This window comes from Fischerella muscicola PCC 7414, from assembly GCF_000317205.1.
Lineage (GTDB): Bacteria > Cyanobacteriota > Cyanobacteriia > Cyanobacteriales > Nostocaceae > Fischerella > Fischerella muscicola.
In genome coordinates this window covers 1-99,894 of the sequence record NZ_AJLK01000189.1, presented here as the reverse complement: position 1 = coordinate 99,894, position 99,894 = coordinate 1, and the positions used below count along the sequence as shown (strand labels likewise).

Below are 99,894 nucleotides of genomic sequence, written 5' to 3'. Positions count from 1 at the left end.
TTTTTCGCCATTTTTTAATGCCCTAAAGCTGCTTGCAATAACGACTTTAAGCAACAATGGGTTAGGCAATGTTGACTTTACGGAAGGATTGTTGTGAATTTTCAGTCGGTAATAGAGGTTTTGCATAAGTTTTGGAGCAGTCGCGGATGTTTGATCGCCCAACCATACGATATAGAAAAGGGAGCAGGAACTAAAAACCCGCATACATTTTTAAGAGCTTTAGGGCCAGAACCTTGGGCTGTAGCCTACGTTGAACCTTGTCGCCGTCCTACTGATGGGCGCTACGGCGAAAATCCAAATCGATTTCAGCACTATTATCAGTACCAAGTACTGATTAAACCTTCACCTGATAATATCCAAGAAATTTATCTAGACTCTTTAAGGGGTTTGGGTATCCGTCCGGAAGACCATGATATTAGGTTTGTGGAAGATAACTGGGAAGATGCAACTGTAGGTGCTTGGGGTACTGGTTGGGAAGTTTGGTTAGATGGAATGGAAATTACCCAGTTTACCTACTTTCAACAGTGTGGGGGTATTGATTGTCGTCCAGTCTCGATTGAGATTACCTATGGTTTGGAACGTTTAGCGATGTATCTCCAGGGAGTGGAGGCTATGGTTAAGATCCACTGGACAGATAACATTACCTATGGTGATGTTCACCTTCAAGGCGAGATCGAACAGTGTGTTTATAACTTTGAAGCCTCTAATCCTGAGATGCTACTGACACTATTTAATATGTATGAGCAGGAGGCACAGCAATTAACAGAAAAAGGATTGGTTTTACCTAGCTTGGACTATGTGATGAAGTGTTCACACACATTCAATTTGCTGGATGCGAGAGGGGTAATTTCAGTTACCGAACGGACTCGCTACATTGGTAGAATTCGACATTTGGCACGCAAGGTGGCACAACTGTATGTAGAACAGCGAGAAAAGTTAGCTTTTCCACTGTTAAATAAGACAGGTGGTTAAATCGGCATCTAACAAAGATTAAATTGTTATTTGGAGATGCGTTAACGTAGCTGAAAGCTCAGTGGCAGCTGTAATTAAGTTATAACTTACGCAATATATTCCCCTAGTCTTATACCAAAGTGGTTATGGTTGAGGGGAAACTGGACAACTAAGTGATGGTGTGGGATTAAGATGGTTAACTTTACTGAAATTTTAGAACCGATCGCAGCTTGGTTTCGTTCTTTAGGAGTTCCTGAACCGATTGTACATTGGGGACATCCAGCGATGATGGGTATTGTCATTTTTGTTATGGGCAGCTTTGTGGGGTTCACTGGCTGGCGGGGACGACTTGCTGAAGATAAAGAAGTAGCCTCGAAAAGTCGCAGTGATCATCGCAAACTTGCACCCTGGATGTTTTTATTTATGGCGTTAGGTTACACCGGAGGAGTATTATCCCTGGTGATGCAACATCAGCCAATTTTTCAAAGTCCTCACTTTTGGACTGGTTCAATTTTGCTGTTATTGCTGGGGATCAATGCTGTAATTTCTTTCAGCAAATTTGGTGGTAATAAACCTGGTTTACGCGCACTTCATGCATACTTGGGTAGTAGCGCGCTTTGTTTGATGGTTGTTCATGCCGTACTTGGATTACAGTTAGGTATATCTCTGTAATCAAAATTAAGTTAAGGCGATCGCAATCGAGTATTACAAGTCCACATAAGTGGACTTTTTTACATTTATACTTAGTTTCATTCTTTAGTAATGCGTGGGGCGCTAATCTTTACAAAAGTCTCATGATTCAGACCAGTGGTGTAATTATTTGTCTAGGCTATATTCTTGGGTTGTTGTTTACAGCAATTCCTTGGGGCGGAGTTTGGATGCTGCTTTTAGGTATAGTAGGGGCAGTTTTTTTGCAAAGACGACGCTTAACCTTGCAAAAAGTTTTGTCAAAAACTAAGACAGCACCACAGTTGTCTAATATCCCCCACTCCAGAGTATGGTTCATTGCTGGGGTAGTCGGGTTGTTGGCAACTTTATATTTTCCACTACGGGTTCCCCAAGTAGGGGTAAACGATATTAGTAAATTTGTTCCGCCAGAAAACAGTAATCAAGAACAACTTGTGATAGTTCGGGGTGAGGTGATCAGTACACCACGCCTCACTCGTAGCCAAAGAGGACAGTTTTGGTTAGAAGCAAATAAGCTAGATGAAGTTAAAAATGATAAGGGTTCAGTAGGTTTAGGTAAAGGTGTAACGGGTAAGTTGTATGTAACAGTACCAATACTTCAGGCTACTGGATTGTACCCTGGTCAGGAAGTAGCAATTACTGGGATTTTATATAAACCAAAACCGCCATCCAATCCTGGCGCTTTTGATTTTCAGAAATATCTCCAACAGGAAGGGGCGTTTGCTGGTTTGGTGGGACGATTAGTAAATGTGTTGGATGAAGAAAAACCTCAATGGGGATGGTGGCAAGTTAGAGAACGTATTGTGCGATCGCAAGTTAAATTCTTGGGTGTTCCAGCAGGGCCACTTGTAAGTGCAATGGTGTTAGGTAGTAAGGCTGTTGATTTACCTTACAATACCCGTGATACTTTTGTCCAAGCTGGTTTAGCTCATGCCTTAGCAGCATCTGGGTTTCAAACTTCGTTGATTTTGGGTGTAGTCCTGGGTTTAACAAAAGGCTTGAAAAAATCAACGCAAATTACCCTGGGTAGTTTAGCTTTAATTCTATTCCTCTGTTTAACAGGTTTCCAACCTGCGGTATTAAGAGCTGTAATTATGGGATTTGCTGCTTTAATCGCTTTAGGATTAAAGCGCAAAGTCAAACAATTAGGATCATTACTAGTTGCGGCAACTATATTATTGCTGTTTAATCCTTTATGGATTTGGGATTTAGGATTTCAGTTAAGTTTTTTAGCAACACTGGGGTTAATAGTTACAGTCCCGGCTTTGACTGAACGTTTACAATGGCTACCGCCTGCGATCGCTTCTTTAATTGCTGTTCCCCTGGCTGCGATGATTTGGACTTTACCACTCCAACTTTTTGTATTTGGAGTTGTGCCTACTTACAGTCTACTGCTGAATATCATTAGCACACCTTTAATTTCAGTGATTAGTATAGGTGGAATTATTAGTGCGGTGGTTGCCTTAATTGTTCCCGATGCTGGCAGTACTTTAGCTGGAGTATTAAATTACCCTACTGATTGGTTAATTAAGTTAGTGGAATTTTTCAGTAATCTCCCAGGAAATTCTTACGCTGTTGGTAAAATTGGCATTTGGCAACTACTTACTATTTATATACTAATTATTTTGGTTTGGGTAACAAGTTGGTGGCAAAAACGTTGGTGGTTTGCCAGTTTTATTGCTTTTGGTTTGGTATTGATTCCGGTTTGGTATTCTGCCAACACATTATTTCGGATTACAGTTTTAGCAGCTGATGATCAACCCGTAATCATAGTGCAAAACCAAGGTAAAGTGACACTTATTAATAGTGGTGATGAAGGAACGGGACGTTTTACAATATTACCGTTTTTACAACAACAGGGAGTCAATCAGATTGATTGGGCGATCGCTTCAGATTTTCAACACAATGGTAATAGCAATAGTTGGTTAGAAGTAATACAAACTCTACCAATCAAATTTTTCTATGATTATGCTCCTACACGAGAAAATCTTCTCATCAGTCAGGTAATTCAACAGTCAGTACAAAAGCAAAAGGGAGTTTACCAAGCTCTGCCAGTAGGTCAAACACTTACTACTGATATTATTGTGGCTCAATTAATTAATCAAGAATCGCCCATTTTACAAATGCAAATTCAAGGTCAATCTTGGTTATTAGTAGGCGATATTAAATCTACTGAAATAAGTCAATTAGTTCAAACAGGAGGACTACCTCGTCCACAAGTTTTATGGTGTTCTGGTGAATCTTTAAAAGAACTAGTGACGGCTCTGCAACCACAAGTAGCGATCGCCACTAGCGCTAATATTGACCAAAAAGCTTTGTCAGAAATTAATCAAGGTCAAACCAAACTATACTTTACAGGAAAAGATGGGGCAATTCAATGGACCCCTCAAAGAGAATTTGAGCCATTTATCCAGACGACAGAAAATAAAACTTCTGTATTGTGAAGTTTATGAATTATCAAGACAAAGTCTCTAAATTATACTTGAATACAACAGATAGCCCCACCTGCTTAATGGAATCCTGCCTTAGCAAGGATGATTGGGAAGAGGTTTTATCCATGTGTTGTATTTTTTTGTAAATTGGTATTAAGATGATATAGTGCTATAATAGGAAAGGCGTAGCTATAGTTTCGCTGTAAAAAAGTATAAATAGTTTTTGGAGAGGTGTCCGAGTGGTTGATGGTGACGCACTCGAAATGCGTTTAGGAGAAATCCTACGGGGGTTCGAATCCCCCCCTCTCCGTTTTATCAAGGATTTTAACTGTTTCAGTAAATGTGGTACTAAGCTAAATTTGCTTTCAGTTGGTCAAGCTAGCCAATGAAAAAATCCTTCTGGTGAAATCCACATATAAATATAATTTCAAAGTTGTCTGATAATTTATTGGACAACCTCAGAGAAATGATTTAAAGCTGGCTATCTACTCAACCTACCGACAACTTGATTGCATTCCTAAGTAACCTTTGTGTAAAGTTATGGTGTTTTTAAACGCAGAGGGACGCAAAGTTAGCGCTGAGGTTCGCAGAGTTTTTCAGAATTATATTCGTTACGAGTTTGTGAAATTTTGTACTAAGGTTGTTGAGGATAATAGGGAATGTTGAGTTTCTGTAGTTGCGCCAACCTGTAGGTGTTTTATATAAAGACTCAAATTTTCTGCCTGAAAGCTATGGCTGTTGCGGGTTTGAACCATTCACATCAAAACAGAGGTTTGCGCTATGTCTGAAACTCTTACCAGTAAAGCTTTTGAGGCAATTTTTTTCAAGTCACTCTTGACACTGCGATCGCTCAAAAGCTATATTTACTCCAGGTCTGCACCACTGAACCTTGAAAATCAAATACAGCAAGGCTTCCAAATTGAGCAGTTGCAACTTACACAAATCCCTATTAGGGATTGAAACATTTTTTTCTCCTAGTCACATCTCTATTATATATATAGGTTGCAACTTACACAAATCCCTATTAGGGATTGAAACCCTTTCTTGGGGATCAAAATCTTTACCACCAGTAAAGTTGCAACTTACACAAATCCCTATTAGGGATTGAAACGACCACTTGCCCGGGCTTACGGCGGAAAGTGTAGAAGTTGCAACTTACACAAATCCCTATTAGGGATTGAAACTGGAGGTCTGGGGGGCGCTCCAGCTGGCTTCACTACCGTTGCAACTTACACAAATCCCTATTAGGGATTGAAACCTGGAGTGTACTGGCTACTTTCTGGGCTTTACTTAGTTGCAACTTACACAAATCCCTATTAGGGATTGAAACCCCTTTGAGGTCACCCACAGGGAACTTAGCGTCACGTTGCAACTTACACAAATCCCTATTAGGGATTGAAACGTCTGTTTGTGCTGAATATCTTTAATCTGGTTATTGTTGCAACTTACACAAATCCCTATTAGGGATTGAAACTCCTGGTATCTGATGCGGTCAAGAGACACGATGCGGGGTTGCAACTTACACAAATCCCTATTAGGGATTGAAACGGCTGGGCTTTCTCGGCTTGCCATCACTTTCTCCTAGTTGCAACTTACACAAATCCCTATTAGGGATTGAAACTTAGGTGCCATAATACGCCTCTTTAGCCCGCTCCGTTGCAACTTACACAAATCCCTATTAGGGATTGAAACAATTCCCAAAGAGCTATCTCCAGCGGAAAGAGCCTCCAAGTTGCAACTTACACAAATCCCTATTAGGGATTGAAACGCGCCCACCCTCGCCTTGGAAGAACGAGCCTTGTTCGTTGCAACTTACACAAATCCCTATTAGGGATTGAAACCATTATGTAATCGAAACGGTGCCTCATTTGATTGGTTGCAACTTACACAAATCCCTATTAGGGATTGAAACGTTGCCATCTGTGGCACTCAGCGAGGCGGCAAAGTTGCAACTTACACAAATCCCTATTAGGGATTGAAACTATCTCGGTAAAACAGAGACAAACCCAGGCATTCAAATAGCGTTGCAACTTACACAAATCCCTATTAGGGATTGAAACTCCGTAATATAGTCCATTTTGGCCTCCTCTATGTCTATGTTGCAACTTACACAAATCCCTATTAGGGATTGAAACTGGGTAGCCTTGGGGTATCCTAGTGGAGGCCTTGGGGTTGCAACTTACACAAATCCCTATTAGGGATTGAAACGATGGCTCCTATACTTAGGTTGTTGTTATTGTTGTGTTGCAACTTACACAAATCCCTATTAGGGATTGAAACGAAATTAATTGATGAATCTTGAAACATTGTTTTGCTCCGTTGCAACTTACACAAATCCCTATTAGGGATTGAAACAAGCGCTATTAGCTTATTAGATTGAGAATCGCTTATTTGGTTGCAACTTACACAAATCCCTATTAGGGATTGAAACTGTGGATTTTTGAAGAGTACCCGCAGGTCGGGGTTAAGTTGCAACTTACACAAATCCCTATTAGGGATTGAAACGGCCTTACAAGCGGCTGTAACTCAACTTCAGCAAGGTTGCAACTTACACAAATCCCTATTAGGGATTGAAACAACTATGTTTGGCGGGATTCTAGAAGAAAACAATGGGTTGCAACTTACACAAATCCCTATTAGGGATTGAAACTGAAGTGCGATCGCGCTAACTCCGGTACATTGACGCGTTGCAACTTACACAAATCCCTATTAGGGATTGAAACACCGCGATAATAGACGGTGATGCCTTCTACTTCCCTGGTTGCAACTTACACAAATCCCTATTAGGGATTGAAACTTCATTGTAAGACTTTAGTTGCCCTAAAGCCAAAATGTTGCAACTTACACAAATCCCTATTAGGGATTGAAACGTGAAAATAACAGAGAAATAAAGGAGTGATGAAATGGTTGCAACTTACACAAATCCCTATTAGGGATTGAAACCCGCACCCTCTGATACTGGTACGCTTAAATTGAATGTTGCAACTTACACAAATACCTATTAGGGATTGAAACCGATTTTGATTATCGAAAAGGCGTTAGCTGTTGCGTTGCAATTTACACAAATCCCTATCAGGGATTGGAACTTATAAAGAAGGCTTGTTGAAAGCAATAAAAGTTACTATAAAAGCTCTTCACTTTTTACCCTTCTGCCTTCTGCCTTCTGTCTTCTGTCTTCTGCCTCCTATAACACTCCTTTAGAACTGGGGATCAACCCTGCACGACGGGGATCAATCTCTATCGCCATCCGCATTGCCCTCGCAAATGCCTTAAATGTGGCTTCTATAATGTGATGAGAATTAATCCCATCTAACTGGCGAATGTGCAATGTCATCTGGCTATTACCAGCCAAGGCTACAAAAAATTCTCGTACTAGCTGGGTGTCATAAGTTCCAACGCGCTGGGTAGGGATTTGCAAACCGTAGCTGAGATGGGGACGACCCGAAAAATCGAGTGCTACCTGAATTAAGGCTTCATCAAGAGGTGCAAGAAAGTTACCAAAGCGGACAATGCCTTTTTTGTCACCTAATGCTTTACTGATTGCTTGTCCTAAGGTAATGCCTACATCTTCGTTGGTGTGGTGGTCATCAATATGCAAGTCTCCCGTAGCTTGGATATCTAAGTCAATTAGTCCGTGGGAGGCGATTTGATGCAGCATATGATCTAAAAATGGAATGCCAGTTGCTGCATTGCAAACTCCTGTACCGTCTAAATTAATCGTAACGTGGACATCCGTTTCTCCCGTTGTGCGACGTACAGAGGCAATACGGGGAGTTTGTGTGAGGTTGTTGGGTGAAGATAGAGTTTGGCGATCGCTGATTTGCATAGTATTCAAAACTTGTTGTTTGTTGGTTGTTGGTGGTTGGTTGGAACAAACAACAAATAACAACCAACAACCAACAGCTTACATTCCCATAATTTCATATCCTGCATCAACATACAGGACTTGTCCTGTAATTCCACTTGCCAAGTCGCTACACAAGAACGCTGCTGCATTACCTACCTCGATCTGGGTAACGGTGCGTCGCAAGGGAGCTACTTTTTCAACATGATGAATCATATCTAAAATACCACCAACGGCACTAGAAGCTAAAGTACGGATTGGCCCAGCGGAGATGGCATTGACGCGGATATTAGCAGAACCTAGTTCTGCTGCTAAATAACGCACACTGGCTTCTAATCCTGCTTTGGCAACTCCCATCACATTATAGTTGGGAACTGCTCTGACGGCTCCTAAATAAGAGAGAGTAACTATGCTTCCGCCTGCGGTCATTAAAGGCTTAGCTGCACCAGCAAGTTGTACCAAAGAATAGGTGCTGACATCTAAAGCTGTGCGAAAGCCCTCACGGGAGGTTTGGCTAAAGTCTCCACTCAAATCATCTTTATTGGCAAAGGCTAGGCAATGAATCAAAATGTCTAAGCTACCCCACTTCTGGTGAATTGTCTCAAAAGTAGACTTAATTTCGTCGTCATTTTGGACATTACAAGGTAAAAACAGAGTAGGATTGAGTGGTTCTACCAATTCTGCGACTTTCTTTTCCATTTTGCCTTTTTCGTCGCTGAGATAGGTAATGCCAAGGTTAGCTCCGGCTTTGTGCAGTTGTTGAGCAATACCCCAAGCAATAGAGCGGTTATTAGCAATGCCTGTAACAAGGGCATTTTTTCCAGTCAGATCCAGCATAGAAATTATTGATGTGATGTTTCATTAGGAGCATACATGAATCTGAGCTTGGTTTGTCTTCGTTTTATAAATTTGATTTTTGATGGCTACTTCAGGGTGGATGTAAGAGAAGAGACTCAATCTCGCCCCAATTAAAATCGGATACAAACTGCTTCTTTTAAAGATGGATTATAAAAAGGATTTTTAAACAGAGCAAAGGTTTTAGAAAAAGATATTTTTCTCTTGGGAGTAACTAAATTTATTTGTGGTTTCCCTTGCACCCCCAATACCCTACGTTTTCACATCCGTATTTCCGACACCCATAGTGCCAAAATTGCTTTTTACTATTCAATTTACCATTTTATGTTTTCATAAATTCTCTATGAATCTTACTTTTTTCTTAAAAAACTTATTGATTACAATTTTGGAAGTACCTAACAAAAAGTACTAGATCCCTGCACTATAAATTTTGTATCATGTTAAACAAACATCAATTAGACAAAAGGTTAAGTATAGGAAAGTACAGAAAGGTTGACAATGTTTTATTGAATTTTCGAGTGTATTCTTAGGAAATCCATATTCGTTTTTCCGGCATTGGGTAGGGGAAGGGAGATAGATGATCGTGACACAAGATAAAGCCCTAGCAAATGTTTTTCGTCAGATGGCGACTGGAGCGTTTCCGCCAGTGGTGGAATCGTTCGAGCGCAACAAGACGATCTTTTTCCCCGGCGATCCTGCTGAAAGAGTTTATTTTCTCTTAAAAGGTGCAGTTAAACTCTCCAGGGTGTACGAAGCAGGAGAAGAGATAACTGTAGCGCTTCTGCGGGAAAACAGTGTATTTGGGGTTTTGTCCCTACTAACGGGAAACAAGTCTGATCGTTTTTATCATGCAGTTGCTTTTACGCCTGTTGAATTGCTGTCAGCACCTATCGAACAGGTGGAGCAAGCACTCAAGGAAAATCCAGAATTATCGATGTTAATGCTGCGGGGTTTGTCTTCGCGCATTCTTCAAACAGAGATGATGATTGAAACACTCGCTCACCGCGACATGGGTTCAAGATTAATAAGTTTCTTGTTAATTCTCTGTCGAGATTTTGGTCTTCCTTGTGCAGATGGAATCACAATTGACCTCAAGCTATCTCATCAGGCGATCGCTGAAGCAATTGGTTCGACTCGGGTCACTGTCACTAGGTTACTAGGCGATTTGCGCGAAAAGAAGATGATCTCCATACACAAGAAAAAAATTACTGTCCACAAACCTGTGACATTAAGTCGGCAATTCACTTAATTGCACACAGAGAACGGCGTTAAGAAATATAGACACTCTTGTAAAAATAGGTAATGGGTAATTATTTTTGGTAGTTGGTGGTTGGTTGTTGGTAGTTAGTGGTTGTAGAGACGTGCTGTTTGAAGCGTCTGTACATTAGTTAGTGGGTAGTGGTTGGTGTTTGTTTAATACTTACTCCTCACACCCCTTACACCCCTCACACCCCTCACACCCCCAATACCCAATCCCCAATTACTAACCTGCAATTCGCCACAGAAAATGCCTGAAAGTAGTAGGCTGTATCTGGAAGGATTTCTTCGGTAAATACAAACAGATGGCCACCGGGTACATCCTCATTATTGCAATCTTAGTTTTGGGAGGCGTTATTGCCACCGTCGGCGATCGCATTGGCACGCGGGTTGGCAAAAAACGGCTCTCACTTTTCAACCTCAGACCCAAAAACACAGCTGTATTAGTAACAATCTTGACAGGGTTGGGCATTTCCGCATCAACCCTGGGCATTTTATTTTTAGCTGATGAGGGTTTACGTAAAGGAGTTTTTGAGTTAGAAGATATTCAAAGAGACCTTAGGCGTAAACGCGTACAACTAGAAAATACGACCCAGCAGCTTGATACAACTAAGGCTGAACTAGAGCAAGCCAGAAAAGAAGAAGCTAAAGCTCAGCAGGATCTGCAAGAAATTAACAAATCTTTACAAGCAGCAAACGCTAAGCAACAGCAAACGCAAGCCCAACTCAACCGTACGATTAATCAACAAGCAAGAACTCAAACCCAACTCCAAGGTACTCAAAAACAATTGAGTCAAGTGGCAAATCAATATGAAAAAGCCATAGCCCAACTACAAAATGTTTATCAAGAAAGGAACAGACAGCTAGAGGAAATTAAACGACTCAAAGCAGAACGTCAAAAACTTTATGAGCAAGCTAAACAAGCGGTTGCTGAAGCGCAAGCTGCTATAGACAAACGCGATCGCGAGCTAGCAAAGCGTCAGGAAGTGATTCAACAGCGTGATCAGACAATTGCCAAACTAGATGCAGTCATTCAAAAGCGTAATCTCGAAATTACAGCCAGGGAGAAAATTATTGCTCAACGAGAAACTCGTCTCAAAGAACTAGAAACACAACAGTCCTATCTTGAGCAGGAAGTCGCACGTCTAGAGAAATACTATCAGTCTTATCGTGACCTCCGTTTAGGAAAACTGGCTTTAGTCCGGGGTCAAGTTCTAGCAGCTGGGGTTGTGCGTATAGAAGAACCTGCGGCTGCTCGTCAAGCAGTTATCCAGCTATTAAAAGAAGCTAATAAAAATGCCAGTATGGAATTAAGTGAACCTGGCACTACTACCCTGCCAAATTTGCAAATACTACGTGTCACTGAAGAACAAGTTGAACAGTTAAGTAATCAGATTAAAGATGGTCGAGATTACGTAGTGCGGATTTTCTCTGCGGGTAACTACGTCAGAGGAGAAAAACCAATCGAATTTTTTGCTGATGCAGCACTAAATGAAATTGTGTTCTCTGGAGGTGAAGTACTAGCTGCAACTACAGCCGATCCCAAATCCATGACATCCTACCAACTGCGACAGCGCCTAGAACTGTTGATTTCTGCTTCTCAATTTCGCGCACGCAATGCCGGAATTTTAGAAGATATTCAAATAGATGGTACTTTTCTGCGCTTTATTGCTCAGTTGCGACAATATGACCAAGCAATTGATATTAAAGCAGTTGCCGCACAAGACACATATACCGCTGGGCCGTTGAAAGTGAAATTGTTAGCAATTAAAAATGGACAAGTGATTTTTAGTACTTAATATGATGTCTGTTGTTTGTTGTTGGTTGTTTGTTGTTTGTTCCAACCAACCATCAACAACCAACAAAGAACAAAAAATTATGTTTGTTGTTTGTTCCAACCAACCATCAACAACCAACAAAGAACAAAAACCGTTTAATCGTATTTAATATGAATTTAAATGAATTTACACCAACTCAACCAGTGATCTTAGGATTCGACCCGGGTAAAGATAAATGTGGTTTAGCAGTGATGGGACTGGATCGAAAGCTACATTATCATCAGGTTGTACCTTCGACTGAAGCGATCGCTACCATTGAAACCTTGCGACAGAAATTTCCCATTTCTCTAATGGTTATGGGTGATCAAACCACAGCCAAAGGCTGGAAACAGCAACTACAGCAACAATTGTCAGACCCGTTAAACATCATGTTAGTTGATGAACGCTACACCAGTTTAGAAGCACGCGATCGCTATTGGCAAATGTTCCCACCCAAAGGAATCACCAAACTGTTACCACAAGGAATGCGAACACCTCCAAGACCAATAGATGACATTGTTGCTATTCTCCTCATTGAAAGATATCTCAGTCGCCTGACAGAATCAGCAAAATGAATGATGAATTATGAATTATAAAATTTCATAATCTTTAATTCATCATTCATAATTTTTATAGTTCTGCCCGAATAGTAAAAGCATAGTCTCCTCCTGGTTCTAGTTGATAATCTTTTTGCTCTAAAAAACGACCAAGAGGCTCTTTAATTAAGGCACGACCTTGTGATGGTTTGACAGACAATTCTCCTCGGCGAAAATGCCATTGAAACTGCCATTCAAAATCCCCTGCTCTGACTTCTCCTTCCAGTAAGCCCTGTTGCCAAGATTGACGGGTAATCCTAACATGGGCAGTTGTTTGTGGTAAACGCTTAGCACTCACGTTGCTTGATGTCAAGTAACAATAATAGCTGATCAGTTATAGCTTTACATTTACACAAAATACATCAAATATACCTATAGAAGTAAATCAAATACTTTAGTATCTTAGCTTCATCACTTTTGCTATTGGGTCAAGGTTAAAGAAGTAAGAAGAAGAGAATTGCACAAGCCGCCAAAAAATATTGCTTTACCTCTTGACAATCACCTCTTCATCTGACATATTTGTATATATGCAAAGTTTGCGGGTATAGCTCAGTGGTAGAGCGTCACCTTGCCAAGGTGAATGTCGCGCGTTCGAATCGCGTTACCCGCTTAAGAAAAAAGCAACATAAGATTATTTGAATTCACTTTAGGATTCCAACGTTTGCAGCTTATGTGATTGTGCTAGTTGCAGAAGTCAGTACCTATCTGTGAAACAGTAGAGTACATAGCTGAAGAAATTAGCCTAACCCAACTGTATTGGGTGTAGGGGTGTAGGAGCTGACTTTTCACGTTATGTGGAAAAGGTGAACTAACTACACTGACCTGACGGAGAGCGTGTAGGCTTCCTGTCCAACAGAAAGCGCAGTAGTGGATTTCTTGCGTCCTCCCTTACTGCGACTTACATCTGGACAACAGGCTTTATCCCCCGTTCCAGAGGTCAAAATTCGTAGTCCCTCATTTCTAAGGTTGATGCTTGCATTTATATCCCTGTCATGTCTAGTTTGACAATTATTGCAGTTCCCTAGTAGTACGGTGTATACACAAGTGATTTAATAACTCCAAATCTCGTTTCGTAGTGGCGTGACACAGCTAAATTTGTGCATTAATAAACCGCACCACGCAAAGCCTCTACAAAGCAGCATCCCGGAGGGAACCTCAAAGCTTTTCAACAGAGAACACACCAGATAGAACAAGAGAATTATTGCACTATTTTAGTCTAGACACGCCACTACCAGACTGCTGCCCTCTGCCTTCTGCCTTTTAAGACAGATATAATTTACGTTTAGCTCCCAGTAATTTATAAACAGCTAAAGATATAAATTGCTGATTTTTTATCTTATTTTCTTCTTATTTTCTTCTTACTTTTTCCTTATTTTTAATAAATAAGATTTTAAAACATAGACAAAATTTATAAGTTATATCTACTAAGCCTACTTTACTGGGCTTAGCTTGTATAACTGTACAATTACCAACGACAAAACACAATATAGTAAATTGATTAGATACGAAATAATATGAATTGATATAGAATTTTATCTATGAGTCTGTGTTGCTTATCAATTAATTTAAGGTCTAAGCATTCTTTGTAGTCTAAATTCACTGAAGTGAATTTAGTAGACTTTATCTATTAGTCAACATACCCTTATCAGAATTGCTAATTGATTTCAAATAGGGATAGGAACGCAAAATTAAACTTTGAATAATGAGGGGCTAAACCCCTCATTAATTAACAAACGGCATCATCAATATAAAACTTCTGAGTTAGATATGATCACAAGTCGCTCAAAGACTTATTACATCTGTTTATTAGAGTCTAGAATTCGATAATGCTCAGGTAAATGAATGTGCTTGAGTTTAAGTATTAAAGGTATTTTGTATCAAATATATACTGATACTCAAATGATACATTTTTACCATTCTCTTGCTTATTAGTCTTTTCGTTAATTTGAATTATTTGTGCTGATTTTAGACAATTAATTATTGATACAAACTAATATTATTTTTACTGAGAATAAGTATACTTTAGCAAAAATTAAAATATCAATTATTCACATTGTTTTCACGAATATGGCATAATATTCTGTTGGAGCAACAAGGTCATGATATTTAGAAAGAGAGTACTCTCAAACTTATCTAACTTAGACAATCTTTTTAGAATGCGAGTAAAGAGTGAGGAGTGCTAAACTCAGCAATTTTTGATTTGCAATATTTTTGAAGTATGTTGCAATGTTTTCCTATGAAACTTGAATGAATCGCAGTCGACTCATAATTGTTTATGCCACATTGATTTTGAAATTGTGCGTGTCATCTACCAAGATAATTTGAAGCGCTACTTAGAATTTAGTTGCTGTCATTAAGATGCAACTACGATGGCTTGTCCCATCCGTCTAAGCATAGCTTGCCTTTTTCAAATCAATATTTTTGTCCTATTTCTGCAAACAAGTGGTAGAAATTTAACGTGGATAAGATAAAAATAGACAAATTTGCACAGTCAACACAGGAAATGGACAAGCGTATAGCTAGACTGTACGAAAATGTCGTCAAAAAGCCTGTGATGTCACATGAAATGCCGGAAGCTTTGACCGAACTCAGCTGGGCTTCACAATCAGTACATTTTGCAATTGAGGAACTTTATCATCAGCATGAGCAATTAGAAGAAACAAAAAAAACTTTACAAGCAGAGTGCAAACGTTATGAGGAATTATTTGAGGAAGCACCAGACGGCTATTTAGTGACTGATGCCCAAGGTAAAATCCAACTAGCTAACCGTAAAGCTACCAAATTGCTTAATTTAAAAAAAGAATCTTTGGTGGGTAAACCAATCATTAATTTTGTTGCCTTAAAACAGAAACATGAGTTTCGTAATTTTCTCACCCAAGTAAGTCAAAACGGTAGAAGCCAAGAATTAATCATAGCCTTGCAACAACATGGCAATGAACTCTTTAACGCAGCGCTAACAGTGGGGATTTCCTATAACAATCAAGGTAAAGCCCAAACCATGCGCTGGCTGCTACGCAGCATTAATGAAAGCAAACGGGCAGAATTAGTAAAGATTACAAAAGATCGTGACTTTGATGGCGATCGCCCCATACATAAGTATTCCAAAGGAGATACCATTCCTCTCAACACACAAATAATTTGGTATGTTCGTCAAGGGTTAGTAAGACTAACTACCCTTGGTGAAACCAGTGAAGAAGTACTAGTAGGGTTAGCAGTCCCAGGAATGGTTTTCGGTTCTTATCTGACTTCCTTGCATACTTACCAAGCCACAGCTATATCGGATGTGAGGTTAGTAGCAATTGATGTGTCAGAAATACTAGCTTCCCCAGCCTTAAGCCATGCCTTTTTACCAAAGATAAATCAACGACTACAGCAAACAGAATCTTTTTTAGTTATTTCTGGATTGCGACGAGTACAAGATCGCTTATATGGACTTTTGCAGCTTTTGAAACGTGAAATTGGTGAAAAGGTAGCCCAGGGAACTCGCCTATCGGTTCGCCTAACTCATGAAGATTTAGCTAACGCCTGCTGTACTACTCGAGTCACAGTTACACGATTGTTATCTCAGTTAAAAAAAGAAGGAAAAATTTGTTTTGACCATAAAAAACACATAATTGTCAGAGACCTACCACATATAGGTTAATTAATCTATGCAGGTAGAACTACAATGAGGCAAAAAAATGAGGCGTTTTTGCCTCATTGTTATTTGGTAAAAAGAGATAAAATTTAGATAACTGACAATATTTATTGCTTAAAAATTATAATTTCACCTACTCCAAATAAATTCCAATTAAATGAATATATTATAAATTTATTTTATTGATTATCCGACAGCGTTTGACTACCGATTTTTAGTTCCTTTTTACTAAGTTTCAACTGTTTCCACAGCATCTTAATTTGGCTGTAGGCTTCTTCGGGAGCAAGTTTTCCGCTTGTTTCTAAATTCGCAATGAAACTAACTTTTTGAGCAAATTCCTGTAAATTGGCATTAAATACTAAATTTTCTGGTTTAACTTGACCACGATAAGAACTATGGGGATAGAGAAATTTGTTTAAATCTTTTTGGTTAGGTTGCACTATGATTTACTCCTATAATAAAAGTAAACTAATTATAAATTGATAGTTTATATTTTAGTGATTTGCTAGCAACTAAATTTAGTATCTATTAGTGAATACTTATATGATTATCAAATCATGAGCATACTGATTATTGATACTTATTAGCTTCTACTCAAAGAATGAGTTAATTAATAATTCTTTTTGTAGCAGTAAACACATATTTTTAGATTTAAAGATCATCTTGAGCTAGAAATATCATCAAAATTTGTATTATGCAACCCCCAAAAAGGGTAATTATACAAGTGCAACATCTATCTAGTGCTATGCCTGCTAAATACACCTGTATGGACTTAAGGAAAACTAAGATTTTCAAATCCTTGTCTTGCAGTTAAAACCTCGTGCAGCCTTGAGTTTTAGTTGTGAGGATAAGCACCTGTCGAAATAACCTACTTGGGGTTTAAACCCCAGGCTAATAGCAAAAGTCTTCTACACTTAATATTTTGCACCAGCTTTTCATCCCGCCAATAAATTTATTTCTTGGCTCATAGCTTAAGTCAGATCAATCTGACTGTAACCAAATTTAAGTCTGTTACTCCATTTTAATGGAGTTTAGCTATTAGCCCGGAACTTGAGTTCTGGGCGGAATTTGAGGCTTACTGACATTGGTGCAAGTCCGAAATAATAGGGTTTACCGAACCAAAAATATTCAAGTTTTCCACACATTTTTCATTAGCTCTTCAGGTTCGGCAATCATCATTTTGAAAGTGATAAAAGCCGAATTTACTTCATTGTTGTCCTTCACTAACATAAGAATTAAAGCAAAGGACAAATACCTGAATTAAGTAGTAAAAAATATTGTAAATAGAGGAATCATTATGGCACTGGTTCGTTACAATCCTTGGCAAGAAATGAACGCTCTCCAAAGCCAACTCAACCGTTTATTTGATGAAAGTTTTATGCCATCTAGACTGTGGAAAGATGGTGATGTGAAAGTTCCTGCTGCTGAGTTGCAAGAAACAGAATCAGCAATCCTTCTGAAGTTAGAAATTCCTGGTATGGAAGCTAAAGACTTGGATGTACAAGTCACAGAAGATGCGGTTTATGTCAGTGGTGAACGTAAATCTGAACGCAAAACAGAAGAAAAAGGTTACACCAGAAGCGAATTCCACTATGGTAAATTCCAACGTGTGATTCCTCTTCCTGCTCGCATTCAAAATACTAACGTTACTGCTGATTACAAAGACGGCATTCTGAATTTGACACTACCAAAAACCGAAGCAGAAAAGAATAAGGTCGTCAAAGTTAATCTGCAAGAAATTGTTGCTTAATGAGTTGCCATTAGTCCTCAAATTTGAATGCCTCATTGTGTGTGATTGTGTGAAATAAATTTCAGCCTGGTTGCATCAAAGTAACCAGGCTTTTTTTTATTCATTTGGGAATTACTGTATCGAAAATAGCTCCACTACAATCAGCACCTTGGAAGTCTGTCTGAAAAATATTTGCACCTCTCAAATCTGCTTGATATAAATTAGCATTTCTTAAGCAAGCATGACTTAAATCTGCTCCTTTTAAATCTGCTCTTGATAGATTTGTTGATACCAAATTAGCCCTAACTAAGCGTGACTTACTCAAGTTGATATCGCTTAAATTAGCATTTTGCATATCTGCTGCTGTTAAGTCTGATTTACTGAGATTCGCTCCACTCAAATTAGCCCAACTTAGTTTAGCCCAATTGAAATTAACTTCACTCAATAAAAGCGAACAGAGATTGGCACATCTCAAATTAGCATTAGTAAAGTTTCTTTCTCCGATTCCATAACGACGTAGAAGTTCATCAGTTGTTAATTTACTTAAAACAGCAACTGAAGTACCTTGATAACACCATGAAGTGTCTACTAGACTAGCAGCAGTGTTAATCGCTACTTCGTCACACTTAGACAGATTGACACCGTTACACTCATCCCACTCACCGTTGAGCATAAAGGCAATTTCATGAGCAGCAGCAACGGAATCAAATAACAGAACAGTTTTGTGAGAAGGTTGCAACCAGCTATTTAAAGCAGATAGTATAGTCTGTCTCATTGTATTTTTTGATGCAAGTACCCTGAAGAGCAATTCAAAAAAGAAAAAGTCAAGGAGTTATACCCCCTTGACCAAACTTAATCAAGTTTTACAACACACAACCACACATAACTAGTGAGGTCTACAACTATGTTAAATAAATCATAGGCTTTAGTCCAAAAAGATATGCCTTAAGTTGGTACTGTTTTGGTTGAAGCGATCGCAACGAACAGTGAAATATGCCTGTTTGATAGATTTGTAGTTAAAAAACGTAAAAAATTACACAAGAACTAGATACAGGGACTATCATATAAACCCATTGGGTATCAGAACCCGATACCTCCAAAGTAAAATTACCCTCATAGGGTACTGTGACTGAGTAATTAACCTACTGACAATAATAAAGTAGGAAGTACTATCGACACAAAACAAAAACTCTGCGGTGAATTTGGTTACTGAGTCCTTTGCACACTAGAGTTAAGACTTGTATTTGCTATCACTCTATTTTATACAGAAGGAGAATATGTTGAATGGCTCGAAAAAATAAAAGACCATTGGGATTTGGGTGTGAGCATCAACAATATTCAAGATGCCCTATTTGTTGTGTTGTACCACCTCACATGCTAGAAAATATTGTAGTCAATGGTAATGAGCAACAACGAAGTTGGGCGTTTCACACCTTAAATATTTCGTCACAATTTCGGGGAAGGCGAAATGTAGTAGGTGCAGTCAATTTTGCAGTTTCCCCTGGTGAAAAGCGTCGGACAATTTTTGATGCTAAAAGTACTGAACAACTCCCCGGTACGTTGGTACGTGGTGAAGGCGACCCGCCTAGCAACGATATCGCTGTTGACGAAGCTTATGATGGGGCTGGGGCTACCTACGATTTATATTATGAGGTATTTGAGCGTAATTCTATTGATGATAAAGGGCTACGTTTAGACTCAACAGTACATTATGGCGTCAAATATGATAACGCCTTTTGGAATGGCGACCAAATGGTTTATGGTGATGGTGATGGTGAAATATTTCAACGATTCACCAAGTGCATAGATGTTATTGGTCATGAGCTAACACATGGTGTAACTCAATACGAAGCTGGTTTACAATATTATGGTGAATCTGGAGCTATCAATGAGTCATTTTCTGATGTATTTGGTTCATTGGTGAAACAATGGGTCAAAAAACAGACTGCTCAAGAAGCTGACTGGATTATCGGAGAAGGTATTTTTACAGATAAGGTTAATGGTGTGGGTATTCGTTCCATGAAAGCACCAGGAACAGCATATGATGACCCTGTTTTAGGTAAAGATCCCCAGCCAGCACATATGAATGATAAATACACTGGTTTTGAAGATAACGGCGGGGTACATATTAATTCGGGTATTCCTAACTATGCGTTTTACTTGGCAGCAACAGAGATTGGCGGTTATGCTTGGGAAAAAGCTGGAAAAATTTGGTATATAGCTTTACGCGATCGCTTGCGTGCGAGAACGAACTTTAAACGTGCTGCCAATATTATCATTCAAGTCGCTGGTGAACTCTACGGTCAAGGAAGTCAGGAACAAAATGCAGTACAGAACGCTTGGCAAAAAGTAGGAGTTATTTAAAATTATGAATTATTAATTATGAATGAAAATTTTCATAATTCATAATTTTTATTTTGTCTTAGTCTTTTGTTGTTAAACTGGGAGATAAAGCTTTATCTTCCCAGTATTTTTGTTTAAAGCAAAAGCTATTACTACGGAGAGGAAAATGCGGATATCGCTTCAGCGTACGGGTGGTTTCGCCGGGATCAGCAAGAAAGCGATCGTTGACACGGCTAACCTGTCTCCAGAAGAAACTCAGCAACTATCTCAACTATTAGAAGCCGCAAATTTCTACAGCTTACCTCCAAAAATTAATGCTCCTGCTAACCAACCTGACCGCTTTCAATACACTTTAACTGTGGAAGAAAACAATCAACAACACACACTTATAGTCGGTGAAGCAGCACTATCAGAAACCTTAAAGCGTTTAATTGAATGGGTTAATAATACAGCAAGCAAAAAATGATAAATTATATCAAGTCCGGCTAATTACTTATGATATGGTTGGTTTTGTTGGTTAATTGGTAATTGCTTTTCAAAAAGTATCCCAGCTTTTTCCTTTGTAGCCATATTGAAAAATTTCTGGATGTAAAATTTCTGCTAAAATTTCTAATGAATCTACCAGTCTTGGTCCTGGACGGTTGAAGTAAGCATTACCATCAGTTATGTAGATTCTACCTGTTTGGTTAGCGTGTAAGTTCTGCCACTCTGGACGTTTACTTAACAACTCGGTATCTTGACGAGTACGATTTAAATCAAAGCCACAGGGCATAAAAATGATTATGTCTGGATTGCTTGCAATCAAACTTTCCCACTTTAACTGTGTCGAAGCCTGACCCGTAGTGCTAAATAAAGGCTCTCCTCCTGCTAAAGTAACTAATTCAGGAATCCAATTAGCAGCAACCATTAAAGGATCAGTCCATTCAATACAAGCTACTCTAGGCAACTTTTCTGTTTGGGAAAGTCCTTGTGTTTTTTGGGCAACTATTTTTACACGAGCTTCTAAGTTTTCTAGTACTTTAACCGAATCTACTTGAAAAATATTGGCTAATCGCTCAATATCAGCCCAAACATCGTTGAGAAAATTGGGTTGTAAGGAGATAATTTGCGGTGAAGCGTGGGTAAGTTCAGCTACAGCTTTTTCTACATCTGATAAACTAACAGCACAAACGTCACATTGGTCTTGGGTAACAATATGAGTGGGTTGTAGTCGCTCTAAAACATCTGTTTTAATTTCGTAGATACTGAGGGCAGATTGTATTAATTTATTGACTTCATTGTGAATTTCACTGCTAGAGACGTTGGTATTAAGCCTGGCTTGAGTACAAACAGGACGATTTTGTATTTCTGGAGGGTAGTCACACTCATGCGATCGCCCAACAATAGCATCAGTTAAACCCAGTATGGCTAAAATCTCAGTTCCACTGGGAATTAGGGAGATAATTTTCAAGTTGCCATCGCTCATCGCTTCATCCCTACAACGATTGCCTATACTCTTATTGTCCCAAACTCACAAAGGCTTTGTATCTGCCTGTGGGTGGGACACAGGGAGGAAGATGGGGAGTGTGGGGACAAGGAAGACAAGGGAAGGGAGAAATTACCTATTTCCTATTCCCTGTTCAGAGTTAAGAGTTCCCTCTTACCAATGACAAATGACAAACAACTAACCACTGTAGAGACGTGCCATGGCACGTCTCTACAACAAACAACAACCAAAAATCAACAACCAAATTTAGTAAACCTATATTTCTTTGTGAACTATGCTCATAATTTACGAAGAAACTGGAGGCGAAATCTACTATTTCAAAGCTTGCCAACTGTGGTAAATACTGACTAGAAATTATGGAACTAATTATTAAAAAGGCTTTGAAAATAACAGAACTATAATTACCACAGTTAAGAAAAAATTATTCTTTCTGGTTCTGAAAAACCATAGAAAGTAATTGTAGTTAAAAAAAACGGCTTTTCGTTTTTAGTCACAATGCAAGAGAACTTCACTCCTGATCAGGGACAAAAAATGCAGTTAGTATCACTTGGAGATATTACAGAACACAAGCGAGTGGAGGAAGCACTCCAAAAAAGAGAAAATTGTCTGCGAAAACAAAGTAAAACCCTAGTGCAACTAGCAAAAAGCAAGACCTTGCAGCAAGGAGATCTCAGCGCAGCATTAAGAGAAATTACAGAAGCCGCTGCCCAAACAGTAGAAGTCGATAGAGTCAGCGTCTGGTTATACAATAGTGATCACTCAAAAGTTGAATGTGTCGATTTATATGACACAATCACAAAACGTCATAGCTGTGGAATGTCACTTTTAAAAGCAAATTTCCCTGCATACTTCCAAGCTTTGGAGGAACAACGCAGCATAGCAGCCCATGATGCTTGCAATGATGATAGAACCCAAGAATTATCAGAACCGTATTTATCTGCATTTGGGATAGCCTCTGTGTTAAATGCACCAATTTGGTTAGGGGGTCGTTTAGTGGGGGTGGTGTGTCACGAACATATTGGTCGGATTCGCCAGTGGACATTAGAAGAAGAAAACTTTGCAGGTTCAATAGCAGATTTTGTGACTTTAGCAATAGAAGCTAGCGAACGTAAAGCAGCACAGGAAGCGCTACAACAGAGTGAGGCAGAGTTTAGAGCAATTTTTGATCGTTCTTCGGTTGGAATTGGATTGGTAGATATGAAAGCGCGGATAGTAGATATAAATCCCGCATTATGTCAGATACTGGGCTACAGTCGAGAAGAGTTATGTAGCAAGCGTTTTACGGATTATATTTTCAAGCAAGAGGGAGATTTAGAACTTTACAAACAACTGATTTCGGGAACTTGCGATCGCCTGGAGATGGAAAGGCGCTTTTTACATAAAGATGGTAAATTTGTTTGGGCTTTGGTGAGTATTTCTTTGATTTCCAGCCAAAATGGTGAACCTGAGTATTTCCTCGCCATGATCGAGGACATTACCAAACGCAAGCAGACAGAATTAGAACTCTGTGAAAGTAAAGAAGCAGCAGAAGCCGGTAGTCGCGCCAAAAGTGAATTTTTAGCAACCATGAGTCACGAACTACGGACACCTCTAAATGCAATTATGGGGTTGTCTCAGCTGCTGCAACAAGAAATGGTGGGGTCTCTCAATGACAAGCAAAAAGAGTATGTCAATTGTATTTATAGTAGTGGCGAGCATCTATTGGCACTCATCAACGATATCCTCGATTTGTCAAAAGTAGAAGCAGGTAAAGAGGAACTATTTTTATCTAAATTGTTAGTACAAGAATTGTGTGATTACGTGATATCAACAGTACGCGATCGCGCCGAAGAAAAGAAATTACAACTGATCGCCGAGATTGACGAACAAGCAGACTTTTGTATTGGTGATGAACGGCGAGTTAAGCAAATGCTACTCAATCTGCTTACCAATGCGATTAAATTTACTCCAGCAGGCAAGGTATGCTTAGAAGTTAAAAAATTACCGCAAGGCATTACATTTACAGTATCAGATACAGGCATAGGTATTGATCCAAGTCAGTTTAAATTCTTGTTTGAACCGTTTAAACAACTTGATAGTCGGCTCAATCGTCAGTATGAAGGCACGGGTTTGGGTTTGGCTTTAACACGCAAGTTAGCACATTTGCACGGTGGTGATGTCACAGTAGAATCTGTGCTAGGAAAAGGCAGTAAATTTCAATTATTCTTGCCAAATCAACCCCCCCTACAGGAAGACAGTTCACAGTTCTGTGAAGAGATTTTCTGCCTTGATGAGGAGCAATCTACTCAACAGGAAATTACAGTACAAACACGTAGTTTTAATATTAATAAAGTATCTAATAGTACTAAATATTATTCGTCTTATGGAAACTCATCGCAACTAAAGCGTAACAAGGATGACTCTTCATCAACTTGTTCAAGACGTACACAATTAACTCCTCACCACCGTGCTACTTCCATAACAAAAAATATTCTGTTAGTGCAAGATGAAGAAAAAACTGCTGCCCTACTGCGAGATTATCTTCAGGCAATTGGCTACCATGTTGAGCAAATCAGCAATAGTAACGATTTTTGGGAGCGATTGCAAAACCAACAACCTGATTTAGTTTTGTTGGATTTAGAATTAGCAGGAGACATGAGCGGATGGGATTTGTTAGCTACAGTGCGACAAAACCCAGATTTGCAAGATTTACTGGTAGTAACTATTACATCAAATCCGACGGCAGCAAACAGTGATCATCCAGTCGATACTACACCGGACGGATTACGCGATCGCGCACTCCAAATTGGTGCTAATGCATGTCTGTGCAAGCCAATAGGTATTGTTCAAATTGAATCAATACTAATGCAATATTTTGGTTAGTGGTCAGTAGTTAGTAGTTAGTGGCTTACTACTCCTCACACTCCCCCCACTGCCCCTAATCCCCACCAGGGGCCCCATCTCCCCATCTCCCCACCTCCCCACCTCCCCATCTCCCCACTGCCCCTAATCCCCACTCCCTTGGGGGAGTGGGGGCCGGTGAGTTCCCCATCTCCCCATCTCCCCACCCTACTCCTGTGCAGAGTAGAACTGTTGGGCGTAAAAACGAGCATACCGTCCTCCCTTAGACAAAAGAGAGGTGTGAGTACCAGATTCAACAACCTGTCCCTGTTCTAGGACGAGGATGCAATCAGCACGGCGAACGCTGCTGAGGCGATGGGCGATAATAAAGACGGTACGATTTTGCATCACTCGCTCGAGTGCTTCTTGAACTAGTGCTTCCGATTCCGAATCTAGGGCGGAGGTAGCCTCATCTAAGATGAGAATTCGTGGATCGTGGACAATTGCTCTTGCGATCGCCAGTCGTTGGCGTTGTCCACCAGAGAGATTTACCCCACGCTCACCTACCCAGGTGTAATAGCCTTGGGAAAATTGGGTAATAAAGGAGTGAGCGTTGGCAATTTTTGCTGCTTCCTGGATTGCCTCTAAATCCAATTCCTCCTGACCGTAACCAATATTTTGAGCGATCGTTCCCGAAAATAGAGTAATGTCTTGAGGAACAATGCCAATTTGACGGCGGAGACTGTTTAGTGTGACGTCGCGGATATCAATATCATCAATCAGAATCTGACCAGACTGAGGATCATAGAAACGAAGTAACAGATTAATTAACGTTGATTTACCTGCACCAGAAGAACCAACCAAGGCAATGACATTGCCAGGAGAAGCACACAAACACAGATCCTTTAAGACTGGTTCGCCAGGATTGTACGCGAAACTGACATGACAATACTCTACCTTGCCAATGACTCGTGGCAGTTCTTTGGCATCTGGTTTTTCATTGAGACTAGGCTGTCTTGCCATTAATTCAAAGATGCGCTCTACAGAGGCTTCAGTCTGCTTGTACTCGTTGAAATTGCTGATCAGGAGGTCGATAGGTTGAATCAGTAAAGCCACAGCAGCTAAGAAACTAATAAACCCTTGAGCAGTCAAATTTCCTTGGGAAATCTGCCATCCTCCCAATAAAAACAGCAGCATAATACTAACTGCTTCCAAAAAACCTACTACTGGAAACTGAATAGATTTAAGTTGTTGAGCGCGATACTTAGCTTGGCGATTGCGTTCTGCTTCCTGATTGAATCGCTTGACTTCATACTCTTGTGCTGCAAAAGCTTGAACAACGCGAATGCCGCTAAATACTTCAGTTAGCATCGCAGACAGATTAGAAACATGATTTTGACTCTGACGAGATAGGACAAGTAATCGCTGACCAAATAGTCCGATTAACCAAGCCATCAAAGGAGCCAAAAGCAAACCAGCCAGAGTCAGCGGCCAATTCAGGTAGAGCATGTAAGCGGGAATCGCGATTAACTGCAAGAAATTGGAGAGAAATTGATGGGATAACTTGTCAACAATCTCCCCTACCCGGTCGATATCTTCAGTCAAGCGATAAGTCAGATCGCCCGTCTGTGTGGTTTCAAAATAATCCAATCCGAGTTTGTGCAGATGAGCATAGACTCGCTTACGTAAATTCAAAACCATGTTCAGAGCGGCAGCGATCATAAAGATATTCTGCCCGTATTGAAAAAGCCCGCGAACCAAGAATACCAGAGTGGCTAGTCCGAGCCAGTAGGCAATCTGGTTAACATTTCCCTGACCAACAAAAAAAGCGACCTGACCTGCTAGGTAGGGCAGTAACAAGGTAAACAGCACAAATCCTAAAATACACACTGACCCCTTAACTAACAGCGGCCATTGGGGCCACAGATAAGGCAACAGTTGCCAGTAACTAGAGCGGACTTTCATATCTTTAAAAATTACTTCTTGAGAGTTAGCAGCTTGAGCAGCAATTTCTACTTAATTTCCCCTAGATAGGTTAGCAGAAAGCGGGCAATTCTCTCAGACGCACCAGGCGGGCCAAATCGTTCCGGGCCATTTTCTTTGCATTTAGCGAGGTAGTCAGAATCTTGCACAGTCTCAATGACTCGTCGAGCTGCTTGCTGTAGAATCTCAAGGGTTGCTGGCTTAGTGCCGATTGTTTGGGCATTTATACCCAATAGCCGTGTTTGCGCCTCTGCAAATTGATAGGTAAATTGAGGGCCTTCTCCAGGAATTTGGATGACAGGTTTTCCACTCGCTACTGCTAGATCCACCGCCAAGCCTGCCATACCAAGAATGAGGGTAGAGTAATATACAATGTCATTAAACGCATCTGAGTAACATCTCACTTCCACAGGAGAACTTCCAGCAGCAGCATAGGTGAGTATGCCTTGCTCGTGCTGCCAACCTTGACTTTTGGCAATGTCGTCTAGTTCCGACATCAAATTTGGTACTAAAGCTGCGTAGAATTGTAGTTGTTGCCCAGACGCCACTTTGGCGATTTCTCGCACCAGTTGCAACTGCAAACAAAAATTTCGTGCGGCTTCAGGCATCCGTGACCCTGGCAGAAGAGCGATCGCGGGAACATCCGGTATCAGATGTAAGTTTTTACCAGTGGGGACGAGTCTATCTAAAGCAGGGATACCACCAAATTTAGCTTTAGCTAAACCTTGCCGTTGCAGGTCAGAAGCTGTATAGGGATCTCTGGTGAAAACTGCTAGACAACGAGAAGAATTGAGATCGTGCCATAGAAGCGGATTGAGACGCAACCGCCCTTCGTAGAGAGCAGAAAGACAAGAAATAAAAGAGACGAAAGGGCGCTTTGTTAAATAAGCAAATGTCTGGGAAATAAAATCCCCAGTAGCCATAATCAAATCACACTCAGGAGCATACTGTAACACCGCTTGTAACTGACGCCACGTTAACCCAATCAATCCTGATTGAAAATCTTTGAGCAAATACAGACGCCTCATATAGAAAAATCCCCCAGAGGGCATCGTTTGCGTCGGCCCAATAATGGGGATGTTCAAGCTGCGGTAGGCTTTTCCTTCCCCCACAATCGGCATTGCCGCCATTTCCAGAGAAGGACACAATTGGCGCAGGGTTTGAATAACATGAGAGGTGTGGTTGTCCTCTCCATGACCGTTACTGATAAACAAAATTCGCTTAGAAGGCATATTGGGAATTGGGATCGGGGATTAGGGATCGGGGATTGAAGTATATTTTGAAAATAGAGTATCAGAGAGCTAACTTAGCGGCAAACCCGTTATCCAAAAGGTCAAAGTCATTTTATGACTTTGATTTCCAAGGCAGCGCTATGAGCCGGGAGCATCCCAAATTTTCAAAACACAAAACGAAGTAGCTCTAATCAACACTCTGCGTTCCTTTGCGTCAATCTCTGCGAGCCTCTGCGTTTAAAAATAAACTCAAACGTTTGAGATCCTCCCTATTAGGCTCTTAACTTCTGAAAAATCTCCCATGCTCGAATTATCTTTCCTTGCATGAGCGCAGCAACTCCATGCAATGCTTGAATTTCTTTTAAGTCAGGGTTTTTAGCCAAGCTCGGTTGGAGAGATTTTTCCGCAGCACCAGGCTGCCAATTATAGATTTGCACAAATGCTAAATATGCCCAGGCGTAAGGATTTTCTGAGTCTAGCTGAGTAACTTTTTCTAAAGCTGCTATTGCACCATTGACTCTTTTCTGCAATACGTTGGCTAAAGCCAAGGCGTAAGCCCAATCACGGTTTTGCGAAACATGCTGCAATCTATATGCTAAACTCAATCGCGCCTGTTCCAAATAATCTTGGATAGGGTCGTATTGATTAATACGTGCAATTTCTGCAAATAATTGCTCCAATGCCTTTCTACCTTGAGGTAAATTTGCTGCTAAATCCCTTAATTGCGTGATTAAATCCAACTCTGGTGCAGTCGTAGCAGTGGCTTGGGAATCGATTTGTAATGTTACTTTTGGAACAGGAATTAAATAACTTTCCCCCGAAACTCGGTTGAGGTAAATAGCCTCTAAAATATAATTTCCTGGCGCAATATCAGCAGGTGGTAACATTGCCATTCTTTCAGTAACTTGGAATGTACCTTGAGGTTTGTTTGCACCTGCATATAAATTTCCCATGCCGATACCATGATCATGTATCCATGAAATCTCCTCCTTATCCTTGGTGAGGTTTTTCCAAGTCAGTAATACTATCCCGTTTTGCAATTCTTCCCAAGCGCCAGTCCACTCATAACTTACAGATACTGGTACTCCTGGTGGAGTTTTTTCTGGTACTGTGACTTGCAATAGAGCAATCTTAGTTTGTGGTGGTTTTGGGGAAATTGCTTTGACTTCTATCGGTGGGGTTTGTTGATGATAAAGCTTAAGAGTGCTGCTATCGACAACCCAAGACTTGTGAAGTTGGAAATTGCCATCTTGCTCTACACTTTTAACTATCAGAGCTTGGGCTTTTGGGACTGAACCTTGTTTGCCTGTTTTGGTGAGGAACCATGAAAGCGATCGCGCATCCTGATTGACAAATTTCTTTTTTATTCCTACCTGTCGTCCATAAACTTGGGAATTTGCTAATCTACCATAGTAATTCAAATTATGCTGGTTAATTTTTGTGGTGGATGGTAATACTCCCAATGTAGAACGCAAATATGGTTCTGTGGCAATGATTTGGGCAATTATCTGGCGATGAGGTAACTCCTCTTTCATATAAGGGTAATGCTGGGCATTGGGACTCAAAGCTAATGTCATCCCATCACCAACAAAGCCGCCAATGGGAAACAAGTTGAATAACATTAAAAGTACTGCCAAACCAAAAGTACCCCAGCGAATGCGCCGTGCCCAGAGACTTCGGAAGCGGGTAAATCCATATGCTAATAATACTGAAAGAGTAGGTAAATAAGGCAACACATATCGAGCATCTTTGTTTGGGTTTAAAGATGACAGGAAGTAAGCACCTACCAAAAAGATTACTAACCATCGGAGTGAGGAAGTACTCTGAGGCACAGATGTGATGAAAAATTTCTCTTTGTCTCCCACTCTCTGCGTCTGGATGCCTTTTAATGAACGTCCCCAATAAATAAGCAATGCAACTATCGGTACAACTAACAAAGGCAACGACACCTGTTGTGGCAATTGTTCCCAATAGTAAGTCCAAGCTTTTAGTGTATTCAGGGGTGCTTCACCTTCAGCGATCGCAGAATCTATTGTTGCCCGTTTGCCAGATGTCAGAATAAGCAACCAATTGGTGCGATACCAGGGACTAAACACCAATATCGACAAACATAAAGCCCCTAGTAACTGGAATAACTTTCCCCAACAACGTTGACGAAGTGCGCCAAATCCCACCCATACTATCGGTGTCAGCAGAAAAAATAACGCCGTCTGCTTCACCATTAATGCCAAACCCAAGGATAAGCCAAAAGCTGCTGCCCAGAGGGGATGGTGGGGAGGTAGGGAGGTGGGGAGGTAGGGGGAGAATTCGTGGCTTTCTGTCTTCTGCCATCTGCCCTTCGGGTTCGGCAGTCCCCCATCGCCGGAAACCGCCAAGACGGGGGCTGCCTCACCATCTGCCTTCTGTCTTCTGCCTTTGACTTTCCAAAGTGTCAGGCAAAAAAAACTGAGGGTGACAACAGCTGCAAGGGGATAATCGAGGAGAAAATCTAAGCGTAATCTATAAAGCGCAGGCATGACTTGACAGAGTGCAGCTGCCCACAAACCTACAGCTTCGCTAAATAATATTGCACCTAATCCATAAACTGAACCTAATAAAACAGCACTAAATAACAGCATAATTAGTGCAGCTTGATCTGGCCCAGTGCCAAAAATATTTTGAACAACAGCCCCAACAATGTAAGTTAAGGGTGGGATTTTAGAAGATAACATCCAAAAATTTTGCCACCATTGGCTATCCCAGAATTGGGGATGCTGCAATGCTTGCCAATAAATCAAAGTGCCAGTTAAATAATCTGCCTGATCCCAAGCTGGAATAGAATTGTCTAAAGCAAACCAGATGCGATCGCACACCGCACCCAATAGCCAAATTATGCTGAGTATCAGTAAATTCTTAAACTGTTTGCGCCGATTTTTTGGATGACTCATAAACCAGGAACACTATAATGGTTAGTTGTTTGTTGTTTGTTGTTTGTTGTTGGTTCTTCTCAACAATCAACCACCAACGACCAACTAACAACTAACAAATTAATATTTTCCTCATTTTTACATGAAGAATTCCAGCTTCTTCAAAAACTTCTCCTTCTTGCTGAAAACCTAGTTTTTGATATAAACCTTTTACATACTCTTGAGCATTAATTAAAACTTCTGGGATATTTTTACTAGCTATGACTTCGAGTGCTTTTTCTGTAATTTTCTGACCAATACCCTGTCCTCTTGCCATTCCTAAGACGGCTAATCTTTCTATTTTTGCGGTTTTCTCATCCAAATATCTAATCCTAGCTGTACCTACGCATTCTCCATTTAAATAAGCAATCAACTGATCACATATCTCATCTAGACCATCAAAATCTAAATCTTGTTCCACTCCCTGTTCTTCTTGAAAAACTACCCTTCTAATTTTCTCAATTTCTAGTAACTCTTCAGGTATATGAGCAACTCTGATTGTTAAATTACTCATCATTTCACTCTAAATTCTCTGATTTTACCCCTATAGATTATATTTTTCTATATATAGGACTCATCAATAGCATAATTATCGCAGCAATGGATTTTTATCCTGCGCGACTGAAATTATAGTTTGCTCAATACGTTTTAATCTTGTTTCCGGCCGTTTTGCACTCTCAATCCACAAGAGAATATTCTTTTTCGAGGAGTTACTAAATTTCTCAAAATATCTCTTGGCAGTTTCATTTGCTTCTAATGCTTGTTTTAAATCTGCCGGAATTATTAATGCCTCGATCGCGTCTAACGATGTCCATGAACCATCTTGTTTTGCAGGTGTAATTTTTTCTAAACCAGCTTCAGTCATTAAACCTTGTTCAATAAGTTCTTCTATATATTGCTTATTTAATTTTGACCATACACTTTTCGATTTTCGAGGTGTAAATATTTGCATGTAACGTTCTTCGTCTAATGATTTGACTTTACTATCAATCCAGCCAAAACATAAGGCTTCTTTTACTGCTTCGCTATATTTAACACTTGGTTGACCACTTTTTACTTTGTATGACCACTTTTTACTTTGTAATAGATGAGCCATACACCAACGGAGATACGATGATTTTTCTCTAACCATTCTCGCCATTCTTTGCGGTTTTTGGCATAAAAGCTTTCTAGTTGTGTTTCAAATTTATTTGGCATATAGCTTTACTTAAAAGCTTGCTGTTTTCTGATATGCCTCTGTTTTCTCTGTGCCTCTGTGGTTAAATAAATGACTTTTTACCGCAGAGACGCAGAGAACACAGAGTTAACATTCAAATCTCTCTGCGTCAGCCTAAATAGTAAATCTTTCAGTTGGCATCAGGTTTGAATCCCCGTCCAATTGTTCCTTCTGCCATCTGCCCTTCGGGTTCGGCAGTCCCCCATCGCCGGAAACCGCCTTTTTGGGGGGCTGCCTCACCATCTATCTGCCTTCTTCAATCTGCTCCTTCAATCGGCGCAAAACCTTGTCGTTGAATATTCTCGGTGATCGTACGCGGTTCTAAAAATTGCAGTAAGTAATCAGGACCACCAGCTTTAGAACCAACTCCAGAAAGCTTGAAACCACCAAAAGGTTGTCTTGCGACTATAGCACCGGTGATGGTGCGGTTAATGTACAGATTCCCGACTTCAAAATCTTCTTGTGCTTTTTGAATGTGCGATGGTGTGCGAGAATAAAGTCCTCCGGTCAAAGCATAGTTAGTACCGTTGGCAATTGACAAAGCCTCCTGGAAATTGTTCGCCTTAATGACGGCGACGACGGGACCAAAAATTTCTTGTTGAGCAATTACTGCATTTGGTGATACATCTGTAAAGATTACCGGGCCAATAAAATACCCATTCTCTGGTGCTGGCATTTCTAAAGCAACCTTTGCTTCTGTTTTGCCTTTTTCAATATACTCGCGAATGCGATCGCGTGCATTAGCATCAATCACGGGCCCTACCTTAGTACCAGGTAACTCTGCCGCACCGACGTTTAGCGATTTGGTTGCTTCTGTGAAACGCCGTACAAAGCTATCGTAAATAGCTGTGTGGACAATCACCCGTGAACAAGCAGAACATTTTTGACCGCTGTAACCAAATGCCGATTGCACAACACCTATGACAGCTTGGTCTAAATCAGCACTTTCATCTACGATAATTGCATTCTTGCCTCCCATCTCTGCAATTACTCGTTTCATATGCTTTTGACCGGGTTTAAGGTTGGCAGCTTCTGCGTAAATTCTACAGCCCACCTCTTGAGAACCAGTAAAAGCGATTACATGGGTATCGACGTGATTAACCAAGTAAGCACCAACTTGGGAACCCTTACCTGGTATGTATTGAAATACACCTTTGGGTATACCAGCATCAACTAAGACTTCTGTCAGTTTCGCTGCAATCACCGATGATGTTTCCGCAGGTTTGAGGAGGGTACAATTACCCGCAACCAAAGCTGCGACTGTCATTCCTGTGGCGATCGCTAACGGAAAATTCCAAGGAGAAATGACGACTGCAATTCCCCGTGGCTGGTAAATATAACGATTTGTCTCGCCAGCAACGTCGTAATTGTAACCTTGCTCCAGCCGTTCCATCTCCACAGCATAGTAGCGACAGAAGTCGATCGCCTCACTTACTTCTGCGTCTGCTTCTCGCACTGGTTTTCCGACTTCCAGCACAATCCAAGCAGCAAGTTCGGCACGACGCTGTTCCATTAAATCAGCAGCTTTGTACAAAATACCAGCACGTTGTTTGACTGGTGTTGTGCGCCAACTAGGAAAGGCTGCTTTTGCAGCTTGCATTGCCTGTTCTGCTTGTTCGATACTTAGAAGACCAATTTTACCAACTACTTCAGTGTAATTTGAAGGGTTAACAGAATTGATCATTTCTTGGGTGTTAACATACTCACCATTAATTAACGGCAGATAGGTTTTACCAAGTTGGTGGCGAACAGTTTGCAAAGCTTGTTGTGATTCCTTTCTTGATTCTTCCTCTGCATAATCTGTATCTGCTGCACCCACAAATTTGACAGCAGTTTTTCCGTTTTCTTCTAAAGTTCTAAACTCTCTTCTCCCGTCTCCCCTGGCAACTTTGTCGTCTGTGTCTGTTGCTAAAAGTTCTCTTCTGCCATCTCCCCTAGCAACTTTCTCTTTGTCTTCCTGTTTTAAGGTTGGGGGTGCTAGTAGTTCTTCTACAGGACGATTTTCCAAATTTTGTCTTAAGAAAGAACTATTGGCAGTATTTTCCAGCAAGCGACGAATCAGATATGCCATTCCGGGGAGAAGTTCACCGTAGGGACAGTAAACGCGGACGCGATAACCCTGATCAACTAAAGCTTTGGCGAGTTTGTCACCCATCCCGTAGAGGACTTGCATTTCAAAGCAACGACTAGGAACTTTTAAGCTTTGGGCGATCGCTATAGCATGAGCTTGCGATCGCACGTTATGGCTACCAATGGCAGCATAGACATATTGATGATTTTCCAGCAATAACTGAGTAATGTTCTCAAAGTTCGCATCCGTTGCTAATTTGTCGTTGTAAACTGGCTGTGGCCAATGTTTCTGTTCTGCTTTGATGGTTTCTTGATCCCAGTACGCACCTTTTACTAGGCGAATTGTAATGGGATAACCACGTTCCTTTGCCCAATCAATTAATGCTTTAGCATCTTGTTCGCTGTCCCGCAGATATGCTTGGATGGTCATGCCAATATCTGTACGGGTGCGAAACTCTTCTTCGAGCAAAAGTTTTTTCAGAATGTTGAAGATTAAATCTTTGTACTCATACTGTTCCATATCAAAGTGAACAGCAACACCCAACTCCTTAGCACGACGCAAAAGAATACGAATGCGATCGCTTACCCTTGCTTCACTACCTTGAGGATCTAATGGATCAAACTGGGAGTAAAAAGCCGTCAACTTGACAGAAACCTGAACTTTCGGCAATGGTTCGCCATCTGCTTGATCAATTAACGGCACAGTTGCCCAATTCTTCGCTGCTTCTGCTAATTCTTGCATCAAATCAAGATAGCGTTCCAGATAAGATTGTGCTTCTGCTTCCGTAATTACCGCCTCACCTAGTAAATCTACGGTGAAAGCCATCTTGTCTTTACGCAGTCGCTCAATCGTCTTGAGTACCTGTTTAATATTTTCTCCAGCAATATATCTATGAGCTAATGTTTCTACTGCTGTAGCCACAGTTGTAGCAGCAACCTGTCCTGGCATGGAATCAGGATTGGCAAAATTTAACATTCCCTTTAAGGCAGATGGTAATTCTACGGTCTCATCGCCTAAATATTCCTGTAAGTGTGCGGCAATTTCCGATTTGCTATGTAAAGCAGGTAAAGTGTCTATAAAACGAAATAACTGCACTCGCAATCCGGGATTGCTCATCGCCCAAGCCAGCATTCGATCATCCCAGCGCATCTGATCGCGTAACGCCGAGAAGAAATTACGATTTTCTTGGGTTGCTCCTAGCAAAACTCTAGCAATTTCTTGGGTTTTCGCTTCGTAGGCACTAGTTTTTACTTGTAAAACCACAGATAACAAACTCCTATATGACAGTTAGCAGTGATCAGTTATCAGTTATCAGTAAACTTAAAAACTCCAGCCCCTTAGCAAGGGGGGATTTGGAGGGGTTTTTCAGTGATTTGCACAAGAGATTTACTAAAATAACTGATACTGCAATACCTATGTATTCTATTTTCGCTCTTTGATTTTGTAGCTACCACATCCAGATTTTGAGGATATGAGACGATTGTGAACGACGAAGCTGTTTTCTGGCAGTATTTACTGTATTTATGTAACTTAAGTTCGGGGTGACTGGGTATGCGGCTGGTTAAGCTGTTCTGATTCTCGGTGAGATGATCACGGTAAAGTTAGTGAGGAGTTATGCAAAGTCGCCAAAAAGCTTTATTTATTTAACCGCCATGACGCCAAGAACGCCAAGGACTGGTAGAGTGTGCGTAAGACTTAAGCAGTATGTAGACAAGGGCTACAGGGTGATTCTCTCGCTTATGTATCAACATATCTTTATGGTAGTTTAAAGATAAGTATACATTTTGCAACAAATCACTTTGACCCTGATGACTGGAGAATAGAACCTTGGGAGTAGAACTACGCAGTTTCGTATTTCTTGATAGCTTGCAACCTCAACACGCAGCATATATGGGAACGGTAGCTCAAGGTTTCTTGCCATTACCTGGGGATACATCGCTGTGGGTGGAAATCTCGCCTGGGATTGAGATTAATCGGATTACAGATGTTGCGCTGAAAGCTGCTTCTGTTCGTCCGGGAGTACAGGTAGTTGAACGACTCTACGGTTTATTGGAAGTTCATTCTGCTTCCCAAGGGGAAACACGAGCAGCTGGTCAAGCAATTTTAGCAACACTAGGAGTCAGAAGAGAAGAATGTCTCAAACCGCGTGTTGTTTCTAGCCAGATTATCCGCAACATTGATGCTTACCAAACACAATTGATCAACCGTACGCGTCGGGGACAATTATTACTGGCAGGACAAACGCTGTATGTATTGGAAGTTGAGCCTGCTGCTTACGCCGCCCTCGCTGCGAATGAAGCTGAGAAAGCAGCAGCGATTAATATTTTGGAAGTTCAAGCGGTGGGTAGTTTTGGACGGCTGTATTTGGGTGGACAAGAACGGGATATTCTTGCAGGTGCAGCTGGAGCGTTAACTGCAATTGAAAGTGTAGCAGGTAGGACAAATCCCCTGGCAGTGCGTCAGGAATAAAGGAGACAAAATGGCAAATCAAGAGCATCTGGCTTTACTGAAAGCTGGTGCAGTCACGTGGATGGAGTGGAGAGAAAAAAACCCCGATATTGAACCAGATTTGAGTGGTGTTGATCTCTATGAAGCAAATTTGGCTGAAGCTAACTTGAGTTTAGTTAATTTCAGTGTTGCTAATTTAAGTTTTGCCAAACTTACCCAGGCAAATTTGAGCCATGCCAATTTGATTGGGGTTAACTTGAGTCAAGCTAACCTCAAAAACGCTGTGCTTGCTGATGCTAATTTAATTGGGGCTGACTTAAAAGGTGCAAACTTGAGAGGTGCTGATTTGGGTACAGCCAAGCTGCATCGTACTAACCTCTGTTTTGCCAACCTCATCGAAGCTAACTTGATTGGGGCAGATTTGAGCAAAGCAAACCTGTACGATGCGGAATTAATAGGAGCCTACCTTTATAAAGCTGATCTTTATCAAGTAAATCTCAGCAAAGCTCACTTGAGTAGTGCTTATTTGTTACGGGCTAATCTGAGTGAGGCTGACTTGCGAGGTGCTGACTTACGATGGAGTAACCTTAAAGGGGCAAATTTAGCAGGTGCTAACCTCACAGGAGCGAAGTTAGCGGGGGCTAATCTGAACGGTGCGAATCTTCAGGATGCGATTATGCCTGATTATTAGTACGGCTTTGCGTAAACTTATAATTTTTTTTAAACGCAGAGGGGCGCAGAGTAAGCGCAGAGGGGCGCAGAGTTTTTCAAAGTACATCGGTGTTTATCGCTGTGCATCGGTGTACCCTGCGGGAAGCCGCTTGCGCGTCTACGATTTATAAAAAGACTATCTTTTATGGACTTCCCTACACCCCTTTCCAAGTTCCATGAAAACTATGAGGAATCACACTTGGTAGTTCCAGCTTACACACAGGTTCTTCACTTAACCGATGGGCATCAAAAACCCAAACTTGACTACGATCGCAATTGCCATCATACACAACCGTTAAAATCCAAGCTTGTTCTGGATTGTCGGCGTCTGTAACGTAGATGGGTTCACTAGGATAGCGATTTTCACCCAAGTCTGCTTCGGTGAGAGTTTCGGTTTTGTGATCGTAGCAGGCGATTCCATTTAATATTTCTTGGCTAATATCTGTTCCTTCTTGAGAGATGGAAAGATAAGTGTAGCGCGAGGCTTGTCCGACGTTTTCAGGTGGGACGCTGGGGAATTCACAATGGCGATCTAATATTTGTTGAATGTTTGTCACTGCACCAGTTTGAGGATTTATGCGAACTCGCGTCAATGTACTCTTGGCTGGTGTGTGAGTCTCACCAAACGCTACTTCTTGCAGAAACTGGTTTGTCTGAAAGTCCTGATAGCGGGCAATATCTACAATTACTTCACCGTTAGGATCTACATAACCATTGGCAAAATGCCACTGGAACCAAGGTTCTGTTTCTCCCCGACTTACCAAGGAAAGTGTTTGGCGGTTAAAAATTAAAATTTGCGTTCCTACCTGGGGTTGCCATTGGAGACACTCACTATAAGTACTTATTCCTGCGAGGATGGGAAAAACATTCACCCGTACAGCAGGAGCAAAAAACACCAGATATGGTCCTGCTAAAACAAAATCATGGATGGCAGGAAAGCCATTTAGAGTAAATTTCGCTTTTTGGACAATTTTACCTGTCCAGTCACTTTTAAAAAGATTGAGTACAGCATTTGCTCCAGGAGAGACACCAAAGTTAAAAATCTCTTTGGTGTGTAAGTCTACACTAGGATGGGCAGAATAAGGCAAGCCTTTGTCAAGTCCGCCTAAATTGTCTGAACCTTTGGTTTCTAGTGTTTGTAGGTCTAAAGCATAGGGATGATCACCTTCCCACAGAGCCAATAGTTTATCAGGTAATGCTAGCACCGAGGTATTGGCAACATTTTTAATTGGCTTTAACCATCGATTCCAAAATGCTCCCGGTGCTGTCATTCCGTAGTTACCATAAAGCAGTTTGCCTGCTGCTGTTTCTTCTTTGTAACCATCTGTTTGGACGTAGCGATAGACAGCAGTAGCACCCCCCCTGTCCCCCCCTTGGTAAGGGGGGGTGTTGAAGTGTACTCCCAGAATTGCACCATCTCCATCAAACCAGTGTCCCACATGAATACCGCCCCGCTCTAGCCGTCCAGGGCCGTTGCGATATAATGTACCGCGTAAACCAGGTGGGATTGTGCCAGAAATTACAGGTAGGGGGGTAAGTGGGAATTCTTGGGCGGGTTTAGCGATCGCATTTGCCCAAGCTTTTTTTCTTAACTTTTCGTTAATTAAAGCCATAGAAAATTTACCGAAGAAAGGGTGTAAGGGTGTAAGGGTGTAAGGGTGTAAGGGTGTAAGGAGGTAAGGGAAATAGCTTGAATCATACCCCTACATCCGTATACCCCCACACCCCTACACCCCGCATTCTTACATCTCTATTAAACGTATGCTCAAGTTATTTAATAACAAAATAATTGCCTTCACTGTCACTGTCTTAGTAGCTATATTAGTAGCCTGCAATTCCCAAAATCTAGTTAACATAAACTCCCGCCAAGGGAACGTGATCTTTATCCATCCGGATGGGACAAGTGCATCTCACTGGGGAGCAGCGCGGGTGCTTTACCTTGGCCCTGATGGTAGACTCAATTGGGATAAAATGTCCCACCTGGCTGTGTATTTGGGACACATGAAAAACCAACTCACTGCCACTTCTAATGCTGGTGCGGTCACTCACGCTACAGGAGTGAAAGTCAATGCTGACTCTTTCGGATTGAATGAAGCTTTACAACCCGTAGTAGCCTTTTGTGATCAACCTCAAACAATTATGGAAGAAGCGATCGCTACAGGCAAGGGAACGGCAATCATAAACTCTGGGATGATTCACGAACCGGGAACAGGTGCATTTGTCGCCAAGGCAGCAAATCGTCGCGAATTTGCCGAAATCACCAAACAAATTGTTCTGTCTGGAGTCGATGTCATCATGGGTGGTGGCGAGATGTGGTATCTACCCAAAGGCATAGCCGGCAGACACGCCACCGCCGAACAAAGTCAACGTCGAGATGGCATAAATTTGATTGAAGAAGCAAAACAAAAGGGTTACACCGTGGTTTATACTCGCGATGAACTTTTGCAATTACCAGCAAATACTAAGAAAGTACTAGGCATTTTTGCCGCCGACGATACCTACAATGATGCGCCAGAAGAAGAATTGAAACAGCAGAATTTGCCTTTGTATGTACCCACAGCGCCAACAGTTGCGGAAATGCTGGATGCAACTTTAAAGATAGTTTCGCAAAACTCAAATGGTTTTTTTGTGGTTTTGGAAGAAGAGGGTAGCGATAACTTTTGTAATTTTAATCACGCAGCTGGTTGCATAGAAGCAGTCAAGCACGCTGATGATGCCGTTGGTGTGGCAATGAAATTTATTGAGAAAAACCCACATACTTTATTAGTGACAGCCGCAGATAGCGATGCTGGAGGATTAGAAGTAGTAGGAGTCACAGAGAAAGATTTCCCTTTAGATAAGCCTTTGCCAGAAAAAGGCGAAAACGGTTCACCTTGGGATGGGAAAGATGGGACTGCTACTGTACCGTTTGTCTCTGCACCAGACAAAGAAGGTAAACGCTTTCCGTTTGCGATCGCTTGGGCTGGTTTAGGTGATTTCACTGGAGCAATTGTTGCCAAAGCGCATGGATTTAATGCTGAGTTACTACCAAATACAGCAGATAATACAGATATTTATAAGTTGATGTACAGGACATTGTTTGGTAAAACGGGGAACAGGGATCGGGAAACTTCAGATTAAAGATCAATATAACAGCAAACCCATGATCCATCTGTGTGCATCGGTGTACCCTACCTTCGGGAACGCCTTATGGCGTACGGGAAGCCTATAAGCGCGTCTACATCAGTGTTCGTTCAATAAATAAAAATTCCAGCCTCAGAACCTCACAATCCAGTTTTGAAACAAGAATCTCCAACTTCATACCAATTCAATTAATGATTGCAACACGTCCTTGGATAAAGACGCGATGAATCGCGTCTCTACAAGATGGCCTATCTGTCGCATTCTTTTTTCAAATTGGTATCAGAACTTGAAACTTGACGAAAAACAAGATCCCCGACTTCTGGAGAGAAGTCAGGGATCTATATGTTTGCTGTAGGGTGTGCGATCACTATGGTTTAGTTGATATTGATTTTCGCACAGACTTAAAATTGCTTATATTTACATAATTTTTAAATAAATATACGATCATCTTATGAAGCTCAGCCTGTGCATGATTGTTAAAGACGAAGAAAAAACACTACCCAAATGTCTGGGCAGCGTCAGAAATGTGGTAGATGAAATAGTAATACTAGATACAGGCTCAACAGATAGCACCGTGTATGTAGCTAAGAAATTCGGTGCAAAGGTATATGAATTTCAATGGTGCAATGACTTTAGTGCAGCCCGAAATGAAGCTTTAAAATACGTCACAGGCGATTGGGTTCTGGTTTTAGATGCAGATGAAAGTCTAGCACAAAAAATTGTACCCCAGCTGCAAGAGGCAATTCATAGAGAAGAATATTTACTGATTAATCTAGTTCGGCAAGAAGTAGGGGCGGTACAATCTCCCTATTCCCTGGTTTCCCGTTTATTTCGTAATCATCCAGAAATTTATTTTTCTCGCCCTTACCATGCTTTAGTTGATGATAGCGTCACAGAGATTTTATCCAAAGAGCCACAATGGCAAGTCGGTTATTTGCAAGGTGTGGCAATTCTCCATTCTGGTTATCAAAAAGATGTCATCAACCAAAACAATAAATATGCCAAAGCCCAAGCAGCAATGGAAGAGTTTTTAGCTACTCATCCTGATGATCCTTATGTTTGTAGTAAATTAGGGGCATTATATGTGGAAACTGGGAAAATTTCAGAAGGTGTAGAGTTATTGGCCAGAGGAGTCACTACCGCAGAAGACAACTATGACATTTTATATGAACTGTACTATCATTTAGGCATTGCTTACAGTCGAGTACAAAATTTAAAACAGGCTGTTGCTCATTATCAAGCTGCAATTAAATTACCTATTTATCCTATGCTGAAGCTAGGTGCATATAACAATTTAGGTAATTTGTTTAAAACAGCTGGAGATTTAAATCATGCCAAAATTGCTTACGAAAATGCTTTGAAAATTGACCCTAATTTTGCCACAGGACATTACAATTTAGGAATGACTCTGAAAGCAATGGGTTTATATAATGACGCGATCGCTTGCTATCAAAAAGCCATAGGGATCAATCCTAACTACGCTGATGCATATCAAAATTTAGGAGTTGTACTCCTAAAATTAGGTAACTTGCAGGCTAGTTTAGCTGCCTTTGGGAGAGCGATCGCTTTACATGAAAAAAATAATCCCCAAGAAGCACAGCGACTAAAGCAAGGATTGCAAGAAATGGGGTTAATTTAGAGTAAAACTTCCAACTCATAACTTATAGCTAAAAAAAATCCTAAGCCTCTACAGGAAGCTTAGGACACTCAATAAATGGATTGCTTCTAAAATAGCAAATTTCAGGAAAAATGTAATTTATTTTTCCTTATGTGTAGTTTTTCGAGAGTTATTTCCGTATTGACATGAAACCGAGATACATGTAAAAACCTGCACTCCGGGTCTGGAAATCTTTGATATACCTAGCTTTCAAAGATTTCGGATGGCAGATTCATTGCCGCCTCTAAGGTTGGGGAATATTATGTAAATTCACTACATAATCACCGTATCTTTTTATATGCCGATTTACATAAGGGCTTAAAGCCGCGATATGGCGTTCAAGAATCACTTCCCTACTGTTCACTCAACATTTAATTCCCCAAATGGGGTTGGATTTTATATATCCTTGCTCTACTGCAAAGTTAAATAGGCTTTGCAGTATCGCTTGATGCTTGTTGTGAGTTGTGTGTGTCTTGTAACAGATTCTGGCCTTCAGGAAGTTGGCCTGTGCGGAGCCAGTGCTGAAGTTCAGCCGGAGGTTTAACCCGTTCTAAGGGCGATCGCAATGCTTCGCCCTCCAAAATTTCGGTTTGGAGTAGCGTCTGGGCAGTTTCTTCAAGCAGTTCCCGGTTTGTTTGCAAGACCGATAGAGCGATATGGTGAGCACCATCAACAATTTCTTTCACCTCACGGTCAATTTCCTCTGCTACCTTGGGGCTGACTGAGCGGCGCGGGTTCGGATAGCCTTCCAAAAATTGCTGCTGAATTTTTTCAAACGCCACCGGGCCTAATGTATCGCTCATGCCATAAAGGGTCACGGCACGCTCCGCCAGATCGGTCGCTTTCTGAATATCATCACTTGCCCCGGTGGAAACTTCGCCAAAGATGAGTTCTTCCGCCGATCGCCCCCCTAACAAAGTAGCAATTCGTCCTCGCAATTCACTCTCGACCATGAGAAACCGATCTTCTTCGGGCAATTGCAGCGTATAGCCCAAAGCCCCCACGCCTCGCGGCACGATCGAGATTTTCTCAACCTTTCCTGCCCCTGGCATCAATGCCCCAACCAGGGCATGACCCACTTCATGGTAGGCAACGGTCTTTTTCTCTAGATCATTAAGGACGCGCGATCGCTTTTCCAAGCCAGCCACCACTCGTTCAATTGCCTCATTAAAGTCAGCCATCGTCACGGCATCCCGATTTTGGCGGGCGGCTAAGAGAGCGGCTTCGTTCACCAAGTTCGCTAGGTCGGCTCCGACAAAGCCTGGGGTGCGGGCGGCAATTTTGTCTAAATCAACATCAGCAGCGAGCTTAACCCGTCGGGCATGAACCTCCAAAATTGCTTTGCGTCCTATCTTATCGGGGCGATCGACTGCTATCTGACGATCAAAGCGACCAGGACGACGCAGCGCTGGGTCTAGCACCTCTGGACGGTTGGTTGCTGCCAGGATAATCACTCCCGTGTTGGCATCAAATCCATCCATTTCGGTTAGTAATTGATTGAGGGTTTGTTCGCGCTCATCGTTGCCGCCCACAAACGGGCCACCCGCCGCCCGCGATTTACCAAGGGCATCGAGTTCATCAATAAACACAATACAGGGAGCCTGTTGCTTTGCTTGTTCAAATAAGTCGCGCACCCGTGCAGCCCCAACCCCGACAAACAGTTCAATAAACTCCGAGCCGGAAATGCTAAAGAAAGGAACACCGGCTTCTCCAGCGATCGCCTTTGCCAGCAAAGTTTTACCCGTTCCCGGTGGACCTACTAATAACACCCCTTTGGGAATCTTCGCACCCAGACGGGCATAGCGATCGGCGTGCTTGAGAAAATCGACAATTTCCTGTAGCTCTGCCTTCGCTTCGTCGATCCCGGCAACATCTGCAAAGGTGACCCCCGTATCCCCTTCTGAGTAAATCCGGGCTTTGCTTTTACCCACCGTCAATGCTGCCGGTCCCCCCTGAGCGCGACTGAACAACCAAGCCCAAATGCCGAAGAAGATCAGCGGAGGTAACACCCAGCCTAAGAGAGTGCTGATCCAACCCGTATTGCTAGGTGGTGGAGCCGCAAATTCCACATTATGCTCTCGCAAAATCTTCGGCAAGTCCAAATCGATTGCTACAGGCGTTGTGGCAAAAATGCGTGGCGGCTCTGTCTCACCAGGTTTGGGCTTCAACTGGTACTCAATTCGATTCGGACTGACGATCGCCCGTGCCACCTGTCCGGCTTCCACCTGCTCAACAAATTCGCTATAAGGAACTTCGGGGGGGCGCGGACTCAAGTTAGGAAAAATCAGCAAATTCAGCAAAAACAGGCTCACTAGAAAAATCAATAAGCTGCCACCTACATCCCTGGGTTTGGGCTGCTTTTGCGATCGCTGAGTTTCAGTTTCCACAGGCATAAGCACAACTTCCTTTGGTAATCACTGGTTCGGAAAACCCCAAAAGGTTCAAGGGCTTCTGGACGGGAAACCCTACTTCTGTCAAGAACCTACTGAAGACTAAATCCTGCATATTTACTGATTAGAGTAGAACATTCAAATCTGTGGAAAAAATGAGTACCGCGATCAGAACGATCATCCAATCGGATTGTTAGATCGTTGAGATTATTCCTCAGAAAGTCCTCAGATTTAGTTGTCAATTTATTGGGTGTAGGTACGGTGTCAGTCTGAACACCCTTGAATGATAGCTCCAGGCAGATGTTGCGTAATTAGATTGCGTATTTGGAGGATGAATACCTATGGCAACCATTAGCTTGAATGTTTCCACGGTAAAACCCCTGGGCGATCGCTTATTTGTTAAAGTTGCCCAAGCCGAGGAGAAAACAGCAGGCGGAATTTTGCTACCCGACACCGCCAAAGAAAAGCCTCAGGTCGGTGAAGTAGTGCAAATTGGGCCGGGCAAACGTGATGAATCAGGAAATCGCATCCCGATGGAAGTCAGCGTTGGAGACAAGGTTCTCTATTCCAAGTACGCTGGCACAGACGTTAAGTTAGGCAGTGAAGATTACGTCTTACTGTCAGAAAAAGACGTGCTTGCCATTGTTGCCTAGAGATCTGTGCTCTATCACCTCTGCTCATTTCAATGAGCAAAAAATCTGCTTAAGTTTCTGTTAGTTTCTGTCAAGTTCGGCCTCGGCTGGATTCCTGTCGAACGTTCTACGCTCATGATCTCAATCATTTCAGGAGAGTGATTATCTATGGCCAAAACCATTTTGTACAATGATGTTGCTCGCCGCAGTCTTGAAAAAGGGATTGACGCACTGGCAGAAGCGGTGGCTGTCACCCTTGGTCCTAAGGGGCGCAATGTCGTGCTGGAGAAGAAATACGGCGCACCGCAAATTATCAATGATGGCGTGACCATTGCCAAAGAAATTGAGCTAGAAGATCACGTAGAAAACACCGGAGTGTCTCTCCTGCGTCAAGCGGCATCGAAAACGAACGATATAGCAGGAGATGGAACGACCACCGCAACCGTACTTGCCCATGCCATGGTTAAAGAAGGGTTGCGCAACGTGGCGGCTGGAGCGAATCCATTGCTGTTGAAGCGAGGTATTGATAAAGCCACCCACTTTATTGTTGACCGGATTCAGGAACATGCCCGTCAGATCGATGACTCCAAATCGATTGCTCAGGTGGCAACCATTTCTGCGGGCAATGATGCTGAAGTTGGGCAAATGATTGCCGAAGCGATGGAAAAAGTCGGCAAAGAAGGCATAATTTCCCTAGAAGAAGGGAAGTCTATGCAGACGGAATTGGAAGTCACGGAAGGGATGCGCTTTGACAAAGGCTATATTTCCCCCTATTTCGTGACCGATGCCGAACGCATGGAAGCGATTCTGGAAGAACCCTATATCCTGATTACCGACAGAAAGATTACCCTGGTGCAGGATCTAGTGCCAATTCTGGAACAGATGGCACGGGCAGGCAAGCCGCTCCTGATCATTGCTGAAGACATTGAAAAAGAAGCTTTGGCAACTCTGGTTGTGAATAGTATGCGTGGCGTACTACGGGTCTGCGCCGTCAAAGCACCAGGATTTGGCGATCGCCGTAAAGCCATGCTGGAAGACATCGCCGTCCTCACCAACGGTCAGGTAATCAGCGAAGACACAGGCTTGAAGTTGGAAAATGCCAAGCTCGAAATGCTTGGTAAAGCCCGTCGTGTCACCATCACCAAAGAAGACACCACGATCGTGGCTGAAGGCAACGAAAAAGCCGTCAAAGCCCGTTGTGAACAAATTCGTCGCCAAATTGAGGAAACCGACTCGTCCTACGACAAAGAAAAACTGCAAGAACGACTGGCGAAGCTCGCAGGTGGCGTAGCAGTCATCAAAGTGGGAGCTGCAACGGAAACTGAATTAAAAGACCGTAAGCTCCGGCTGGAAGACGCCATCAACTCGACTAAAGCCGCCGTGGAAGAAGGGATTGTGCCCGGTGGTGGCACCACCTTTGCTCACCTCGCGCCGCAACTGGAAGAATGGGCGAAGAGCAATCTTCAAGATGAACAATTGACCGGTGCCATGATTGTGGCACGTGCCCTCTATGCACCCCTGCGTCGGATTGCGGATAACGCCGGTGTGAATGGTGCAGTGATTGCTGAACATGTGCGAGGGCTGCCCTTTGACGAAGGCTATGATGCCGCCAAAGATACGTTTGCGAACATGTTTGAGGCTGGCATCGTTGACCCAGCAAAAGTAGCTCGTAGCGCTCTGCAAAACGCTGCATCGGTAGCAGGTATGGTGCTGACAACCGAGTGTATTGTTGTTGATAAACCAGAACCAAAGGAGAAAACCCCCGCAGGCGCCGGAGCAGGCGGCGGTGACTTTGACTACTAATGGTAACAGATGAAATAGTGTAAACCGACGAGGAGGGAATATTTGATTTCTCTCCTCATTGTTATTTCTCAATTATTTCTTAGTCAAGTCACTGAAGATGTTTTTACTTGCTGCCAAATCAGCCACCGCCAGCCACCGCCAAGCTGAAATTATTGAAGTCATTTTACGCAATGGCTGGAATTATTTTCGCAGTCGCATTATCAAAGATGCCCAACCCGAACAACCCACTTTACCTCTACCCCATGTTCTGCGACAAATCTTAATTGAGCTAGGGCCAACCTTTGTTAAGCTCGGACAACTGCTCAGTACTCGTCCAGACTTGCTCAGTCCAGAGTACATTGCAGTGCTGGAAACTTTGCAAAACAATGTTCCTGCTTTACCCTGGAATGAGATAGAACCGATTTTACAAAATGCTTTTGGAGAATCATTTCAATCTAAATTTCTCACTATTGAACCCGTGGCGATTGCCGCTGGTTCTCTGGCCCAGGTGCATCGGGCGGTTTTGAAAAACCACCAAACCGTTGCGATTAAAATTCAACGTCCTGGTATTCGAGAAATTGTCGAGCGGGACTTGGAGGTTCTAGAAGCTCTCGCGAACTGGTTTAGTCGAGATAAAATAGGACAGGCTTACGATTTACCTGGCTTAGTTGAAGAATTTCGATACAGCCTTTTGGGTGAACTTGATTTTCATCGAGAAGCTCGCAACACCGAAAAACTCCGCCAAAATTTAAGCAATAGCCGTTTTTGGAAATCTGGACAAGTCGTTGTTCCCAAGGTGTATTGGGATTGGACAACTGATTGTATTCTGACGTTGGAATGGATTGAAGGGATCAAGCTGAATCAGGTTGATCTCCCCGAACACCGCAAAAAGCGACTGGCAACCTTAGCGGTTCAGGTGGTGATGCAACAAATCTATCTGGATCGATTTTTTCATGCCGATCCCCATCCTGGTAATTTTTTGTATATCGGGGATGATACCCAGGATCGGTTAGCCTTACTGGATTGTGGCATGGTTGCCATGATCGACCCTCGTACACAAAGTATTCTCACCGATCTGCTCATTGGCATTGTGTACGAGCGGCCCAAAATTGTCACCCAGGCCATTCGGGAGCTAGGGTTTACCCGCTTAGATGTCGATTTACGATCAATTGAGTCTGCCTTTGACCGCCTGCTCAGGAGATTTTATACTCGACCTTTGACAGAAATTAACCTGGCTGAACTGCTCAATGAAGCACTGAGGGTGCCACGAGAAAATAATATTCAAATGCCAGGCACGATTGGATTATTTGTGAAAACGATCGCCAATGTGGAAGGAATCGCCCGCCAACTTGATCCCCTATTTCCCTTTGTAGAAGTTGCGCGTCCTATTGTAGAACAGGCAATTCGTCTGCGCCTATTTGGAACTGAGCTATGGCAAGATGCTGTGCAGTCGAGTCTTTATTTATCCCGGCTAACTACCCAATTTCCCCAGCGGTTTGAAGTGTTACTCGATCGCCTAGAGCGCTCAGAGTTAGGCATCAATCTAGGTTGGCGACTAGAGCAAGAATTTTTGCACACGCAGCAACAAGGGATGAACCGTTTGAGTTTAGCTATCCTGTCAATGGGTTCGCTGGTTTCTGGCGCAATTCTACAGCAATTATTGGGACAGGATTCTGTATCTTCTCCTTTGATTGAAATGGTTAGTCAAGGCTTACTCTTATCTGGCATTGGGTTGATGAGTTGGGTGACGATCGCTCTTTTGCGTTCTTTTTGATTGTCTTTATCTATATACTCAAAACAATGTTTTTTTCATGAGAGCCAAGATCCCATCTATTACATACTGCACTGCCAGTGCCGCCAGTAAAATTCCCAACACTCTGGAAACGACATTAATCCCCGTCCGCCCGAGCCATTGGGTCAGGGTTTGGGCGATCGCCAGCGAACCATAGAGCAACAACAGCACAGACATCGTTATTCCTAAAACGATCACCGTACCAAAGGGATAAATAGTCGCCTCCCCCTGCAAGACCAAAATACTAGCCAATGCACCCGGCCCAGCAATCAACGGCGTTCCCAAGGGAAAGACGCTAATGTCTGTTCGGGTTTGAGCTTCTGATTCTTCTGCTTTCGTTTCTCGCTGATGTTGGGCAAACACCATATCAACGGCTATTTTTAACAATAAAATTCCAGCCGCTACCTGAAAGGCTTCCACGCTAATTCCCAGATAGCGCAGCAAATTGTTACCAAATAGGGCAAAGCTAAATAAAATACCCCCTGCGACTAAAATGGACTGGCGAATGATACGCATTTGCACTTTAGGGGAATACTCACCTGCCAGGGTCAGAAAAATAGGCACTAACCCGATCGGATCAAGAACCACCAAGAGCGTGAAGAATGCTCGCAGAATAAAAGGGGTCATGGGAAGGATCATGAAGCATCAAGATTGGCAGCTGTCAACGCCGTCGCCAGAACTTCCTCCGCCGCACTCACGGGTACAAACTGGAGTTGATGGCGCACTTCTTCCGGCACATCTTCTAAATCTGGTTCGTTCCGCTGGGGGAGAATCACTGTCTTAATTCCTGCTCGATAGGCGGCTAATACTTTTTCCCGAATTCCCCCCACTGGTAGCACTTTGCCCCGCAGCGTGATTTCTCCCGTCATGGCCACATCATTACGAACCAAGCGGCCAGAGGCAACAGAGGCGATCGCTGTTACCATCGTCACCCCCGCTGAAGGCCCATCCTTGGGTGTCGCCCCCGCTGGCACATGCACATGTACGACTTTTCCCATAAATACCTTGGGATCAATCCCCAATTTCTCCGCATTAGACCGTACATAGGACAGGGCTGCCTGGGCAGACTCCCGCATCACATCCCCCAGCATCCCGGTTAAAACCAACTGTTCGGCACGTCCAGGCATCATGGTCGCTTCCACAAACAACACATCGCCACCAGCAGGAGTCCAGGCTAAACCTGTGGCAATACCGGGGCGATCGATCCGTTCCACCACTTCATCAAGAAACCGGGGGCGACGCAAATAATCAGGAAGTTGCTCGGCTTCGACGGTGGTAGCTGTCACTTTTCCTTCCGCAATTTGGCGAGCCACTTTGCGCACCACCGCACCAATTTCTCGCTCTAAACTGCGAACCCCTGCTTCACGGGTATATTCCCGAATAATCCGCTGGAGTGCCGCATCGGTAATTGCCAGTTCCTCTGGCTTGAGTCCATTAGCCCGTAGCTGTTTGGGCAGCAGATAGCGACGAGCAATGTGCAACTTCTCCAGTTCAGTATAGCCAGAGAGACTTAAAATTTCCATGCGATCGAGCAAGGGAGAGGGGATGGTTTCGACAGTATTGGCTGTGCAGATAAACAATACCCTGGATAAATCAAAAGGTACGCCTAAATAGGTGTCTACAAAGGTATGATTTTGGGCTGGATCGAGGACTTCCAGCAGGGCTGCTGCTGGATCGCCCTGAAAACTTCTGCCCAGTTTATCCACTTCATCCAGCATAAACACCGGATCAGCCGTTTCGGCTCGTCGCAGAGCTTGAATTAAGCGCCCCGGTAACGCCCCAATGTAGGTACGACGATGACCGCGAATCTCGGCTTCATCACTCACCCCACCCAAACTAATGCGGACAAACTTGCGTCCCATTGCCCGGGCGATCGACTGTCCCAGGGAAGTTTTACCCACGCCGGGTGGCCCCACAAAACACAAAATCGGTTCGCGGCGAATCTCCTCTAGCACGGTTTCTGGAGGCTTTTGGGAAGCTGGTGCCTCTTCTGGAACCTTTTCCTGGACAGAGGATTGCTCTTCCAGAACGGCAGCACGCTCACTCTTGAGCTTTTTAACCGCCAGATATTCCAGAATCCGGTCTTTGATCTTCTCTAGATCATAGTGATCTTCATCCAATACTTGGTGCGCATATCCCAGGTCGATCGCCTCACCTGTCGTTGTATTCCAGGGCAGACTCACCATCCAGTCGAGATAGGTACGAATCATGCCGTATTCCGGGGAAATGGCGGGCAGTCGTTCCAGGCGTGACAATTCGCGGAATGCCTCTTTACGGGCTTCTTCGGGGAGCTGGGCTGCTTCCAGTTGGTTGCGTAGTTCTTGAATTTCTGCTTGTTCTGCGTTTTCTTCACCCAGTTCACGCTGAATCGATTTCAATTGTTCCCGAAGAATGTATTCCCGTTGAGATTTAGAAATTTTTTCCTGGGCATCCGAGGCAATTTGTTGCTGTAACTCCCGCACGGCTAATTCTTGCTGGACAATTTCAATCAGCCGCTGGAGCTTGTTTTCTACAGCATCTAACTCCAGGATTTCTTGCCGCAGGGGCGTTTCCATTGGGGTCATTGCCGCAACCAAGTAAGCAAACAGGCGGGGATCGCTGATATTTTCACCAGCAGCAGCTAATTCGTTAGGAATATCCTCCGTCAGGGGCACCAGTTTGCTAAATAACTCACCCAATGTGCGACGCAAAGCTTCTAGCTCCGTCACACCGGATATCACCTGCTCCGGAGAGGTTTCAATCCTGGCTACTAAGAAGGGTTCGGTTTGCAGAAAGTCCAGGATACGAATGCGTTTTAGTCCCTGAACAACGAGTTGGAGGGTGCCATCTGGCAAACGCAATAGTCGGTGAATAATTGCAGCAGTCCCCACACGGTAGATATCATCCGGACCTGCCGGGCGGGCCTCTGGGTGACGCTGCGCCACCAGTGCCACCAGCCGATTAGTCCGCATAACTTCATCTACAAGTTTGACCGATCGCTCCTGCCCAACCACAATGGGAGCTACCGCCATTGGAACTACCACCGTGTTGATGAGCGGTAAAACCGGCAGAATGTCGGGAATTTCGGGAGTTGTTTGGGCATCTATTTCGGAATTCTGATTCACATTGATGGGTGTATCGGTCATAATCACACCTCTGCTTTGGGTAGGATGACATACAGGAAACCCCGGTCATAGCGCGCCTGGATGCGATCGCGCTCAATTCGCTGCTGGATGGGAACTTCCAGTCGAAAAGCACCGTAGTGAATGTTAACAGCGTGGTACAGTCCCTCCCCTTCAAAGCTCTCCCAGGGGCGCACACCTTGAATCACCAGGGCATTTTCGTAGAGGGAAATTTCAAAGTCTTCTTCCACCATGCCCGCCACTTCAACTTTCACAATTAGGGCGGTGGGCGTTTCATAGAGGTCGGCGGCGGGTTGCCACTGTGGATAGGCAAAGCTTGCCTGAAGTTGACCTTCCCAAATGGTGGACTGGGAAGGCGAAGTTATGCCAGAAAAAACACCCGTATATCGGTAGCTAAATCGACGGTAGCGCATAAATTTGATGGTTTCAATGATGATTTTGATAGATAATTGTCTTTTTCCTGGAACTGGCAATCACCAGAGATGTACTTAAGCTTCAACAATAGGCATTTTGCAATAAAATTTTGACTCCTTAGAATGACAATTTAGTGTTTATCGTGGTGCGAATTTGCGATCAGGTTTTACAAACTTGATTTAACTCGATAATCCCACCCCATCTTCAATCCAAATGGCAACCGTGCCGCCATCAGCCAGGAAATCAGCCCAACCAAATTCATCAGTGTAGAGTTCTTCGGCTTTGCTGCCATACATTTCGTAGCGATCGCGCACAACCAGGAAGCCATCTGGCGTTGCTTTAATGGTTGCCAGGTGATAGAAACGTTTACTCGAACGTCCCGTATTCATACGAATTGCCTCCACACGGTTGTATGCATTATTGATGACAACAGCCATAGCCCCCTTTGCGCCAGGAACAAACCCCAATCTTACCCAGCCTGCAACGTTGGGATTGGCGTAATATTGTTCTTCACCTAGAGCAAACTGCTTTCTCAGTTGCAGGAGGAGATCGAGATAGCTATTCCCTGAGAGTTGAGCGCGATGCCACTGCCTTTGTGCCTCATACCAATTGCCTGAACCATAATAATCGGGGAAGAAAATACAAGGATACCCCTGCCGCCGTAGCAAAATGTAGGCATAGGCTAACGGCTTAAACCACTCCTCGACATGAGATTCATAGAAACGACCATACTCATAATCATGATTCTCAACAAAAGTAACCGCCAGTGCTGGTTGTTCAGCCATCAAGGTGCTGCTGTTGAGGTTTCTCAAATCATAGGCTTGCCCCTGACGACTGGCATCACCAAACTTGAATCGCAGGGGAAAGTCAAATAAACAAAGTCGTTGGGGATAGTCACCTTCTGATGTAACCCGTTTAATATAAGCATGGAGGGCATTAAGATCCCCAGAGAGATATTCTGCAACAGCAAATAAGTTTCTACCAGTAGACCAGCGAACGTGCCCTAGCCATTCGCGGATGAAGTCGGCATTAATGTGTTTCACTGCGTCCAGCCGCACGCCATCCACATCAAGCTCCTGAACGAGCCAAGACCCCCAGTATTTCATTTCCTCCCGCACATCATAGCGCCCATAATCCAGATCGCAGCCTGCTAAATAATCGTAATTCCCTTTTTCTAGGGATACCCATTGGGCAAAAGATTTGACTTGGGGAATATAATTTTCCTCGTTAAACAAGTAGCGATAAATATATTTGCCAGACGGTTCAAAAAATTCCCAGTCCCCTTGGCGAATTTTTGCGGCGGCATCCACACTATCAAAATGGCGAGAATACCATTTGAAGCTAGAGTACTTATTTTGCCGATCTGGGTATTCAAACTTTGTGTACCCTTGAATTTCAATTAGACCGCTTTCGTAGCCATCCCACCAACGCTCTATGTTGCGATTATCTTTCTCAACTCGAATTGCCTGCCAATAGTCATCCTGAGCACCTCCCATTTTGTGATTGAGAACCACATCGGCATAAACTTGAATTCGCTGATTTGTGCCATCACCATGTAGTGCTTCGATGGCTGCTAGTAAATCTTGTTTGCTGCCATATTTAGTTTCTGGATTCGGATCGGGATCGCCAGAGATGGGAAATTCGCCAAGATCAAAGTGATCATAGACATCATAGCCAACGCTATTTGTGCGGTTGAAAGCTGGCTTGTAGGCTGGTGGAATCCAAATTGCATCAATGCCAATAGATCTATAATGAGGAGCTTCATCTCTGAGAAACTGCCAAAGCTTTCTCCCCTGGCTACCGGGAAAACTATTTTCCTGGAGAAACCAGTGAAAGCCCTGCAACATGACACCATTTAGCTCAGAAGACACTTGGTTTTCCTCCGTATGGCAGGTGTGTCAAGTCATTCTCCCTCATGTTCATGATAGTGACCTCAATTAAGATCATTAAGATCATTTTCAGGGCAAAATTTGATTGATTCCATTCAATCTAAAAGTGGAAAATGCCAACCACCATCGAGTGGAGTCAGGCGATCGGCAAGGGGAGGTCCCCATGTGCCGGGTTCATACTGATAAACTGGCGATTTTCTGGTCAAAATAGGCTCTACAATTCGCCACTGGGCTTCTATTTCCTCCTGGTGGGCAAACAACATGAGTTCTCCTTTAATTGCATCTCCTAAGAGGCGCTCATAGGGTTGCATTTCACTCGCAGGTTCCACCTGAGCAACCAGTCCCACTTCATTACCAACCATTCCCTCACCGGGTGCTTTAGAGCGAACTCCGATCGCGGTTAACATATTGGGACTGAGACGAAAGTAAAAATAGTTCGCCAATCCAAACGCCCGTTCACCAAACACATCTTGAGGAGGACGCTTGAGCCTGAGTAACACTTCTGTTGCAGAAATCGGTAGACATTTCCCCGCACGCAGATAAATTGGCACCCCCGCCCATCGCCAGGTTTCGAGTTCGAGCTTGATCGCCGCAAACGTTTCTACCTTAGAGTCAGGGGCAACATCTGTCTCTTGGCGATAGCCACGATATTGCCCCCGAACAACATCAAGCGGATCAATTGGACGAATTGCTTTTAAGATACGTGCTTTTTCTTTGCGAATTGCATCACTATCTTCGGTCGGTGGTGGCTCCATAATGAGGCATGCAAGCACTTGAAGCAGATGATTTTGAATGACATCTCGAATGGCACCTGTTTCTTCATAAAATTTGCCGCGCCCCTGAATATCGAGGGTTTCAGCCATTGTTATTTGAATGCTAGAAACATGGGTACGGTTCCAGATGGGTTCTAATAGGGAGTTGGCAAAGCGCATATAAAGCAGATTCTGAACTGGCTCTTTGCCAAGATAATGGTCAATCCGAAAGATTTGTTCTTCTGAGAACAGCGTGTGGAGAATGTGATTCAGGTGCCGTGCAGATGCAAGATCGCGTCCAAAGGGTTTTTCTACAATGACACGCCCATTTTGAGAGCAATTGACCTGCTTTAATCCAGCTACGACGGTGCTAAATAGGCTGGGCGGAATCGCTAAGTAAAATAAGGGACTCTTTGAGTTTTCTAAGACATGGCAAAGCTTTTCGTAAGTCCCGCGATCGCCATAATCTCCTGAAATGTAGCAAAGCAATGAACACAGCTTCTTAAAGGCAGACTCATCCACCCCTTTTCGTTCCTCCAGGCTGCTGTGAATATGGCTTTGTAATTGCTCAATGCTCCAGTCACGCCTTGCTACCCCAATCACCGGAATATCCAGGTGTCCCTGCTGAATCATTGCCTGCAACGCTGGAAAGATTTTCTTGTAGGCTAAATCACCTGTGATTCCAAACAAGACAAGTGCATCAGACGGTGTGGCTACGATCATTTACCTCCAGAACCAGAACGGTAGGTTTCCACATGTCCACCAAACTCATAGCGCAAAGCAGAGAGCAGCTTATCTGCAAAGTCGGCTTGACCCCGTGAGCTAAATCGCGAGTAGAGGGCTGAACTCAAAACAGGCGCCGGAACGCCTTCTTCAACAGCAGCAATCAGCGTCCATCGTCCTTCTCCAGAGTCAGACACATGACCATCGAAGCCGTTTAATTGGGGATCTTTGAGCAGGGCAGTTGCCGTTAAATCGAGTAACCAGGAGCTAATCACACTGCCTCTACGCCACACCTCTGCGATATCGGCAAGATTAAAGTCGTAGTGGTAAAACTCTGGATTTCGCAAAGGCGTTGTTTCTGCATCCACAGCGTGCGCCTGTTTACCAATATTGGCGTAGTGCAGAATATTTAGCCCTTCAGCATAGGCTGCCATAATGCCGTATTCAATGCCGTTATGCACCATTTTGACAAAATGCCCAGCACCGTGAGAGCCACAGTGCAGATAGCCTTGCTCCACCGTTCCGACCCTTGTTACACGACCCGGTGTGCGTGTTGCGGCGACAACCCCAGGAGCCAAGGCCGCAAAGATGGGATGCAATCGGTTTACTGTGGCTACCTTGCCACCAATCATTAAACAATAGCCGCGTTCCGCTCCCCAAATGCCGCCGCTGGTGCCGCAATCCACGTATTCAATGCCTTTGACTTTTAACTGAGCTGCGCGACGTATGTCATCAACGTAGTAGGAGTTGCCGCCATCAATTACAATATCGTCTGCATCGAGCAAAGGTACTAGTTCATGCAATGTAGCATCTACTGTTGCGGCTGGCAACATCAGCCAGAAGGTACGGGGTTTGGCAAGCGCATTCACTAAATTAGAGAAAGCAGTCACGCCACGGGCGATCGCTCCTTCCTTTACTAATGCCTCTGCTTTTTCAGGTTGGCGAGTGTAGCCAATAACTGTATGTCCAGCTTGTGTTAGCCGACGTGCCATGTTAGCACCCATCCGCCCTAGTCCGATTAATCCGAGTTCCATAACAAAAATCTCATCCATCGACTTTTTGCATTTAGACTTTCCATAGAATCGACAGAATTCCTCCTATCATTGCGCTAAGAGTGTAGATAATAGTCAAAAGCCAAAAGATTTGCGAGTAACGCCATCCAGTTTGATGGAAACGGTCGATCAGATGGGACAGGCTAATATCGAGTAAAAAAACGTTCATCCAACTGAGGGCGATCGCCACTGCCCATCCATAGATGCCACTATCCGTCAGGGCACCAACCAGAATCCAGGTAGCACTAAACGTCAGCGAGAGTAAGCCAGCCCAAACTGGAAACCCCGCTAGCCAACAGCCACGCACTCCTGCGGTTGCAATCATCAACAAAATCGCGCTGACTGGAGAATGATTAGTGACCGTGAACCAGCCCAAGCCGCCGAAAATCGGGATCAGCAAACTCAAGTCTAAAAAGCTACTGACCGGGAAACGGGGCGAGGAAGAGAATGATAATGTTGAGCGATTATCGCCTGGAAACGAGTCTGAAATTTTGCTGATCATGATCCTGTAGCTCCTTGCGAACTTCTCTGGGAAGAGTCATGTAATCAATCTGATTTCAACGCACGTAATAGATCATCCCGTGTAATAATCCCAACCAGTGCCCCCGTTTCATCCGCAACAGGTAGGCGATTCACTCGTTTCTCTAGCATTAAATCAGCCGCCTGGGAGATAGGAGCATCTGGGGCGATCGTGATTGGGTTAGGTGTCATCACATCCTGAACTATAACTCCCAGACTCTTCTTCAACTGCTGCACAAAATGATCAAGCGGTTCGAGATAAATGATTCCACCTAAAAACGAGAGATACAATGGCAAGCGAACAGGACGCTCTCTGAATAACAAATCTGCTTCTGAAACGACGCCAACCACCTTACCTGTTTCATCAACTACAGGAAGTCCACTGATGTGGTTTTCCTCAAGACATCGCAAAACCGTTTCAACAGAATCTGTCGGCTTTACAGTCACCGGGTCGGTCGTCATCAAATCCTTAACCTGGCGCGTTTCAGTCAGCATTGTTGCAATTCATCCAAAGTGGGCTATTTAAGCTTAAGCCGAAAATCTGAGGGAAATCTGAGGTGAATGAGTGTTGTCTTGTCTGTTACCGTGTGGGCGACTGGCCAATTAGTTTTGACGTTGATAGATTTGCTGCCACAACTGATCTTTAAGGAAAGTCTGTGCCACTTCGATATCTGCCCGTACTTCTGTAACGCTTCGTTGTTGCAGCATGGCGATTTCCTCCACCTCCCATCCTTCTAGGAGGTAAAGCATCAATGCCCGACGTTGCAGCTTGGGCAATTTCGATAATTGGGCAAACAACCACCGCTCCTTCTCATCAAGGCTGTAGGCCTCCCAGGGTTCTTCAACTTCGTGTTGGGGAAGGATGTCTTCTAAAGTCAAAGATTCCAAATCGCCCCAAAATGGCTCGTTGTCTAGAATCCAGCCACTTGCCACACGAAACCGCGGATCATCTTCTGAAATTTCGGTCTCTAAAGAAATGGCAGGAATTGCTTTAGCTTCTCGCTCATCGATGATTTCATGCATTAGTCCACTGATCCACTGATCGAGAGGTTGCTGAGGAGGGCGTTGCTCAAAGCGTTCCCAGGACCGGAGGATCGCTTCATCGAGTAGATCGGATACCGTCATTTCATTAGGGGAAACCTTGCCTTCTAGCTGAGCAAAAACTAATTCCCGCCGGGCATGATTTCGTAAGTTGCGTAGTACAGGACGTAATAAATCAAAGAAGAATTCTCGGCGTTGTTGGCGAATATCTTGTTCCAACAATTCCAGGGTAGTAGCAACATCTGTTTGCTGCTGTTGTTTTTTCCGGTGGGTGCGATCGCGCCGCAACTTATCTTTGTGGCGACGAATTTCTTCTGCCAGAATATCGACAGCTTCATCGATCGCAGCTTGATACACGCCCTGTCGAGTTTTGGATTGAGCCACAAGCACCTGAGTCGGCAACATTAATACTGCTCTTGCTTGATAGCCGTCAGGATTGCGATCGACCATCAATCTTAAATGCCGTTGCTCCTCTGGAAATGTTTGCAAGAGTCGAGCAATTCGAGGCTGTTTTCGGCTCCAGTAGTCGCGAATTCCTTCTTTGACCGTATCGGGACAATTGTGAAAAATCAGATGCTGTACCATCAGTTCCTCCCGTGTATTGCAACAGTAAATAGTTGCTTTTTATACTTAAAACCCGAAGATTGGATGCCACTAGTGTTCGATAACTTCAAATCCTCTATCCCTATCACTGCAACTTTTACCAGGGAAACCTGTAGAAAAAATGAGACGTTTGTAGATTGTGCAACTTCAGCTTGACGAATTGACGGTGGCAGCTTGAGTGCCAGAAGTCCGACAATTATTCCTCCTAGCAGTGGTTGTGTAATAGCAGGTAATTTACCTATCGCTATTTGGTTCGTCCATTCACCTTGAAAACATGCCTGGGCAAATCGAATTGATCGCGTATAGATGATTGAAACTAAACTTGCTAGTATCCCTAAGCCAAAATAGTTCAACCATTCCCAGGAGTTCATTAATTGATAAGTTGGCAAATCAAAGGCAGGATGTGCTCCCAGAAAGCTTTGAGCAATTAAGGCAGAAATAACCGCTGACAGCAAAATTAAACTGGCAGCAGGGGTAGCAAATCGGGTTCCCAAAATTACCTCGATCGCAAAGAAGACCCCGGCGATCGGTGCATTAAATCCGGCAGCAAATCCAGCAGCAGCCCCCGCTCCTAGCAATAAACGATAGCTCAGCGAAGGGATTTTCGCTCCTAAGGACGGCAGTATTCTAGGTGGCGGAGTTGTCGCAGTCATTGAGTGGGGCTTGAATAAGGTGAATTGGTGCAACGTGAGTGCCGATGAAAATCCGAGAGGAAGTTACTAGACGTGTGATAGCGCACGCAAGTCACACTAAATTTTTCAATTCGATCTTCAGCGTTTGCTTAGATTATTAATTTAATTTCTAGAAGTTGTTAGTTCAACAAAAGCCTATGTCGGACACTACCGCCCCCAGGACGATGAGCGCGACTCCAACACCCAACTTACCTCAACGCGCGATCGGACTATGGATTGTTGTCGTATGGATTGCTGCGGTGGGGATAACGAATTTGTTATCTGCTGTCACGCCGGGTGTATCTGAACGAATGGAGTGGCTAAAAGCCATTTTTCCCGTTGAGGTCAGTGCAGGCGGTAATTTATTTGCAGCACTCAGTGGTTTTTTTCTACTTAGTTTGGCGACAAATCTGCTGCGACGAAAGCGTTTAGCTTGGTGGCTTGCGGTTTTCCTACTCGGTATTTCTTTGTTCTCTCATCTTGTGAAAGGATTGGACTATGAGGAGGGATTACTGTCTTTGGGGCTGTTTGTCTTGTTGTTGCCGATGCGACACCAATTTACAGCCCAATCCGATCGCCCGTCGATCGCCCAGGGGGTACGGGTCTTAGTTGGTGCATTGTTATTCACCTTAGCCTACGGTACGGCTGGATTTTTTCTACTCGATCAAGAATTTAGTACGCGCTTCAATTTCTGGCAAGCGATCGGACAAACTTTGGCGATGTTCTTCACGCTGGATCAAGCTGGATTGGAACCAACGACGCGATTCGGGCGATTTTTTGCCACATCCATCTATCTGGTGGGAGCGAGTACATTGTCCTATGCGTTGTGGATGTTGTGGCGACCCGTGATATTGAGGGGAATACCTGCTACGGATGAAGAACGTCAACGGGCAAAAGCAATCGTACAACGTTACGGGCGCTCATCCCTGGCTCATTTAACGCTCTTAAGCGACAAGTCTTACTACTTTAGTCCTTCAGGAGAAAGCGTGATTGCTTATGTTCCGAAAGGGCGAGGTGCCGTTGCTTTAGGCGATCCGATTGGCCCAAAAACAGACGTGACGCCAGCGATCGCAGGATTTGTACGATTTTGTCATCGCAACGATTGGCATCCTGCTTTCTATCAAACCCATCCTGATTACTTAGATCAGTATCACCGCCTGGGATTCAAGTCTGTCAAAATTGGTGAAGAGGCGATCGTAGATTTACAAAGATTTACGCTCCAAGGCAAAGCCGGACGAAATTTGCGGAATGCTGTCAATCGCCTGACAAAATTAGGACATCAAGTCGATTTTCATACTCCGCCACTGACTGACAGGCTACTCAAAGAGTTGCGATCAGTGAGCGATGAATGGTTAAAAATGCAGCAGGGTTCCGAAAAGCGGTTTTCATTAGGATGGTTTGATGAAGTCTATCTTCGGGAATGTGAGGTTGCTGTTGTCCGAACACCGACCGGGCAAATCAGCGCCTTTGCCAATGTCATTCCGGAGTACCAACTGAATGAAATCACGATTGATTTAATGCGGCGAAGGTTAACCGTAGAACATGGCACTATGGAGTTTCTCTTTATTTCCTTGTTTCAACACTTTAAAGAACAAGGGTATGACCGATTTAATTTGGGCTTATCTGCCCTTGCGGGTGTGGGAGAAGATCCCTTCTCTCCTAAGCTAGAAAAAGCACTGCACTATCTTTACGAACACCTGACTCGATTTTACAACTTTCGAGGGTTGCATGAATTTAAAGAGAAATTTCATCCCTGTTGGGAACCCCGCTACTTTATTTATCCCAGAGTGGCTGCTTTACCGGAAGTAGTAGTGGCTCTGATTCGGGCTGATTCGGGCGATCGGCTGCTGGATTATTTCAGACCTGGTGCTTAATGAAAACTTAGTTGGGGATGAACGTGAGAGCGTCCTGTTTTCTGAGCTATCTACTGAGCGACCTTTGATCCACTCCACACGCCACCATCCCTAATTTCTCTCGGCATTAGAGAACCCAATTCAAGTAAGCCGCAATTTCTCGGTGCAGAGTCAATGGGTTAAAGGGTTTACCAATCAAACCTTTGATTTCCATCGCTTCATACTGCTTAACGTCCAAAGAATCGGCCTTAGCCGTTAATAAAACCACAGGAATCGATCGCGTTTCTGGCTGAGCCAGCAGCAGCTTGAGAAACTGGTAGCCGTCCATTTCTGGCATCATCACATCTAAAATGATCGCATCGGGATGTTCTGTTCTGGCTTTTTGTAAGCCCTCTTCTCCAGACTCTGCTACAATCACCGTCCAGTGGGCAATTTTTTCCAGACAGGTTTGCACGACGCGCCGTACATCAAATTCATCATCTACAAACAAAACGCGTCGCTTGGTTAGAATATTTTTTGCCGATGAGTCAATCATTGGCTGTTGTTGTATCGATCCGAGATTTGAGAACACTGGTATACTCCTGCACTGGGAAACCTTCAACTTCCTTCAGGTTTAGACTGATAGATTGTAATACTGACTTAAGCGTTTAAGTGTATCAATTTTGGCTTTCTTTTTTAGTACGTCTTAGATGATTCAGCCCGCCTTGAAGGGGGATGAAGCATTTTATGAGCAGCCTTTCCCCAAACAGGCTAAGGTTCAGGGAGAGGGGCTAAGCACCCTGGAAGATAGACAGTAATCAGTGCAGGTTTTATTGCCCATTAAAAACCAGAATTCTAAGGAAACGCTGAGGGAGTTCAGGTTTTAGGTTGCCTTGATTGTGTAAGGGGAGTCTGCATTTTGATGTTGGGGAAATGGGGATGGTTTGCAACGACTGAAGTCGTTACGACAAGCCCTTTTACCAGTGGAGTTGGGTGATGATTTGATCGGCGAGTTGCAGGACGTTAAAGGGTTTGAGGATGACTCCTGCAATGTCAGCACTATTGCCTCCCAAGTTGTCTGTGGAGTTGGGGTCGGTGGGGTCACTGGCTGTGAAGAGAATCACGGGAATCGATCGCGTCACTGAATTGGTTTTCAGGGTTCGCAACCATTCCCATCCATTGCCATCGGGTAGGCTCAGGTCGAGTAAGATAAGATCTAGTGGTTGGGTTTGGGCAATAGTGACGCCGTCCTGTCCGGTCTGAGCGGTTAGAATCTTCCAGCCTTTGAGGCGTTCTAGGGTGACTTTGACAATGCGACAGAGATCGGGTTCATCATCAATCAGCAAGATGCAGCGATTGGGATTAGAATTAAGCATAAGAGTCAAACATATTGCTTTGAGCATAGGGAGAGTGTTGCCCACACACACCAGAGGGTTGAAACTGGAGCGATCGCCCCCAATGGGGTTGTACGATTATTGCCGACAATGTGCGGTTGATTCCTGGGCTGAAGTGCTCCACCCAGACGTTCAATCTAAAGCAATTGCAATGAATAACGACAATCCCGTCCTACTCCTGAGCGATCACAACATAAGTCACAAGACGGGCATCACTCCAAGTTTTTATCTTGACAGGCAGTGAAATCTTTTGAAAATACGGTATTCATGACAAAATAGGCCGTATTTCACGCCCAGATCCTAAACCGATCCCATTCCACATCGAGATTCAGATCCCTTCGGTCACTGCTTGTTCTACCTTAAAGAAGCTTCTGTGTTGCCTGGTTTCTTTCCGCTTCTTGTCGCTGCTCTGGATGGGGCAATGTGAAATAAAAGGTACTGCCTTTGTTCAGTTCGCTTTCTACCCAGATGCGCCCGCCATGTTGTTGCACAATCTGGCGACAGATGGCTAGTCCCAGTCCGGTTCCTCCCTTTTGGCGAGAGTCGGAAGCATCGACCTGCTGAAAACGACCAAAGATGGTTTGTAACTTATCTGCCGGGATGCCACGTCCCTGATCGGCGACCGAAAACTGGATGATGGACTCGGAGGCGATCGCCTCTGCGGTGACAGCGATCGCTGTTTGGGGAGGAGAGAACTTGATCGCATTGTTGACCAGGTTGACCAGAACCTGCACCAGCCAATCGGGATCAGCCCAGACCCGGAGATCATCAGGTACAGTTGCCTCCAGGCGAATCTGGTGGGTAGTAGCGAGAGCTTCAACGCTGGAAAAGGCTTGCTGCACTAGGGATGTCACCGGACACCACTGAAATTTCAGGCCTACCTGTCCCGATTCCAGACGGTTGAGTGCCAGAATGTCATTGACCAGCCTCACCAACCGCTCAATGTTGTTATTGGCAATGCTTACCATCTCCCTAGCAGTTTGGGGATCGTCATCTAAAATGCCTTCGGCAACCAATCCCAAAGCCCCGCGAATCGAAGACAGGGGAGTGCGAATTTCGTGGCTGATGATGGAGATAAATTCTCGCTTGAGCCGCTCCAGTTCGCGCTGCCGGGTGACATCTCGCAGCACAATTAATCCCCCGGTTACCGTTGTGCTACCGTTGTGCAGGGGCGAGTAACGGGCTTCAATCATTCGCAATTGCCCAGTTTGGGGATGGGAGTGGGAAAAATCGAACGCCGTGACGGTATCCGCCATACCCAGATGCAGGTGCTGGAGGGTAGAGTCTGGAACAAGGGAACGGAAGAGATCCATCCCACACTGCCCAATGGCGCGATCGCGGGGAATGCCCGTCAGGGCTTCCATCGCCGGATTCCACACGGTACAGGTTCCCTGCTCATCAACAGCAGCAATGCCGTCTACACTGCCGTTGATGAGCTGAAGCGATCGATTGCGTTCCTGGCGTAGCGCATCCCGTAATTGTACCTGAGTTGTAATATCTCGTCCTTCAGCAATTAACCACATCACCTGCTTTGATTGAGCCGAATGGACAGGTTTTACGGAGACATCAAAGGTATGGGGCTGCCCAGTCGGGCTATTGAAGGTGACTTCGGTGTGGAAGAAGTGCCCCGCCGCTGCCTGACTGACCGCTGTTTTGGCAATTTCAGTTAATTCCGAACTTTGCTGCCAGAGGGGGAATTCCCAGAAAGGTTTGCCCAGCACGTCTTCCCGTGTCACTTGAGCAAAGGCGAGGGGTGCTTGATTAACTTCGATCAATAGGCCTGGGGGAGTTAACAGTCCGGCAAATTCGTAGAGTTCATCAAACACAGACTGAAACTTGTGTTCGCTGCGACGGAGATTGGTTTCAGCCTGCTGTCGCTTTCCGGCTTCTCGTCGCAGTAGGGCATAGATAGTCGCCAGGGACACCAGACTCAAGCTATAGGCGATCGCCAGAATATGGTTTGTTATGCCCGTCAGGCGGGCAGTGGCGGCGGTGCGCTGTTGTAACAATTGTTGCTCGGTGGCAGCCATCTGGTTGAGCAGGGCAAAGATTTGTTGCTGGAGGCGATAGTGCTCCGCACTGCTCAGAGAGCGATCAGGTGTTTGAATCACAGAGGAGGGCTGCGCTTCAGATTGATTCTCCGTTGGAGATGGCTCAACCTGAGACTGATGGAGCGCCTGATACTGCTGCCAGAGGATGTTGATTTTTTGCAGGCGAGTTTGCTGGGTGGGATTGTCTGCTGTCAACTGCTGGAGTTGCGCCAGTGCTTGCTGTGTCTGTTGCACACTGGTTTGATAGTCTTGCAAAAAGAGCTTAGAGTCAGGCTCGACGTCCTGACCCAGCCAATAGCCTCGCCGCGCTTTCGCCGTGCCATTCAGGTTAGTTTTTGCCCGCTCCAGGGTCAGCAATATATCGTAAGTGTGTTGCACTCGTTCTTGGGTGGTTTGCCACTCGCGGGTATTGAGTAAGGCTACAACACCAGTACTACCCAAAAGCAAAATCGCCACGAGCAATCCTGCATTCACCAATCGTTTCTGAAGATGAAACCGATCCTCAGACAAGACGCTACTCCTGCAATGGGTTGATTTTTCTTTTACACTTTAGCACGGTGATTCATCCTGGAGATGTGATAATCTTGTATAGTCGCCTGGATGCCTTCAGTGAGTTAGATTCTGGAAAAACAGGAACTTCAGCAGTTCAGGCGTATCAAGAGGCGATCGCCCCTCATAAAGAGCAGATGCGTCTGGAAAGCGAGCAGCAGAATTCGATGCAGACGGGTAGATAACTGACTCACATTGATTCTCTTTGCTTCAGCCCACCTTTAGGCGGGTACCTCCTCCAGAGCACTTATACGTCCCAGGCGTTTTAAAATTCGTTGAATTAAATCAGCTTCGGTGATCGGCTTGAGGACGTAATCATCGGCTCCGACTGACAGGGCTTCATGCAACGTATCGGCATCGGCATGGGCAGACAGAAACAGGATGGGCAGGGCGTACCAATGGGCATCGCAGCGAACCACTCGGCACAGGTCAATGCCGCTATATTCGGGCATAGACACATCTAGCAGCAGCAGATCGGGGCGGGTTGTTTGCAGCACCGACCAGAACTGGCTGGGATCGCTCAGCCCGGTGACTTGAAACCCCCAGGATTGCAGTTGTGTCTGCAATCGTGTCAGCAGGTCGGGATCGTCATCTACAATCAGCAGCTTGGCGGTGATGGGATCAAAGCGGTGCAGCAGGCGATTGACAACTCGCCATATATCGCTGGGAGATGCAAATTTTTGCAAGTAGGCATCGGCTCCCAGACGGGCAACAGTAATGCGATCGCGTAGCGTCTTTGAAGGAGAATTGCTCAACCCATCTTGCTGGGTCAAAATCAGGACGGGTGTAGATCCCAGGCGTTTAATTTGTGTCAGGAAAGTGAGTCCCGTGTTCTGGGTATCTGGGAAGTCCAGATCGAGAATAATGGCATCGGGCGTTTGGGTCAAAAGCTGCTGACGGGCGCTGGTGAGGTCGGTAGCAGTGTCCAGGTAATATCCCCAACTGGGTGCTTCGGTTTGGAGGGATTGCAACAGGGTGGGGTCAGGGGCGATCGCCAAAATTCGGTGGGTCAGCGGCGGTTGGGATGCTGTTGAGCTTGCAGGAGCATTGGCAAAGGGAGATTGAGTAGTAGCTTGCCGCAGTTGCTGTAGCAGGGTGGTTAATTGAAGGGCGATCGCAGATTGAGGCGCAGCAAATCCTTGCTCAATATGTCGTGCCAGTATCGCTGCCTCTGGTTGCCCGTAAGCACTGAGGGAACCGATCAACCGATGAGCAATGGACTGGGCCTGCTGCTGTTGTGCTGGGGTCAGCGTTTGGTTGGCTAAGTTGCTGCTTGCTTCTTCCAGCAGGCTTAACTGCTCCTGGAGTCGTCCTTGAAACTCCTGCCACATCTGCCCAATGGCGGCGATCGCCTCCTGCTGTCCAGCGTCAAGGGGTTCCTGAGAGTGCGTATCCGGTTGCCAGGCTCGTAAGCGATAGCCCAGTCCATATAGCGTTTCGATCGGGTCGTTAGGCAGCCCGGCGGCTTCCAGCTTGCGGCGTAGTCCCCGAATTTGGGTAGTGACGGCTTCTTCCCCTGGGCATTCATCAGTCGACCAGGCGTGATCGAGCAATGCTTTGCGATCAAAAATCCGGTGGGGATAGCGCAAAAAGAGTTCTAGTAACCGGTACTCTTTGGGGGTTAGCTTAATCGGATTGCCCTGATAGGTGACTTTGCAACCTTGGGGATCAACCTGCAACGCTCCCCAGGTCAGGGTTTCAGTAATAGGGATCTGTCCCCGCCGCAGCAAGGCCCGAATTCGCGCCAGCAATTCTGCGGAGTCGTAAGGCTTGGTGAGATAGTCATCCGCCCCCGCTTCTAACCCAGCCACGCGATCGCCCACCGCATCCTTCGCTGTCAATAGCAAAATCGGGATAGTTTGCTGCTGTTGCCGAATCCTGCGACACAGGGAAATACCGTCTGCATCAGGCAACATCACATCCAGTACAATTAAATCGTAGGGAACCGTTTGGAGCAGTGCTAGTGCCGTCTGAGCATCCGGCGCAATGTCTAGCGTCAATTGCTGAGTGGTAAGTACAGCCCTCAGACCAGAAGTTGTTTCGTGATCGTCATCTATAATCAACAGTTTCATCGTTCTGCCGCCATCCTACTACCCGTTATCTCCATTTTCCTACGATCAAACCAAGCAACGATTTACTTTCCCTCCTTTCCCAAGCCCTTCTCTCTTTTGAGGATAAGGTGAGCCGGATTGAATTCCCTCTCCCGCTTTGGCAGAGAGATTTAGGGTGAGGGCGACAAACGTGGGATGCTCCCTTAACTTCCTCTCCAAGTATAATAATTGGCGAGGCAAATCTAGCCAGTCCTCAGAAAGTCCTCAGATTTTTTCCTTACTTTTAATCTTGAATCTTCAGTGCAGAACTCCAGAGAATCCCCGTTCTCTGTTTCCTGTTTCAGCACCAAGGCAGATTCAACATTTGCAGTTTATAGTAACAGTTTGTAGTAGTGACTTCAGTCATGACAGGCTAAAGCCTGCACCACGAACTCAGATAACTTGTTGGAGACAGTTCATTAGATCGCATAAACAATAACATCGCAAGTATCGACATAACAGGAGGTAAATTCCTATGGCACTCGTTCGTTGGGAACCGTTTCGGGAAATTGATACACTGCAACGGCAGATGAATCGCCTATTTGACGAGCTAATGCCGACCGTCCGCGAAACTGCAAATGGCATAACCTTTGTTCCCGCAGCCGAAATGGAGGAAACCCCCGATGCGATTCACCTCAAGCTAGAAGTCCCAGGTATGGATGCGAAAGATCTGGACGTCCAAGTATCGGCAGACTCTGTTTCGATTATGGGTGAACGGAAATCGGAAACTAAAACAGAAGAAAAAGGAATGACTCGCACGGAATTTCGTTACGGCAAGTTTCAGCGTGTGATTCCATTGCCTGCGCGGGTACAGAACACCAACGTTCAGGCTGAGTACAAGGATGGCATTCTGAAACTCACCTTACCGAAGGCTGAAGAAGAAAAAAACAAGGTTGTGAAAGTGAACTTGGGTTAATCTAAAGCAGTCAATCCTGAGTGATTCATCTATTGACTGCACAAGGGGGATCGGAAAGAGGGACTTTTCCCATCTGGAAGACCGATCCCCTTTAATTTGAATTAAGTTCTACACTATTTTTATATAGTGATTCTCTAGGCATCAATTTACAGGATCTACTGCTTGCTTGGTGAAAAGAAATTGCAGCTAAAACTGCACCTACAAATTATAGTCCACTAGAGTTTAGCTACCCTCGGCTCATAATCGCAGCTTTAGGCACCCCAAAAAGCTGAAATCAGGCTCTTCAGGCTCCGTTGATCGCGCCATAAACCGTTTTAGGACAATTTGGAATAGTGGAGGAAACAAACGATGGCAAAAGTCGTTGGCATCGATTTAGGAACAACAAACTCCTGCGTGGCAGTGATGGAAGCAGGACAACCCGTTGTCATTGCTAATGCCGAAGGCAGCCGAACCACGCCATCGGTTGTAGCATTCACCAAAACAGGCGACAAGCTCGTTGGACAAATTGCCCGACGGCAGGCAGTGATGAACCCCGACAATACTTTTTACTCGGTGAAACGATTTATTGGACGCAAGTATGATGAAGTCACCGAGGAAGCCAAACAAGTTTCTTACAAGGTATTGCGAGACAGTAATGGCAATGTCAAACTTGACTGCCCAATTTTGAAAAAGCAATTCGCACCAGAAGAAATCTCTGCCGAAGTGCTGCGTAAACTGGTCAATGATGCTAGCAAGTATTTGGGTGAACCTGTCACCCAAGCCGTGATTACTGTTCCAGCGTACTTCAACGACTCGCAACGACAAGCCACCAAAGACGCTGGACGGATTGCGGGTATTGAAGTTCTGCGAATTATCAACGAGCCAACAGCAGCAGCACTGGCCTATGGTTTGGATAAGAAAAGTAATGAAACGATTCTGGTGTTTGACCTGGGGGGCGGTACGTTTGATGTCTCCATTTTGGAAGTGGGCGATGGCGTGTTCGAGGTCAAATCCACCAGTGGTGATACCCACTTGGGTGGAGATGACTTTGATAAAAAGATCGTGGATTGGCTTGCCACTGAATTTCAGCGCAATGAGGGCGTTGATTTACGCAAAGACAAGCAGGCTTTGCAACGGCTGACAGAGGCAGCAGAAAAAGCCAAGATTGAACTGTCGGGAGCGACTCAAACGCAGATTAATTTACCATTCATCACAGCTACCCAGGACGGACCGAAGCACCTGGATGTGACCTTGACCAGAGGTCAGTTTGAGCAATTGTGTAGTGACCTGCTCGATCGCTGCCGCAAACCCGTTGATCAAGCATTACGCGATGCCAAACTCACTGCTAGCAACATTGATGAAGTTGTGCTGGTGGGTGGTTCGACTCGCATTCCAGCAGTGCAGCAATTAGTGCGGCAAATGACCGGAAAAGAACCCTGTCAGGGCGTGAACCCGGACGAGGTTGTTGCTGTAGGTGCGGCCATCCAAGCGGGGGTATTGGCAGGTGATGTCAAAGACGTGTTGCTATTGGATGTCACACCATTGTCTTTAGGGGTAGAAACCCTGGGTGGCGTGATGACCAAAATTATCCCTCGCAACACCACCATTCCAGTCAAAAAGTCGGAGGTGTTTTCAACTGCTGCCGATGGACAAACCAATGTGGAAATCCATGTTCTGCAAGGCGAACGGGAAATGGCATCCGACAACAAGAGCCTGGGAACCTTCCGACTCGACGGTATTCCTCCTGCACCGCGTGGCATCCCGCAAATTGAAGTCACCTTTGACATTGATGCGAACGGTATTCTCTCTGTCTCTGCCAAAGACAAAGCCACTGGCAAGCAGCAGTCGATCACGATTACAGGTGCCTCTACGCTCGATAAATCAGAAGTCGAGAAAATGGTGAAAGAAGCCGAACGCAACGCCGAAGCCGATCGCCGCCGCCGTGAACAAATTGACACCAAAAACAATGCTGATTCGGTTGCTTATCAAGCCGAGAAGCAACTCAAAGACTTGGGCGATAAAGTCCCCGCCGCAGACAAAACTCGCCTGGAAGGGATGATTCAAGACTTGCGAACCGCGATCGAGCAAGAAAACTACGATCGGATGAAATCCCTCACCAACGACATTCAGCAGGCACTCATGCAAATTGGCAGCGCGGTCTATTCCCAAGCCAGTGGCGGCACCGCAGACGGTGGCAGTTCCACTAGCAGCACGAGCAGCAGCGGTGAAGATGTTATCGACGCTGACTTTGTAGACCAGCAATAACTCCAACACGACAGAGGCAGCAAAAAAACTCAGTGCCCTCCGTGACTCTGTGGTTCATTCTCTTAACGTCCAAAACCACCAGGAGTGATAATCATGACTTCAGCCTTTGCTAAACCCCCAGAGAAGTGCGTTTCCGCCACTTTCAAAGATGAAAAAAAGTTACAGGATGCTGTCCAACGCCTGCTTGATCGCGGTGTGCCCAAAGAGCGTATCTCCATTATTGGACGCAACTTCCAATCGGAAGCCCGTATTACTGGTTTTTTGACCAAAAAGGACGTAATCTTGGATGGTCTGGCCAGCGGTGCGCTGTATGGTTCCCTATTTGGCTCCGTTTTAAGCCTACTTACTGGGGTCGGTGTGCTGTTTATTCCCTTTTTAGGTGCAGTCGTAGCAGCAGGACCACTCGGTGCGGCTTTACTGGGAGCGACTAGTGGTGCCCTCTACGGGGCGCTGGGTGCAGGGTTAGGCTCTGCGCTCATCTCATTGGGAATGCCCCAAGACAAGGCTGCCATTTATCAAACGCGCGTGCAGGCGGGTGAATTTTTACTGGTCGTAGAAGTTCCCGAAGAAAAATCAGGCGAGATCTTCCTGCTCTTACAAAGTGCAGGAGGTGAAGAAGTTGCCATTACAGATATGCAGTTGCCCCATGAGCCAGAAGGCGAATTGACGGGCAGTGACCAAATTTCGCCAGAGATCAAGGCGGATTTGTCAGAAGAGGCACAGCAAACCTTTGTGGAAACCTATAACCAGTCCCTCAGCGAATCTCCAGAGAAAACCAATGCTTTAAAAACAGCCTGGGAGCGCATCAAGCAATTATTCGATCGCGACGACAAGGGCATCTTTTCTAAACGCAAAGCAAGTTAGCTTCCCTGGGGTTCGACTCAATACCAACTGGATCAATTCCAAACGGCTCCTTACTTGACTTGATGGGAAACAGACAATGAATACTGACACAGCAGATGAAATTCAACAAAGCTCAAGCTGGTCAATTGCATTAGGTGTTGTGATGGTTCTGCTCGGGGTTGGAGCAATTTTAGAACCGTTCGTTGCCACGATCGCAGTGGCGATCGCGCTGACCTGGTTTTTGTTAATTGTAGGTATTGTTCGGATCGTTCAGGCAGTTCAATCCCGCAGACAAAAAGGCTTCTGGCTCAAGCTACTGGTTGGGCTTTTCTATGTCCTCGCCTGGATTTTGCTGATTACTAATGTTTTTGGAGCGGCCCTCACCTTTACCCTCGTCCTAGGAAGCCTCATTTTGGTTGAGGGGATCTTAGAGGTGATTGCCGCATTTAAAGTGCGCCCAGACGGTAACTGGATTTGGCTATTGTTCAGTGGCATCCTGTCCATAATTCTGAGCGTCTTAATTCTGTATCAATGGCCCAGCAGTGCAACTTGGTTACTGGGAGTCTACGCAGGAACTAGTTTTTTGTTTACCGGAATCTGGATGATTATGCTGCCTCTGGCAGTTCGCAAGCAGATCAGCTAGGAGGCAATCATTCATGATAATTTGAGGCAAGAACTTGCCTCCCTCTCACTCTGGAACGCTTCAAGAAGTAAGTTACAACTAATAGGAGATTTGCTCATGACTCTTGCAAACATCATTCAGTCTGACGTTCAAGCTCATCAGGAGATTGAGAAGGAAAGACAGGAGGCAACAACTGAAGCTGAAAAGCGTGTCGATCAGGAAGCAATCGCGGCGATCGCCGAAACTCGCAATGCCATCACCGCAATCGATGAGGGTAAAACCCCAGATGCCATCCAAGCCCTAGAACGGGCAACTGGAAAGCTAGATATTCTGCTGGCACGGTATCCTAACCTCTCGCTTATCCCAATCTCGTCTCAAGTCACAGTCCTTGATTTGGCTCCGCTGGACTTTGACATCATTGCAGAAATTCGTGCTGCTGCGAAGGTCGCCACAGATGTCGATGATTTTCCCAATGCTCGTGCCCTATTGCATAACTTGACGAGCGAGATTCGCACAACCACAGTCAATTTGCCTTTAGAAACCTATCCAGATGCAATGAAAGAGGCAGCCCGATTGTTGGAGCGAGGACAGATTGATGAAGCGCGAACAGAGTTGAAACTGGCACTCTCAACTCTGGTTGTAACTGAACAATCTCGACCAATTCCATTGATCGTTGGACTTGCCAACTTAGTTGCAGCATCTGCACTTGCCAAAAACAAGTCGCAGACCATGACAGAGCAGGATCAGGATAAAATTTTGAAGTTGCTGAAAGAGAGTCGCACCCAACTCAATCGGGCAAAAGAATTGGGATATGTTAGCAGCAATACCGACTACAAAGAGTTGCAGCGGATGATTAAGGATATTGAGCGGCAAGTGAGAGCAAAGGACTCAACAGAAGGACCATTTGCCAAACTTCGGGAACAGTTCTCCAGTTTCCTAAAACGGCGATCAGAGAAAGTCAGCAAGTCTGTACAAGAAGGTCAACAAGCCACAAATTCTCAAGCTAATTAACACAGAAGAAAGCAGTTTTTTTATCCTCTACGTTCCTGTATCTTTGTTGAAAAATCATGAATCAACTTAATGTCCTGAAGAAGTTGCAGACTTTGGTGGTAGGTTTTTTAGTTTTCTGGCTATTACTCATCACTCCCACTTGGATGGCGAGTGCGGCTGCTATCTCTGATACGTCCAATCTTGAGAGCATCAATCAACCTGATTCCAGCCTTCAGCAAGAAATTGAAAAGGAAAAACAGGCAGCACTGGATGAGGCTGAGAGCCGTCTAGATCAAGAAGCGATCGCTGCCATAGAAGAAACACGCAAGGCGATCGCGGCAATTGCTGAGGGCAAAACTCAAGATGCATTACAAGCTCTAGAGCGGGCAACGGGCAAGCTAGATATACTTTTAGCCCGCTACCCTGAGTTAGGGTTGGTGCCAGCATTCACTCAAGTCGCTGTGATTGATGTCGCACCACTGGACTTAGATACCGTTCAACGTCTTCGGAATCAAATTAAAAGTGCCATTAATGCTGAAGATTTCCCAGCTGCGCGAGAACTACTCAACAATTTGATGAGTGAAATTCGCACCGTAACGTTCAACCTACCTCTCGCCACTTATCCAGATGCCATGAAACAGGCAGCGCGATTGCTAAACGAGAAACAAGCAGAAGCGGCAAAAGAGGTTTTGCAAAAGACACTTTCTACCTTAGTGATCACTGAACAAGCACGACCGATTCCATTGATTGAGGCTCACACAAAACTCCTTGGTGCTGTTGCTGTTGCCGATCTTGATCGAAGTGATGCTGGGCGACTCTTAGAAGACGCACGGAATTATCTACAACTGGCAAAAGAATTGGGATACGCCCGGCGCGATCCCGACTACGCTGAACTGGATCAAGCCATTAAAGATATCCAGCGACAATTGCGAGCAAACGAGAAAACTGCCAGCGCCTTCGCTAAACTACAAGACAAGTTCTCTAGCTTCTTTAATCGAGTTTCTGAGGTTAAGCAGGCTGCCTAAAAAGCGTGTTTAAAAATAAGCTCGCAAAGATTCGATTCTGAACTTTTGACCCTAACCAGCTTAGCGAGTCTAATATGTGCCCATTCTGGTCAACCTCCTTTATTTTTCCTAGCTTTATCGGAAACTCCGTCTTGAGAGGTATCCATGGCTACCACTGATTTCAAAGACTATTACAACATCCTGGGAGTCAGTAAAACCGCAACGCCAGAGGAAATCAAGAAAGCCTATCGCAAACTGGCACGCAAGTATCACCCAGACTTAAATCCAGGTGATCAAGAGGCAGAAGCTCGCTTCAAAGAGATCAACGAAGCCCACGAAGTGCTTTCTGATCCAGAAAAGCGACAGAAATACGACCAGTTTGGGCAATATTGGAAGCAAGCCGCTGCGGGTACACCCCCGCCGGGTGGAGCTGGCTTTGAAGGAATGGATTTTGGACAGTACAGCAGTTTTGATGACTTTATTAACGAACTGCTGGGACGCTTTGGGCGCGGCGGTGGTGCTGGGCGACGGGTATATACCTATCGGACAACAACGGGGCCAGAGGGATTCCGAGAATACGTGGACTTTGGGGACGATCCCTTCAGCCGTTTTGTGGAAATGCCTGCCCAAGATACAGAAGCCGCGATCGCCCTCACCCTTTCCGAAGCCTTTCACGGCACCCAAAAACGGTTGCAAATCGGGGATGAAACGGTTACTGTTCGCATTCCAGCCGGGGCAAAATCCGGCAGCCGGATTCGGGTAAAGGGCAAAGGGCAGATCAGCCCCTTTAGCCAGCAGCGGGGAGATTTATATCTTACTATTGAGTTACTGCCTCATTCTTTCTACAGATTTGAAGGAAATAATTTAATTTGTGAAATCCCGATTAGTCCGGCAGAAGCTGTGCTTGGTGCCCAAATAAAAGTTCCAACGCCGGACGGAAAGGTAACGATGAGCATCCCCCCTGGCGTGGATTCTGGACAAACCTTGAGGTTACGCGGTAAAGGCTGGCGCGATCCCAAAGGCAACCGGACGGATTTGCTAGTGCGGCTGAAAATTGTCACCCCGAAAGAACTGAGTGTGCAGGAAAGAGAATGCTATGAAAAGTTGCAGCAGGTCAGCAGTTTTGATCCTCGAGGTGCGATCGCGGAGGTGCATCTATGACCACTAGCATGGGACTTTCACGGGTGGTTTGGTCTAATGGGGGCAATCGCCTCTACAGCTTTGAGCAAGCCGCTTACTTTACCCAAACCTTTGATTTCAGGAATTTGAACCAAACGACCAGAAATTGAGCATTACAACTTAATGACTCACAGAATCCTTATCTAAAGAATCAGACTTTATCGCACGATATTGACTCAGTATTAGCAACCCAGTCGCAACTTAGAGGAATAGATATTTCTAATCTGAACTGCTTTTGATCGCTTAATTAAAACCTGTGATCACGCGAGGCATTATGACCAAAATATTCTCTCCAACCGAGCCAGCCTCAGATACATCAGCAGACCAATCAGCATCCGAGCAGGCAAATTCTGTCGCTTTACCAAAGGCAAAACTTACCCATCGATCGCTGCCCTGGTGGTTAGGGATTGCGGGATTAACCCTTGTGACAGTTGCCATTCCAGCTTGGTACTTTGGGTTTCATTCTTCCAGCCCTTCAACGGTGTTGGAAGTGAGCGGTCGGATTGAAGGCTATGAAACGGATATTGGTACTAAAGTACCTGGACGGGTCATGATTGTAACGGTACGCGAGGGCGATCGCGTCCGAATAGGACAGGTGCTTGCTAAACTCGATGATTCAGAAATTCAGGCACAGCTCCAGGCAGCAGAAGCGCGACTAGCAGCCGCTCAACAGCAGGTCAACCAAGCACAAGGGCAGATCAATGTCATTCAAAGCCAGATTGAAGAAGCCCAGCTTAATCTGGAACAGGCACAAGAAGATACCCAAGGCCGAATCACGCAGGCGCGATCGGCACTTGCTGCTGCCCAAGCACAGTGGCAGCAAGCTCAGGCACAACAGGAACAAGCCGAGTCTGCGTTAAACCTGGCGCAGATTGAACACGATCGCGCGATGAAATTGCACCAGGAAGGAGCCTACAGCCAGCAACAACTTGACCAAGCGCAAACGGCATTAGAAACAGCTCAAGCCACCTTGCGGGCACAGCAAGCTGCCGTAGAGACGGCTCGACGACAAGTCAATGCAGCTCAGGGAGATCTCACGTCCGTACAAACGACTCGCCTCAATCCTAATATTCGCCAAACCCGCCTGCAAGGATTGCAAGAGCAATTGGCAATCGCGCGATCCCAATGGGAGGCTGCCCAAGCCACCGTCCGGCAAGTTGCCGCGGAACGTCAGCGGATTTTAGCGCAGGTCAATGACCTGACGATTACCAGCCCCATTGATGGGATTGTCACAGCACGGAGTGTGGAACCGGGTACCGTAGTTAGCAGTGGAAAAACGCTGTTAACCGTGATTAACCCAAACACAGTTTACTTGCGTGGATTTATTCCAGAAGGTGAGATTGGACAGATACGCGTCGGTCAAGCAGCTAGGGTTTATTTAGATTCGGCTCCTGAGCAACCGCTTGCTGCTCATGTGGCTGCGATCGACACAGAAGCCTCCTTTACCCCTGAAAACATCTATTTCCGCAACGATCGAGTTGAACAAGTATTTGGAGTCAAAATCAGCATTGCGACTCCCGATGGTTTAGCCAAACCGGGAATGCCTGCCGATGCTGAAATCCAATTAAACTAGGAGCAAAACTCATGCGATTGGCGAGTGCGATGCATTCGGCTGAACGGCTTCGAGGTGCAACCATTGAACCCGTCATCCAAGTTCAAGGATTATCTAAACGGTACGGGCGTTTTACTGCTGTTAACAATATTAGTTTTGAGGTCAAGCCTGGAGAGATCTTCGGGTTGATTGGTCCTGATGGTGCGGGTAAAACTACAACCTTTCACATCCTGGCAGGCGTGATGCAAGCCACAGAGGGAACAGTGCAAATTTTGGGGCGATCGCCCCGTCAGATGCGACTCAGAACTGGATATCTGACCCAACAGTTTTCCCTTTACCTCGATTTGAGTATTGATGAAAACCTCCGCTACATGGCAGGGTTACGCAATGTCAACCCCGATCACTTTGCCCAACGCCGAGTCAAGTATTTGCGGTTGATGGATCTAGAACGCTTTAGCGATCGCCTTGCAGGTCAGCTATCGGGCGGTATGAAGCAAAAACTAGCGTTGTGCTGTGCCCTGATTGCTCAACCCGATGTGTTACTGCTGGATGAACCGACAACCGGAGTAGACCCCGTATCGCGGCGTGAGTTTTGGGATGTGCTGGCGGCCTTGTCTCAGGAAGGGGTAACAATGGTGGTGGCAACGCCCTATCTGGATGAAGCAGAACGCTGCCATCGGGTGGCCCTCATGTATGACGGACAGATACAACAAATGGGGACACCTGCTGAGTTGCGATCGAGTTTAGGATTAGCCCGCTTGGAAGTGCGAGCGACAGACCTAAAAGCCTGCGAAACGATCCTATGGAATGCCACCAAGCAGAGAGAACAAACGATTCAGGATGTGCAAACATTTGGCGATCGCCTGGATGTGCTAGTTCCCCAAGCTGAAGCGGCAGTGGCTCACGTTTCCCGGTTATTAACTCAGGCTCAGCAATCGGCAGAAATCCAGGTGAGTGAACCGACGCTGGAAAATGTGTTTGTGACACGGCTGCGGCAGCAAGGATCAGACCCGCCGTTTATTCCTTTTCCACGTCCGTCTCAGCCTCATCGTTCTGCATCCTTATTTCAACCAGAGGCACCCATTGCCATTGGAGTGACCAACCTCCACAAAATCTTCGGCACGTTTCATGCGGTCAATGGTGTTAATTTACAAGTTCGCTATGGCGAAATCTATGGTTTGTTAGGGGCAAACGGAGCAGGAAAAACTACCACCATTAAAATGCTGTGTGGCTTGCTTGCACCCACTCAGGGAACGGTCACTCTGGCTGGGCAAACAGGACAATTGCGTCGCCAGGAACTGCGGCAGCGATTGGGATACATGAGCCAAAAATTTACGCTGTACAATGACCTCACCATTCAAGAGAATCTAGAATTCTACTGTGGGGTCTATGGGGTGCCACGTTCATTGCAGCGCGATCGCATTCAATGGGTGTTAGAAATCTGTGGGCTGTTGGGGCGAGAAACCCTATTAACCAAAAAATTACCAGGGGGCTGGAAACAGCGGGTTGCCTTTGGTGCATCCGTGCTGCACGAACCCGAAATTCTGTTTTTGGATGAACCGACATCGGGAGTCGATCCACTGGCACGACGACAGTTTTGGCGTTTTATCGAAGCTTTTGCCAGGGCAGGAACGGCTGTGCTAGTCACCACGCACTACCTGGAAGAAGCGGAACACTGCCATCGCATCGGGTTTATGGTGGCAGGAGAAATGGTCGCGCAGGGGTCGCCAAGCCAAATTAAGGCGGAGCAACCAGGGCAACTGATCGAACTGCAAGTTTCAGATGCTCAGAGGGCTGCCGATGGATTAAAGCAGGTGCTGGAACCGTGGCGAGTGTCGTTATTTGGCGATCGCCTTCATGTCGTATTAAACGACACTGATTCCGATCTGGCAAACGTGCTGTCTTGGCTACAATCCATAAACATCACCGTGTTGTCTTGGCGAACGATTCCATTCTCTCTCGAAGATGCCTTTATTGGCATTGTACAGCGGGCAAAGAAGAAAAGAGGATAACAACCATGAGACGCGTCTGGAATCAATGTGTCAAAGAACTAGTGCAATTTCGACGCGATCGCCTCACGGTGGCGCTGGCATTTTTCTTGCCGCTCATTACCCTATTAATTTACGGGTTTGCTATTCGGCTGGAAATCAAAAACATTCCGCTGACTGTGCGCGATCTGGACAACACCCCTCAGAGTCGCAGCTACATTGAGCGAATTTTTGCCACCAACCAATTTGTTGCGGTTCCTTGGGCAATGGTTGAACCTCTTTGTGCCCCTTTTCTAAAGGATTCAGGACATCCAAATCGTCTCGACCCCGTTGATCGCGGCAGTGCCAGAGCAGCAGTCATTATTCCACCTGGGTTTGCCAATGATGTGAAAGCAGGGCGAACAGGACAGCTTCAGGTAATTATTGATGGAACGGATGTGGCGAATGCACGAGTCATCAAAAATAGCCTGCTGGCAACCCATCGATTTTTCCTGGAAACGCAGGGCTTATTACCCCAGCAAACAGGAATTGTACCTCATACGCGCCTCTGGTTTAATCCTGGACGGCGAGAGTCACTTTACATTGTGCCGGGAGCCTTTGCCATTGTTCTGGCAATTTATCCACCTCTGTTGGCGGCGATCGCAATGTCACGGGAACAGGAACAAGGCAACATTCTTCAGGTTTATGCGTCCAGCCTCACGGCAACTGAACTACTGCTGGGCAAGAGCCTTGCCTACTTGCTTGTAGGCATCGGAGAAGCGGTCTTCATCATGACCATAGGGGCAATAATTTGGGGACTTCGGTTCGCGGGCGATCCTACCCCGTTACTGGTCGGTACACCAGTTTTTATTTTCTCCAGCATTCAGCTTGGCATTTTGATTGGCACCCGAACCCAAACACAAAGTGCCGCTGTTCAAGGAGTCGCAACAGTGAAATTCATGACGGCACTACTGCTGTCTGGATTCATCTTTCCGCTCAGCAATATTCCTTTCCCCCTTTCCCTCATTTCTTATGTTGTGCCTGCTCGTTACTACCTGGAGCTGGTGCGTGATGCCTTTGTCCGTGGCACAGGCTGGGTAGGCATCTGGTTTGTGCCTGTAGTATTGTTGCTACTAGCTGTGGTGGAATTTGCAATCACCTGGTGGGGCATTCGTCAAATGCAACTGTCTGATTAATCCATTCTATCAATCCATCAAAGAATGGAGGACTATGAAACATCCAGTTTTTCAGGTACAACAGTTTTTTCGCTTTTTTAATGTTCGACTAATTGCCTTGATTCGCAAGGAAGTCGCCCAAATTCGACGAAATAAGCAGCTCATTTTTCTACTCACCGTTTCGCCGATTCTACAACTCCTGATTTTTGGCTTTGCAGTCAGTCCCGAAGTTAACCATCTTCAGCTCGGAGTTTTAGACTATGCTCATGTGCCCGAAAGCCGGGAATTAATTGCTGCCTTTACCGCAAATCAGGTGTTTGAAATTCACACGCAAGCGGGCGATCGCACTACTTTGATCGAGCAAGTTCGTCAAGGCGAAATTGATGTTGGAATTATAATTCCTCCTGACTTTAACACAACCCTCAGACGCAACCAATCTGCTGATGTTCAGGTCTTTATTGATGGAGTCAATGCCTACACCGCTGGGGTTGCCAATGGCTATGTGTCACAAATTATTAGCAATTATAACCGTCGGATTGCCCCTGTTCCAATTGCCCTTACCATCGAGCCACACGTCATCTTTCGCTACAATCCTGGATTGGAAAGCAGCTGGTTTTTCGTTCCAGGAGTCATGGGAACAGTATTAACCCTCGTAAGTTCCTTAGCATCAGCGGTGGAAGCAGTCCGAGAAAAGGACGAAGGGACTCTGGAGCAAGTGTTGATGACTCCTGCAAATGCCCTAGAAATCTTGCTGGCAAAGGTGATTCCTCTATTTGCATTGTTGTTGGCAGATGTGTTGCTAGCATTGGCGATCGCCCGTTACATTTTTCACGTACCCTTCCGGGGTAGTATATTGCTGTTTATGTTGCTTTCCAGTATTTATGTCTTAATTGGCATCAGTATCGGGATGCTTTTAGCAACGATTTCCAGCAATAAACGACAAACGATTCTCACTTCATTTTTTATTAACTCGCCATTAGTCATGCTTTCGGGCGCATTGTCTGCTACTGAAAGTATGCCTGCATTTTTTCGGACTCTCAGCCACATCAACCCGCTCTATCACTACATCCAAATAGTGCGCGGAATTTTATTACGTGGGGTAGGCTTGGAAGTGTTATGGAGTAATGCTCTGGTCTTAATGTTTTTTGCAGCGGTCTTACTCACAACCAGCACTTGGCAATTCCGCCGTCAATTAGTTTAAGGCTATTTTTGTGTAACGATGATAAACGATTCAGCAGATATCCTCATTATTGGTGCAAGCATTGTTGGGCAAGCAGACTACTCCCTCATTTTTTCTACAGATTTGAAGAGAATAATTTAGTTTGAGAAATCCCAATTCGCCTGGAAGCGGCAAAGGCTGGTGTGACCCGAAAGGCAACCAGACGGATTTGCTAGTGCGGCTGAAAGTTGTCATCCCCAAAGAACTGAGTGTGCAGGAAAGAGAATGCTATGAAAAATTGCAGCAGGTCAGCAGTTTTAATCCTCGAGGTGCGATCGCGGAGGTGCATCTATGACCACTAGCATGGGACTTTCACGAGTGGTTTGGTCTAATGGGGGCGATCGCCTCTACAGCTTTGAGCAAGCCGCTTACTTTACCCAAACCTCAGTGCCACTCATTGAGCAATTTGTGACGTTAGGTCTGGTGGAACCAACAGGCACCATGCTGCGCCGCCAGGATCTCGTCCGCGTGGTGCAGATTCAGCGCTTGCGTCGCGATTTGGGACTGAATTTAGTAGGGGCTGCGATGGTGCTGGATATGGCAGCGGAGATTGCCCAACTCAAGGCACAACTGCGTGCTTATCAAACAGAGTTGAGAACCAGGAATTAACGTGCTGACTTGAAACAACAGGATACTGACATCAATCAAGGAAGTGAACCATGCAACTCAATCGCAACATTGTTCAACAAGTATTGGAAATCGCTGCTGAACAGGGTGAAGCAGGGTTTGAAGAAAAAGATATTGCTCACTTATTCGGAGATGAATATGACCTGGTGTTTCACCTGGATTATCTGCATGAAAAGGGATTTATTACCGGAGAATTTACTCCAGGAGCCTACGCCGCCTTTGCGATTTTACCTGAACCAATTCACTTCATTCGCGGCAAAATCACAGCTAAAGGACAGCAGTATTTGCAGGGGCTGCAACAATCGGATGAAGTTGTTACAAAAGGCTAAGAAGGCTTTTAGGCATGATTTTGTCGCCGTCTGGAGGATTCAAATATGCAACCGACTAACCCCAACCAATTTACTGAAAAAGCCTGGGAAGCGATCGTTCGGACGCCAGAAATCGCCAAACAATTTCAACATCAGCAAATTGAAAGCGAACATTTAATGCGGAGTCTTCTGGAACAGGAAGGACTAGCTAGTTCTATTTTTAATAAAGCAGGGATGAATGTTCAGATCCTGCGCGATCGCACCCATGACTTCATCAACCGTCAGCCCAAAGTATCGGGTGGCAGTAGCGGCTCTGTTTATTTGGGGCGCAGCTTGGACACATTACTGGATCGGGCAGAACAGTATCGTAAAAACTTTGGGGATGAATATATTTCCATTGAACATTTAGTGCTGGCGTTTGCCAAGGACGATCGCTTTGGTAAAACGTTATTTCAAGAATTGGGACTCAACGAACAGAAACTCCGTACCACGATTGAACAAATTCGAGGCAGTCAAAAAGTGACCGATCAAAATCCGGAAGGCAAGTATGAATCCCTGGAAAAATATGGACGGGATTTAACCAAATTAGCACGAGAAGGGAAACTCGATCCGGTGATTGGACGGGATGACGAGATTCGTCGCACGATTCAAATCTTGTCTCGCCGCACCAAGAATAATCCTGTGCTGATTGGTGAACCGGGTGTGGGTAAAACAGCGATTGTGGAAGGACTCGCCCAGCGCATTGTCAGTGGGGATGTACCAGAATCATTGCGCGATCGCACCTTGATCGCTCTGGATATGGGCGCTTTAATTGCCGGAGCCAAGTATCGAGGAGAGTTTGAAGAACGACTGAAAGCCGTACTGAAGGAAGTCCAGGAAGCACAGGGACACATCATTCTGTTTATCGACGAAATTCACACTGTAGTGGGAGCTGGAGCCACCCAGGGGGCAATGGATGCGGGGAATTTGCTCAAGCCTCTACTGGCGCGGGGGGAACTGCGCTGCATTGGTGCTACTACGTTGGATGAATATCGCAAATATATTGAAAAAGATGCTGCCTTAGAGCGTCGTTTCCAGCAAGTCTATGTTGATCAACCCAGCATTGAAGATACTATTTCCATTCTCCGGGGACTGAAAGAGCGCTATGAATTACACCACGGTGTGAAAATTTCTGATAACGCCCTGGTAGCAGCAGCTGTATTGTCTACTCGCTATATTAGCGATCGCTTTCTGCCAGACAAAGCGATTGATTTGGTCGATGAAGCGGCTGCCAAACTGAAGATGGAAATTACCTCGAAGCCAGAGGAACTGGACGAAATTGATCGCAAAATTTTACAGTTAGAGATGGAGCGCTTGTCCTTGCAGAAGGAAACCGATAGTGCTTCTAAGGAGCGCTTGGAACGATTGGAAAAAGAACTATCAGATCTCAAGGAGCAACAATCTGCGCTGAACGCCCAATGGCAGGCAGAAAAACAAATCATCGATCAAATCCAAAAACTCAAAGAAGAAATCGATCGCGTTAATATTGAAATTCAACAGGCGGAACGAGATTATGATCTCAACCGAGCCGCAGAATTAAAATACGGCAAACTCACCGATCTGCAACGGCAATTGCAAGCTGCGGAAACCCGCCTCAGCGAAACTCAAACTAGCAGCAAATCCATGCTGCGGGAAGAAGTCACTGAAGCGGATATTGCCGAAATTATTTCCAAATGGACGGGCATTCCGGTGAGTAAATTGGTGGAATCCGAAATGCAAAAACTCCTACATTTAGAAGAGGAATTACACAAGCGCGTTATTGGTCAGGATGAAGCGGTTACCGCCGTTGCGGATGCCATTCAGCGTTCCCGTGCTGGGCTTGCCGATCCCAATCGCCCGATTGCTAGCTTTATCTTCTTGGGTCCAACTGGGGTGGGTAAAACAGAGTTGGCTAAGGCTCTAGCAGCCTATTTGTTTGATACAGAAGAGGCGATGGTACGGATCGATATGTCCGAGTATATGGAGAAACATACGGTTTCTCGGTTGATTGGTGCGCCTCCGGGCTATGTGGGGTATGACGAAGGTGGACAGCTAACCGAAGCGATTCGCCGTCGTCCCTACGCGGTGATTCTTTTTGATGAAATCGAAAAGGCGCATCCGGATGTGTTTAACGTCATGCTGCAAATTCTGGATGATGGTCGTCTGACCGATGCCCAAGGACGGACAGTCGATTTCAAAAATACAGTCATTATCATGACCAGCAATATCGGCTCGCAATACATTTTGGATGTGGCAGGTGATGATAGTAAATACGAAGAAATGCGCGATCGCGTTATGGAAGCAATGCGAGCGAATTTCCGTCCAGAATTTCTCAATCGGATTGACGAAATTATTATCTTCCACAGTCTGCAATCGGAACAATTGCGCGAAATTGTGAAACTGCAAGTTCAGCGATTAGAACAGCGACTGGTTGAACGCAAACTAGCGCTGAAACTTTCTGACGAAGCCCTCGATTGGTTGGCTCAGGTTGGCTACGATCCAGTGTATGGTGCACGTCCCCTAAAACGAGCCATTCAAAGAGAACTGGAAACACCCATTGCCAAGGCAATTTTACGCGGAGAATTCCACGAAGGCGACACCATTTACGTTGGTGTAGAAAATGAGCGACTAGTCTTTAAGCGTTTATCTTCTGAACTCGTTAGTACTTCCTAGCATTCTCAAGCCCATACAAATATTAGGAGGAATCTGATTATGACTAACAGCAACCCTGGATCATCCGCTCCCATTACAATTAGTCCAGAAACTGATGCTCTGGTTGAACAAGAAATGGCAGGGCAAAATGCAGACATCAAGCAAGAAACCAAGGCGCTGATCGAAGCCATCAAAAAACGCGCCCAGTCTGAAATTCATACCGCACAAGACCTGACTCGCGAAGCCTATCTAACGGCTGTGCGGCGTGCTAGAGAAACAATTGAAGAAACAAAATTGATCGATCCCGATCACCTAGAACAATCAGTGCAACTAATCCAGCAAGAAGCTCAGAAAAATTGGCAGTCTATCACCGACGAAATTCAACGTTTGGGCGATCGCTTGACCGAAGCAGCCAAAGCCGCGTGGAATGCTCTAACCCAACCCAAGTCTTCTGATTCCTAGGTACGACTATGATTGCGGAAATTGGAAAAACACTAGTCGTTCTTGGTGCTGGCATCCTGTTGCTAGGAGGTTTGCTCTGGCTCAGTGGTGGAACATTGAAACACATCCCCCTTGGTCGTTTACCAGGAGATATTTTGGTGCAAAATGAGCATTTTACCTTCTACTTCCCCTTGACCACTGGCCTTCTCTTGAGCCTTGGCTTAAGTGCTTTCCTCTGGCTAGGAAAATTTATGACCAGTCGCTAATTTTCGCACCTTCCTACGGCTATGAAATATCCATCCTCGCCGAACCAAGGCTGGAAATTATGGTTTGAAAGAGACACCATCGTGCATAATCTGGAATTTTTCCAGAATTTTATTGTGGTATCTCTATGTATTGGTTTGTTTTGCGTCATGTTGATTCGGTTGGGTGAAATGTTTCTTTCTCTGTTGCAACCGATTAACTTTCAAGCCATCACGTCTGATATTTTGTTTGTTCTTATCCTGGTAGAAATCTTTCGCCTGTTAATTATCTACCTCCAAGAACAGCGGATTTCCATTGGAGCAGCCGTGGAAGTTTCCCTAGTGTCGGCATTGCGGGAAGTGATTTTACAGGGAGTAGTGGATATTCCTATTGATCGCCTATTAGGAGTCTGTGCTTTTTTAGTAGTTTTAGGTGGATTATTATATTTGCGAGTCTGGATGTTTCAGCGATTTGAGGCAATTGCAACTACAAGAAATGAACATCTCTCGCAACCAAGCACTCAAGATCTATCCGACAATCAGCACTTTCAATTGCGCCGTCGTCCGCCATCTATCGAGCAATATCCCTTTTAGTGAACCTAATTGAGATGATCTATCTTCCGGTTACACTGTTACTATTTTTACTTTTCTTAGTTATTTTTCCCTTTATCTGGCTGGCGATCACTACAGACGTTGAAGTGGCTGTTGCCAAACTGGGCTTTTCTTCTGGTTTTGCCCTGTGCGGATTATTTGCCCTGTTGTTAACCTGATTATGGATTTTGAGGAGGAATTAAAGATGTTTAACGTCATTCGTCGGAGTCAAATTGTTGGTTTAATGGCAATGGATAGTAGCACGGCCACCCGCTATGGCAGCGTGGAAGAAGTTTGGGTCGATGATAGTGGTCGAGTCGTCTACTTTGCTAGCGATGCAGGCTATACGCCCTTTGAGCAAGTGGCTATGATCGGCCCTGATGCCTTACTGACCTACTCAGAATTAGCGTTTACGCCACCGCCATCCCTACGCCGTCTCCATCAGATGGCTATCCGCACGCCCTCGTTGAGTACTCCCTTGGGTTGGGTAGAAGATTTTCTCTTTGATTGGGAAACGGGGGATATTGCGGCTTACATTTTAGGCGGTGAGATTGCAGCACCCTTTGGTGGTCGGGCAGTTTTATTTCCTGAGGACGTAGAAGCGATTGATGCAGAGGTTGTCGTTATCAAAGAGGATGCTAAAAATCGGCTCAAGAGTGAATCCGAAGGACTGAAAGGGTTTCTGAGTGAGAAATCGCAACAGGTGAAGAATCTGGTGAAGAAAATGGGCGATCGCTTGGCAAAACTCCTTTCACCCCAGGATAAACCCGAAGTTGTCCGCGTCAAAATCAAAGAAGTACGGGATGAACTAGGTCAATCGGGACGACATGACAAAAATGCCTTAGAAGAAGCCAGTGAATTTTTGCAAGATAAATGGGAGGACTTCCAGCATAGCCTCAGCTATACTGGAAAACGGATGAAACAAGCGATCGATTCGGCTTGGAAGCGATTAACTCATTCATCTTGAAGTAAGTATTATCCGCAGCAGGCTCACCAGAATGCAGAATCAAATCACTCTATCGAACGCGGCGGAATATTTTCGGGCTGCGTCGTAGGGCGACGACGGAACTGAATAAGGGAAAATTAAAACATTCTTTGTCCAGAGCGATGTTCTTTCACCGTTTGGGCGAAGTGTGTGATCGTTCCTTTGAGGAGCAATGTCTACGAGCCAGTGGGTTAAATAAGCGCGATCGCAGTTTCCCGTTTTGGCACGATGACCCCAATTTTTGTCCCCGGTGCTGGACTCCTGAGACGGCGGCTGACCCTCTCTGGAGTCAAGTTAGGGCTAATTTTTGTTATCTGTGCGGTATGCAGTTGCAGACGAGTTGCACTCACTGTAGGGAGTTAGTTGTGTCACTCAAGTGGACAGCCTTATAAAAAGAAGAGTCAAAATCGCTAAAACCTTGGCATAGCAATCGTTTATAGACCCGGAGTGCAGCTTTTTACACCTATGTTGGCTTCACGTCGTATTCACAACATCTTAGCCCTTGCCCCGATGCTACACATAGGCTCGTATGATGAAGATATAGAAAAAAGTAGCCAAATTTTAACGGCATCACATGGGCAGTATTTGGGAACTTGATTTTTACTCCCGTCCAATTTTGGACGAAAATCAGAAAAAAGTTTGGGAAGTTCTGGTGTGCGAAAGCCCTTTGGATACGCGCACAAAAGTTGATTCTTTGTTTCGTTATGCTCAGTATTGTCCCAGTACCCAAGTAAACTCCGTATGGCTGCGGACAGCTTTACAAGAGGCAATAGACAAAGCAGGAGAAGCGCCGATTAAAATTCGCTTTTTCCGTCGCCAGATGAATAATATGATTACCAAGGCGTGTGGTGATATTGGTATTCCAGCACAGCCAAGCCGTCGGACTTTGGTATTGAATCAATGGTTGCAGCAGCGGATAGAACAAGTGTATCCACAAGAACCAGGGTATCAGGGTGGGGTAAATCCCTCGGTACGTTTGGAAGCACCTTTACCTCAACGCTTACCAGATGCTTTGGAATGGCAACAGTGGGGATTTGTTACTTTGCTAGGTTCGGAATTTGCGGATATGCCTGACTGGGAAATTGATTTTGGAGAAGGATTTCCCTTGGAATTAGCACAAGTTTCTCCGGAAACTAGCATTCCTGGTATTTTAATTTTCTCACCTAGAGCCTTACCTCTAGCAGGTTGGATGTCTGGGTTAGATTTAGCTTGGTTAAGATTTGACGACAGTCCACAGGGAGGAAGATTGCTTCTAGAAACAGGTGCTACAGAAAGTTGGATTTTAGCCAATCTCAAAAACCCGCAAATTTTGGCAGAAGCTAGAAACTTTGAACAAGCCAAGCAACAAGCAAACGGAGTACATTTTATCGGGGTACAGTCTGATCCCCAATCAGAATCTTTTGCAGGGTTTTGGCTGTTGTGTGAGATCAATCTGTCCTAAAGTGAATTGGGGAATAGTTAATGTTGGTTAGTGGTTGCTGGTTGGTTGTTAGTAGTTAGTGGTGAGTCAGCGCGCCCCAAGGGGGGTCCCTCCCCCAACCCCAAAGGGGACCCCTAGCCCCCAATCCCCAACGCCAGGTGCTTTATGCCGGGAAACCCGTCCACCGCACTGGCTCCTCCCTGTCGGTCGTGGGGGCCGGTGAGTCCCCCATGAGCGACTGACGAACCCGTAGACACGTAGACGCGAAGCGGCTTCCGCAGGTAGCGGCTTAAGGCAGGGTAGTGGCTTAAGGTAAGGGTAGGGTTAGTAGGTAGAGACGCGAGGAACATCGCGTCTCTACACTTGGTTAGTGGTTAGTGGTTATTTTTCCACCCCTCACACTCCTCATACTCCCCCCACCTCCCCACTGCCCCTAATCCCCACTCCCTTGGGGGAGTGGGGGCCCCGAGTTCCCCACCTCCCCACCTCCCACTCCTAACTCACTGCCAGTACAAATTATGGTGTCTAAAAAGTTACCAAAAGATACACTTCCAGAACAGCTGCTGGAATTAGCGTTAAAATCCGGAGCAGAAACTGCTGAAGTGTATCAGTCGCGATCGCTTTCTCGCCCAGTATTTTTTGAGGCCAACCGTCTCAAGCAGCTAGAAACTAGCCAAGCTGAAGGTACAGCATTAAGGCTGTGGTACAACGGGCGTCCGGGACTGGCAGTAGCCTATGGAGTTGTGGAACCACAAGCTTTAGTAGAACGTGCCTTGTCTCTCAGTCAGCTAAATCAACCCGAAACCTTGGAATTAAACAGTAACTTCCAGCCCTCTTATCCAGATTTAGGCCAAGATGTACCAGTAGAAAAGTTAGTCGAGTGGGGCAAAGAAACGATCGCCCTCATTCGTGACGTTTACCCAGAAGTTCTTTGCAATGGCGACTGGGAATGTGATGTGGAAACTACTAGACTTGTGAATACCAAAGGTCTAGATTGCTACTACACTGACACTACTCTCAGTTGCTATATCTCAGCTGAATGGGTACGGGGAGATGACATTTTGAGTGTTTCTGATGGTGAAACCGAACGCGGCAACCTGCAACCGCAAAAACTTGCTCAACAAATTTTACAGCGTCTGGCTTGGGCAAAAGAAAATGTTCCACCACCTCATGGTCGTGTCCCAGTTCTATTTACTTCTAAAGCCGCTGATATGCTTTGGGGTACTGTGCAAGCTGCCTTGAATGCCAAACGTGTCTTGGAAGGGGCTTCCCCTTGGACAGAACGCATTGGTAAGTTAGTAGTTTCTCCCTCCCTTACCCTTTACCAAGATCCCCAAGCAGGGCCTTATAGTTGCCCTTTTGACGACGAAGGCACTCCGACTCAACCTATGGTGTTTATCCAAAACGGAGAATTACAAAATTTTTACTGCGATCGTGCCACTGCTAGTCAACTTGGTATTTTTTCCACAGGTAATGGTTTTCGTCCTAGTTTAGGTAGTTACCCCACCCCTGGTTTATTCAATTTTCTCATTCAACCGGGTTCGGGATCACTCCCAGAATTGATTGAGTTACTCAATGATGGCTTAATTGTGGATCAAATGTTGGGTAGTAGTGGCATTTCTGGTGATTTTTCAATCAACGTAGACTTAGGCTATCGTGTCCAAAATGGTCAGGTAATAGGACGCGTAAAGGATACGATGGTGGCAGGTAATGTTTATACTGCACTCAAACAATTAGCAAAACTAGGTAGTGATACTGATTGGAATGGTTCTTGTTACACTCCTTCTTTAATTGTGGAAGGACTATCTACAACTGGTAGAAGTAATTGAATTTTTTAAGTCCAAGCGTAGACATTCAACTTTTCAACCAGTATTGTTGCTGATGCCAAGTTGATTGCCCATTAAATAAACTCACTAGAGACACTCGTATAGGGATAGGGGAAACGATATTTCAAGTAGTGTCAACTTTCTGTGCGGAAAAGTGGTTAAGAATTGTGAAGCTATAGACTGAATATATTTTTGGTGAGAGGAATCTAACTGTGCCAATCAAACGCATCATCACAGGTTTAAATGAGTTTCATGACAACTATTTCATTGCACATCGTGAGTTGTTTGAACAGTTGTCTCATGGCCAAAACCCGGAAGTTCTATTCATCACTTGTTCTGATTCGCGGATTGACCCTTGTTTAATCACTCAAAGTCAACCTGGAGAATTATTTGTCATCCGTAATGTTGGTAATATTATTCCTGCCTATGGAACACCCAAAAGTGGGGAAGCAGCAGGCATAGAATATGCTGTTGAAGCTTTGGGAATCAAAGATATTGTTGTTTGTGGTCATTCCCACTGTGGCGCCATGAAAGGACTATTGCAAATAGGCAATTTAGCTCAACAAATGCCTTTAGTTTATGACTGGTTAAAGCAATATGCTGAGCCAACTCGCCGTATAGTCTTAGACAATTATCCAGATTACCCAAGTGATAAATTATTAAAAATTGCTATTGAGCAAAACGTTTTAACTCAAATAGAAAATTTAGAGACATATCCAGCAATTCGCTCAAAATTGCATAGTGGTCAACTGACTCTTCACGCTTGGATTTATGAAATAGAAAGTGGAGAGGTTTTTGCTTACGATGCTAATACTGGTAAATTTAAACTTTTAGACAACCGGCCCTTTCCTGTACCAAATCCTCTGATTGGTGTATATTCAGAATCATAATTCTTATTTATTGCTACCTTTGCGGTGATTTTAGACACTATATTTAAGTAGGAAGGTGCAAATCAACAGAAGTATGTAAACTTATATTTCTGCCTTCTGCCCTCTGCCTTACTAGTATTTCGCCACATTGATTTTGATAGGTTGGCCAGATCTCCGACTTCTTGAAGAAGTCGGGGATCTAACCCCTCGCAACTCCTCAAAACTTATGTGGTCGAGTACTAGCTACATTAAAAGATAATGAATGAGTAATCATTGCTTATGCGTGCAATGCTGTTAGAAGCGCCGCGTCAACCTCTGCGATTAGTTAACTTACCTGTGCCAAAACCTCATCCACAACAGGTACTAATTCGCATTCGTGCTTGCGCTGTTTGTCGTACAGATTTGCATATTGTAGATGGAGAACTAACACACCCAAAACTACCTTTAATACCCGGACATCAAATTGTGGGTATTGTAGAAGCAGTAGGAGAACGAGTAGAAAAATTTCATGTGGGCGATCGCGTTGGTGTTCCTTGGTTAGGCTACACTTGTGATCGCTGTCGTTACTGTGTTTCCGGACGGGAAAATCTTTGTGATTATGCCGAATTCACAGGTTACAACTTAGATGGCGGCTATGCTGAGTATACCGTCGCCGACCACCGCTTTTGCTTTGCCATTCCCGAAGGTTATCCCGACTTGCAAGCCGCACCATTGTTATGTGGTGGGTTGATTGGCTACCGTGCCTATAGAATGACTGGCGAGGCTGAAAAACTCGGTTTTTATGGTTTCGGTTCTGCTGCCCATATGTTAATTCAACTGGCGCGTTATCAAGGGCGTCAAGTCTTTGCCTTTACCCGTTCTGGCGATACCCAGGGACAAGAATTTGCCCATCAGTTGGGTGCTGTTTGGGCAGGTGGTTCTGATGAGTTACCCCCAGAACCATTAGATGCAGCAATTATTTTTGCCCCTATAGGTAAATTAGTACCTGCTGCTTTGCGTGCAGTTGCTAAAGGCGGTGTGGTAGTTTGTGCTGGTATTCACATGAGTGATATTCCCGCTTTCCCCTACGAAATTCTTTGGGAAGAAAGAGTTTTGCGTTCAGTAGCTAATTTAACTCGCCAAGACGGAGAAGAATTTCTCGCCTTAGCACCCAAAGTTCCCATTCAGACAGAGGTGAATTTATTTAACTTAAGTGAAGCAAACGAGGCTTTAGACGCCCTTCGCAGTGGTAAAATCGAAGGCTCGGCTGTATTGGTAGTTGATTAGGCGGGTGTAGAAGCAGCAAAAGAACAAGTAGAAGAATTTCATGTGGGTACTTAGCTATAAATGGTTCCTGTAACTTTATATAACGGTTTTTACAAAAAAACTTGTGATTATTGCTGGCTATGTCATACTAATAGTTGAGAGTTAATTCGGCGACCGCGTTTGTTTTTAGTATTGACAGGCTTTTTCCTTTTGGTATTTACAGACTTTTCTCCGAAACTTAAATCTCTACATCCTTATGATTTTGGAGAAAATCTATGTCAGTTTATGTAGGCAATCTTTCTTATGAAGTTACAGAAGATAGTCTGAATGCTGTTTTTGCAGAATATGGTTCTGTGAAGCGGGTTCAGCTACCTACTGACCGTGAAACAGGTCGTGTACGCGGTTTTGGTTTTGTGGAAATGGGTACAGATGCAGAAGAAACCGCTGCAATTGAAGCACTTGATGGTGCTGAGTGGATGGGACGTGACCTTAAAGTTAATAAGGCTAAACCCAAAGAAGATAGAGGTTCATTTGGTGGTGGTCGCCGAAACTACGGCGGACGTAACCGCTACTAAGCTTTATCGATTTAGCTTTTGAAGCTGACTCAATATGTAGCACATTAATAGCATTCAGTACCGGCTTAGGCAGAAATGCTTGAGCCTTTTTAATACAGAAGCTGGACTGGGCAGCGAAAATTTAAGCTTTCTCAGCCAAAACCTAATCTCTGGAGTTCTTCATGTCAGACTCAGGCACTCTCTTAGAACCTGCTGTTTTAATCACCATCATTGGTGAAACGGTGCTTAAAGACCGTATTGTTAAACTACTAAAAAGCCATAATGTAAGCGGCTACACCATTAGTCAAGTGCAGGGTGAAGGTGGTCACGGAAGACGCTTGGCAGACTTAGCAGGCTACAACACAAATATTGAAATTAAGACAATAGTTTCATTAGAAGCATCTGATGCGATCCTTTGTGCCCTAAAACAGGAACAGGGGAAGCACGCCTTAATCGCTTTTCGACACAATATAGAAGCTTTCTATTGATTAACTTTTCTTTCTACGGCAGTTTTTATAGATATGTTGTCTTCGCAAAATTCAAATCAGATCAGATAGCTTAAGTGTTATATTCAGGGACATCACACGATAAATTTTGCTCTAATAAATGCTTTCTTTAGTGTTAATCAGAGTAATCTTTAAATATCAACTTGGTATCGAGTTAGGTCGAGGGGAAATATATCTCCCTCGACCTAACTCAATGCCGTTTTGGCATAGCTTGAGCAATAACCAAAATCCTGGCTTACTCTCAGAGAATGGGAAAATGTTAAACATTATGGGATGCACTAGCACCCGCTACTTTCTTAGGAATGAGCAACCCATAATAACCAGCAGCGATCGCAGCTATGGCATTGAGCCAAACATTGTTACCGAACAGAGGCATTAAGCCAAACATCGTCTTACCAAAAGGCAGTAATCCCATGATGGCGATGATAATATAAGCAACTGCAAAAGTGGCGTTGAAAAGTCGCGCACTGGTGGCACTGGTATAGCAAGCAATCCCTAACAAACCTACTGCACAGCGTACAAGGTTATGCAAGAAGTTAGTGGGAAAAAGTCCAAATATGTAACCAAATCCCGCAGAATAAGCTCCAGGAGCAACATCAGCAGGAACATAAGATGCTGTTGTTCCTGGTAATGAAACAAAAGCTGGTATAAATCCAGCCAGACCTAGAATGAGATAGAGAATCCCGATAGTTAAAGCACAGTAACGCTCTGTCATTTTTGCCGCGTTAATGTTTTCCATTTTATTACCCCTAATTTGTGCAGTAAACCTGTGGTATGAATCTTTGGAGGCTGCTTTGCCTCTACGTACTTCTGCCTCGCTTTTGTAATACTTTCCATTCAACTCAAATACATTTGATTTTTCTCTATCAAAAGGAGGGATTGAAAATTGCCAATCGGTGTCTTTATTTCTATGCCAGGATCAGGTTTTAGAAGTTGCAAAATTAATCTACTATGCCACTGTAAAGCTGTATACAATTTAGCAATGAGTCCAACGATAGATGAATCTGCTTTTGCTTCAGCTTACTTATGTTGAGAAAGATAGATAGCGATAGTCTGATGAGAAATTGTACCAACGGATACGCTGCTACCTCACAAGCAGCCGCGATCGGGTTTATGGACTTGGTGATGTAATCATGGAATTTTTATCTGATACCGTTGTACTGTCACGTATGCAGTTTGCGCTGACAGCTTGTATTCATATGCTTTGGCCTACACTGACAACAGGGGTGGGGATTTATTTAGTCATTATCGAAGGATTGTGGTTGAAAACCCGTAATCCCGAATATTATTATCATGCTCGCTTTTGGGCTAAACTGTATGCTCTCAACTTCGGCGTTGGTGTCGCAACAGGCATTCCCATGGAATTTCAGTTTGGCACTAACTGGGCCCCTTTTTCAGAAGCGGTTGGTAATTTTTTTGGCAGCATCATCGGGTTTGAAGCATCTTGGGCATTTATGCTAGAAGCCGCGTTTCTGGGAATCATGTTATTTGGCTGGGAACGTGTCAATCCCGCAATTCACTATCTCTCCACGATTCTAGTGGCGATCGGTGCTAACCTATCCACGGTTTGGATTTTAACGGCAAGTTCCTGGATGCAAACCCCAGCAGGTGGAGAGATGGTCAATGGTAAGTTTGTGGTTCACGATTACTTTCAGGTGATCGCTAACCCGTTCATGGCGAAAAGTGTTCTGCATATGTTCTTGGCAACACTAGAAACATCTCTGTTTGTGGTGGGTGGTATTAGTGCCTGGTATATTCTTAAGAATCGCCATCCAGCCTTCTTTTCTAAATCCTTTAAACTTGCCTTGGCAGCGGTGATTGTGATCGCTCCCCTACAAATTTATGTAGGACATTTAAGTGCTGAACAAGTCTACCACTATCAACCTGCAAAACTGGCAGCAATGGAGGCACAATGGAACACCATTCCGGGTGGACAGTCTGCCAATTGGAGTCTTCTGGCGTTACCAAATAACCAAGCAGAGAAAAACGATTGGGAAATAGTTATTCCCAATGCACTGGGATATATTTTAGAATTCAAAGAAAAGTTATCTGAGCCAGTGCTGGGTTTAAAGGAGTGGAAACCAGAGGATCGTCCACGCTTGGTAGGGGTGGTATACTATTCTTTCCGGACGATGGTTGGTATTGGTTTTCTCTTAGTCGGATTAATGTTTGGTAGTGTTTTTTACTGGCTACTAGGTAAACTTTCCCAGGAGAAGATTACCCAGCAGCGCTGGCTGATGCGTGCCTGGATGTTTGCAGCGCCTCTGGGATTTATTGCGATCGATACAGGTTGGATTGTGCGCTGCGTTGGACGCCAACCGTGGACACTATATGGACAAATTCGCACTGTCGATTCTGCCTCGCATATTCCTGCTAGTAATGTCCTTGTGTCTCTCACGGGTTTTACAGTCACTTATATTTTGTTGCTGATCGCATACATCTATTTTGGTAGTCGCATTCTGCGTAGAGGCCCGAATTTTGATCTACCTGTACCTGGAATTGAAGTTAGCAAGCCAGCTATTGACACGGCTGCTGGAGAGTTTGTTCCCGATGAACGCCCCGTAGAAGCCCAACAGTAGGAAGTTTGGCAGTATGGTAAAAATGGCTGCACCAAAGCGATCGCACTTTACCTATAGTTTAGTAACATGGTGTGATCGCTTAACCAGGCGGAGGCGATCGCACTCTTTACCTACTTCGGCAAAACCACGCTTTGACGGGCAGTACGCTTGCGATCACCTCTCTTCATGATCGCCATAACTTGTTACTTCATCAAAACAACAAACAAAGTCGATTTCAATAAACAAAATGGCAGATTGCTTTCTCATTTTGCCAAAATGCTTTCTCAAAATGCCTGATTGCTTTCTCATTTCAGTAGAATTAGCAAGCAAACCGCAGTTTGCTTACTCAAAATGCTTGAATGCTTTCTCATTTCAGTAGATCGCGTATTCATTTCAGTAGAATTAGCAAGCAAACCGCAGTTTGCTTTCTCAAAATGCCAAAATGCTTACTCATTTCACTAATTCACGCACTCATAATGGCGATCGCTACAAAGGACTTGATTCCAAGGGGGATAGCAATGAAGCGAGAGATTTAATGGATGTGTCTGAGGCCCGTCGGGCAATTTTAGTGCAGGCATTTTGTTAATCTCCTAATTATTGGAGTGAAACTGGACTAAGCCAGTAATTCATGCATCTATCCAGAATTATCTTAGACCAGAGAAAAAACCAAGCAGATTAATAACACAATTGCTGAATCTTTGCTGGTGTTAATTCCTGCACATTATTCAAAACTAGAGCTGCTCCTGCTTGCCGTAGTGTCTGGGCATAAGCATCACGCCGCGCTGCTGTTTCTTGTACGTGTGGTGGTAACACCCCTACACCGATCCAAGTTTTTTCAGGTTGGAGATTTCGCGCTTTCTCTACTGTATACATATCAGCTACCGTATCTCCTAAATATATTATTATTGCTGATTTGTCAATATTATTCTCCAGCAAGCGAACAGTCGCAAAAAGACCCGTGGGGTCTGGTTTTCCAGGTGCATCTTCCATCGCAACTAATACAGGAGATTGCAAACCCAAACGACCTTGCAAAACATAGTTAGCAGAAGCACGAGTTGCACCACTAAAAAATCCCCAAGCAATACCAGCTAAAGTCAGTTGTTCGAGATAGCTAGGACTTAACAATAAAGGTTCATCACAAATATACCCAGTAAAATTTTCGGGGTCTGTACCTCGGTAGCGAGCTTGAAAAAAAGCAACAATATTTTTGTAGTCCAATCTTAATTGTTCACGGGGCTGTCCTTGAGCTTCAAAATAGCGGTAGATTAACTCTTGGGATGCCTCCCAATCATTATTCCAAATCCCTTCAGACTTTAACTGATCAATATCCACTGGTGTAGGACGATAGGCTTCTCCTGTAAAATGCTCCACAGTATCCGTGATCGCTCGACGATAAGAACCACTCACATCGCGCACAACACCATCAATATCAAAAATAACAATTGTGTTCATAGTTTGTTGTTTGTTGTTTGTTGTTTGTTGGTGGTTAGTAGTTAGTGGTTGGTGGTTAGTAGTTAGTAGTTGTTCACTAATCCTCACACTCCTCACACTCCTCACACTCCTCGCACTCCCAGACGCTTCAAACAGGGCGTCTCTACATTACTCCTCACCTCCCCATTGCCCCTAATCCCCAACGCCAGGTGCTTTATGCCGGGAAACCCGTCCACCGCACTGGCTCCTCCCTGTCGGTCGTGGGGGCCGGTGAGTTCCCCACCTCCCCATCTCCCCATCTCCCCATCTCCCCATCTCCCACTCAATTTGTTCACTCGGCAAGGATTGCGATAGAATAAGCGATCGCTGTTATTAGTAAAGTATTGCCCGGAAATTTCCCGGAGGTGCGATTGTCCAAGTTCATTTTGAAAATATTGTGGTTAGATGAGAACGTCGCCTTGGCGGTTGATCAGGTGGTAGGTAAAGGTACTAGTCCTTTGACAAAGTACTTTTTCTGGCCCAGAAATGATGCCTGGGAAGAACTAAAAAAAGAGCTAGAGTCAAAACACTGGATTTCTGAAGTAGATCGGGTAGAGTTACTCAATAAAGCTACCGAAGTTATCAACTACTGGCAAGAGGAAGGCAGAAACCGTCCGATGTCAGAAGCACAAGGGAAATTCCCTGATGTTACCTTCACAGGTAGCGCCTAGAAGAAGGCAAAAGGCAGAAGAAGGCAGCTATGCTGAAGGATTAAAATTAATACTTCATCTTTCATACTTCATCCTTCATCCTTCATACTTCATCCTTGCTGTTGTACAAGCTGCCATAGCTTGATAGTTTTATCCCTGCTGCCACTCACAATTAGCTGTGCAACAGGGTTAACAGCAATGGCAGATACTGAATCCACATGACCAGTGAGAGTAGCTATTTCTTCCCCTGTACTTACTCTCCAAAGCTTGACAGTATTGTCTCTACTGCCACTTATTAGTATTTCCCCATCGCCGCTAAAAGCCACTACTAGAACTGACCATGAATGACCTAGTAGTGTGCGAATTACCTGACCAGTATTTACATTCCACAATTTGATAGTGTTATCATCGCTACCAGTTGCCAAGAGTTTACCGTCGGGACTGAAAGCAACTGTCAAAACTGCCCACGCATGACCACAAAGGCTATAGCATGGGCAGTTTTCAAATTTTTTCTGTGTTTGGGTGTCAAGGGAAGACAAATCCCAGAGGCGAATTGTCCTGTCAAAACTAGCACTTGCAAGTAGCTGACTTTGAGGGCTAAATGTGACAGCACTTACCTGTAACTGATGTCCAATCAAGGTAGAAATTTCTTGACCTGTTGTGATATTCCAAAGTTTAACTGTTTTATCCCAGCTGCCACTAGCCAAAATTCCTTCAAGGCTAAAAGCAACTGATTTTACAGGACTTGAATGTCCATAGAGAGTACAAATTTCCTCAAGGGTGTTCAGATTCCATAATTTGATAGTTTTATCATCACTTGCTGTTGCCAAAGTATTTCCCTTAGGACTGAAAGCAACTGACTTCACAGCTTGGGAATGTCCAGTTAACGTAGATATGAGTTTATGGGTGTTTAAATTCCACAATTTAATTGTTTTATCATCATGACCACTAGCCAAAATATCATTGTTGGGACTAATGGCAATGGAGTTTATACTACCTAGCAAACCTACATATCCAGTCAGAGTATGTAAGCATTTCCATTGAGGATTGTGGATTGTCGATTTGAGATTTTGCATTGGGGAATGAATTCCCATCGCTTGCATGACTTCATCAGCTGATTGGAAGCGACGATTGGTGTCAGTTTCTATCAGCTGATCAATGATTTTAACCAAGCGATCGCTCACTTTTATTGTCAGATATTGTTGCCAAACCCAACTATGATTTGTAATATCGAATAAATCAAAAGGAGAAATATGAGTTAGTAAATAAATACAAGTTACACCCAAGCTGTAAAGGTCACTAGCAAAAACAGGTCGCCCTTGAGTTTGTTCTGGTGCAGCATATTCTGGACTACCTAAATTTTTTGCAGTCGAGATTTGCTGATTTGGTAGCAGTTGTGCTGTACTGAAATCAACTAAAAATAGATTCCTGTTTGTGAAGTTGGGGGAGGATTTGAGAATAATATTTTCTGGTTTAATATCGCAGTGAATAACATTGCGATCGCTAATAAATTTAATTACAGTCAATAAACTTTCTAAAAGTTGCCAAATTTGAGTTTCATTAAAAGCTCCCTGTTCTTCTACCAAAGTAGATAAATTTTTACCCTCAATCCACTCTTGTACTAAATAAAAATGTTCATTGGCTGCAAAGTATGCTATTAATGACGGAATTTGTGAGTGTTTGCCCAATTCCTCTAGCCGTTGTGCTTTTTTTACAAAAGTTGCAGGTGTATAACTTTGTTTTGCAAATTGTTGGACAACACAAAAAAATGGGGGAGATTGACCTTCATCTACAGCGAGAAAAGTTTGACAAAATCCCCCTTGACCTATTTGTTTAATTAAGCGATAGCAGTCTTTTAGATAAGCCGACATGAATAAATGGTATTTTACGTGAGGGCTGTTAGTGGTTAGTGGTGAGTCAGCGCGCCCCAAGGGGGGTCCCTCCCCCAATCCCCAACGCCAGGTGCTTTATGCCGGGAAACCCGTCCACCGCACTGGCTCCTCCCTGTCGGTCGTGGGGGGGCCGGTGAGTCCCCCATGAGCGACTGACGAACCCGTAGACACGTAGACGCGTAGACAAAGAA

85 protein-coding genes, 2 tRNA genes, 3 pseudogenes and 1 CRISPR repeat array are annotated in these 99,894 nt (G+C 44.6%); of the genes and pseudogenes, 56 read left to right on the top strand and 34 right to left on the bottom strand.

All coding sequences use genetic code 11. From position 1 onward, the window contains the following. Window positions 1-93 precede the first annotated feature (93 nt). From glyQ to UYI_RS0129685, 4 genes are all read left to right on the top strand, one after another. Entirely contained in the window at window positions 94-972 is an 879-nt protein-coding gene (glyQ, locus tag UYI_RS0129700) for a glycine--tRNA ligase subunit alpha (protein ID WP_026086262.1), read from the top strand. 171 nt (window positions 973-1,143) lie between these two features. Next, window positions 1,144-1,623 (top strand): DUF4079 domain-containing protein, encoded by a 480-nt coding sequence (locus tag UYI_RS0129695; protein ID WP_016870324.1) that lies wholly within the window; start codon window positions 1,144-1,146, stop codon window positions 1,621-1,623. Between the two features lie 122 nt (window positions 1,624-1,745). Then, window positions 1,746-4,082 (top strand): ComEC/Rec2 family competence protein, encoded by a 2,337-nt coding sequence (locus UYI_RS0129690; RefSeq protein ID WP_016870323.1) that lies wholly within the window; start codon window positions 1,746-1,748, stop codon window positions 4,080-4,082. A gap of 213 nt (window positions 4,083-4,295) precedes the next feature. Continuing rightward, window positions 4,296-4,380: transfer RNA gene (locus tag UYI_RS0129685), tRNA-Ser, on the top strand. Between the two features lie 616 nt (window positions 4,381-4,996). After that, window positions 4,997-7,156: direct repeats of the CRISPR family, unit length 37 nt; unit sequence GTTGCAACTTACACAAATCCCTATTAGGGATTGAAAC. Between the two features lie 98 nt (window positions 7,157-7,254). Here UYI_RS0129685 and hisB read toward each other — a convergent pair. Both hisB and fabI read right to left on the bottom strand, forming a co-directional pair. Continuing rightward, window positions 7,255-7,896 carry an imidazoleglycerol-phosphate dehydratase HisB gene (gene hisB, locus UYI_RS0129680; protein ID WP_026086261.1) on the bottom strand — a complete coding sequence of 214 codons (642 nt, stop codon included), beginning with the start codon at window positions 7,894-7,896 and terminating at the stop codon, window positions 7,255-7,257. A 78-nt stretch (window positions 7,897-7,974) separates the two neighbouring features. Beyond that, window positions 7,975-8,751, bottom strand: coding sequence for an enoyl-ACP reductase FabI (fabI, locus tag UYI_RS0129675; protein ID WP_016870321.1), 777 nt, complete (start codon window positions 8,749-8,751; stop codon window positions 7,975-7,977). Between the two features lie 595 nt (window positions 8,752-9,346). Between fabI and ntcA the strand changes: the two genes are divergently transcribed. The 3 genes from ntcA to UYI_RS0129660 all read left to right on the top strand — a co-directional run bounded on the left by ntcA (window position 9,347) and on the right by UYI_RS0129660 (window position 12,418). Continuing rightward, a complete protein-coding gene (ntcA, locus tag UYI_RS0129670; RefSeq protein ID WP_009459526.1) occupies window positions 9,347-10,018 on the top strand; it encodes a global nitrogen regulator NtcA in 672 nt (223 codons plus the stop codon). 313 nt (window positions 10,019-10,331) lie between these two features. Beyond that, window positions 10,332-11,825 carry a DUF3084 domain-containing protein gene (locus UYI_RS0129665; protein ID WP_016870320.1) on the top strand — a complete coding sequence of 498 codons (1,494 nt, stop codon included), beginning with the start codon at window positions 10,332-10,334 and terminating at the stop codon, window positions 11,823-11,825. Between the two features lie 149 nt (window positions 11,826-11,974). Continuing rightward, window positions 11,975-12,418, top strand: a complete 444-nt coding sequence (locus UYI_RS0129660) for a pre-16S rRNA-processing nuclease YqgF (protein ID WP_026086260.1) — start codon at window positions 11,975-11,977, stop codon at window positions 12,416-12,418. 55 nt (window positions 12,419-12,473) lie between these two features. Here the strand turns inward: UYI_RS0129660 and UYI_RS0129655 are convergent, their stop codons facing one another. Then, window positions 12,474-12,737: a DUF3146 family protein gene (locus tag UYI_RS0129655; protein ID WP_009459520.1), complete on the bottom strand. Its 264-nt coding sequence runs from the start codon at window positions 12,735-12,737 to the stop codon at window positions 12,474-12,476. A 240-nt stretch (window positions 12,738-12,977) separates the two neighbouring features. Between UYI_RS0129655 and UYI_RS0129650 the strand changes: the two genes are divergently transcribed. Then, window positions 12,978-13,049, top strand: a tRNA-Gly gene (locus UYI_RS0129650). 1,893 nt (window positions 13,050-14,942) lie between these two features. Continuing rightward, window positions 14,943-16,082, top strand: coding sequence for a helix-turn-helix domain-containing protein (locus UYI_RS0129645; protein WP_081589276.1), 1,140 nt, complete (start codon window positions 14,943-14,945; stop codon window positions 16,080-16,082). Between the two features lie 173 nt (window positions 16,083-16,255). On the opposite strand, the gene UYI_RS0129640 is transcribed toward UYI_RS0129645, so the two are convergent. Continuing rightward, window positions 16,256-16,516, bottom strand: coding sequence for a DUF7219 family protein (locus UYI_RS0129640; protein WP_016870317.1), 261 nt, complete (start codon window positions 16,514-16,516; stop codon window positions 16,256-16,258). An 857-nt stretch (window positions 16,517-17,373) separates the two neighbouring features. On the opposite strand from UYI_RS0129640, the gene UYI_RS0129630 reads away from it, so the two are divergent. Further along, window positions 17,374-17,826, top strand: coding sequence for an Hsp20/alpha crystallin family protein (locus UYI_RS0129630; protein ID WP_016870315.1), 453 nt, complete (start codon window positions 17,374-17,376; stop codon window positions 17,824-17,826). Between the two features lie 100 nt (window positions 17,827-17,926). Here UYI_RS0129630 and UYI_RS0129625 read toward each other — a convergent pair whose 3' ends face one another. Beyond that, complete coding sequence (locus UYI_RS0129625) at window positions 17,927-18,580, bottom strand: pentapeptide repeat-containing protein (protein ID WP_016870314.1); 654 nt, start codon at window positions 18,578-18,580, stop codon at window positions 17,927-17,929. Window positions 18,581-19,089: 509 nt separating this feature from the next. Here UYI_RS0129625 and UYI_RS0129620 point away from each other — a divergent pair. After that, window positions 19,090-20,169, top strand: coding sequence for a M4 family metallopeptidase (locus UYI_RS0129620; protein ID WP_016870313.1), 1,080 nt, complete (start codon window positions 19,090-19,092; stop codon window positions 20,167-20,169). A gap of 145 nt (window positions 20,170-20,314) precedes the next feature. After that, on the top strand, window positions 20,315-20,614 hold the full coding sequence (locus UYI_RS0129615; protein WP_016870312.1) for a protealysin inhibitor emfourin: 300 nt from the start codon (window positions 20,315-20,317) through the stop codon (window positions 20,612-20,614). A 69-nt stretch (window positions 20,615-20,683) separates the two neighbouring features. Here the strand turns inward: UYI_RS0129615 and UYI_RS0129610 are convergent, their stop codons facing one another. Further along, window positions 20,684-21,613: a cobalamin-binding protein gene (locus UYI_RS0129610; protein ID WP_016870311.1), complete on the bottom strand. Its 930-nt coding sequence runs from the start codon at window positions 21,611-21,613 to the stop codon at window positions 20,684-20,686. A 180-nt stretch (window positions 21,614-21,793) separates the two neighbouring features. On the opposite strand from UYI_RS0129610, the gene UYI_RS37845 reads away from it, so the two are divergent. Next, on the top strand, window positions 21,794-21,985 hold the full coding sequence (locus UYI_RS37845; protein WP_162140432.1) for a hypothetical protein: 192 nt from the start codon (window positions 21,794-21,796) through the stop codon (window positions 21,983-21,985). Between the two features lie 144 nt (window positions 21,986-22,129). After that, on the top strand, window positions 22,130-24,496 hold the full coding sequence (locus UYI_RS0129605) for a PAS domain S-box protein (RefSeq protein ID WP_016870310.1): 2,367 nt from the start codon (window positions 22,130-22,132) through the stop codon (window positions 24,494-24,496). Between the two features lie 186 nt (window positions 24,497-24,682). On the opposite strand, the gene UYI_RS0129595 is transcribed toward UYI_RS0129605, so the two are convergent. The 6 genes and pseudogenes from UYI_RS0129595 to pruA form a co-directional block, all read right to left on the bottom strand. After that, window positions 24,683-26,419, bottom strand: coding sequence for an ABC transporter ATP-binding protein (locus UYI_RS0129595; RefSeq protein ID WP_016870308.1), 1,737 nt, complete (start codon window positions 26,417-26,419; stop codon window positions 24,683-24,685). A 47-nt stretch (window positions 26,420-26,466) separates the two neighbouring features. Next, window positions 26,467-27,669, bottom strand: coding sequence for a lipid-A-disaccharide synthase-related protein (locus tag UYI_RS0129590; protein WP_016870307.1), 1,203 nt, complete (start codon window positions 27,667-27,669; stop codon window positions 26,467-26,469). 272 nt (window positions 27,670-27,941) lie between these two features. Then, on the bottom strand, window positions 27,942-30,596 hold the full coding sequence (locus UYI_RS0129585) for a glycosyltransferase family 39 protein (RefSeq protein ID WP_016870306.1): 2,655 nt from the start codon (window positions 30,594-30,596) through the stop codon (window positions 27,942-27,944). A gap of 91 nt (window positions 30,597-30,687) precedes the next feature. Beyond that, window positions 30,688-31,128 (bottom strand): GNAT family N-acetyltransferase, encoded by a 441-nt coding sequence (locus UYI_RS0129580; protein WP_016870305.1) that lies wholly within the window; start codon window positions 31,126-31,128, stop codon window positions 30,688-30,690. Between the two features lie 75 nt (window positions 31,129-31,203). Further along, window positions 31,204-31,811 (bottom strand): annotated as a pseudogene (locus UYI_RS33685) (YdeI/OmpD-associated family protein). Window positions 31,812-32,086: 275 nt separating this feature from the next. Beyond that, window positions 32,087-35,164 carry an L-glutamate gamma-semialdehyde dehydrogenase gene (gene pruA / locus UYI_RS0129565; RefSeq protein WP_016870302.1) on the bottom strand — a complete coding sequence of 1,026 codons (3,078 nt, stop codon included), beginning with the start codon at window positions 35,162-35,164 and terminating at the stop codon, window positions 32,087-32,089. Between the two features lie 564 nt (window positions 35,165-35,728). Here pruA and UYI_RS0129560 point away from each other — a divergent pair. Continuing rightward, window positions 35,729-36,370 (top strand): microcompartments protein, encoded by a 642-nt coding sequence (locus tag UYI_RS0129560; RefSeq protein WP_016870301.1) that lies wholly within the window; start codon window positions 35,729-35,731, stop codon window positions 36,368-36,370. Between the two features lie 10 nt (window positions 36,371-36,380). Continuing rightward, a complete protein-coding gene (locus UYI_RS0129555; RefSeq protein WP_016870300.1) occupies window positions 36,381-37,040 on the top strand; it encodes a pentapeptide repeat-containing protein in 660 nt (219 codons plus the stop codon). A gap of 175 nt (window positions 37,041-37,215) precedes the next feature. Here the strand turns inward: UYI_RS0129555 and UYI_RS0129550 are convergent, their stop codons facing one another. Next, window positions 37,216-38,673 (bottom strand): carotenoid oxygenase family protein, encoded by a 1,458-nt coding sequence (locus UYI_RS0129550; RefSeq protein WP_016870299.1) that lies wholly within the window; start codon window positions 38,671-38,673, stop codon window positions 37,216-37,218. A gap of 148 nt (window positions 38,674-38,821) precedes the next feature. Between UYI_RS0129550 and UYI_RS0129545 the strand changes: the two genes are divergently transcribed. Together UYI_RS0129545 and UYI_RS0129540 are read left to right on the top strand one after the other, a co-directional pair. After that, window positions 38,822-40,180 carry an alkaline phosphatase gene (locus tag UYI_RS0129545; RefSeq protein WP_016870298.1) on the top strand — a complete coding sequence of 453 codons (1,359 nt, stop codon included), beginning with the start codon at window positions 38,822-38,824 and terminating at the stop codon, window positions 40,178-40,180. 472 nt (window positions 40,181-40,652) lie between these two features. Then, a complete protein-coding gene (locus tag UYI_RS0129540; protein WP_016870297.1) occupies window positions 40,653-41,822 on the top strand; it encodes a tetratricopeptide repeat protein in 1,170 nt (389 codons plus the stop codon). Between the two features lie 440 nt (window positions 41,823-42,262). Here UYI_RS0129540 and ftsH read toward each other — a convergent pair whose 3' ends face one another. After that, on the bottom strand, window positions 42,263-44,233 hold the full coding sequence (ftsH, locus tag UYI_RS0129535; RefSeq protein ID WP_016870296.1) for an ATP-dependent zinc metalloprotease FtsH: 1,971 nt from the start codon (window positions 44,231-44,233) through the stop codon (window positions 42,263-42,265). A 338-nt stretch (window positions 44,234-44,571) separates the two neighbouring features. On the opposite strand from ftsH, the gene groES reads away from it, so the two are divergent. The 3 genes from groES to UYI_RS0129520 all read left to right on the top strand — a co-directional run bounded on the left by groES (window position 44,572) and on the right by UYI_RS0129520 (window position 48,418). Beyond that, on the top strand, window positions 44,572-44,883 hold the full coding sequence (groES, locus tag UYI_RS0129530; protein WP_009756748.1) for a co-chaperone GroES: 312 nt from the start codon (window positions 44,572-44,574) through the stop codon (window positions 44,881-44,883). A 147-nt stretch (window positions 44,884-45,030) separates the two neighbouring features. Then, on the top strand, window positions 45,031-46,665 hold the full coding sequence (gene groL / locus UYI_RS0129525; protein WP_016870295.1) for a chaperonin GroEL: 1,635 nt from the start codon (window positions 45,031-45,033) through the stop codon (window positions 46,663-46,665). 97 nt (window positions 46,666-46,762) lie between these two features. Beyond that, complete coding sequence (locus tag UYI_RS0129520; RefSeq protein WP_016870294.1) at window positions 46,763-48,418, top strand: ABC1 kinase family protein; 1,656 nt, start codon at window positions 46,763-46,765, stop codon at window positions 48,416-48,418. 18 nt (window positions 48,419-48,436) lie between these two features. On the opposite strand, the gene UYI_RS0129515 is transcribed toward UYI_RS0129520, so the two are convergent. The 7 genes and pseudogenes from UYI_RS0129515 to UYI_RS39380 form a co-directional block, all read right to left on the bottom strand. Further along, on the bottom strand, window positions 48,437-49,075 hold the full coding sequence (locus UYI_RS0129515) for a MarC family protein (RefSeq protein ID WP_016870293.1): 639 nt from the start codon (window positions 49,073-49,075) through the stop codon (window positions 48,437-48,439). Then, the gene (gene lon / locus UYI_RS0129510; protein WP_016870292.1) at window positions 49,072-51,561 is read right to left on the bottom strand and encodes an endopeptidase La; all 2,490 of its coding nucleotides are present in this window, start codon (window positions 51,559-51,561) and stop codon (window positions 49,072-49,074) included. The genes UYI_RS0129515 and lon overlap by 4 nt, the downstream gene beginning before the upstream one ends. A 2-nt stretch (window positions 51,562-51,563) precedes the next feature. Further along, window positions 51,564-51,971 carry an Hsp20/alpha crystallin family protein gene (locus tag UYI_RS0129505; protein WP_235148042.1) on the bottom strand — a complete coding sequence of 136 codons (408 nt, stop codon included), beginning with the start codon at window positions 51,969-51,971 and terminating at the stop codon, window positions 51,564-51,566. Window positions 51,972-52,151: 180 nt separating this feature from the next. Then, window positions 52,152-53,843, bottom strand: coding sequence for an alpha-amylase (locus UYI_RS0129500; RefSeq protein ID WP_026086257.1), 1,692 nt, complete (start codon window positions 53,841-53,843; stop codon window positions 52,152-52,154). Between the two features lie 113 nt (window positions 53,844-53,956). Next, complete coding sequence (gene zwf / locus UYI_RS0129495) at window positions 53,957-55,333, bottom strand: glucose-6-phosphate dehydrogenase (protein WP_026086256.1); 1,377 nt, start codon at window positions 55,331-55,333, stop codon at window positions 53,957-53,959. Beyond that, window positions 55,333-56,391: pseudogene (gene gnd / locus UYI_RS0129490) on the bottom strand (phosphogluconate dehydrogenase (NAD(+)-dependent, decarboxylating)); the annotation flags it as partial. The pseudogene gnd and the gene zwf, both read right to left, overlap by 1 nt. Window positions 56,392-56,401: 10 nt before the next feature. After that, a complete protein-coding gene (locus UYI_RS39380; protein WP_235148041.1) occupies window positions 56,402-56,713 on the bottom strand; it encodes a hypothetical protein in 312 nt (103 codons plus the stop codon). A 31-nt stretch (window positions 56,714-56,744) separates the two neighbouring features. On the opposite strand from UYI_RS39380, the gene UYI_RS39375 reads away from it, so the two are divergent. Further along, window positions 56,745-56,900, top strand: coding sequence for a hypothetical protein (locus UYI_RS39375; RefSeq protein WP_235148040.1), 156 nt, complete (start codon window positions 56,745-56,747; stop codon window positions 56,898-56,900). Window positions 56,901-56,934: 34 nt separating this feature from the next. Here UYI_RS39375 and UYI_RS0129480 read toward each other — a convergent pair whose 3' ends face one another. The 3 genes from UYI_RS0129480 to UYI_RS39370 form a co-directional block, all read right to left on the bottom strand. Further along, a complete protein-coding gene (locus tag UYI_RS0129480) occupies window positions 56,935-57,402 on the bottom strand; it encodes a CBS domain-containing protein (RefSeq protein WP_016870286.1) in 468 nt (155 codons plus the stop codon). A gap of 108 nt (window positions 57,403-57,510) precedes the next feature. Beyond that, window positions 57,511-58,533: an HPF/RaiA family ribosome-associated protein gene (locus UYI_RS0129475; RefSeq protein WP_016870285.1), complete on the bottom strand. Its 1,023-nt coding sequence runs from the start codon at window positions 58,531-58,533 to the stop codon at window positions 57,511-57,513. Continuing rightward, a complete protein-coding gene (locus tag UYI_RS39370; protein ID WP_016870284.1) occupies window positions 58,533-59,204 on the bottom strand; it encodes a chloride channel protein in 672 nt (223 codons plus the stop codon). The genes UYI_RS0129475 and UYI_RS39370 overlap by 1 nt, the downstream gene beginning before the upstream one ends. Before the next feature lie 203 nt (window positions 59,205-59,407). Between UYI_RS39370 and UYI_RS0129465 the strand changes: the two genes are divergently transcribed. After that, a complete protein-coding gene (locus UYI_RS0129465; RefSeq protein WP_016870283.1) occupies window positions 59,408-61,096 on the top strand; it encodes a phosphatidylglycerol lysyltransferase domain-containing protein in 1,689 nt (562 codons plus the stop codon). A 106-nt stretch (window positions 61,097-61,202) separates the two neighbouring features. Here the strand turns inward: UYI_RS0129465 and UYI_RS0129460 are convergent, their stop codons facing one another. The 4 genes and pseudogenes from UYI_RS0129460 to UYI_RS39365 form a co-directional block, all read right to left on the bottom strand. Then, a complete protein-coding gene (locus UYI_RS0129460; RefSeq protein ID WP_016870282.1) occupies window positions 61,203-61,610 on the bottom strand; it encodes a response regulator in 408 nt (135 codons plus the stop codon). Window positions 61,611-62,031: 421 nt separating this feature from the next. Next, on the bottom strand, window positions 62,032-62,430 hold the full coding sequence (locus tag UYI_RS0129450; protein ID WP_016870280.1) for a response regulator: 399 nt from the start codon (window positions 62,428-62,430) through the stop codon (window positions 62,032-62,034). A 377-nt stretch (window positions 62,431-62,807) separates the two neighbouring features. Next, a complete protein-coding gene (locus UYI_RS0129445) occupies window positions 62,808-64,373 on the bottom strand; it encodes a PAS domain-containing sensor histidine kinase (protein ID WP_235148043.1) in 1,566 nt (521 codons plus the stop codon). Window positions 64,374-64,496: 123 nt separating this feature from the next. Beyond that, window positions 64,497-64,877, bottom strand: a pseudogene (locus UYI_RS39365) (CHASE3 domain-containing protein); the annotation flags it as partial. Between the two features lie 206 nt (window positions 64,878-65,083). On the opposite strand from UYI_RS39365, the gene UYI_RS37365 reads away from it, so the two are divergent. Beyond that, the gene (locus tag UYI_RS37365; protein WP_162140430.1) at window positions 65,084-65,233 is read left to right on the top strand and encodes a hypothetical protein; all 150 of its coding nucleotides are present in this window, start codon (window positions 65,084-65,086) and stop codon (window positions 65,231-65,233) included. Window positions 65,234-65,269: 36 nt separating this feature from the next. On the opposite strand, the gene UYI_RS0129435 is transcribed toward UYI_RS37365, so the two are convergent. Further along, complete coding sequence (locus UYI_RS0129435; RefSeq protein WP_016870277.1) at window positions 65,270-67,120, bottom strand: response regulator; 1,851 nt, start codon at window positions 67,118-67,120, stop codon at window positions 65,270-65,272. A 493-nt stretch (window positions 67,121-67,613) separates the two neighbouring features. Here UYI_RS0129435 and UYI_RS0129430 point away from each other — a divergent pair, with 493 nt between their 5' ends. From UYI_RS0129430 to UYI_RS0129330, 23 genes are all read left to right on the top strand, one after another. Further along, window positions 67,614-68,054 (top strand): Hsp20/alpha crystallin family protein, encoded by a 441-nt coding sequence (locus UYI_RS0129430; protein WP_016870276.1) that lies wholly within the window; start codon window positions 67,614-67,616, stop codon window positions 68,052-68,054. Between the two features lie 348 nt (window positions 68,055-68,402). Then, the gene (dnaK, locus tag UYI_RS0129425) at window positions 68,403-70,298 is read left to right on the top strand and encodes a molecular chaperone DnaK (protein ID WP_016870275.1); all 1,896 of its coding nucleotides are present in this window, start codon (window positions 68,403-68,405) and stop codon (window positions 70,296-70,298) included. A 93-nt stretch (window positions 70,299-70,391) separates the two neighbouring features. Next, window positions 70,392-71,162 carry a ChaB family protein gene (locus tag UYI_RS0129420; RefSeq protein WP_016870274.1) on the top strand — a complete coding sequence of 257 codons (771 nt, stop codon included), beginning with the start codon at window positions 70,392-70,394 and terminating at the stop codon, window positions 71,160-71,162. A gap of 76 nt (window positions 71,163-71,238) precedes the next feature. Then, complete coding sequence (locus tag UYI_RS0129415; protein ID WP_016870273.1) at window positions 71,239-71,784, top strand: HdeD family acid-resistance protein; 546 nt, start codon at window positions 71,239-71,241, stop codon at window positions 71,782-71,784. A 96-nt stretch (window positions 71,785-71,880) separates the two neighbouring features. Then, a complete protein-coding gene (locus UYI_RS0129410) occupies window positions 71,881-72,774 on the top strand; it encodes a YfdX family protein (protein ID WP_009756727.1) in 894 nt (297 codons plus the stop codon). 56 nt (window positions 72,775-72,830) lie between these two features. Further along, window positions 72,831-73,778 (top strand): YfdX family protein, encoded by a 948-nt coding sequence (locus UYI_RS0129405; protein WP_016870271.1) that lies wholly within the window; start codon window positions 72,831-72,833, stop codon window positions 73,776-73,778. A gap of 144 nt (window positions 73,779-73,922) precedes the next feature. After that, on the top strand, window positions 73,923-74,918 hold the full coding sequence (locus UYI_RS0129400; RefSeq protein ID WP_016870270.1) for a DnaJ C-terminal domain-containing protein: 996 nt from the start codon (window positions 73,923-73,925) through the stop codon (window positions 74,916-74,918). Next, a complete protein-coding gene (locus tag UYI_RS39895; protein WP_268742355.1) occupies window positions 74,915-75,046 on the top strand; it encodes a hypothetical protein in 132 nt (43 codons plus the stop codon). Before UYI_RS0129400 ends, UYI_RS39895 begins: the two co-directional genes overlap by 4 nt. 164 nt (window positions 75,047-75,210) lie before the next feature. Continuing rightward, window positions 75,211-76,509 carry an HlyD family secretion protein gene (locus UYI_RS0129395; RefSeq protein WP_016870269.1) on the top strand — a complete coding sequence of 433 codons (1,299 nt, stop codon included), beginning with the start codon at window positions 75,211-75,213 and terminating at the stop codon, window positions 76,507-76,509. 11 nt (window positions 76,510-76,520) lie between these two features. Further along, complete coding sequence (locus tag UYI_RS0129390) at window positions 76,521-78,500, top strand: ATP-binding cassette domain-containing protein (RefSeq protein ID WP_016870268.1); 1,980 nt, start codon at window positions 76,521-76,523, stop codon at window positions 78,498-78,500. A gap of 5 nt (window positions 78,501-78,505) precedes the next feature. Beyond that, entirely contained in the window at window positions 78,506-79,651 is a 1,146-nt protein-coding gene (locus UYI_RS0129385; protein ID WP_016870267.1) for an ABC transporter permease, read from the top strand. 34 nt (window positions 79,652-79,685) lie between these two features. Further along, window positions 79,686-80,831, top strand: a complete 1,146-nt coding sequence (locus UYI_RS0129380) for an ABC transporter permease (RefSeq protein WP_016870266.1) — start codon at window positions 79,686-79,688, stop codon at window positions 80,829-80,831. Between the two features lie 121 nt (window positions 80,832-80,952). Then, entirely contained in the window at window positions 80,953-81,144 is a 192-nt protein-coding gene (locus UYI_RS0129375) for a hypothetical protein (RefSeq protein WP_016870265.1), read from the top strand. Next, window positions 81,141-81,458 carry a chaperone modulator CbpM gene (locus tag UYI_RS0129370; protein WP_016870264.1) on the top strand — a complete coding sequence of 106 codons (318 nt, stop codon included), beginning with the start codon at window positions 81,141-81,143 and terminating at the stop codon, window positions 81,456-81,458. The genes UYI_RS0129375 and UYI_RS0129370 overlap by 4 nt, the downstream gene beginning before the upstream one ends. Before the next feature lie 50 nt (window positions 81,459-81,508). Then, entirely contained in the window at window positions 81,509-81,805 is a 297-nt protein-coding gene (locus tag UYI_RS0129365; RefSeq protein ID WP_009756723.1) for a hypothetical protein, read from the top strand. Between the two features lie 45 nt (window positions 81,806-81,850). Continuing rightward, on the top strand, window positions 81,851-84,475 hold the full coding sequence (gene clpB, locus UYI_RS0129360; protein WP_016870263.1) for an ATP-dependent chaperone ClpB: 2,625 nt from the start codon (window positions 81,851-81,853) through the stop codon (window positions 84,473-84,475). 39 nt (window positions 84,476-84,514) lie between these two features. After that, on the top strand, window positions 84,515-84,916 hold the full coding sequence (locus UYI_RS0129355; protein ID WP_016870262.1) for a hypothetical protein: 402 nt from the start codon (window positions 84,515-84,517) through the stop codon (window positions 84,914-84,916). 8 nt (window positions 84,917-84,924) lie between these two features. Next, complete coding sequence (locus UYI_RS0129350; RefSeq protein WP_016870261.1) at window positions 84,925-85,161, top strand: DUF2905 family protein; 237 nt, start codon at window positions 84,925-84,927, stop codon at window positions 85,159-85,161. 21 nt (window positions 85,162-85,182) lie between these two features. Beyond that, on the top strand, window positions 85,183-85,731 hold the full coding sequence (locus UYI_RS0129345; protein WP_026086254.1) for a phosphate-starvation-inducible PsiE family protein: 549 nt from the start codon (window positions 85,183-85,185) through the stop codon (window positions 85,729-85,731). A gap of 14 nt (window positions 85,732-85,745) precedes the next feature. Further along, window positions 85,746-85,907, top strand: coding sequence for a hypothetical protein (locus tag UYI_RS38200; protein WP_016870259.1), 162 nt, complete (start codon window positions 85,746-85,748; stop codon window positions 85,905-85,907). A gap of 26 nt (window positions 85,908-85,933) precedes the next feature. Further along, a complete protein-coding gene (locus UYI_RS0129335) occupies window positions 85,934-86,695 on the top strand; it encodes a PRC-barrel domain-containing protein (protein WP_016870258.1) in 762 nt (253 codons plus the stop codon). Between the two features lie 38 nt (window positions 86,696-86,733). Then, window positions 86,734-87,105, top strand: a complete 372-nt coding sequence (locus UYI_RS40310) for a Tn3 family transposase (RefSeq protein ID WP_407636603.1) — start codon at window positions 86,734-86,736, stop codon at window positions 87,103-87,105. A 182-nt stretch (window positions 87,106-87,287) separates the two neighbouring features. Beyond that, complete coding sequence (locus UYI_RS0129330) at window positions 87,288-88,154, top strand: Tab2/Atab2 family RNA-binding protein (RefSeq protein ID WP_016870257.1); 867 nt, start codon at window positions 87,288-87,290, stop codon at window positions 88,152-88,154. A gap of 113 nt (window positions 88,155-88,267) precedes the next feature. Here the strand turns inward: UYI_RS0129330 and UYI_RS36065 are convergent, their stop codons facing one another. Then, window positions 88,268-88,483 (bottom strand): hypothetical protein, encoded by a 216-nt coding sequence (locus UYI_RS36065; protein ID WP_081589274.1) that lies wholly within the window; start codon window positions 88,481-88,483, stop codon window positions 88,268-88,270. Window positions 88,484-88,651: 168 nt separating this feature from the next. Between UYI_RS36065 and UYI_RS0129325 the strand changes: the two genes are divergently transcribed. From UYI_RS0129325 to UYI_RS0129305, 5 genes are all read left to right on the top strand, one after another. Further along, the gene (locus UYI_RS0129325) at window positions 88,652-89,962 is read left to right on the top strand and encodes a TldD/PmbA family protein (RefSeq protein WP_016870256.1); all 1,311 of its coding nucleotides are present in this window, start codon (window positions 88,652-88,654) and stop codon (window positions 89,960-89,962) included. A 209-nt stretch (window positions 89,963-90,171) separates the two neighbouring features. Then, entirely contained in the window at window positions 90,172-90,849 is a 678-nt protein-coding gene (locus tag UYI_RS0129320) for a carbonic anhydrase (RefSeq protein WP_016870255.1), read from the top strand. A 258-nt stretch (window positions 90,850-91,107) separates the two neighbouring features. Next, window positions 91,108-92,094: a zinc-dependent alcohol dehydrogenase family protein gene (locus UYI_RS0129315; RefSeq protein WP_016870254.1), complete on the top strand. Its 987-nt coding sequence runs from the start codon at window positions 91,108-91,110 to the stop codon at window positions 92,092-92,094. Window positions 92,095-92,348: 254 nt separating this feature from the next. Beyond that, on the top strand, window positions 92,349-92,648 hold the full coding sequence (locus UYI_RS0129310; protein ID WP_016870253.1) for an RNA recognition motif domain-containing protein: 300 nt from the start codon (window positions 92,349-92,351) through the stop codon (window positions 92,646-92,648). 161 nt (window positions 92,649-92,809) lie between these two features. After that, window positions 92,810-93,115 (top strand): P-II family nitrogen regulator, encoded by a 306-nt coding sequence (locus tag UYI_RS0129305; RefSeq protein WP_009756712.1) that lies wholly within the window; start codon window positions 92,810-92,812, stop codon window positions 93,113-93,115. 277 nt (window positions 93,116-93,392) lie between these two features. Here UYI_RS0129305 and UYI_RS0129300 read toward each other — a convergent pair whose 3' ends face one another. Then, the gene (locus UYI_RS0129300; protein ID WP_026086253.1) at window positions 93,393-93,872 is read right to left on the bottom strand and encodes a DUF4383 domain-containing protein; all 480 of its coding nucleotides are present in this window, start codon (window positions 93,870-93,872) and stop codon (window positions 93,393-93,395) included. Window positions 93,873-94,266: 394 nt separating this feature from the next. On the opposite strand from UYI_RS0129300, the gene UYI_RS0129295 reads away from it, so the two are divergent. The 3 genes from UYI_RS0129295 (at window position 94,267) to UYI_RS38470 (ending at window position 96,277) form a co-directional block, all read left to right on the top strand. Further along, window positions 94,267-95,712, top strand: a complete 1,446-nt coding sequence (locus tag UYI_RS0129295) for a cytochrome ubiquinol oxidase subunit I (RefSeq protein WP_016870251.1) — start codon at window positions 94,267-94,269, stop codon at window positions 95,710-95,712. A 22-nt stretch (window positions 95,713-95,734) separates the two neighbouring features. Next, on the top strand, window positions 95,735-95,881 hold the full coding sequence (locus UYI_RS37355) for a hypothetical protein (RefSeq protein WP_157226414.1): 147 nt from the start codon (window positions 95,735-95,737) through the stop codon (window positions 95,879-95,881). 252 nt (window positions 95,882-96,133) lie between these two features. Beyond that, window positions 96,134-96,277: a hypothetical protein gene (locus UYI_RS38470; RefSeq protein ID WP_016870250.1), complete on the top strand. Its 144-nt coding sequence runs from the start codon at window positions 96,134-96,136 to the stop codon at window positions 96,275-96,277. Between the two features lie 89 nt (window positions 96,278-96,366). On the opposite strand, the gene UYI_RS0129285 is transcribed toward UYI_RS38470, so the two are convergent. Together UYI_RS0129285 and UYI_RS37345 are read right to left on the bottom strand one after the other, a co-directional pair. Continuing rightward, on the bottom strand, window positions 96,367-97,143 hold the full coding sequence (locus UYI_RS0129285) for a TIGR01548 family HAD-type hydrolase (RefSeq protein WP_026086252.1): 777 nt from the start codon (window positions 97,141-97,143) through the stop codon (window positions 96,367-96,369). A gap of 101 nt (window positions 97,144-97,244) precedes the next feature. Continuing rightward, window positions 97,245-97,457, bottom strand: a complete 213-nt coding sequence (locus tag UYI_RS37345) for a hypothetical protein (protein ID WP_157226413.1) — start codon at window positions 97,455-97,457, stop codon at window positions 97,245-97,247. Between the two features lie 48 nt (window positions 97,458-97,505). Between UYI_RS37345 and UYI_RS0129275 the strand changes: the two genes are divergently transcribed. Then, window positions 97,506-97,832: a 30S ribosomal protein PSRP-3 gene (locus tag UYI_RS0129275; protein ID WP_071588894.1), complete on the top strand. Its 327-nt coding sequence runs from the start codon at window positions 97,506-97,508 to the stop codon at window positions 97,830-97,832. Between the two features lie 89 nt (window positions 97,833-97,921). On the opposite strand, the gene UYI_RS0129270 is transcribed toward UYI_RS0129275, so the two are convergent. Next, window positions 97,922-99,682: a serine/threonine-protein kinase gene (locus tag UYI_RS0129270; protein ID WP_016870246.1), complete on the bottom strand. Its 1,761-nt coding sequence runs from the start codon at window positions 99,680-99,682 to the stop codon at window positions 97,922-97,924. Window positions 99,683-99,894: the final 212 nt, after the last annotated feature.

Coding starts and splice junctions, on each gene's coding strand:
- UYI_RS38200 (WP_016870259.1), top strand. CDS start 85,746: ATGATCTATCTTCCGGTTACACTGTTACTATTTTTACTTTTCTTAGTT.
- UYI_RS0129390 (WP_016870268.1), top strand. CDS start 76,521: ATGCGATTGGCGAGTGCGATGCATTCGGCTGAACGGCTTCGAGGTGCA.
- UYI_RS0129430 (WP_016870276.1), top strand. CDS start 67,614: ATGGCACTCGTTCGTTGGGAACCGTTTCGGGAAATTGATACACTGCAA.
- UYI_RS0129330 (WP_016870257.1), top strand. CDS start 87,288: ATGGGCAGTATTTGGGAACTTGATTTTTACTCCCGTCCAATTTTGGAC.
- UYI_RS0129310 (WP_016870253.1), top strand. CDS start 92,349: ATGTCAGTTTATGTAGGCAATCTTTCTTATGAAGTTACAGAAGATAGT.
- ftsH (WP_016870296.1), bottom strand. CDS start 44,233: ATGCCTGTGGAAACTGAAACTCAGCGATCGCAAAAGCAGCCCAAACCC.
- UYI_RS0129315 (WP_016870254.1), top strand. CDS start 91,108: ATGCGTGCAATGCTGTTAGAAGCGCCGCGTCAACCTCTGCGATTAGTT.
- UYI_RS0129410 (WP_009756727.1), top strand. CDS start 71,881: ATGACTCTTGCAAACATCATTCAGTCTGACGTTCAAGCTCATCAGGAG.
- UYI_RS0129645 (WP_081589276.1), top strand. CDS start 14,943: ATGGACAAGCGTATAGCTAGACTGTACGAAAATGTCGTCAAAAAGCCT.
- UYI_RS0129660 (WP_026086260.1), top strand. CDS start 11,975: ATGAATTTAAATGAATTTACACCAACTCAACCAGTGATCTTAGGATTC.
- UYI_RS0129395 (WP_016870269.1), top strand. CDS start 75,211: ATGACCAAAATATTCTCTCCAACCGAGCCAGCCTCAGATACATCAGCA.
- UYI_RS0129690 (WP_016870323.1), top strand. CDS start 1,746: ATGATTCAGACCAGTGGTGTAATTATTTGTCTAGGCTATATTCTTGGG.
- UYI_RS39380 (WP_235148041.1), bottom strand. CDS start 56,713: ATGATTGCAACCGCAGGAGTGCGTGGCTGTTGGCTAGCGGGGTTTCCA.
- ntcA (WP_009459526.1), top strand. CDS start 9,347: ATGATCGTGACACAAGATAAAGCCCTAGCAAATGTTTTTCGTCAGATG.
- UYI_RS0129345 (WP_026086254.1), top strand. CDS start 85,183: ATGAAATATCCATCCTCGCCGAACCAAGGCTGGAAATTATGGTTTGAA.
- UYI_RS0129350 (WP_016870261.1), top strand. CDS start 84,925: ATGATTGCGGAAATTGGAAAAACACTAGTCGTTCTTGGTGCTGGCATC.
- UYI_RS0129620 (WP_016870313.1), top strand. CDS start 19,090: ATGGCTCGAAAAAATAAAAGACCATTGGGATTTGGGTGTGAGCATCAA.
- UYI_RS0129305 (WP_009756712.1), top strand. CDS start 92,810: ATGTCAGACTCAGGCACTCTCTTAGAACCTGCTGTTTTAATCACCATC.
- UYI_RS0129370 (WP_016870264.1), top strand. CDS start 81,141: ATGACCACTAGCATGGGACTTTCACGAGTGGTTTGGTCTAATGGGGGC.
- UYI_RS0129550 (WP_016870299.1), bottom strand. CDS start 38,673: ATGGCTTTAATTAACGAAAAGTTAAGAAAAAAAGCTTGGGCAAATGCG.
- UYI_RS0129295 (WP_016870251.1), top strand. CDS start 94,267: ATGGAATTTTTATCTGATACCGTTGTACTGTCACGTATGCAGTTTGCG.
- UYI_RS0129475 (WP_016870285.1), bottom strand. CDS start 58,533: ATGGTACAGCATCTGATTTTTCACAATTGTCCCGATACGGTCAAAGAA.
- UYI_RS0129695 (WP_016870324.1), top strand. CDS start 1,144: ATGGTTAACTTTACTGAAATTTTAGAACCGATCGCAGCTTGGTTTCGT.
- UYI_RS0129415 (WP_016870273.1), top strand. CDS start 71,239: ATGAATACTGACACAGCAGATGAAATTCAACAAAGCTCAAGCTGGTCA.
- UYI_RS0129450 (WP_016870280.1), bottom strand. CDS start 62,430: ATGCTTAATTCTAATCCCAATCGCTGCATCTTGCTGATTGATGATGAA.
- hisB (WP_026086261.1), bottom strand. CDS start 7,896: ATGCAAATCAGCGATCGCCAAACTCTATCTTCACCCAACAACCTCACA.
- clpB (WP_016870263.1), top strand. CDS start 81,851: ATGCAACCGACTAACCCCAACCAATTTACTGAAAAAGCCTGGGAAGCG.
- UYI_RS0129460 (WP_016870282.1), bottom strand. CDS start 61,610: ATGATTGACTCATCGGCAAAAAATATTCTAACCAAGCGACGCGTTTTG.
- UYI_RS0129365 (WP_009756723.1), top strand. CDS start 81,509: ATGCAACTCAATCGCAACATTGTTCAACAAGTATTGGAAATCGCTGCT.
- UYI_RS0129480 (WP_016870286.1), bottom strand. CDS start 57,402: ATGCTGACTGAAACGCGCCAGGTTAAGGATTTGATGACGACCGACCCG.
- UYI_RS0129405 (WP_016870271.1), top strand. CDS start 72,831: ATGAATCAACTTAATGTCCTGAAGAAGTTGCAGACTTTGGTGGTAGGT.
- UYI_RS0129555 (WP_016870300.1), top strand. CDS start 36,381: ATGGCAAATCAAGAGCATCTGGCTTTACTGAAAGCTGGTGCAGTCACG.
- UYI_RS0129435 (WP_016870277.1), bottom strand. CDS start 67,120: ATGAAACTGTTGATTATAGATGACGATCACGAAACAACTTCTGGTCTG.
- UYI_RS0129385 (WP_016870267.1), top strand. CDS start 78,506: ATGAGACGCGTCTGGAATCAATGTGTCAAAGAACTAGTGCAATTTCGA.
- UYI_RS0129285 (WP_026086252.1), bottom strand. CDS start 97,143: ATGAACACAATTGTTATTTTTGATATTGATGGTGTTGTGCGCGATGTG.
- UYI_RS0129520 (WP_016870294.1), top strand. CDS start 46,763: ATGTTTTTACTTGCTGCCAAATCAGCCACCGCCAGCCACCGCCAAGCT.
- UYI_RS0129625 (WP_016870314.1), bottom strand. CDS start 18,580: ATGAGACAGACTATACTATCTGCTTTAAATAGCTGGTTGCAACCTTCT.
- UYI_RS0129545 (WP_016870298.1), top strand. CDS start 38,822: ATGCTCAAGTTATTTAATAACAAAATAATTGCCTTCACTGTCACTGTC.
- UYI_RS0129300 (WP_026086253.1), bottom strand. CDS start 93,872: ATGGAAAACATTAACGCGGCAAAAATGACAGAGCGTTACTGTGCTTTA.
- UYI_RS36065 (WP_081589274.1), bottom strand. CDS start 88,483: ATGTTCCTCGCGTCTCTACCTACTAACCCTACCCTTACCTTAAGCCAC.
- UYI_RS39895 (WP_268742355.1), top strand. CDS start 74,915: ATGACCACTAGCATGGGACTTTCACGGGTGGTTTGGTCTAATGGGGGC.
- UYI_RS38470 (WP_016870250.1), top strand. CDS start 96,134: ATGCTTACTCATTTCACTAATTCACGCACTCATAATGGCGATCGCTAC.
- UYI_RS0129580 (WP_016870305.1), bottom strand. CDS start 31,128: ATGAGTAATTTAACAATCAGAGTTGCTCATATACCTGAAGAGTTACTA.
- UYI_RS0129380 (WP_016870266.1), top strand. CDS start 79,686: ATGAAACATCCAGTTTTTCAGGTACAACAGTTTTTTCGCTTTTTTAAT.
- UYI_RS0129595 (WP_016870308.1), bottom strand. CDS start 26,419: ATGAAAGTCCGCTCTAGTTACTGGCAACTGTTGCCTTATCTGTGGCCC.
- UYI_RS0129325 (WP_016870256.1), top strand. CDS start 88,652: ATGGTGTCTAAAAAGTTACCAAAAGATACACTTCCAGAACAGCTGCTG.
- UYI_RS37355 (WP_157226414.1), top strand. CDS start 95,735: ATGGCTGCACCAAAGCGATCGCACTTTACCTATAGTTTAGTAACATGG.
- UYI_RS0129665 (WP_016870320.1), top strand. CDS start 10,332: ATGGCCACCGGGTACATCCTCATTATTGCAATCTTAGTTTTGGGAGGC.
- UYI_RS0129270 (WP_016870246.1), bottom strand. CDS start 99,682: ATGTCGGCTTATCTAAAAGACTGCTATCGCTTAATTAAACAAATAGGT.
- UYI_RS0129585 (WP_016870306.1), bottom strand. CDS start 30,596: ATGAGTCATCCAAAAAATCGGCGCAAACAGTTTAAGAATTTACTGATA.
- UYI_RS0129355 (WP_016870262.1), top strand. CDS start 84,515: ATGACTAACAGCAACCCTGGATCATCCGCTCCCATTACAATTAGTCCA.
- groES (WP_009756748.1), top strand. CDS start 44,572: ATGGCAACCATTAGCTTGAATGTTTCCACGGTAAAACCCCTGGGCGAT.
- UYI_RS0129615 (WP_016870312.1), top strand. CDS start 20,315: ATGCGGATATCGCTTCAGCGTACGGGTGGTTTCGCCGGGATCAGCAAG.
- UYI_RS0129590 (WP_016870307.1), bottom strand. CDS start 27,669: ATGCCTTCTAAGCGAATTTTGTTTATCAGTAACGGTCATGGAGAGGAC.
- UYI_RS0129515 (WP_016870293.1), bottom strand. CDS start 49,075: ATGATCCTTCCCATGACCCCTTTTATTCTGCGAGCATTCTTCACGCTC.
- UYI_RS0129630 (WP_016870315.1), top strand. CDS start 17,374: ATGGCACTGGTTCGTTACAATCCTTGGCAAGAAATGAACGCTCTCCAA.
- UYI_RS0129505 (WP_235148042.1), bottom strand. CDS start 51,971: ATGCGCTACCGTCGATTTAGCTACCGATATACGGGTGTTTTTTCTGGC.
- UYI_RS0129465 (WP_016870283.1), top strand. CDS start 59,408: ATGAGCGCGACTCCAACACCCAACTTACCTCAACGCGCGATCGGACTA.
- UYI_RS0129420 (WP_016870274.1), top strand. CDS start 70,392: ATGACTTCAGCCTTTGCTAAACCCCCAGAGAAGTGCGTTTCCGCCACT.
- UYI_RS0129540 (WP_016870297.1), top strand. CDS start 40,653: ATGATTGTTAAAGACGAAGAAAAAACACTACCCAAATGTCTGGGCAGC.
- fabI (WP_016870321.1), bottom strand. CDS start 8,751: ATGCTGGATCTGACTGGAAAAAATGCCCTTGTTACAGGCATTGCTAAT.
- lon (WP_016870292.1), bottom strand. CDS start 51,561: ATGACCGATACACCCATCAATGTGAATCAGAATTCCGAAATAGATGCC.
- UYI_RS37845 (WP_162140432.1), top strand. CDS start 21,794: ATGACAAATGACAAACAACTAACCACTGTAGAGACGTGCCATGGCACG.
- UYI_RS0129605 (WP_016870310.1), top strand. CDS start 22,130: ATGCAAGAGAACTTCACTCCTGATCAGGGACAAAAAATGCAGTTAGTA.
- UYI_RS39370 (WP_016870284.1), bottom strand. CDS start 59,204: ATGACTGCGACAACTCCGCCACCTAGAATACTGCCGTCCTTAGGAGCG.
- UYI_RS0129610 (WP_016870311.1), bottom strand. CDS start 21,613: ATGAGCGATGGCAACTTGAAAATTATCTCCCTAATTCCCAGTGGAACT.
- dnaK (WP_016870275.1), top strand. CDS start 68,403: ATGGCAAAAGTCGTTGGCATCGATTTAGGAACAACAAACTCCTGCGTG.
- UYI_RS0129335 (WP_016870258.1), top strand. CDS start 85,934: ATGTTTAACGTCATTCGTCGGAGTCAAATTGTTGGTTTAATGGCAATG.
- UYI_RS0129400 (WP_016870270.1), top strand. CDS start 73,923: ATGGCTACCACTGATTTCAAAGACTATTACAACATCCTGGGAGTCAGT.
- groL (WP_016870295.1), top strand. CDS start 45,031: ATGGCCAAAACCATTTTGTACAATGATGTTGCTCGCCGCAGTCTTGAA.